Origin of the sequence: Butyrivibrio sp. (assembly GCF_015056685.1) — a bacterium.
GTDB lineage: Bacteria > Bacillota > Clostridia > Lachnospirales > Lachnospiraceae > Butyrivibrio.
On sequence record NZ_SVFW01000001.1, the window covers coordinates 115,344 to 206,037 of the forward strand.

Here is a 90,694-nt window from a genome sequence, read left to right on the forward strand (position 1 = left end):
GTTGACATCTCTACTCTTACCCTCCCTTCAGTCCCTTCAAGTACATGACTGATTGGGTTATTTATTATGCTTATTCTGAGCATGATAGCTCACATAACATTATCAATTATATCACAAAAAGTATATGCGTCAAGAATTATTTTATCTGATTTGCAAGAACTTTTTCTGCCTCTGCAAGAGCATCATTAATTCCGGCAGGATTCTTACCACCAGCCTGAGCCATGTTAGGACGACCGCCACCGCCGCCTCCTACTATTGGCGCAATTGCTTTGATAAGGTTACCTGCATGAGCTCCCTTTGCAAGAGCTTCATCTGTAGCCATTGTAATAAGGTTAACCTTACCATCAGTTTCAGAAATAAGAACTACAACGCCTTCGCCAAGCTTTGTCTTCATCTGATCTCCAAGATCACGGAGACCGTTCATGTCTACGCCCTTAACAGATGTAGCAAGGAGCTTAACTCCTGCAACTTCCTTAACCTGATCTGTAACATCGCCAAGTGCAGCCTGTGCCTCTTTGCTCTTAAGTGACTCATTCTCACTTCTAAGTGCCTTAAGCTCATCCTGAAGCTTCTTGATATGCTCAACGAGATCAGAAGCGTTTGCCTTAACAAGTTTAGCTGATGCATTAAGTGTCTGCTCTACATTCAGATAGTAATCTCTTGCGTTGCTTCCAGTAAGCGCTTCTATACGACGAACGCCTGCTGCAACACCGCTCTCTGCTACGATCTTAAAGAGACCGATATGGCTTGTATTAGATACATGTGTACCACCACAGAGCTCAATAGAGAAGTCTCCCATATTTACAACTCTTACTGTATCGCCATACTTCTCGCCAAACAGAGCCATAGCTCCTGTCTTCTTGGCTTCTTCCAAAGTCATTTCCTTTGTAACAACAGGAAGTGCTTCCAAAATCTTGGCATTAACTATATCTTCAACTTTCTTGATCTCTTCAGCAGTCATAGCCTGATGATAGCTAAAGTCAAATCTTGTCTTGTCAGGATCCTGATAAGAACCGGCCTGCTCAACGCCATCGCCCAGAACTTCCTGAAGAGCTTTCTGAAGAAGGTGTGTAGCTGAATGGTTTCTGCATGTTTTAGCTCTGTTCTCAGCGTCAACATCCAAAGTTACCTTGTCAGATACCTTAAAACTTCCCTTTACAACAGTTCCAACATGAGCTGTTCTTCCACCGGCAACTTTAACAGTTTCTGATACTTTGAACTTAGCTCCATCTTTTCCTGTTATCTCACCGATATCTCCAACCTGGCCACCCATTGTGCCATAGAAGGATGTCTTATCAGTAATGATTGTTCCCTGCTGTCCCTCTGAAAGGCTGTCTGTAAGTGCCTCTGCGCCTGCCATAGCAACAACGCTGCCTTCGCATGAAAGAGAATCATATCCTACAAATTCACACTTAATATCCTCTGCAAGTTCATCGAATAAGCCTGCGCCTGTTGTAAGATTTGCAGCGAAATTCTGATTGTCTCTGGCTTTCTGTTTCTGCTCTTCCATTGCAACGGCAAAGCCCTTCTCATCAACAGTAAAGCCCTCTTCCTCTGCAAGCTCTACAGTAAGCTCTACAGGGAATCCAAATGTATCATAAAGGAAGAATGCATCTTTTCCTTCGATTGCTTTCTTTCCTTCAGAAGTTGTCTTATCAAGGATCTTCTTGAACTCTTTCATACCATTTTCAAGAGTAGACTCAAAACGGTCGATCTCTCTTCCAAGTTCCTGAAGAACAAAGCTACGGTTCTTAACAAGATTCTCATAGCTCTCAGAATACTCATCAAGATAAATTGAAGCTACTCCAAGAATATGTTCTTTCTTAAGTCCAAGAGCTCTTGCATGTCTGACTGCACGACGGATAAGTCTTCTAAGTATATATCCGGCGCCTGTGTTAGAAGGTAAAAGCTTAGCTTCATCACCAATGAGCATAACAGATGTACGTGTATGATCAGCGAAAATTCTCATTGATCTTGTGCTCTTCTCATCAGTGTCATATTTAATTCCGCTCTCTTTTTCTATGTAAGAAATTACAGGAGCATGAAGATCGATCTTATAAACGTCATCAGTACCGTTAAGGAAAGCAAGAATACGCTCAAGTCCCCAACCTGTATCAACGTTCTTCTGAGCAAGTGGTGTAAGATGTCCGTCATGGTGCTTCTCATACTGCATGAAAACATCATTACCGATCTCAGTATACTTGCCACAGTGACATCCAGGACCGCAGTTAGGGCCGCAATCAGGAATATCCTTCACATAGAACATCTCACTGTCAGGACCGCATGGACCATATTCAAGTCCCCACCAGTTGTCTTCAGCAGGAAGATAATAAATGTTCTCAGGCTTGAAACCTGACTCAATACGGTATTTAGCACCTTCTTCATCTCTTGGTGCATTCTCATCACCTGCAAATACAGTAGCTGCAAGATGATCAGCGTCAAAGCCAAAGAGCTCAGTAAGGAGTTCAAAACTCCACTGGCAACGCTCTTTTTTGAAATAGTCTCCAAGAGACCAGCTTCCCATCATTTCAAAGAATGTTCCATGGCTCTTATCACCAACAGAATCAATATCGTTAGTACGAACACATCCCTGAACATTGCAAAGTCTTGTTCCAAGAGGATGCTTTTTACCTAAAAGATAAGGCATAAGTGGCTGCATTCCTGCAACGTTGAACATAACACCTGTTGAACCGTCAGAAACAAGAGATACAGCACCACAGTCAACGTGGCCTCTTTTAATATAAAAATCTTTCCAAGCTTTTCTAAGCTCGTTAGCAGTATATTGCTTCATAATCAAACAAACTCCTTAAAATGTAAACTTATCAGCGAAGTAAGCATCAAGCTCATCGATAGCGATACGCTCCTGCTCCATGCTGTCTCTAAATCTAACTGTAACCTTGTGATCCTCTTCTGAATCAAAATCGTATGTGATGCAGAATGGTGTTCCGATCTCATCCTGACGACGATATCTCTTACCGATGTTTCCACGATCATCAAACTCGCAGTTATATTTCTTTGAAAGCTGAGCATAAATCTTCTCAGCACCTTCATTGAGTTTCTTTGAAAGAGGAAGAACACCGATCTTAACAGGTGCAATTGCTGGATGGAAGTGAAGAACTGTACGCATATCTGGCTTCTCTTCTGTTCCAATATTCTCTTCATCATATGCTTCGCAAAGGAATGCAAGTGTTACTCTATCAGCTCCAAGAGAAGGCTCAACTACATATGGGATGTACTTCTCATTAGTCTCATCATCGAAGTATTCCATAGGCTCACCAGATGTCTCCTGATGTCTTGTAAGGTCGTAATCTGTTCTTGAAGCAATGCCCCAAAGCTCACCCCAATCTGTGAATGGGAATGCATACTCAATATCAGTTGTGTGATCACTATAGAATGAAAGTTCCTCAGGATCATGATCACGAAGTCTGAGGTGCTCTTTGTCGATACCAAGAGAAAGAAGCCATTCATAACATGTCTTTCTCCAATACTCAAACCATTCTGTCTGTGTACCAGGCTTGCAGAAGAACTCAAGCTCCATCTGCTCAAACTCTCTTGTTCTGAAAGTGAAGTTACCAGGTGTGATCTCATTTCTGAAACTCTTACCGATCTGGCAAATACCAAAAGGCACTTTTTTACGTGAAGAACGCTGAACATTCTTGAAGTTTACGAAAATACCCTGTGCTGTCTCAGGACGAAGATAAACTGTATCCTTAGCATCTTCTGTTACACCCTGGAATGTCTTGAACATAAGGTTGAACTCTCTGATGCTTGTAAAGTTATGCTTGCCACATGTTGGACATGGAACGCTGTGCTCTTTGATGAAGTTTTCCATTTCTTCATGGCTCCAGCCATCAACTGAAGATTCAAGAGTAATTCCATTCTCAGAAGCAAAATCTTCTATGATCTTGTCTGCTCTGAATCTCTCATGGCATTCCTTACAATCCATAAGAGGATCAGAAAAGCCTCCTAAATGACCTGATGCAATCCATGTCTTAGGATTCATTAAGATCGCACAATCAACGCCGACGTTGTAAGGGTTCTCCTGTACAAACTTCTGCCACCATGCCTTTTTTACGTTATTCTTAAGCTCAACACCAAGGTTACCGTAATCCCAGGTATTGGCAAGACCTCCATAAATCTCAGAACCAGGGTAAACAAATCCTCTTCCCTTGGCCAGTGCTATGATCTTTTCCATTGATTTTGCTTTTGCTTCCATGTTCCTCCAATCAATCACAAGCAAGTGATTTTAATAAAAAAATTATTTTGAAAGAATGAGCTGTATTTCTTCACTTGTTGATGAAGACAAAACAGCTTCTTTTTTTCCTTTTAAAGAAACTCCGTTTGAAGAATATACTATATTGTAAGGTGTAATAAATACCGATCTGTCTTTAGTAATAATAATATGATTGTCCTTATTATCTTCTAAAGCATCTGAGTTTATCTTAAGGCCATTTTCATCAATAAGATCTGATGATATAGAATAACCTCTGTCAAGCGCATCCTGTACAGTTCCATAATAAAGAACTGTGTTGTTAAACTCGGCATAATCTGTCGGTGTTGCAAATTTTAAGACCATTTTAACAGCATTTCCATCAGATATCTTATCAACTGCATCCAATGTGATCTTTTCAGTAAGTCTTTCTGCGTTAAAAGAAGAAATCTCATTCTCTGTCATCTGAGTCAGTTCAGTGACATCATAATACTCTTCTGAAAAGTCTTCATAAATTGTATTGGTGATCTTCCCATTTTTATCTAGTGCTACAGTTGTAAGCTGTCCTTCATTACTTCCACATCCAAACAGACATGACAGCAACATGAACGCGCTGATAACTCCGACAAATCTTTTCATAATAAACCCGTTCATAGATTTTTCCTCAAAACAAACAAAGTAATTATATCCAAATAGTTTTTCTTTTTCAATAGAACATATTGTTATATCATATTAAGCATTTCAAGACTCTTAAGTGGTCTGTCTATACTATCTCCTATATAGCGGCTCGATATTTTTTCAAGTTCTGAAAGAACTTCATCCGTAACCGTGAAAGTATAAAGCTTTTCAAGATTACTTGTCGCAATATAATTCATTGCATACCTGGTGGAATCAAGAAGATTCATATTCTCCGGAATTCCCGGATATTCTCCCTGAGTTTTTAATGTTCTAAGTTCAAACACACATCTTACAAGCTTGTTGGGAATATTATTTTTCAAAAGAGCTTTCAGTGAAACATACAATAGATTAAGGAGTTCTTTATCCTCGTTATTTTCTCTCGTATAAAAACTGACAATTTCCAAAAAATAAGAGCCATAACAGGCACTTTCAAAATTCTGTCTGAATCCCTCGAAGTAGTTTTCTATATTTGCTTCAACAATAGTATAGGAATTTCTTCCTTCATACAGCTTAAATGTACCAAAACTAAATGGCTCAACGTTACCGGAAAGCCTGTTTCCAGGCTTTCTGGCATTTCTGGCAAAAGCTGTTATCTTACCTCTTTCAGCTGTAAAAATAGTTGCCACAAGGTCGTAATCGCCTACAGGTGAATGCTTTATTATAATTCCACGTACATAGACAAGTTCTTCCATAAAAATCCTTACTTTTTAAAGCTATTCACATCATATCCAAAACTCTTCATCTGAGTCTTGTCATCTCTCCAGTCTTTTCTGACTTTAACCCATATCTGAAGATTAACCTGACACTGCAAGAGATCCTCAATATCTTTTCTGGCTGCAGTCCCAATTTTTTTGAGCATTGCTCCGCCTTTACCTATAACAATTCCTTTATGAGAATCCTTTTCGCAAATAATGGTCGCATCTATATCCATCATTCCGCTCGATGAATCAATAGCTGCATCCTTAAGCATTGCATCAAGGTCTAAAGCTGCCTGTTTTGGAGGATGATAATGCCTTTTTTTCTTACTCTTTTCCTCTACAGCCTTTTTCTCACGCATCTTCATGCTTTCAATAGTAACTGCTATTCCATGAGGAACCTCATCCTTTAAAAGTCTAAGAGCCTTTTCTCTGATTATTTCAGCTACAATATCTCGTTCAGGCTGATCTGTAATTGTATCCTCGTCATAAAATGGAGGTCCCACAGGTAAGAATTCCTTGATGACATCCATCACACCGTCAATATTCTGTCCCTTAAGGGCTGCTACATGAACTATCTTAGAAAAAGACATTTCTTTCTTATAGGCATTTTCAAAAAGCTCAAGCTTTTCAGCCGGAACAGTATCTATCTTATTTATTACAAGGATCACAGGCTTTTTTAATGTCTTTAATTCTTCAATAATTGATCTCTCTACTTCACCGATATAAGTGCTGGGCTCTACAAGCCAAAGTACCATATCTACTTCTTCTATGGCACTTTTGGCAACCTTTGACATATATTCGCCAAGAGCATTCTTGGTTTCATTGATGCCCGGCGTATCAAGAAATATCATCTGTGCATCATCATCTGTATAAACAGTCATGATCCTGTTTCTTGTGGTCTGTGGCTTATTGGAAGTTATAGCAATTTTTTGTCCAATAAGATGGTTCATAAGTGTAGATTTACCCACATTTGGGCGACCAATTAAAGTTATAAAGCCTGTTTTAAAACTATTGTTTATTTCCATTATCATTTCCTTGTGTATTTACCTGGCCTGCCGATGGTTGAGCCTGTGGCTGGACCTGTCCCTGAGCCTGCATATATGCTCTCATTTTCATTTCGCGCTTCTTTTTTCTGGAAGAAGCATATACTCTGCAACCAAATATGGCTGCCAAGCATAGGAGCAAAAGAATTATTATCTGAGGGATATGTATCACTATCCATATAAAGAGCTCAACAAGCGCATTGATCACTTCTTTAAAGTTGTATACAAATCCTTCAGCAATTCTCTCGATCACGCCTTTTTTCTCAGCCGGCGTATACTGCTCAACTTCTGAGACATCCATATAAACTGTGCTGTAATCGACCTTGTTGTCATAGGTTCGTAGCTGTGATTCAATGCTTTCAAGCTCATACCTTACATCAGAAAGTCTTTCCTCAACCTTTATAATGTCTTCAACTGTCTCAGCCTTTTCAAGTATCTCTAAAAGTCTTTGCTCCTCTGTCTTTAATGCTTTCTTCTTGCTTTCTATATCAACATACTGAAGTGTGACATCATCAACACTAACTGACTTGTTAGTAATGTTGGTTCCCTCTTCAACAGATTCTATAAAAAGATCAAGCTTATCAGCAGGAATTCTGATGGTGTAGCTGGCACTTCTGCTTTCTTTATATGAGGAATAAGTGCTTCCGTTATAGATGCTGCTGTTCTCAATGTAACCACCAAGCTCCTTGGTCTTGTTCTCAACCTGTGCCATTGTCTTATCAAGATCTTCTGTTTCAGTGCTTAAGTTTACGGTTGTAATGAGCTTTCTGTCTGACTTTTCCGGAACCTGAGCAGATTCACCCGGAGCCTCAGCAGCATCTGCATCCATGGTCTCATAAGCGTTGTAGCCCTTAGCGTCATACGCAGACTCGGCTACAGATTCCTCTGCATAGTTAGAGCCTGTATATCCGCTGTTTCCGCATGCGCAAAGACCTATTGTTGCTCCAATTGTAACCCCTAACAATAAAGCTTTAATGCTACCCTTTTTCATAACAAATCCCCCTTTTAAGCCTTTACAAGCTGCTCAACAACGTTGAACAAACTCCTGCTTTCTTCTATCTTGTCTGCTGTTCCGATAACGCAAACGCAGTTATCTTCCATAAACGCGTCAACATACGCAGCAAGACTTCTGATTGTCTCCTTGGTCGTCCCCAAAAGTTCATCACGGCTTTTCTGAATATTCTCCATTTTAGCGTGACACATATAAGCTGTAAGCCCATAAGTCCCCTTGCCTGAAGGTGTCTTTGGTGTGTCGAGATCAGATATCGCGCCAATTATATACTGAAGGATTACTCTGTCATCTGCCTCAAAGTTCTTAAGATAATCAGATGCCTTCTCAAATACATCAATACTATTCTGGAGATTAGGATCTCTATAAGTCACAAATGCACTGTCGCCATTTTTAGCATAGCTGCTCATGCATCCGTATGCACCGCCAAGTACTCTGATATTTCTCCAAAGATAATCATAGCCCATCATTACCTTCAATACTCTAAGGGCTCCATTGTACTTAAGTCCTTTATTCGCATAATTGCCGGCTCTGCAGACATACTGAACCTGTCCTGCAGTAATAAACGCCTCATTTTTCCTGCTAGTTGTGATCTCCAAATGGCCCTTCTCGCATTCTTCTGTGAAAAGAGATTTAGAGAACAAAACGCTCTCCTTTGGAACATTCTCATACTCTTTTTCAGTTCCGGTTATATCAACCAAAAGGTTCTCTGGTCTGAAGATAAGCTTGCAAAGTCTATAAAGATGCTCAGATATTTCCTTTGCTCCTTCATCTGTTTCAACTTTTTTCAGAAGTTCCTCAAGAGTTCTGAAGTATCCAATACCACTTACCTGATCTGAAACAAAGGCAGCCGGCGAAACATAGGACATAGCACGAAGAGCCGCTGTCTGATGACCTGCAGATGAAAGATCAGATGATAGTCTTGCATACTGCTCACCAAATATCTCTTTTAATCTCTTTGTATCATCAAACTTAGTGCATGTAAGGATCTCTTTTACCAGTTCAAAAGCGTATGAAAGGTTATCATGAAGCACCTTCACGCTGATCTCAAAGGCAGTTTCAAATTTCTTAACATCGAAAGAATCTGTATAAGTGCTGATAGATCCGCTTATTCCACCTGTTCGTATATTGATCTCGTTGTAAAGATCTCCATATGTATAGTGTTCAGTATCCATCATGCCAAGCACTTTTTTAAGCACTGCAGCATATGGAAGGTCCTTTGCATCTATATTCTTAAGGTCAAAGACAAATGTCAGATAGTCAATTCCATTAGTAAAAATGTCATGGAAAAGAATCTTAACACCATCCATTTCTCTTTCTTCATATTTGAACTGTTCAGCTTCCTTTTTAAGGTCTTCAAGCTTAAGAAGCGGAATCTTTTTAAGGTCCTCAGGATCATCAGGTGTTTCCTGATATTCCTTGAGCTCTTTAGTCTCTTTTACAATTCTCTTTATCTCATCTGCAGATAAGGAATCCTTGTAAGCAGCAAGCTTTTTTGAAAGCTCCGCATCTTTTTTCTCAGTAAGACCTTTTTCAGGCTCAAGCATAAGTACTGTCTTATGATTGTTGTTAAGAAGATACTTAACAATGAGCTTTTCAAAGTAGTCTCCATCAACCTCTTTCTTCAGTTCAGCAAAGGTATTGTTTGCTTCAACGTGAATCCATGGCAGTTTGTCATCATAGAGCCAGCTGTCATAGATCTGAAGGCCATACAGAAGTCCCTTTGGAAATCTTCCAAAATCAGCTTCTCTATACTTAAACTCATCATAGTTAAGTCCGGCCATCAGAGCTTTCTTGTCAATGCCATCCTTAACCTGCTTTTCAAGAACTTCAACGATAGTTTTTACAAATTCGTCCTTCTGAGAACTGTCAGCATTTTTGGCAATTATTGAAAATACAGGCTGTTTGATTCCATTATCATACTCACTGTAAACATCCTGTCCGATTCCCTTGTCAATAAGAGCCTTCTTTATAGGGGCTCCCGGAGCTGAACAAAGAGCATAATCCAGAATATCAAATGCAATATATGTCTTTCTGTCTAAGGTTGAACCTATGCTGCAGTTGTAAGAAAGATATGTGTTCTTTGACTCGCTGTCAGACTCAAGGATTGAATAAGGCTTTCTGACCTCCTTAGGAGAAGAAAATCCTTCCTGCGTTGCAATCTCAGAATCAACTTTAAGATAATCAAACTTCGAGAGATAGTTTTTATCGATATAATCAAGCTTTTCAGCCATATCCATGTTTCCATATAAATAAATATAGCTGTTTGAAGGATGATAATATTTCCTGTGGAAATCAAGATAATCCTCATAAGTGAGCTCATAAATATGATCAGGATCTCCACCTGACTCAAAACCATAAGTAGTGTCAGGATAAAGAGAATTCTGAATTTCTCTTGAAAGGACATCATCTGCAGAAGAAAATGCACCTTTCATCTCATTGTAGACAACACCGTTAATTGTAAGATCAGAGGACTCATCCTCCATCTCATAATGCCAGCCTTCCTGCTTAAAAATCTTATCAGTCTTATATATATTGGGATAAAAAACCGCATCTAGATAAACGTGCATCAGATTCTGAAAGTCAGCATCATTGCAGCTGGCAATAGGATACACGGTCTTATCCGGATAAGTCATAGCATTTAAAAATGTATTGAGTGATCCCTTAACAAGCTCTACAAAAGGATCCTTTATTGGAAATTCTTTTGACCCGCAAAGAACTGTATGCTCAATAATATGAGCAACACCTGTAGAATCCTTTGGTGGTGTCCTAAATCCAATAGAAAAAACCTTATTCTCTTCATCATTAGACAAAAGAGCAATTCTTGCCTTTGTCTTTTTATGGCTTAAAAGATAGCTTTCAGAGTTGAGATCTTCTATTCTTCTCTTTTCAACTATCTCATAAGCGTCCAAATCTTCTATTCTCATAATTGTCCCTTCAAATTATATATTTTAAAAGTCAAAATCATCGCCTGGCTTAAGCGGAATATCAAAATCATCCTTAAGGGCCTGTTCGATCTCTTTTCTATCAATGGAGATCGTTCCCTCAAATTTAGGCATCTTCATCCGTGGTACCTCGTCTCGTTCGCCTAAATCCGCCTCAGTTTCCATAGGAAGTACCATTCCTTCCGGCACGAAGCGCTGTTCTTCTTTGACTTCTTTTTCCTTTGTTATAACTTCACTAACTTTTTTATTCACTATTTCTTTTGCAATATCCTCAATTTCTTCCTTGCCCTCATCAGCATCGTCAGCGCTTTCTTCAGCTGCCTCTGCCTGTGTTTCCTCCTGTTCTATATTCTCTTCATCCTCTATCACAATAAGTCCATCATCTTCCGGAGATACTGTAATAAGGCTGACTACGCAGGCAAGTACGAAGCCATAGAATATAGTGACCATTATCTGAGAATTCATCTGTGTAGCTCCCATAAAAGGAACTGTTACATAAATGATAAGCATAGATAAAAGCCATGGAGAAACTCTGTCAATCTTTCTGTTTTTCCAAAATCCAATGATAACACCAGACATGGCAATAACAGTAACAAGATATATTATCTTATAATCCGTATAGATCATGAAAAGGCTAAAGGTATTAAGATTCTTAAAATAATATGTAGCCCATTTCACTAATGTATTAAGCGTATTTTCAGGTCCAAGCTCCTGGATGATCATTCCAAAGAAACTACATACGCCACCAAGTAAAACAAATACTAATTTAAACAGCCCACTCTTTAACTGCTGTCCGACAATAAACAGAATAGAGAAAACAAATGGTGCAATAGTAAAAAGTGTTCCGGCATCTGTATAGCCCATAAAACCAATTACAGCACCAACAATCAGATACCAAATGATCCAAACTTTTGATATAAAGCGTCCACGGTATGTGCCTCTCAAAAGCGCCGCTATCAAAAAGAGTTCTATAGAGAACATTGCATAAAAAAGATTGTCAGTTCCAAGAGAAGGTATTCTGAACCTGTCAACAAATATCGGCATAAATGAAACAAAGGAAGCAAAAACAATAGACGGAAGGCTTCCTAATAACATTTTTACCGAAGCCGATGAAAACAGGATAAAAATGCAGAATGAAACAATCTCAAAGAACAGCGCAACGTTTATGTCATTACCTGTAAGAAAAAGAATACCTCTGAGAATAAAGGTGTATACGATAGACAACAGATCATTTTCGGAAGTTACATTTGTACCGCCGATCACAGCATTTTCATAAAGAGAAAGCTTACCGGAAACTTCAAGAGCCCCATTGGCACAGACCTTCATCCTTAAAATAAATGCACTGGCAACTATGATTCCCAGCAAAAGCCCATAAAGAATGTCAAAAAGATTTTCTCTTGAAGCAACCCCATCTTCAATGCTGTCATATAACTTTCCAAAAAACACCATCAGCACTGACATCAAAAGAATTCCCAGAACCGTCAGAACTGCTGTATACATTATTTTTTTATCAGACGGAAAAAGTCCTAAAAAGAAGCTGGAACTCGCTACCATCACCACATCAAAAATAATAAACAAAGCCCAGATGCAATACGCTGGCCACATACGTTTCAGTTTCATTTTAGGACTCCCCCCGCCTATCAAATATTAAAAATAATAATTATTCGTCTGCCTCTTCCCAGTTATGGTAAACAGCCTGAACATCGTCGTCCTCATCAAGAAGATCAAGGATTCTCTGAAGATACTTAACTGTATCAGCATCTGTTACAGATACGTAGTTCTGAGGAATCATTGTTACTTCTGCTGAAACAGACTCAACATTCTCTCTGCCGAGTGCCTCAACTACAGGCTGGAAATTCTCAGGAGAAGTAAGGATCTCATAGCTGTCCTCTTCCTCATTGAAATCATCAGCGCCTGCATCAAGAACAAGCATCATAAGGTCATCAGAAGACATTTTGCACTCTTCCTTATCGATAATGATCTGACCTTTCTTATCGAACATGTAAGATACACATCCAGGTGTTCCAACGTTACCATTTCCCTTAGTGAATGCACTCTTAACGTTTGAAGCTGTTCTGTTCTGGTTGTCTGTAAGTGCCTCAACAATGATAGCTGTTCCGCCAGGGCCATATCCTTCATAAGTAATATTCTTGTAATCAACTGCTCCGTCAGCACCTGATGCTTTCTTGATTCCACGATCAATTGTATCGTTAGGCATGTTGTTTGCCTTAGCCTTTGCAATAACCTGTGCAAGCTTAAAGTTGTTAGCTGGATCTGGTCCACCTTCCTTTACTGCAACGGCAATTTCTCTACCGATAATAGTAAAAATCTTTCCCTTTGCTGCATCATTCTTTTCTTTTTTGTGCTTGATGTTAGCAAATTTTGAATGTCCTGACATAAAAACTTCCTTTCATAATAATTAACTATTTTGCTATTTCTAATTCTTTTTCCTCACTGCCCGTCTCATCTTCCGGGAGCTTTGTCATAAGAACGCTCTGGATCATATGATTCTGTACAGAAAGGATCTTGAAATTATAGCCTTCAACTGAAGTATCAAATTCTTCGTCACTTTCCGGTATCCTGTCCAATTTGGAAATAAGATAACCGTTTATTGTTTCAAACTCAGAATCCTCAAATGAAATTTCAAATTTCTTTTCAAGGACTTCTAAAGGAGTCATACCATCGACGATAAATTCGCCTTTGTTCTTGGTAGGTTTAATATAGTTCTCATCCTCATCATATTCATCAAGGATATTACCTACTATTTCCTCTAAGATATCCTCCATAGACACAAGTCCTGCAGTCTGGCCATATTCATCAATTACTATGACCATCTGAGTTTTAGATGACTGCATGCTACGAAAAAGAGAATCGATATTCCTTGTCTCAGGTACAAATTTAGGCTGACGAAGAAGGCCTTTTATCTTCCTTATAGGAAGCTCCTCATCTGTTTCCTCTGAGAGCTTTTTCATGGCATCTCTTATATGCATTATGCCAATTATGTGGTCGATATCATCAAGATATACAGGGAATCTGCTGTTATTGGTCTCCATCATGAAGTTAATAGCTTCTTTAAGGGTCATGTTTGCATCGATAGCCACCATGGCATTTCTATTTGTCATGATATCCTGAGCTTCCTTATCTGAGAGCTCAAAAATATTAGATATCATATCTGCTTCTGACTCCAGGATAACGCCATGTTCCTGACCTTCTGTAACCATAGACTTGATCTCTTCCTCAGTCACATCCGAAAGGCTGGCATCACCGCGATCTCCGCACAAATATAAAATGGCTTTATAAAAAACATTGATAAGAAAGCCTTCGATACTTGTGGCATCATCATTAAAAAACTTAAATACCCTGACATTCTCTTCTTTTTCCATTTCATCGCCCTTGAAGTGCCATACAGCGCGGAAAATGGAATGAATAAGTATATCAATAAAAAGAACTATAAGTACTGCAATAAAAATGACAGAAGGCAAGCCTTCGTCCATAATCAATCCTCCTACCTGCAAAAAGACGCATAATATCAAATTAAACTATAACACATTTTAGTTTTCTCTATCAAGCCTGTCAATTTCTGCCTTTATTGTGCTGTCATAAATGCCATCCTTCTCTTTTTCTGACATAGGAAGATTTTCATAAGGAATAAGAAGATTGTGCTTTCTGCGGCTGTTATCCCTTTTTTCAGCAAAAGACCAATGATTAACAAGATGAAATCTGCTCCATCTGATATGCTCGATTCTCCAGGCATCCTCACTGTCCTCATCCATAACGCCATCATTTTTTAGGCGCTTTTCAATCCAATAATGATCTGCTCTTGCTATGCTTGAACTCTTCTTAAATCCATCAAGTTTCTTCCATTCGTCTTCCATTTCTTTTTCATAATCAGAAGGCGCAGTCCTGTTGCTGTATCTAAGTGCGTAGTCATAGTTAAAGAGCTTACCCTGTCTATAGAGCTTTTCACTCTTGACATTATCTTCAGTGAGAATGTTCTCCATATCACCAAATACCATGATCTTATCTGATACATAAATATCGGCGTAACTTATCTTTTCATCTGAATAGCAATGGATCTCAGCAAGAGGATTAACATAAAGGACCTTTTGGATAAAATCAATCTGGTCCTCTTTTTCAGTGTAGATAAGCCTGTCCATATCAGCAAGAATATCCATTTCCATATCCCATGGATTCTCATGAACAATAATCTTATCGTTATTCTCAGTGGAAAGATTCTTCAAAAAGTCTGCTCTTGAGCCTTCCATCCCCCAGATATGATACTCAAAGGATTGCTTTAAGCTATAAAGATTATTCAGATAGCCATATTTAAAAATAGCAAAAGCTACATCACCTGAGCCAACTATAGCAATTTTGTAGTTTTCATCCCTGTGGTCATATAGATTATTCTTTTTCCAAAAATCTCTTGCCATAAGGTCATTAACATTAAAGAAATGCATCTGGGTATTAATAAGATTGCCTGCCTTGAGAAGTGATGAATCAAGACTGTTCATCATCATATATACATTCTTATTAGCCAAAGCCTTAACATTCTGGCTGACAAATCTAATGCTCTCCGCATCGTCTGAGAGCATTAGAATATGATTCTTTACTCTCTCAGGCTTTGAAAGTCCATCAACAACATAACCATGCTTCAAAGTACTTCCAAGCGCCCTTCCAAGTTCATTGTCTGTGTAAACTACTGTTGCATCCTTTGAAAACCTTGAAAAGAAATGCTCAATCTTGTAAAAAGCATATTTCACAAAGCTCAAAATAATTCCAGCTGTAACTACAACGGCAGCTATTTTAGCAAACAAAATGATTGGAGTTTCATAATCAGAAACAGGATTTACAAAATAGATTGCTATAGCAGCATAGATTACCTGAAATGCATTCATCTCCCCGGACTGCGCATAACCTATGCATGCAAGAATAAAAGGAACCAGCCCTGCCAAATATTTTATCCATGGATATTTTTCCAAAAGCTTTTTTAATATTTTCATACACTCACCTTTTCCGGCTAAACGCCACTTTTTACCTTATCATTTAAAAGAGACTTCTTCAAGACTCTCGACACCTTTTCATTTTTCATATAAAATTTTCTTTGTGTGGGGATTTAGGGTAAGGAGTTTTAGTAATTATGGTTTCTTTTTTAATGATGGCCGTTAATGCCATCTCAAGTATTGTTGTTTCAGTTTTAAAGGCATTCTTCTCAATGCTTTCCTGGTTTATAAGAGCTTATGTCAGATTTCTTAAGCTGTTTTTCTGTATTCTTCCTGTTACATCAATTTCATTTTTTCTATTACTATGTATAAACGTGTTTCTGCTCTTTGGAGGAAACTTCGGGCTATTATCTATAGGAGCCGGCCCTGATCCTCAGGTTCAGGCGCCCCACTCTTTAGATATCCAGGGCAGTGACCTGAATATTCCTGAGGAGATGGTAAAAGAGGCCAACAACAGTTTTACCAAAAATAACTATGTTGTTACTTCCTTTTACAACGATATCAGGACCTGGTGGATTGAATCGGTTTACTCATATAAAGGTGCTCCTCTTTATATTTTTCTTTTGATACTGACCATCATAATGATAATCCCTGTTGGAACCATTCTTCTTTCCATCTCAGTATTCATGTCATTTAGCAAGATAATTTTCTTCTGTATCATTGCAGATGCTGTAATTTACGTTTTAAGAGCCTTTATCGGTAAAGGTTTTGTGTCTCAGGCCCTTGACCGCTATTACCATCTTTTCCCTGATGCAGGCAAAAGACATTATGAAAAAGACTATGAAAAATGGCTCAAGAACAGATCCTATGCCGATTCCGAGGATGAACACGATCATCGTCGCAGTAAAAGAGCCTCATTCTATGAAGATGAAGATGATGATTATGAAGATGAGGACTACGAATACGAGGATTATGATGAAGAAGATTACGATGACGAAGACTACGATGACGAAGACTACGACGATGAAGATTATGATGAGGACTACGATGAAGAATACGATGATGAATATGATAAAGATGAAGCATATGAGGATGACGATGTAGACTACGATGATGAGCCTGAGGATGACTACGATGATATAGATAATGACGAGTATGACTATAACAACTCAGGCAATGGCAAAAGATACAATAATTCAAAATACAATAAGAACACTTATGGTAGCGCTACACAAGCTACATCAAGTTCTTTTGACTTCTTTGCCGGTTGTACTACAAAAGAAAGCGTTGATAAAAAATACAAGTCTCTCGTAAAACTCTACCATCCTGATAACATGGACGGTGACACTGCTGCTCTTCAAGAAATAAATGTCCAGTACGATAAAGCCAAACGGAAATTTTCATAAATAGACAGTTAAGATGAAATAATGCGCCCTGTTTTCTGTTTTGAATAAACATGAAAGAGAGCAAGGCGCATGCCACTCGCAAAAATATAGTTTAATTTTTAAATAACACCTGCAAGCTATTGTAGTAATAGTAAGGTGCATAAAGATCTCCATGCTCAAAATTTGAAAGCACATAATACAAATTATTAGTGTTTGGATCATCACCGTATGAGAAAATTGGCTGCTTTTCAAAATATGCCATCTGTGTTCTAAGTGAACCAGCATCTGTGGGACCACCACTTCCAACATATATAAAGAAATCCATATCCGGATTATCATCTACCGCTTCCTTCAAATACTGATAAGCCTCCTCATCAGTAGGATTTTCGCTTATCTGCTTTCCGGCTACGCAACTTGCACTCATAGGAGCCCACCACTTAAAATACGGAAGAGCTGAATGGAACATATACCATGTACAACAGCTTCCACGTGAATAACCAGAAAAACCTCTATGATCTCTTGACGCAATAAGCCCATCCTGGTCAAAGCTTTCTGTATATGTATTATATTTTGCCTCTACCGTCGGAATTATATCTTCTACGACTTCTTTCCAAAAATTAGCAGGTACCCCGGTATAGTTTCCATCTCCAGCAGGGGCGTCCGGCTCAGTCTTCCTTATTTCATCTGCCTTATCAGGCTCAAGATAATAAGTAGTAAATACCAGAATTACCGGGTCTACTTTTCCGGATGCAAAAAGATTATCTAAACGGTTTTTATACTCTTCCTGTAAAAAATAATCATTGGAAAGCTTATTTCCGTGCTGAAAATAGAGCACATTATAAGGTTCTGTCCTGTTTTCATCATAATCACTTGGCAGATAAACATTCACATATTTATCATATGTTTTCCCATCTTCATACACATCAGTAGAGTATTCAACTTTTTCAATTCTGCCTTTTTTATCACACTTTGAATCCATCAAATCATATTTGACAAATTTTGTATCTGTACTCAGAATACTCCCGGCCGGCGAAGTAATAAGAGTCTCAGTTTCATTTAACTTTTCCTCAGGAAATTTATGTTTAACATAATATGTTGTAACATCTATATCCTGTTTTACTTCTTGTTTTGTAGATTCTTTCCCACACCCAACAGCAGAAACAATAGTCATTGCTAAACAAATTGCTATAGTAATACCTTTTCTCATATTCATCTCTCCCCAATAAAATCAATCATAGTCGTAATAACAAATTCCTTACCAGCATCATCAAGTTCTGAATAGCTGTGTCCTGAATTAGGCAAAGAATAAAAGACTGCACTTCCTTCGCTTCGCTTATTATAGGCATCAATCTGATTCTTTCCGCCCTCATATGCAAAGTCCTGCTCGCCATTAAATAATATTACATCCCCGGTATATCCTTTTATCTTTTCGAATGGTTCATCGGAATCATTTTCGGGAATGTATGTTTCATCATCCTCTTCTCGCGCCATCATTTGCTCATTTATTCCAGTTGACAAAAGAATCAGTCCTGCTATTTCATTATGACTTGCAGCAACAAATGAAGATGTTACTCCTCCGTAGCTTTCGCCAAATAAAAAAATCCTATCGGTGTCTACATAATCCAATGTTTTCACCTTGGCAAGTACAGTTTCAAGATCAGTCATTCTTGATGTGTAATGAGCTGGAAACAGCTTACTTCCCTCGCTTTTTGCCCCGCTTTTATTTCCACCACAACATTCAAAAGAAAAAGCAGCTATCTTTTCCTTCGCAAGTCTTGAATATATGGCATAAAAATTTGTAGCATAACCACTTTGACCATGTGTATATATAACAACCGGTACTTTTTCACCATCAGCAATTCCAGTTGGTTTCGTTTCAACTGAATAGATGTGTCGTCCTGTCACACTATTTTCCAAGTAATATTCAGTAGATTCAAAATCATCATTCTTCTCAAGACTTCGCCCCTCTGTAAACCAAGGAGAATTTGCTTTTGCTGCCTTTGAATTATCTGTTGATGCTGTGTTACCACAAGCCATACTGTTAAACGAAATGAATACTATAACTAAAAATAGGACTACCCAATTTCCTTTTTTCATCTTTTCACCCCAATATTTAAACTAAAAGTCCCAAAAATTATATTTTTGAGACTTTTAATTCATATTATATTATTTATTCTTTTTAATACTGTGAACAAGCATGAATATACTAAATGCTGCAAGGATTCCAAATACAACATCGAGAACAATTATAAGTATCTGCCACCATGTGACAACTTCTACAACCTGCATATTTGCAGAAACACCGTTCATTGCATTTGAATTGGCTGTCGTATAAAGGATGTGCTTAGTAGCTTCCTTCATTGCTGCAACAACTGTAGGATCATCCTTGTATTCGACAAGCTTCTGTGTCCACTTTGCGCCATCGTTGCAATCCCAGCCATCTCCACCTGCCATAAGACCATTTAATACATCCATGTAATTGTTGTTGTTTGAGAAGTCAGTCAGCACAAATCCGGGCATTCCCCACTCTCCGCGAAGAATTCCTGTAATGAGACCATAATCTCCACCAGCCCAAACGCAACCAAGTCTGTTAAAGCCTGTCATGACACAATAAGCAGATGCTTCAACTACAGGGTACTCAAAGGCCTGAAGATAAAGCTCTCTGGCTGCCTGCTCATTTGTCCATACACAGATACCATCTCTGGCTGTTTCCTGGTCATTGAGTGCAAAATGCTTCAAATAAACATATACACCTTTACTCTGAATACCAGAAACTTCAGCAGCACATATCTTACCTGAAATAAATGGATCCTCAGAATAATATTCAAAGTTTCTGCCACTGTATGGTGTTCTATGAATATTTACACCAGGACCATAAATTCCTGAATATGCCTTGCCATTTGCCAGCAAACAGTCGTTACCCATGCTGCGGCCAACAGCTGTTGCTACTTCAGCATCAAATGATGCAGCCATAAGATCTTCAGAAGTATAACTTGTAGAAGATCCACCGCCTGTAAGTGTAGCCGTAATACCCTGTGGACCATTCTCATCCTTTGTAGCAGGCTTTGATACTGAAGCTACAGGAGCTGTAGAATGATATGTCTGGCCAATAAGCTTTGCCATTTCGTTAAAAGAAATCTGATCAACAAGATCATCCCATGTGTAAGTCTTGCCATCAATTTCAATGCTTCCATCAATTGGAACACCTACAAACTGGGCAAGATTAAGATTTCCTTCCTTACCAACAACAGGCATTTCACCATCAGTATTCTTTGTATAAACTTCGTTCATCTGTGCAACCATGTCATCAGATGCAGACATCTTGTAAGCTGCCTCATAGCTATCATTTGTAATGTTAGCAACAGGCATTGTTCCTTCCCAGTCAGATCTTGTCAGATAAACGATACCATCACCATTATCGCCTTCCCTTCTATTGAGGTCTGCATGGTCTAACTGGTTCTGAATCTCGTTTCCTGTTATAGCTGTAGCAAAAACAGTGTTATCCTGAATGGGAACATTGTACTGGCAAACCATATCTCTATTACCATCAGAAGTCATGCCATTTTCTACTGTATAGTCTTTTGCTGCCAGAATATTATTTAACGCTTCATGTGAACCATTTGCTGACGTGAAATAGTAATCACCAGCATCTAAAATATAGGTTCCTGCTGTATTTGCATCATAAGCTCTAAGTTCAGTCTTCGGAACTGTTATTTCTGCAACAGCACTTCCACCTGCAGGTACATCTACCTTTGTAAATCCAACAAGCTCAACAGAAGCCTTCTCTACACCATTTAACCTATCATAATCGGTGTATGGTGACTGCATATAGATCTGTACAGCTTCTCTTCCGTCAACATTTGAGCTATTGCTTACATTAACAGTAAATTTCAAATTATCGCCATCTTCTTCCATTGCGATGCTCTCATAGGAGATATCGCTATAACTAAGACCGTAACCAAAAGGATATGCAACTGTAGATGCATAATCATATTCACCAACATTTTCAGTTCCCATTACTACATCTTCATAACGGGTCTCATAGTAACGGTAACCCACATAGATGCCTTCCTGATATGCAACGTAATATTCATTATTACCTTCAGAAAAAGACAAACCTTTTGACTTGGAATTTGTATAAGATGTTGCATGAGCATTCTGAAGCGCAGGTGAAGTGAGGTTATCATAGCAATAGGTATCTACCAGTTTACCTGATGGATTAACTGTACCATTCAAAAGTTCACCAACTGCACTGATTCCCTGACCTACTTCTCCAATCCACATACAGGCATCAATTCCATAATCAACTCCGCATATATCAGGATTGAGAAAATCAAGCTCAATCGCATTTGCAGCGTTCAAAAGAACTACAATCTTCTTTAAAGATCCGTTTGCCTTAAGCTCTGAAAGTTTAGCTAAAAGATCTTTTTCATCCTTGGAAAGCTGCAGGATATTACCATCAGCATCTCCTGCTCCATACCATGGAAGATCGGCTCCTTCGCCGCACACTCTTGAAAAAACAACTACAGCTGCATCACCATAGCTTTTAATTGAATCCCATTCATTACTTGAATATTTGCTGACAGGTACTTCATTAACCTTGAACTCGCTATTTTCAAAAATATAGTTATTCAAACTTCCTGAAGCAAGAATTCTGCCATATTCCTTACCAGCGCCTTCTGTATAAAAAGACCACATGGTTGGATTAACTTCAAATCCATCTTTTTCAAGTGCATCCTTAAGGCTGTCAACACCGTCAGTGTTCATTCCTCCTGAACCGGTACCACCGTAAACAAATTTAGATGAATTGATACTAGCCAGTGTGATCTTGTCACCTGATTTAAGAGGAAGGGCATTATCTTTATTCATAAGTAGAACTGCGCCATTTGCAACAACGCTTTCTACCACCTTCTGTCCTTCGTCAACCTGCTGATCACTTGTGTAATCAGGCTCAAAATATGTAATTCCTTCGTCACCTATGACTTTAGACCCTTCTACTCCCAGGACCATATTTATGATCTGGGAGTAGTTGTTGGCAATGGGGCCACCAATCAATGTGATAAGGAAGAAAAGCGTAAAAACAATACTAAGGACTACCCAAAGTACATTCTTTTTCTTCTTCAAAATAAATCCTCCATCAAGCCTCTGTTATGAGCTTAATCTCTGGCATTGTGATAATTCTGTATCCAAGACTTACATCTTCAGGATCAAGTGAAGGATCCTCAACTGTGATAGTAAGTGTCTCAGCATACTTTGAAAGGAATGCTTTTCCATCCATAGCACCATTCTCAGGATCAGCGATTTCCTTCATGTCGTCTGTCCAGTTTGCTGTATCAAGAACACAGTGACCAGCAATATTGCTTCTACCGTATCCTTTTTCATGCTGCTCGAAATAAATTCTGTCAGCAGGCTGAAGTGTATAGTCTACATGAGTTGCCCAACCATCTGCTGAAGCTGCTGATGTGCACTTACCTGTATAAACAACTGTTCTAAGTCCCTTAACTCCAGGATCTGTTGTTCCAAAAATGTGCTCCTGATATGTGAGCTCATATGTGTTGTCGCTGTTAACCTTAAGAGTTACTACATCACTGCTGTACCAGCCGATAGCATCGATGTAAAAAGAGTTGCCGCAAGTAAATGCCTTGCTAAGAGAAGCTGAGCTTCCACACGCTGTAAGACTTGCACAAGTCATTACAAGAGCCATAAGAACTGCTAAAAACTTTGAAACTTTCTTCATTTTTGATTTCCTCCAAAAATTATATGTTTTTTACTTTTCACAATTTAACATCTACAAATTTTCATTTACATACGTACATCAAAAATGGTATTTCTCACATCATAATTTGCTGTACAAAAAAATCATTGACCTTTTTCTATTTATCAATCCAAATGAGCATCCAAAAACTCAAGAGTATACTCTGTTGCTTTTTTTGCAGTTTTTGCCTGGAAACCATGCTCGGCGTACTCAATCACTTTAAGTTCAGCATGATCGTATACTTCAACAGCCTTTTCTGAATAACTAAGATCAACTACCTGATCCTTGTCTCCATGACAGATAAGAACATCACCGTGATATTTGGATATTTCTTCATAGGCATCGAGATTAAATACATCCTCTGTATACTTTCTTCCGATTGTCATACCCATAATTTCTTCTTCATCGGGAACTTCGTCCAAAGAACTGTAAAGAGATCTGCGTCCTTCAGGAATTGAAAGTGCAGGGAAATATAAAACAAGTGCTTTTACCTGTTCTGATCTCTTTGCTGCAGTAAGAGCCGCAACGAATCCACCCTGGCTCTGTCCCATCAAAAAGAAATTTGAAGAATCAACATAGTCAAGCTCTAAAAGCTGATCCATAACATCTGATAAATTCTGAACTTCCGTAAGTACACTCATATCAAGACTTGAACCTTCAGATCTTGATCCAATACTTCCACCGCAAAAATCAAATGCGTAGCAAAGGTAACCCTTTTTAGCCCATGACTTTCCATAACCGTCAAGCATATCAGCATTTGTGTTGTAACCATGACACAAAACCACTGTGGGATGCTTTTCCTTACCATCCTCAGGCTTGTACATCATGCCATAAATCTTCTTTCCATCACTTGTAAGGTCAAATTCTTCAGCAGTGACTGAAATGGACTCACTTGATGCAGTCGCAGATTCACTAACTGGTGCCGCATTCTTTCCGCAGCCTGCTAAAATCGTTGTTCCCAACAATATAGCCATAGCTATTGCCCCTAACTTTTTCATAAAGAATACCTCCAAAATTTTTTCTTAAAAAATAACAAAAAATGCGGCCCGTCTAAAGACGAACCGCACAATCAGTACATTCTACATCATAATTTTCAATTAAAAAAACTAAAGCATGATAATATCCAGATTAAAGACTTTCCCTTCTGCTTTCACAGCGATAGTTCCATCATACTTTTTAACTATTCGCTCCATACTCTTCATTCCAAATCCATGATATCTCGGATCTCTCTGGCTCTTAGGAATACCATTTTCCATAACAACATTTCCATGAAAGGAATTCTCGATATGGATCGTAGTAGTACCACCGCCGCTTGAAACAGTGAGCATAATAAATCTTTCATCTTCCGGAAGTTTCTTGGTAGCATGAATAGCGTTGTTGAAGGCATTGCCAAAAAGGCTGTAGATATCAACATCATCCATAAATGAAAGCTCTGCTCCATTTACAAGGGTTGTAAGCTCAATATTTTCCCTGCTACATAATTCTTTCTTTTCAGCTATTACCACATCAAGAATATGATTTCCGGTACTCACAAATTCCTCATACTCTTCAATTTTCTTTTTTAAAGCTCGCAGCTGATCTTTAGGAAGTTCAAGCTCGTAACCATCAAGAATCCCCTTAAGATCATGGTACTTTTCATTTACCAGTTCAATGCTCTCTTTGCTTCGCTTCATCTGGTCATACTGCTGATGCATAAGCTCTTTCATGGTATCAACACCATTCCTGAGCTCAACTCTTTCCATAACACCGAACTGAAGAAGCAGGATAAAGAAATCACAAAGGATCTGATAAATAGCCTCTGCACCTATCGCAAGCAAATTTCTGTCATAATTATCTTGCGAAAGTCTTGCCATTCCAATACAAAAAACTAAAGCAATTGCTGAGAATACAGCTTTTTCTTTATTATGAAAAATGCTCTCTCTTTTTCTGGTAAAGGGCCTGAACATAATAAACAAAAGAAGATATACCAGACCATAAATAAAAACATCGAGAATTATAACGCCGTTTAGCACAGAGCTCATTTCACCAATCCCCGGAACGAGCTTTATAACAGTCTTTACAGTCCCGGATATATCTTGAGCTATATAACCCGATGATGCTACAAAAAGCGCCGTGTAAAAATTCTCATCAAAAGCCAGATAACAGACAATTATTGTAACGAAAAACACCAAAAGTGATGCTACTGCCCTCGTAATACCGCTTCTGAGCATATTTATGTCCAGTATGCCTGTATGTACAAATAATTCAATTAAACATATTCCAAAGATAGTTCCTATAATAAATCGAACAGCAAAATTCTTTTTCTTGCTAAGATAACCTGCAAATGGCAAAACACCTATAACTGACTGGAAAAGAAGGATACTTGTCCTATGCTCCATATACCATATTGGCATCATAACGTTCCTCCTTTGTACTGGGCAAAAGCCGCAAGAAACTCTTTTCTCTTGCCCCTGGATATAGGTATTGCCTCTCCGGCAACTATAACATCGTCCTTTCTTATTACCTCAACATATTTGAGATTCACAAGAAAACTGGCATTGCATCTTGCAAACTTAGCCTCTTTAAGGAGAAGCTCATATTTGCCAAGTGTTCCCCATTGTCGGACAGTCTCATGCCCCATATGAAAAAGAATGTCATGTCCTGAGCTTTCAACATAAGTAATACTGTCAGCACTAACGCGTCTTCCAGACTCTTTGTTTTTCAGCTCAATGAGGACTCCGGGATTCCTGTATGACAATGTCTTTAATGCTCTTGAAAGTTTTGCTGAAAAAGAAGCATACTGAAGTGGTTTTAAGATATAGTCAAAAGCATTGACCGAATACCCTTCAACCGCATATTGAGTGAGGTTTGTAACAAAGATGATCATGACTTTTTCATCACGAAGTCTTATCTTTTTTGCTACATCCATTCCAAGCATATCAGGCACTTTGATATCCAAAAACAGAATATCTGCATCCTGCTTATAAGAAGTCAAAAGATTGATTCCTCTATCGTACGTATCAACACTATATTCAAATGATGGATTTTCTTTTCTGTATCTGGATAAGACTCCCAGCAGTTTATCAAGCTGACTTTGCTCATCCTCCAAAATAGTTATCTTGTACAAATCAAAATTTTCCCTTTAAACAAATACCCTTGGAACTCTTTTGTTTATATTGCAGGTAAGCTCGTAGTTAAATCTTCCGCTTATTTCTCCGAGCATTTCAGCAGTTATCTCATTTCCTGATTTTTCATCTTTTCCAATGAGAATAACCTCATCTCCCTCTTTAACATTGTCTATATGTGTTACATCAACCATAAACTGATCCATACATACTCTGCCAATGATATTGGCTCTTTCGCCATGGATAAGAACATAGCCTTTGTTTGAAAGACTTCTTGGATAGCCATCACCATATCCGACAGGAATCGTTGCTATCTTAGTCTCCCTTTCAGTCACATATGTTCCGCCATAGCTTACAGGGGTTCCTGCCGGTACAGTCTTTATCATAACTATATGACTGATAAGTTCGAGGGTTGGCTTTAGATCTACTATATTCTTAGGAACATCCTCTGATGGCCACATTCCATACATTGTCACACCTGCACGCACCATATCCATTGAACTTTCTGGAATAGATATTATGCTGGCACTATTTGCGCAGTGTCGTAACTTTATCTTAATTCCGCACTCAGCCTCAGCCCTGTCAACAAAGTCTTTAAATACAAGTTCTCTCTCTTTTGCATTTGTAAGATCTTTTTCATCGGCCCTTGCAAAATGTGTGAACACACCTTCAATATCCAGATTTTTAAGAGCAGCTACTTTCCTTATAAACTCTACCCCATCTTCATCCGGAGTAATTCCTATACGTGACATTCCTGTATCAACAGCTATATGAATCTCAGGCTTTTTACTTATATCGCCTCTTTCAAGTAGCTTTTTGGCACAGGCATCAAGCTCTTTTGCCATATCTATTCTAAATACTGCAGGTCTTATACCTTCTATCAATAGCCTCTCATAAGCATATGAAAAAGTGTATCCTAAAATAAGAATAGGTTTTTTAATAGCATTATCTCTAAGTTCAAAAGCTTCCTCTGCTGTAGCTACAGCATATCCCCAGATATAATCCTTGTTTTCCAGCTCCTGAGCTATTCTGACTGCGCCATGACCGTAGGCATCTGTCTTAACAACCGCCATTATTTTGGTTCCGGCAGGAATATTCTTTCTCATGCTCTCCAAATTATAATCAATTGCCTTTAAGTCAATCTTGGCATAAACTCTGGAAAATTCTTCTAACATTTCTAAACTTCACCTCAGTATATCTTCAAGTTCGGCCGCAATATCAGATGCGACCATAGCATATTTACCATGCTTCGCAGCGGCATTATCACCACAGGCGCCATGGATATATGTGCCAAGACACGCAGCCTCAAAGCTGGTGTTTTCAAGGCACACAAGTGCTCCAATTATGCCGGATAATACATCTCCCGATCCGGCAGTCGCCATACCATCATTACCGCTCACATTAATATATATCTTTTTCTCGTTGCTGTCACTCACTATAGTTCTGGCATCCTTGCAGACAACAGTACATCTGAGCTCTTTTGCAAGTTCTTTTGGATAAAAAAGGATATTCTCCTTGCAATCACTGACAGGCTTTCCAAAGAGTCTTGAAAATTCTGCCAAATGGGGCGTTAAAACAAGCTTTCTGCCTCCAACTGAGTAATGAGACAAAAGCCTTCTGTACTCGATGTTCATAGCTACAAGATTAAGCGCATCTGCGTCCATTACAAGGTGCTTATTACAGTTATTAAGAATGATACCAAGAAGCTCATCGCCCTTCATATCAATCCCGATTCCAGGTCCTATGACCACAGCATCTGCCCATTCAATATCCTTTATGAGCTTATCAGCCACAGGCTCAAAATCTTCATATACATCAATAAGAGCTTCAGGAAGAAGTGACTTAACAATTTCTGCATTCTCAATAGCAGTCATGATCTTGACCATTCCCGCACCTGAGCGAATGCAAGCACTTGCTGCCAGTACACAGGCTCCGCTGACATTCTTGGAGCCGGCAACTATAAGCACTTTTCCGTTGGTTCCCTTGTTGGCATCTTTGCGTCTCTTAGGAAGAAGCTCAGTTATCTTTTCATCATAGTAAAAAGCTGACGGCTCTCTTCCCAAAAAGCTATCATCAGTTATTCCTGCATCTTCCACATAGAGATTGCCGCAGTACTCACATCCGGGATAAAGGATCTCGCCGAGTTTAACCTGGTTAAAGGTAACTGTGACATCTGCTCTTACAGCAGTTCCCATAACCTTGCCGTTATCAGCATTAACACCGGAAGGTATATCAACTGATATAACAAGCATGTCGCTCTTTTTTTCTTCTTTACAGGCATTTATATACTCAACTGCCTTTAAAAAGCTCCCGGTAATATTCCGTGATAATCCGATTCCGAATAATGCATCTATAATGATATCCCATTCCAAGGAGTAAAGGTTGCCCGTCACATTGGAAAATGTGTCAGTTGTGATTCCATATTTTTCACAGGTCTTAAGCTGTTTAAGAAGAAGGTCACTCATTTTGGTGGGATCCCCTACAACCACCAAAGTGACAATATAGCCCTTTTGTTTAAGAAGTCTTGCAATAACAGCACCGTCGCCACCATTATTTCCTACACCTGCAAAAATAAGTGCTCTATATCTTCGCTCGCACTGTCTTTCTTTTGCCCACAGATCTATTTTTTCCACAACCTTTAGAGATGCTCTTTCCATCAATACTTCACTGGAAATACCAAAAACTTCAGAAGTATTTCTGTCATAGATCTTCATTTCCTGACTGCTCACTGCATACTTCATTCTTGCCCCTCCCCAATATAAAAGCAGGCTGCCAAAGGGCAGCCTAATTTATTCAACATATTCCGACTCGTCACCTGCAAGAGGTCTTCTTATTGGATGTCTTCTATCAGGATCATACTTCAGATCAAAAATCTCGATAACTTCCGGTCCAAAAATCTGATGCATATAAGAATATAGATTATAATTCTCCATTTCAGTTTCCTGAAGACGGATAACATTTTTCTTTAGCTCAACTCTGACCTTTGAGATCCACTCATCCATGGTCTTGATATAATCTGTATTCTCATGAAGTGTCTCATAACACACCTTCATAGTCTCGATCATGAGCTTATAGTCAACATCATATATCTCTCTGGACAGATCAAGAAGTTCATCCTGATGGGAATCAAGCCTGTCATTACAATCATTTATAAGTCTGGTTCTATCCTGTATTTCTTTTTCGATGGCGGCTGAATTGGCCGACTTGTTGGCTTTATCTCTGAGCGGCACAATTTCACCAAGAAGCTTTTTCTTAAGCTTCTTGATATCCTTAGTCTCGCTTCGGATCTTACCATCACGTTCTACGAGTGCATTAAGTTGATCTGCTAGCTGCTCGATCTCAGGTGTCATTTCTGTCTGAGTAAATAACTGATGCCATTTATTATCCAGCGTCAGTATAGGAATACTTTTCCCCTCAAGAGCAGACATATACACTTCATCACTCTTTGCCATCAGTTTCTCTCACTATTAAATGTTTTTTTCGTATCTATTAATATTATATGATAATTTCATCAGGCTGTCAGATAAATGAACATTTTCTACCTGAATATTGTCAGGAACTTCCAGATCAACATGGGCAAAATTCCATATAGCCTTGATGCCACACTGTGCAAGCTTATGTGCCATTGGAACTGCCTGATCCTTAGGAATAGTAAGAACTGCTATTTCTATGTTGTTGTCCCTTACAAACTGCTCCATCTCTTCGATAGGTCTTACTTCTACATCTCGGATCTTGGTGCCATAAAGTGATGGATTGCAGTCAAAAGCGCCCTTAAACACGAAACCTCTTCTTGTAAAGTTGGTATAACCTGCGATAGCTTTACCAAGGTGTCCTGCACCGATGATAACTAAGCTGTGCTGCTTATCGATGCCAAGGATCTTACTGATCTCTTCATAAAGGTAGCTTACATTATATCCGTATCCCTGCTGTCCAAAGCCACCAAAATTGTTAAAGTCCTGTCTTATCTGTGAAGCAGTAACCTTCATGATGCTTGATAGTTCTTGAGAGGAAATTCTCTCAACACCCTTCTCTTTAAGGTCTCCCAAATATCTGAAATACCTAGGAAGCCTTGCGATAACCGCTTGAGAAATTTCTTTTTCTGCCATATCTGCTCCTATCTTATACATATAAATATGCGTGTTTGTTAATAATTCTACAAAAGATATTATAGCCACACGTTAAATATATGTCAATTGGAAAAGAGCTCTGTTATGGCTTGAAATAGCTTATTACGTCGGTCATACTTGAAGCCAGCTCCTGAAGTTTATCTGCCGATTCTGTAATAATTGCAAAGGTTGCATTGAGCTCCTGCATGGATGCGTTGGTTTCCTCTGTAGAAGCAGCATTTTCTTCAGAAATAGCAGAAAGGTCAGATATGATCTCAACAAGCTTGTCTTTAGCTACATTGAGCTGATCAACATATCCTGCAATGTTTCCAGTACTATCAGCAACATTGTCTACATTTTCAGCCATGCTCTGCATGTTGGTCTTAGTATCATCAAGCTGCTGAGACTGCTGGTCAAAGCTGGCATTGAGCCTCTGCATTACTTCTACAGAAGCTTCTGAATCAGCCACAAGTTTTTCAACTATCTTCTTTATTTCTTCTGCGCTGTTGCTACTCTGTACAGCAAGCTGTCCAATCTCAGTTGCAACAACTGCAAAGCCTTTACCTGCATCGCCTGCTCTTGCTGCCTCAATAGAAGCATTAAGCGACAAAAGATTTGTCTGGCTGGCGATCTCTGTAATAGCCTCTGAAAACTTCGAGATTTCTTTTGCCGATTCGTTGGTTGAATCGATAGTTGCCCCAATATCTTTAACGGATTCCTGAACCTCAGTACTCTGTTCTATCAGCTTGGTAAGAGCTTCCATAGCTGCCTCGCAGGAGGTCTTCATCTGTTCAGAATATGAATTAAGCTGTTTAACATTATCTGCTACCTGCTCAATATCTTTGCCGATATCCTGAGTATTTCCTGCAGCCGTTTCAACACTCTCCGCCTGATTTACAGCACCCTTTGAAATATCGTCCACAGCCTGACTCACCTGACCTGAAGCTGTTGACGCCTGATTAGCAGAATCTGCAAGCTCCGCGCCTGATTTTTTTAGCTCATTGGACATGTCCATGGTTCTTGTAATGACATCACCAAGCTTATCGCTAAGTGTCTTTGCCCCATCAGCCAAAAGACCTATCTCATCAGTTCTCTGTAAAGATTTCTCGTCAATATTGAGCTTTAGCTCACCTCTTGAAAGGTTTCCAAGTTCATCTGCAATTGCTTTCATCTTGACCGATACAGTATTGGCTACAAAATAGCCAACTGCTGAAGTAGCAAGAGCAAGGATAATAGAAATAACGGACATCGTGATAATGATACCTCTGACCTTGCCATCTACTGAATCGCTCTCTCTTCCTGCAAATACCATACCGATGGCTGTACCGTCATCATTCATGAGAGGAAGGTAGTATAAATAATAATTTTCATTGGTCCCTGCCGGAATGCTCTTTGCATAGTATTCTGACTTATTCCCAACAACCTGATTATATACAGTATCAGATACATCATAACCTACAGCTTTATTCCCGTTACCATCAAGAAGGGTTGTGATTTGTCTTGTTTTGCCATAGAAAACAGAATATTCGATCCCGGTAAGAGATTTCATTTCTTCCATGATCTCATTATATTCTTCCATGATATTTTCATCGCCCTTATACAGGTTACCATCACTTAGGCTCCAATCGCCATCCCAGACATTGCTCATTTCACTGTTAAGCTGTTCAGCAGCAACCCTGAGTTCTTCCTGAACCATATCACTATATATACTGTTAATCTCAATGCCACTAATTATAGTCAAAACAGTTGCCACAAAAATAATAGCCAGCACTGCTGCAATAATGAGCTTTAAGACAAGCTTACCATTTCTTTCTTTGACTTCCATTTATCCCTCCTGCTTCACCGAACACTAATATATAAAATACAGACTACTATTTATTATTATATTGCAAACCGAATTATAATTCCTGTAATATCGATATTATTTTTATTAAATTTTGATTAAGCTTTACTGTTTACATATCCGGTAAAATAAATTATCATGGAAAAGCTTAGTATTTGAAAGATGAGGTATAAACTTATGTCATATAAAGATTACATGGTTCGTGCAACAGCAGGAAATGCACAGATTAGAGCTTTTGCAGCAACCACCAAAGATTTAGCAGAATATGCAAGGAAAGCGCATAATCTCTCCCCAATAGCAGCTGCAGCTCTTGGCAGACTCATGACAGGTACTGCTATGATGGGAACAATGATGGATAACGACGATGACCTTATCACCGTAAAAATGGACGGCGATGGTCCTTTAAAAGGAGTTCTTGCCACAGCAGACAGACACGGTAATGTAAAGGGATACGCAGTTAATCCATATGTCATCATGGAGCCCAATGCAGCAGGTCATCTGAATGTAGGCGGTGGAATCGGTGAAGGAACCCTGACAGTAATAAGGGATATGGGCCTTAAAGAGCCTTATGTTGGTCAGGTTCCCCTCTACTCTGGTGAAGTTGCTGAAGATCTCACATACTATTTCACAAAATCAGAGCAGACTCCTTCCTCAGTTGGCCTTGGTGTTCTTGTAGAAAGAGAAAGTCTTTCAGTTATAGCAGCAGGCGGATTTATCATTCAGCTTCTGCCCTTTGCTGATGAACAGACTATCACTCACCTTGAGTTCAATCTTCAGAAGTTTTCATCAGTCACAGATATCTTAAAAGCCGGTAAGACACCTGAAGATCTCCTTAAGATAGTCCTTGAGGGATTTGATATTGAATTTACAGATAAGGTTGATCTTAACTTCTATTGCAACTGTGATAAAGACCGGGTAGAAAGAGCTCTCATGCTCATCGGCAAAAAAGATATTCAGGAAATGATAGACGATGGCAAGGATATTGAGCTTCGCTGCCACTTCTGCAACAAAGCCTACACATTCTCAGTAGACGAACTCAAGGCCATCAAAGAAAAAGCAAAATAATCTCTTTTCTTTATAGCAAAAGCCCCTTCCACTGCGGAAGAGGCTTTTTTTATATCAATATCAATGCTTTTTATTAAAGTAAAACAAGCGCATTGCATGGTGAATTATAAAGGTACAAGCAAGAATAAATATCTGTGTATGAAACAGGCCTACAATATAGTAGTTTCTTTCAAGAAAGTACCCCGATACAAAGCCTATATAGCACAAAAGTCCTGTGAGCGCTATATCAATAAGCATGTATGGAAGGTTTATGATAACGTTTTTTATGTTTGTTACAAAATCCTTGAAAGAAGCATCAAAGTAAACAAAACGTCCTATCATAAGACCAAAATAATACATCATTACAGGACCATATTCACTTTCATCGCCTATGTTGTTTAAATACATAAGTATCAGAATAACATAGAACATCGCCAGCATACGCATTGTTGCTTTTTCTTCACTTGTCAGGACCTTTAGCCTTATAATAAAGCCATCAAGCACCGTATTTATGACACATGAAAAAAGAATCAGAAACAGTAGGATAAAATCTTTACCATCTGCCCAGGTACTTGTAAGATACCGCTCAATTCTCGTAAGATTTGTTGCCTTTCCTGAGGCAACAAGGCTGTATACATGATTGATGATCACATACGCGCAGGAAAAAGACATTACGGCTGTTCCTGCAATGAGCATCTCAAAAAATTTCTGAAGCCTTATCTCAAAATCTATGCTGAGATACTCTTCTCTTTTATCTGATGGATATTTCCGGGCGTAGACTTTTGAATAGATGAATATGCCAAGACTACAAACAAGCATCCCTGCAAAAGATAATAATAAAAAAATAAGTTTCTTTGTTATAGTAAAATCCGGATTAAAGTAAGCATCAACTGTCATAATTCCCCCAACAATTCATAACAAGTTATTTATTAGTCTGTAATAGTTTTATAACACTCGGGTCTCCTGTCTCTGAAAAGTCCCCAGGAAGCTCTCATTTTTCTATTTTCTTCAAAATCATACTCTGCATATATTATTTCTTCTGTATCGCGACCTGCCCTTGAAACAATATCCCCTGTTTCATCAGTCAAAAAGCTGCATCCATAGAAAGTAAGACTTGATTTTTGTCCGCCATTTTCTTCTGTCGGTTCAACATCCTCTCTTCCTATTCTGTTGGCAGCCGCCACAGGGATAATATTAGCAGCAGAATGTCCCTGCATTGTTCTCATCCAATGTCCTGAGCTGTCAACTTCCAATATAGGCTCTGAACCAATGGCAGTAGGATACAGTATAATATCAGCACCCTTTAAGGCAAGACATCTTGCAGTTTCAGGAAACCACTGATCCCAGCATATTCCAACTCCCACATTTCCATAAGCAGTCTCAAACACCTTAAAACCAGTATTTCCAGGAGTAAAGTAGAATTTTTCCTGATAATAATGGTCATCGGGTATATGAGTTTTGCGGTACACATCCAAAACCTCTCCGTCAGCATCTATCATTGCAACCGAATTATAAAAAACATTGCCATCCTTTTCAAAAATGCTTATGGGCATAACAACCTTAAGCTCTTTGCAAAGCTCTTTAAAATAAATAACTGCAGGATTCTCCAAGACAGGCACTGCAAGCTCATAGTAGTCATAGCGCCTCTCCTGGCAGAAATACTTTCTCTCAAAAAGCTCTGACAAAAGAATTATCTTTGCGCCATTTGCCGCAGCTTCTCTTGTAAGCTGGCCCGCTTTCTCTATATTTCTTTTTACCTGTTCCTCATCAGTTGCAGCAACAGAGCCGCATGCAAACTGGACACAGGCAACTTTTATCTTATTATCCATATTTCTCACCGCATTCCTTTTTACTTATTTCCTGGCAGGAATCTGTTGTGTAATACAATGAATATTGCCACCGCCTAAAAGAATATCTCTGGCAGGAATACCGATTATCTCCCTATCAGGGCAGATCTTTTTTAGTATTTCCAAAGCTTTCTTATCACTCTCAGCATTATCATCGCCAAACTGAGGAACAAGCGCTGCTCCGTTTATAAAGTAAAAATTCACATAGCTGGCTGCCAGGCGCTCTCCTTCATCTCTCATATCTTCGCCCTCTTCAAACTCATAGTTTTGAAGATCCAAAGCACTTACCAATACCGGATGCCCAGGAATCGGCAGTTTATGAACCTTGATCTTTCTTCCCTTTGCATCCGTCTCTTTTTCCAGATAATCAAGACAAGCCTTAGAAAGTTCATACTGAGGATCATTTACATCATCAGTCCAGGCAAGCACAACCTCTGAAGGTGCAATAAAAGCGCACACATTGTCTACATGCTCATTAGTCTCATCATTGTAGATTCCTCTTGGGAGCCAAAGAACTTTTGAAATGCCAAGGTACTCTTTTAAAGTCTTTTCTATCTGCTCTTTGCTAAGTGATGGATTTCTCCCAGGACTCAAAAGGCAGCTTTCAGTTACCATAAGAGTGCCTTCCCCGTCAGTATGTATAGATCCTCCTTCAAGCACAAAAGATGTTGCATCATACATGTCAGTACCGATAGCTTTGCAAAAAGCTGCAGCCAAGGCATCATCCTTATCCCATGAAGCATACAGACCGTCAACCTCACCGCCCCAGGCGTTAAACTTCCAGTTTATTCCACGAATATCACGCTTATTATTCACAACAAAAGTTGGTCCGACATCCCTTGCCCAGGCATCATCGGAATCAATCTTTATCAAAAAGCATCGCTCTTCCAAAATATCTTCAAGTATTAGTTCATCTTCATCAGAAGAACCTATATATCTCTCAAATACCTCATTATACTTCCCCGACACTTTAAGTTCATCGCAATACTCATTTATGATCTTATAGACAAAAGCAGACGCCTCCTGATAAAATTCGTCAGAAACCAAGAGATATAAATTTTCTCTTTTTATGATTTCCAAAAATATGCATCCAAAGTTATTAAGAGCACCACTTCTATCCTTTCCCCAGCTTCCGGGTCTGGTAGGATAAATCATAAGCGTTCCTGCATGTTTATCATATTCTGCCGGCATATAAAACCCGTCTGTAAGAGGAGTTTTTGCACTAATTATTTCCATTTCTTTTCCCATATAAACTAAATTTGTATTTTAAAAGATTAAAGCCTGCACTTAAAGTCTTCATAGCCGAATCGCTTTATTACATCAACGCTTCCATCCTCATGAAGAATATCTATATCCGGCAAAGGCATTCCGTTAAAGGTATTGTTTTTAACCATGCTGTAAATTGCCATATCCTCAAACACTAACCTGTCTCCAATGTGCTTTGGCTCTTCAAAACTGTAGTCGCCAATTACATCCCCTGCAAGGCATGTTCTGGAAGATAATCTGTAAGTATAGTTCATCTCCCCTGGTTCCTCACCATCTCTAAGTGGCGGCCTATATGGCATCTCCAAAACGTCAGGCATATGGCAGGCTGCAGAAGTATCAAGAATAAGTACAGGTATCCTTTCAGTTTCTACAATATCCATGACAGTAGTCACAAGGTATCCTGCATCAAGCGCGATTGCCTCTCCCGGCTCAAGATAAACCTCTATTCCATAGGTCTGCCTGATTCTTTTTACAAGTCTGATAAGACCATCAACATCGTAATCTTCCCTTGTTATATGATGTCCACCACCAAGATTGATCCATTTGATCTTGCCACGTGTATCCTCATCAGATCTTTCAAGATTTTCCTGTACAGGACTTGGAAAGAATCTCTTAAACTCTTCTTCAACTTTTAAAAATGTGGTCTCTAAAGGCTCAAATCCCTGCTCGCAAAGTGTATGGAAATGAAGGCCCTCAACACCTGAAGGTAGTCTTTCAGGCATATCCTTTAGCCTTATTCCAAGCCTTGATCCTTTTGCACAGGGATCATAGATCTCATGCTCCTCCTGAGTGCTGAACTCAGGGTTTATCCTAAGACCGACAGAGACCTTTCCTTCGGCAGTTTTTTTCTCCCACACAGGTCTGTGATGTTCAAGCTGATTAAGAGAATTAAAAACAATGTAATCACAAATATCACATAGTTCAACCATCTCTTCATCACCAAAAGCAGGTTCAAAAACATGATTCTCGCCCTGCATCTCTTCGTGAGCAAGCCTCGCCTCGAAAAGCCCCGAAGCTGTCGCACCAGTTAAATATTTTGATATCAATGGATATGTCTGATAGATAGAGTACGCCTTTTGAGCCAGGAGTATTTTAGCTCCTGACTCTTTTTGTACTCTGTCAAGAATTTCAAGATTCTCGCGTAATTTCTTTTCATCAATAACATACGCCGGCGTACGTATTTCAGATAGATTCATAATTTCCCCTCATCAATACAGCTATAAATATCAATCCCATATCAGTCAACAAGCTGTGGATTCTCATCAACAACCCATGGAAGGCCATATTCGCCCAGCATATCCATGTATGGATCAGGATCAAACTCATCAGTTGTATATACACCTGGCTTCTTCCACTTACCACTAAGAACAAGTGCAGTTCCGATCATAGCAGGAACACCTGTTGTGTAGCTGATTGCCTGACTGCCAAGTTCCTTATAGCACTCCTGATGGTCACATACGTTGTAGATATAAATTGTTCTCTCTTTTCCATCCTTAATTCCGCGGAATATACATCCGATGTTAGTCTTTCCGACTGTTCTAGGTCCAAGGCTTGCAGGATCAGGTAAAAGAGCTTTCAGGAACTGGATAGGCACAATCTCTTTGCCTTCGAAATTGATAGGACTTGTTGAAAGCATTCCAACATCCTCAAGGCAACGCATATGGTCAAGATAGCTCTGGCCAAATGTCATAAAGAAACGAATTCTCTTAACCTCAGGGAAATTTTTACCAAGAGCTTCAATCTCTTCGTGGTGAAGGAGGTACATGTCTTTTTGTCCAACCTGTGGGAAGTCGTATACTCTCTTTATCTCCATAGGCTTTGTCTCAACCCAGTGGCCATCCTCCCAGTAGCTTCCATTTGCGCTTACTTCACGAAGATTGATCTCAGGATTGAAGTTTGTAGCAAAAGCATAACCATGATCGCCACCATTGCAGTCCAGGATATCAATAGTGTGGATCTCATCGAAATAGTGCTTTTTAGCATAAGCTGTAAATACACTTGTTACACCGGGATCAAAACCTGTTCCAAGAAGGCCTGTGATTCCGGCTTCCTTGAACTTGTCCATGTATGCCCACTGATAACTGTAATCAAAGTAAGCTGTAAAGCCCTTTTCCTTGCATCTCTTCTCATATGCAGCACGCCATACAGGCTCGTCTGTATCCTCAGGCTCATAGTTTGCTGTATCGATGTAATCAACCTTGCACTCAAGACATGCATCCATGATAACAAGATCCTGATAAGGAAGTGCAACATTGAGCACAGCTTCAGGCTTGTACTCCTTAATAAGTTTAATAACATCATTGACATCATCAGCATTTACAGTTGCTGTAGTAATCTTTACACTTGTTCCCTGCTTCTCAAGTTTTTCCTTAAGAGCATCACATTTAGAAACAGTTCTGCTGGCAAGGCACATCTCTGTGAACACCTTGCTGTTCTGGCAGCATTTCTGGATTGCAACCTGTGCAACGCCGCCACATCCGATAACCAATAATCTACTCATCTATATACCCTCCGTTTTCTTCGCTTAAATCTATTTTACCTGCTCATGTCCTCTTCTTCCTGAAGAAGATCCTCTACATATTTAGGAAGCATGAATGCTCCCTTATGTAAGTGAGTTGTATAGTACCAGGTCTTAATGCCTCTCTCATCCCATCTGTCAGGATTAAAGTCCTTTAGAGGATGATATTTTTTGCTGGCAAATCCAAAGAGCCAGTATCCGGCAGGACATGTAGGAATGTGTGCCTGATAAACTCTGTTTATAGGGAATACTCTGTAAGCCTTTCTATGCATGGCTCTGCAGCTTTCCTCGTCCTCATCATAGAAAGGACTTCCATGCTGATAAACCATGATTCCATCATCATGAAGCGCCTTGTAGCAGCTTCCATAAAACTCTTTTGTGAAAAGACCTGCCTCATGTCCCAAAGGCTCTGTGGCATCATTTATTATGAGGTCATACATGTCTTCACATTTTCTGAGATATTTAAGGCCATCCTGATAGAAAATATGAACTCTGTCATCCTCAAGTCCTATAGCATTGTCAGGGAAATACTGTTTGCAAACATCCACAAACATGTTGTCAGGCTCAACTACATCTATAACCTTTATCTCATCATAATGGCAAAGCTCTCTGGCAACACCGCCGTCTCCGCCACCAAGTACAAGGACCCTCTGGACTTTAGGATGAACTGCCATAGGCACATGAACGATCATCTCGTCATAAGTAAACTCATCCTTCTCTGAAAAGATAATATTTCCATCTGAGGTCAGGAATTTACCGAACTCAGGAGAATCAAAAACATCAATTCTCTGAAACTCACTTGTTCCTGAAAAAAGCTGCTTGGCAAGTCTTATGCTTATTTTGACATTGCCTGTATGCATATCACTAAACCAATAATCCATCTCGGCCATGATTTTCCTCCTATATACTTCAGTTATTATCAAAAGGTTATTTCAGCACAAAGAGTTTAGATATATCTTCACTTTCAGGGCCTTGCATTGAGCAACCTTTTTCTCTTGCTGTCTTAATATAATCCAAAATGTCTGCTGTTATTACTTCTCCAGGAGAAAGAATCGGGATTCCCGGCGGGTAACACATAACAGACTCTGCGCTTATCCTGCCAACGCAGTTGTCGATTGGAAGCTGCTCTTTTTCTGCATAGAAGGCTTCCTGAGGAGTCGCCTTAACAATAGGAGTTACATACTCTGCAGAGAAAAAGCTCTGTTCAGGCTTAGCATAAAGACGTCTTATATCTGCTAAAGCTCCGGCAAGACGCTCAATATCCTGAAGTCTGTCACCTATTGAAATATATGCCATGACATTGGAGAGATCACCAAACTCCATCTGAATGTCATACTCATCTCTTAAAAGGTCGTAAACCTCAATACCGGTAAGACCTATGCTTCTGGTATTTACAACCAGTTTAGTCTCATCAAAATCAAAAATACTTCCGCCGTTTTTAAGCTCGTTGCCGTATGCATAGTAACCACCGATGTCGTTGATCTCTTCTCTTGCATACTGAGCCATCTTTGTCACTTTTTCAAAGCTGCTATAGCCGTTAAGTGCAAGGTTTCTTCTGGAAATATCAAGGCTTCCAAGAAGAAGATAGCTGGCACTTGTGGTCTGAGTCAGATTAACTATGCGGCTTATATATCCTATATTAGCATCCTTTCCGCATAAAAGAATAGAACTCTGCGTAAGGCTTCCACCTGACTTATGCATACTGATGGCCGCCATATCAGCACCTGCAGCCATTGCATTAAGAGGAAGTCCCGGGCCAAAGTACAGATGTGTTCCGTGAGCTTCATCTACAAGAGCCTTCATGCCATTTTCATGTGCTAATTCTACAATTGCCTTAAGGTCTGAGCAAATTCCATAATAAGAAGGGTTGTTGATAAGAATTGCCTTTGCATCCGGATTCTCTTTTACAGCTCTTTTAACATCTGCTATTTCCATTCCCAAAGGAATACCGAGTTTAGTATCAACCTTAGGATCAATATATACAGGAACTGCGCCACAAAGTATAAGGGCATTGATCGCGCTCTTGTGAACGTTTCTGGGCATAATGATCTTTTCACCCATTTTAACATTAGAAAGAACCATTGCCTGAACTGCGCTTGTAGTACCGTTGACCATCATAAATGCATGCGCAGCTCCGAATGCATCAGCCATAAGCTCTTCAGCTTCCTTAATAACAGATACCGGGTGACAAAGATTATCCAGAGGCTTCATGGAATTCACATCGATTCCGACACACCTCTCACCAAGAAAACTAACCAGCTCAGCGTTTCCTCTTCCCCTTTTGTGTCCCGGAACATCAAATGGAACCACACGCTGCTTTCTAAATCTCTCAAGCGCTTCGTATATAGGCGCTCTTTTCTGCCTCTCAAGATCCAACTACATACCCTCCCAAAATATCTTAAACATGCGAAAAGGAGTAGCACGTTCCAAAGGAACGTACAACCCCTTGTTTTATCAAATTACACAGTAATGTAATAATACTATATAATGCCGATTTTCGCTATATTTTTTAAATTATTTCACAATTTCTTTAAGAGAGCCGGCAAGACCTGCAATTCCTTGAATATTGGAAGGTACAATGATCTTTGTAGCCTGGCCGTCAGCAGCCTTTTCAAATGCTTCAAGACTCTTGAGAGTAAGAACTGATTCATCTGCCCCGGCAGACTTAAGCATGCTGATACCATCCGCATTAGCCTTCTGAATGCTTCTGATAGCTTCAGCCTGACCTTCAGCTTCTCTGATTCTCTTTTCCTTCTCAGCTTCAGCTCTAAGGATCGTAGCCTGCTTATCAGCTTCGGCCTGGAGGATCTTACTCTGCTTCTCACCTTCTGCAACTGTGATCTGAGACTGCTTTTCACCTTCAGCAAAAAGAATTTTTTCTCTCTTCTCACGTTCAGCCTTCATCTGTTTCTCCATTGCATCTCTGATCTGCTCAGGAGGATTGATGTTCTTAAGCTCAACTCTTGTAATCTTTATTCCCCAAGGATCTGTTGCGATATCAAGCGCATCCTGCATCTGTGCATTGATCTGATCACGGGAAGTAAGTGTTTCATCAAGTGTAAGTGATCCGATAACATTACGAAGTGTTGTTGCTGTAAGATTTTCAATGGCTCCGATAGGATTTCTTACACCGTAAGCATAGGCCATAGGATCTGAAATTCTGAAGAAAACAATTGAGTCAATCTGCATTGTTACGTTGTCCTGTGTAATAACAGGCTGAGGTGGGAAATCGCAATACTGCTCTTTAAGATCAACCTGACGGGCAACTCTGTCGATAAAAGGAACTTTGATATGAAGACCAACATCCCACGTCTCCTTGTATGCTCCAAGTCTTTCAACTACGAAAGAATGCGCCTGTGGAACAACCCTGATATTGGTTGCGATAAGCGCAATAATAAGAATAACTAAAATAATTACTGCTATCATTTTTCCTCCTTTTGTCATGTTAAAAAAACATGCCCCAACATTTAATTTTTAATCTATAGAAATGAGCTCATACTCTTTTACGCCAAATCCCATTTCTGCGGCAGCATCAATCGTATGTTCTCCGTTTCTCGTTTGTACTCTCTCAAGGAAATGATCTCTTCCCGGATCGTCTGATTTATAAACAAGATCCATGCAAGCCCTGTCGATAGCGATCGGGTCTGTCGAAATCAGGATTCCAACATCAGCCATACAAGGATCTTCAGCAACTGCGCAGCAGTCACAGTCAACAGACATATTCTTCATTACATTCACAAAGACCATATTTCCTTTAAAGTGCTCTACTACAGCAGATGCAGCCTCTGCCATAGACTCAAGAAAATCGTCCTGGGCAGCATGATTATCCCATACAATAGCCTGATCATCAGTCTTTGTAAGTTTTCCGCCCGAATGAATATTTACTTTTCCAGCAGTTGATGCACAACCTATAGAAAGCTGTTTTAACGCACCGCCGTATCCGCCCATTGGATGTCCCTTGAAATGTGACAGCACAAGCATTGAATCATAGTTAAGAAGATTCTTGCCCACGATATCATTTTTCAAATGGTTAGCATGAGTGATGGGAAGTACAGCATCTGGTCCCTCAGCATCCATAAGATCAACTACAAAGAAATCATTCCAGCCATGCTTTTTAATAAGTTTCACATGTTTTTCTGTGCTGTTACGTTCGCCATCATAGGCAGTATTACACTCAACGACAGTGCCTCCAACATGTTCAACCATAGGTTTCCAAAACTCAGGCTTCAGATAATTCTGATTGCCATCTTCACCGGAATGAACCTTAACTGCAATCTTACCTGTAAGCTTCTTGCCAAGAGTATCATACATCTTAACAACCTGCTGGGGTGTAATGTTTCTGGTAAAATAAACCTTCGATACTGAACCCATATCATTGCCCTCCTGCTTCTTTTTTCTTAACTATAAGTTTTGCTCCTTCAACCTTTACTACTTCAATCTCTTCACCTGCAGCTATAACTGAATCGTCGTCGCTTACAACTATCCAGGTTGTACCATCAAGATCTGCCTTTCCGCTCATCTTAAGGTTATCAATCTCAGTCTTAGCAATAAGTGTTCTTCCAACAAGTGAATCGACATTAGTTTTAATTGTTTTACTATTCAGATATTTAGTTGCTAAAGGCCTTGTAAATAAAAGAGAAACCGCTGATACGACAATAAAAACAATTATCTGAAAAAGAACCGGAGCATTAAACAATGCCGTGATCATAGCCACAACAGCTCCAAATACAAACCATATACTAAAAATGCTGGTGGTAATAAGTTCAAGAACGCCAAAGACTATAGCTGCAATCAGCCAGACAATTTGCATTGATATATCCATAACTCCCCTCCTTATGTTTTATAATATGAGTATAGCAGATTTTTAGTGGTTTTATACACAATAAATGCGCAAAATAAAGGGGGTATTTTTTGCAGGGATGGAAAAATGTGCAGCGCACATATAACAATAGAAAAACCACGGAATACCAAGTAAACTTGGTTCCGTGGTTTTCTCTATTGTTACCGCTAAAGCGGTTTTGATTATGTATTGGAGTTTGGCTCGTTATCGCTCACATGCCCATTCCCATTCCTGCGCCGCCTGCTGGCATTGGAGGAACTGGCTCTTTGATTGTAGCTACAGCTGCTTCTGTTGTAAGGAAGCTTGATGCTACAGATGTAGCATTCTGAAGAGCTGATCTTGTAACCTTGGCAGGATCGATGATTCCGTCCTTAACCATATCTACATACTCTTCTGTGTATGCGTTGAAGCCGATACCCTGCTTAGACTCTTTAACCTTGTTAACGATAACTGATCCGTCAAGACCTGCATTGTTAGCAATGTGGTAAAGAGGAGCTTCAAGTGCCTTAAGAACTACCTTTGCACCTGTCTTCTCATCACCTTCAAGTGAATCAGCAAGTTTAGCAACTTCCTTAGATGCATGGATGTATGCGCTACCACCACCAAAGATGATGCCTTCTTCAACGGCTGCTCTTGTAGCGTTAAGAGCATCTTCCATTCTGTACTTAGCTTCTTTCATCTCTGTCTCTGTAGCAGCACCAACTCTGATAACTGCAACACCACCAGCGAGCTTAGCAAGTCTCTCCTGAAGTTTTTCCTTATCGAAATCAGATGTTGTCTCTTCGATCTGCTTCTTGATCTGAGATACTCTTGACTTGATGTCATCCTTGTTTCCAAGACCATCAACGATTGTTGTCTTCTCTTTTTCAACCTTGATGCTCTTTGCTCTACCAAGGTCATCCATTGTTGTATCCTTAAGCTCAAGGCCAAGATCTGAAGAAATAACCTTACCACCTGTAAGGATAGCGATATCTTCAAGCATAGCCTTTCTGCGATCACCATATCCAGGAGCCTTAACAGCTACTACATTGAATGTTCCACGGAGCTTGTTAACGATAAGAGTTGTAAGAGCCTCACCATCAACATCCTCAGCGATGATAAGAAGCTTAGAACCAGTCTTAACGATCTGCTCAAGAAGTGGAAGAATATCCTGAATATTTGAAATCTTTTTATCTGTAATGAGGATGTATGGATCTTCAAGTGTTGCTTCCATCTTATCCATATCTGTTGCCATGTAAGCTGAGATATATCCTCTGTCGAACTGCATACCTTCTACAAGGTCAAGCTCTGTCTGCATTGTCTTGGACTCTTCGATTGTGATAACACCATCGTTAGAAACCTTTTCCATTGCATCTGCGATCATCTGTCCTACTTCATCATCTCCTGATGAAACAGCAGCAACTCTCATGATCTGCTCTTTTCCTTTAACCTTTGTAGCCATCTTGCTGATAGATGCAACTGCTGCATCAGTAGCCTTCTTCATACCTTTACGAAGAACGATTGGGTTAGCACCTGCAGCGAGGTTCTTAACACCTTCATTGATCATAGCCTGTGCAAGAACTGTAGCTGTTGTTGTACCATCACCTGCTACATCATTTGTCTTTGTAGCAACTTCTTTTACGAGCTGAGCGCCCATGTTCTCATATGCATCTTCAAGCTCGATCTCTTTTGCAATTGTAACACCATCGTTTGTGATTGTAGGTGCACCATAGCTCTTATCAAGAACTACGTTTCTTCCCTTAGGTCCGATTGTTACTCTAACTGTATCTGCAAGCTTATTAACGCCTTCTACCATAGCTGTGCGGGCGTCTGCGCCGTACTTAATTGTCTTAGCCATTTTGTTTTCCTCCAAAGTATTATATTAAAAACTTAATCCGGATCATACGACCTTTGATAAAGTCTCTGGATTATTTAATGATTGCAAGAATATCGTTCTGCTTAACAATGATGTATGTAACATCATCAAGCTTAACTTCTGTTCCTGAATATTTTGAATAGATGACATTGTCACCCTTCTTAACCTGCATTTTTACTTCCTTGCCATCAACGATTCCGCCAGGACCTACTGCAATGACCTCTGCCTGCTGTGGCTTCTCTTTCTCTGCTCCTGGAAGAACGATACCTGACTTTGTGGTCTCTTCTGCCTCAAGCTGCTTTAAAACAACTCTGTCTGAAAGTGGTTCTAACTTCATTGTAAATGCCTCCTTTATATAATCTTTAGATTATTGTTTTACTTATTGTTAGCACTCGATAGCTTTGAGTGCTAATCTCTAAGAACATATATTAGTATGTTAATCTTACTTGCGCAAGCTGAATAATTGGCTATATTTTTATATATTCAGTATTTTACTCTTATTTTCTCATTTTTTCTCACGTTTTCTACCTTTTTATTTCTTTTAGCATAGTTTAACCCTACTGTTTATCAGCATATCTTCTATATCAATTTTTTATATTTATTTAATTTGCAGTAAATTGATAATCCATATCTTTTCTGTGATAATATCCTTAATAGTATGAGTAGTACTGATACTATGCTTATGGCACGGAAGCCTTAAGAATGCATTTTTTGCAAGGAGGTGCGAACATGGCAAATATATTTAGCAGCCTGTCCGGCTCATATAATTATGTTAATGATATGAGTAATCTTTTGACCGATTACTCCAGTATCAAGAGCGGCGCATATGGCTCCCTTATGAAATCCTATGTAAAAAAAGTAGGTAATCAGAATGCTCTGAACGCATACAGGGAAACCGGCTCAACTACGGTTGCTACTGATTCTGAATCAGCAACAAGCGCTACAAAGAAGACTGTTACGCATAAAACCAATTTCCTTGATAGTGTTGGACGATCAGGCTCCTCTTCTGACTCTACTGTTACAGCTGATAAATATAACAAATACAAATCTTCATGGCTTGACGATCAGCTGAAAAGCTATGACAAAGACGCGAACAAAACCACTGCGGCTGACACTTCAGTTGCTCTTGACACAACTGTTTAAGAGAAATCATTATTTTATGACATTAAGGCTCTGAAAATTCTGTTTTCAGGGCTTTTTTGTGCTTTTTCTTTAGTGATTTACTATATTGAACTAGACATTTTCATTCGAACAAATATAATATATCTGTTTAAAGATAAAAAGTTATTATTTTGTGGGTAAATTAAATGGATAATTCATTTGACAATTTTTTTCTTGCAGGTCTGGTAAAAAGAGAAAAAGTTCAATACGACCTTGAAGATAAAGAATTTATTACTAAAACGGCTACAGTACTTCTTTTGATACATATCATCCTTGAAGGTATTTATACATATTCGTTCTGTACTCCAATGATCTACATCAATCTTGTAAGCATTGGAATTTATCTAATAGAGTTCGTTTTAAATGCCACAGGACATAATGTATTACTTGTATGGATAGCACATTTTGAGATCTATTTTCATATTATTTTTGCTACTGTTTTCATGGGATATAAATGTGGATACTGGCTTTGGCTTTTCCCTTGTGTGCTTTCAGTTATCACACCATATTTTATGCCTCTTCAGTCAAAGATACAAAGCGTACTGGCAAACATACTTGTACTGCTGTACATTGTAACCTTCATAGCACTGTATGGTTTTAATGAGAACGGTTTTCTTCCAATCGGCTATGTTGCTTCTGATTCAATGTCTACTTTTATGTATTATACAAATGGCCTTATAGCCTTTTCTTTTATTATTGTTTACACAACAGTATACTGTGTGAACATTAAAGAAAATACCAACAGGCTCCATGATCTTGCCAATACAGATTATTTGACGGGTCTTTATAACCGCCAGTACATTCAAAAGCTGATATATGATGAGTCCTATAAAAATGTAGCGATCATGGACGTTGACCATTTCAAGAACATCAATGACACCTATGGTCATCTCATGGGGGACCATGTACTGATCGAGATTGCAAAGATCCTCTCATCTCACAGCGAGATATGTTGCGGAAGATGGGGCGGCGAAGAATTTCTTATTCTGTCAAAAGAGACACAAAGTTACGATGAGTTTTGCCGTATCATACGCGATATCTGCGATGAAATATCTGATAACATATTCTCTTTTGGTGGGAATGATATAAAAGTTACGTCTTCTTTTGGAACCGCCACCTGCGAAGAAGACATGACACCATATGATCTTTTAAAAGAAGCTGACACCAGGCTCTATGCAGCCAAGAGTCAGGGAAGAAATTCCGTAATCTCTGCATAATTATAGGCGCATCAAAACGATGCGCCTTTCTTTATCCCTCTTCATTACGAGGTATCTCTTTTCCGTTTAGATCGATATAGTTTTCCTTAAGGGCAATAGCCCAGTACTTCTCAGGAATGTTAGGCCATTTAACAACGCCCCTTTCCTGCTCGCAAAGCCTCATTGCGCGAAGAAGAACAGTCTGGTTAAGATCAATGCCGGTCCTTATGGTATGCATGGTGACCGCAGCCCAGGCAGGAGCATAGGTCTTAAGCTCAGAATTTTTGAATTCCCTTAGGATTTCTTTTCTGTCATAGTCCAGCTGCACGTACTCTTCTTCCCAGGTCTTTCCGTTTCCATGGAGAATGCAAAACTGAGTCTTGCCATCGTGGTACCACGGAATGCCCACAGATCCCGGATTTACTGCCTTTTTTCCTCTGTAAATATAAGTGTCCTGCACATGATTATGACCGTGTAAAAGAACTCCCGTCTTTAGGTGAGACAGCACCTTTTTGGTATTTCTTTTCTCTCTGAAAAGAAGCTCTGAAGTCTCATTAGGAGACCCATGGCAATATTCAAAGCCCGGAAAGCCCTTTTGCTCATATATTCCATAATTTGGAAGGGAAGCAAAAAAATTAAAATCCTTATCAGTCAGATTCTCATAGGTGTACAAAAGCGAGCCGCTGGCTGACCCCTTTTTCCAATTACCCTCTCCATTTTTTCTGTAGTTGAGAAGGTACTCCTCTCTGTTTCCCCTAATAATATAAGTCTCAAAATACTGCTTAAGCACATATATCTGTTCCATGGTCTTCTGGGGATTGGGGCAGTCTGTAACGTAGTCTCCAAGAAGTACAAATCTTGTGATTCCCTTCCCCATTGCGTAATCAATGCACGCCTGAAGCGCCGAATGATTACCATGTATATCACTAAATACCGCTATATCCATCATATTAGTCTGCCACCCTTATTCATCCTGCTGTCTGATTAAAAGCTTCATCAGCAAACTGCCTTGTAAAGAGCTCGTGATAGAACCCTTTGAGCTTCATAAGCTCCTTGTGGGTTCCTCTCTCTATTATTTTACCATCCTGAACAACTAAAATGATATCTGCATCAACGATAGTTGAAAGTCTGTGTGCAATAACAAAAGACGTTCTTCCCTTAGTAACAGTAACAATGGCATCCTGAATAGCCTTTTCAGTCACAGTATCAATAGAAGCTGTGGCCTCATCCAGAATAAGGATCTTGGGATCAGAAAGAATTGCCCTGGCAAAAGACAAAAGCTGCTTTTCACCGGTTGAGAGCATTCCGCCGTCTTCTCCAACATCGCTGTCAAGCCCCTTATCCATGCGCTTAACAATTGCCTCGGCAGACACAAGGCGCAAAGCCTCCCAAATCTCGTCATCCGTAGCGTCAGGCTTACCATACCTTAGATTATCCCTTACTGTTCCTGAAAAAAGATGTGGTGTCTGCAGAACATATCCGATGTTACTGTGAAGCCATAACTGAGACCTGTCCGCAGCATCTTTTCCATCTATGAGGACGCTTCCGCTCGTGGGCTTAAAAAATCTGCAAACAAGATTTACCAGAGTTGACTTCCCTGCACCAGTTTCACCAACGATGGCAACATTGGTCCCCTGTGGAACTTTGAGATTAAAATGCTCAAGAACATACTCATCCCCATCAGGATACTTAAAGGTCACATCCTTGAACTCAACATCGCCATAGAGCTCTTCCCAATTTTCTTTCTTTGGATTAAAGGTATCTCCATATTTTTCTATGACATCCGGTCTGTCTGAAACGTCAGACTCAGTCTCTATAAGCTTAAAAAATCTCTCGACATTTACCTGAACACTTATAAGCTCAGATATTGTGACGATAACGTTCTGAACCGGTTCCATAAGGCCAAGCGCATAAGACAGGAACACAGAGAGCGTACCAATCTGGATAACCCCCTCCATAGTTGCAAGGCCGCCTCTCCACAGTACAAGAGAAAGAGCCAATGAGGACATTAAAGTTATCGATGATGTGAAAAGCGCAGAGAAATGCGCTGTGTGTACCGAAGTCCTGTACATATTTCCGGTATCTTTTTCAAAATCATTTTGGATCTTATCTTCTACAACCAGGGTTTTGATTGCTTTAGCACCGGTAATTCCCTCATTGAAATTACTTGTAATAGTAGAATTTATCTCACGAATCTTTCTGTTAAGAACGATGAGTTTTTTCTGGAAGTACATAGAGAAAAGAGCTGCCACAGGAACAAGAACTATTACATAAAGCGCCAGTTTCACATTGAGGAACAGCATCATAATAAGAACGCAGACAATATATGATCCATTCCATATAATGTCCATCATTCGCCATGATACCATTACTCCGATCTTGCCCGTATCGCTCATTACCCTTGCATGAATATAGCCCACATTATTCTGGTTAAAATATGCAAATGAAAGCTCCTGCAAATGGTTAAAAGAAGCATTCCTAAGATCTCTGTCCATACTCATCTCAACCTGCCCGCAGACATAAGTAGAAATATAATTATCAATTACCTGCAGAATAAGGATAACAAGGTAAAGGATCACAAAGCCTCCAAGGCCTTCTAATGTCTTTTTACCTACAAAATTATCAAGGGCATACCTGTTAAAGATAGGATAAATGGAATCAACGAGAGAACTTAGTATTCCCAGAGTGACCATAAATACTATCTTGGGAAGATATGGCTTAATAAATGGATATAGTTTTGGTATTCCAAAAAATGGTAGTTTTGTTAATTGTTCGTTTTTCATATTCCCTGCATCTGTATATCGTAGATTTTTTTATAAATACCGTTGTTCTTTAAAAGCACGTCGTGTGGGCCCTCTTCCGCAACTTTCCCGTGATCAAGAACTATAATGTGATCCGCATGCATAAGAGTCGTTATTCTGTGAGAAATAAGGACCACTGTTGTATCGTAAGTAGACTCTAAAAGGCCACGCCTTATCTTTGCATCTGTTCCTGTATCCACAGCAGAAAGCGAATCATCAAATATCATTACAGGAGGCTTTGAGACCAGAACCTGCGCTATAGCAGTTCTCTGCTTCTGTCCTCCTGACAATGTCACACCTCGCTCGCCTACATAGGTGTCATACCCCTGCCCAAAATTCTGGATAGTCTCATCCAAAGCGGCTACCTTCGCAGCATCCCTTACCTGTTTAAGGTCATTATCCTTAAGGGTTATTCCTATATTTTCAGACAAGGTCCTCGAAAACAGGAAGGGTTCCTGAAGCACAAGGCCAATGTTCTTTCTTAAATGACTTGCCTTGATGTCCTTAATATCAGTATCTCCGACTGTTATTTTTCCGCAGCCTTCAGGAAGGTCATACAGTCTGTCCAAAAGATACATGAGCGTTGATTTACCCGACCCTGTTCCGCCCAGAATTCCAACCGTTGTTCCTGCTTTTATGGTGAAGCTTACATTATTTAGAACTTCTTCAGAACCATTTCCATAGGTAAAAGAAACATTTTCAAAAGAAATATCCTGATTCATTGGTACTTCTTTTGCATTTTCTTTATCCTTCTCAACTTCAGAATTCATGATATATCTGATACGTTCAATAGAAACTCCGGCCTTACTCATCTCAGAAATGATTCTTCCAAGCGCCCTTACAGGCCATGTAAGCATAGCGTTGTATGAAACAAATGCAATATACTCACCAACCGTAATATTCCCATTTACTGCAAAAACCGCGCCCACAACAGTTACCAGCATAACCTGGCATCCTGAGATCAGATCGTTTGAAGACCAGAACAAGGACAATATCCTCATGATCTCTATCCAGAGATTTGTGTACTCATAGTTCTGTTTTTCAAATCTTTCCTTTTCATACTGCTCTCTTCCAAAGGCCCTGACAACCCTCACACCTGTGAGATTTTCCTGGGCTGTAGCTGATAGCCTTCCTTCCTCACTGTCAGCTTTTTCAAAGCTTCTGCTGATCTTGTTGTGAAAAATGAATGAATACAATACCACAATAGGAATGAACACCGCAGAAAAAATAGAAAGCACACCGTTTATCTGGATCATAAAATACATGGCAATGATGATCCTGATAATGATCCTGACTAAAGACAAGAGCTGTTCTGATATAAACATCTTTACAGTATCAACGTCTGAAGTGCACCTCTGGATGATATCACCTGTATGATTCTCACTGTGCCAGGAAAAAGTCAGATGCATGATATGCTCAAAAAGTTTATCTCGCATCCTCTGGATAAGCCTCTCCGCAGCATGAGCATTGCACACCTTAAACAAATATCTGCATATTGCTGATAAAAGAGCAAATAGAGCAACTAAAAGGGCCATGATATAGATATGATCTTTAAGAAATGCCCTGTCACCTATTGCATTCAATAGAAGTCTCAAATACGCAGGTATGCTCCCACTTTCATCCGGAACATCAACTAGTAGATAATCGACCGTGTACTGAACTATCTTGGGACTTATGAGTTCAAAAAAAGTTATCCCAAAGGAAAGAATGACTGAAAGGCAAAAGAAAGTCTTACTTCCTCTAAGGAAAAACCACACAAGTTCAGATTTTGTATTAAATTTATGATTGATTGTCTTTTCTGTTTTATTGTTCATATGTAAAAAAATCCTGATCCAATGCTGTGATAATTATAGTAAAAGCGGCACAGTCAAGCCATGCCGCTCAAAAATCATTATATCAATTGTATACCTCTTTTTAAAGTATCATTGTAATGATTATTTAATAGGAATTTCATAATTTATACATTGAGATATTAAAAATTTTAAGTCCCTATATGCTATTATATAATAGTATAAATATTATCGTGATGCCGTTATTTTCAGAAATCTTTGGAGGATAAAATGTCTGGTATCGATTATGAAACACTTAAAACTATAGTGAACATGTGCAACATGCCCTCTGCTATTTTGTCAGTTGAAAAAAATGATGACGGGACCTGCGGGAAGATTCTCATGGTTGCAACAAACGACAAATTCAGTATGACCGGAGAAGACGTTGAAGGCCAGCCCTATGACCTGAAAATACCAAGAGATCCAAAATTTGAAGATATATTGTTTAAAGCAGCCTGGAATAACGAGCACTATCACGCCTATGTCGACACAACAAGGCTTTATGGCTATTGGACTGAAGATATAGTCATTCCCATAAACAATAATGGTGATTCCAAAATCGGATATTGCCAGTTTATCTACAATCTCAGTAAAGAAATGGATTCCGGCAAGTACTCCATTATTTCACCGGATATAGCAAGCTTTGTCATCAGGACCTGCCTTAACCTCAGGAAAAATGACGATTTCTACACCACTATGGAGCTCGTAACAAAAGAAATCCGCGAATTCACTGATTCTTTTGCCACATCTATAGTCACAATCTCAAAAGATCTCTATCAGTTCGAAGTTATCAGTGAATCCGTTAGAAATAACCTTGTTAGCATTCATGACATCTTCACTGACATCCCATATGAAATAGTAGAATCATGGGAAGACCTTATTTCGGGCACAGATTGCATCATAATCAGAAACGAACAGGATATGTGCGATATCGAAAAGCGCGCACCGGAATGGGTAAAGACACTTAGGGCAAATGATGTAAAGAGCCTTTGCCTTGCGCCTTTCATTCACCAGAACATGATAATCGGATATCTTTTCATAACCAATTTCGACGTAACTCAACTGGCACGATTCAAAGACACAATTGAGATGGTTGCTTTCTTCCTGGCTTCAGAGGTAGCGCACCACATCTTTATTGAAAAATTAAGAAGTCTGAGTTCCCTTGATATCCGTACCGGTGTTCAAAACAGAAACGCCATGAACACAAAGGTTGACGAACTTGCCATGGAACTTAAGATGGCTCCTGTTCCTTACAGTGTTGCTTTCTGTACCTTGAGCACCTTAAAAACCATCAATATAAATCAGGGACATGATGCTGGAAATAATCTTCTTAGAGATGCAGGAAAGATACTTCGCGAAGTATTTAAAGATGATTTTATTTACAGATCTGCAGGCGATGAATTTGCAGTAATATCAACAAACAGCTCTGAAGAAGAATTCAGCAAAAAGATCGACACCTTAAAAGAGAAGGCTTCAGATCCTGAATGGGTATATTTCACAGTAGGTTACTATACCGACGCCACAGATGGCTCACTTCATACAGCTATGAGATTTGCAAATCAGTACGGTCAGGAATTCAAAGAAGAATTCTATTATGAACACCCGGAGATGATTAAATAATATGACAAATGAAAAATACACAATTTTAAAAGCGTTTATAAATCAGATACCTATCCCAAGTGCCATTATGTCTGTAGAAAAAGATGCGTATGGTAATTGCGGTGAAGTGCGTTTTGCTGTTATCAATAACGTTTTTAAAAAAAGCTATTATGAAATGTTTGCGGGAACAGAAAATGATGCAAATATTTCTTTCGACAACTTTGAAAAGACAATTGAAGGAAACCTCTATACTATGCATCTTCCGAAAGAGCCAAATTTCGAAGATGTATGCTTTAGAGCTGCGTGGAAGGGCGAATTTATAAATACATATGTTGATACCTCAAAAATGTATGGTTTCTGGACTCAGGACATCCTTAATCCCATAACAGAGAAGAGCGATGATCCTGGTATCTCCTACTGCCAGTTCTCTTATACTCTGAATAAAGAAATGGATACAGGCAAATTTGCAGCTGTTTCCCCTGACATTGCAAGCTTTGTTATAAAGACCTGTCTTGAACTTAGAAACGAGCACAAATTCCTTGATAGCATGGAAATTGTAACTAAAGACATCTTAGAGTACACGAATTCATATGCAGCAAGCACTCTTACTATTGACAAAGAATTCCGTACTTTTGACATCATAAGTGCTGCATCCTCAGACCCTTCAAACGATATACGTGGTATATTTTCTAAATTCCCATATGAGATAATTGAGAGCTGGGAAGAGCTTGTAAAAAAGACAAACAGTATCATCATAAAAGATGAACATGACATGGATTACTACGAGGAAAAGGCCCCTGCCTGGGTTAAGACCTTGAGAATAAATAAAGTTCAAAGCCTGTGTCTTGTTCCCTTTACTCACAACGGAGAAACAATAGGTTACCTCTACATCACCAACTTCGATGTAAGTCATCTTGTAAGGATAAAAGAAACTATTGAACTTATCTCATTCTTTTTATCATCTGAAGTTGCTAACCACCTGTTTTTACAAAGGCTCGAGTATCTCAGTAACGTTGATATGCTTACAGGAGTATTTAACAGAAACTGTATGAACGTAAATGTAGACGAGCTGGCGCTTAAACTTGAATTTAACCCAAGACCTTTCAACGTAGCCTTCTGTGACCTGAATGGTCTTAAGACAATAAATGATACTGGCGGTCACGAACAGGGAGATAAACTTCTTGTTTATGCTGCTGATGTGTTAAAAGAAGTTTTTGCAACAGACAAGATTTACAGGGCAGGCGGTGATGAATTTACTATCATCTCCTTCGATACTGAAAAGGATTTTGAAGAAAAGATAAAATGCCTTAGAGAAAAGGCATCAGACCCGGAGTGGCTTCATTTTGCAATAGGCTACTACCATGATTCCGATTCCGGAAACCTGCGTCTTGCCATGAGATATGCCGACGAGCGCATGTATAAAGACAAAAACAAATTCTACGAACAACACCCCGATAAAAGGAGGTAAAAAAAAGCGAGTGCACGGCACTCGCTTTTTACATACTTTAACAAGGAAGTTCGGCTCTCGCACTTCGTGCTCGACCGAATGACATTTGGAAGTTCGGCTCTCGCACTTCGTGCTCGCCCGAACGACCATGCTGACTAGACTCGACAAGACCTCGTCAAGTCATCATGGTCAGAACTTACCAGCCTTTGCAGCCTCTTCGATAGAAACGGCTGTTGAAACTGTCATACCAACCATAGGGTTGTTACCAGCTCCGATAAGACCCATCATCTCTACGTGAGCAGGAACTGATGAAGAACCAGCGAACTGAGCATCTGAATGCATACGTCCCATAGTATCTGTCATACCATAAGAAGCAGGACCAGCTGCCATGTTATCTGGGTGAAGTGTACGACCTGTACCACCGCCTGATGCTACTGAGAAGTACTTCTTACCAGCTTCAATACGCTCTTTCTTGTATGTACCTGCAACTGGGTGCTGGAATCTTGTAGGATTTGTTGAGTTACCTGTGATAGATACGTCAACGTTCTCCTTCCACATGATAGCTACACCTTCCTGTACGTCATTAGCGCCGTAGCAGTTAACCTTTGCACGAGGTGAATTAGCATCCTTAGAATAGCACTTTCTGAATACTTCCTTAACTTCGCCTGTGTAGTAATCATACTCTGTCTCAACATATGTGAATCCGTTGATACGAGAAATGATCTGAGCAGCGTCTTTTCCAAGACCGTTAAGAATAACTCTAAGAGGTTTCTGACGAACCTTGTTAGCCTTCTCTGCGATACCGATAGCACCCTCAGCAGCTGCGAATGACTCGTGACCAGCAAGGAATGCGAAGCACTCTGTATCCTCTTCAAGAAGCATCTTTCCAAGATTACCATGTCCAAGACCTACTTTACGTCTGTCAGCAACTGATCCAGGGATACAGAAAGCCTGAAGACCAATTCCGATTGCTGCAGCAGCGTCAGCAGCCTTACGGCAGTTCTTTTTGATTGCGATAGCAGCACCTACTGTGTAAGCCCACTTTGCGTTTTCGAAGCAGATTGGCTGGATGCCTTCGATAAGCTTGTAAACATCGATGCCAGCTGCCATTGTAATATCTTTACACTCTTCGATAGAAGAAATTCCATACTCCTTAAGGCAAGCCAGGATCTGGGGCTCTCTTCTTTCATATGATTCAAATAAAGCCATTGTATATTTTCCTCCTTACCTATTACTCATTTCTTGGGTCGATGCAACGAACTGCATCTGCAACACGTCCATACTGTCCCTTAGCCTTCTCAAGAGCTGTGTTTGCATCATCACCAGCTTTGATGAAGTCCATCATCTTACCAAAGTTAACATACTTGTATCCGATGATCTCATCGTTCTCATCAAGAGCGATGTCTGTGATGTAACCATCTGTAAGTTCAAGGTAACGAGGTCCCTTTTCAAGTGTACCGTATGTTGTACCAACCATTGAACGGTTACCCTTACCAAGATCCTCAAGACCAGCACCGATCTGAAGACCATCCTCTGAGAATGCAGACTGTGTTCTGCCGTAAACGATCTGAAGGAAGAGCTCTCTCATAGCTGTGTTGATAGCGTCACAAACAAGGTCTGTGTTAAGAGCTTCAAGAACTGTAAGTCCTGGAAGAATTTCAGAAGCCATAGCTGCTGAATGTGTCATTCCTGAACATCCAATAGTCTCAACAAGTGCCTCCTGAATAATACCGTCCTTAACATTTAAGGAAAGCTTACAGCAGCCCTGCTGTGGAGCACACCAGCCGATACCATGTGTATAGCCGGAAATATCCTTTATTTCTTTTGACTTAACCCACTTAGCCTCTTCCGGAATGGGAGCTGCACCATGGTGTACCCCTTGTGTAACAGGGCACATGTTTTTTACCTCTGTAGAGTAAATCATGAAAAAATCTCCTTTCGTATTGTGAAGTAACTTTCATTACTTGCTACCTAATTTTAGACTGGCCATAATTCGATGCATGCCAAGCATCAGGCCAAAGATAATGCCTTCTGAAAACATACCCTCAGAAAACACCATCATTATTTTTGCACATAATGATGCTAATTTCAATAACGTTGTTTATTTTTTAACAGATTTTTTAGTCTTATCTTCTCAGATATGTTATTATTGTCTTGTTAATTCAAAAATATAGGTGAGGTATTTAACATGGAAGAATTTAAGATTTCAAATATGTATGATCTAAATGAGACTATCGCTGCTGATTATATGAAAACAAAGGAATATCCATGGGAGCTTCTTGCAGGTATCAAGGATTACATCATTGAACTTGGAAACAGCCTTCCAGCTGATAAATATGAAAAACGCGGTGAAAATGTATGGATTGCAAAAAGCGCCAAAGTATTTGATTCCGCTTACCTTGGAGGACCATGCATAATAGATGAGGATGCAGAAGTCAGACAGTGCGCATTCATAAGAGGAAGCGCAATCGTTGGTAAAGGAGCTGTTGTTGGAAATTCAACCGAGCTTAAGAATGTAATTCTTTTCAACAAGGTTCAGGTTCCTCATTATAACTACGTCGGAGATTCAATTCTTGGATTCAAGGCTCATATGGGAGCGGGCTCTATCACATCAAATGTAAAGAGCGACAAGACTTTGGTAGTAGTTAAGAACGGCGCTGATGACAAGGTAGAGACAGGTCTTAAGAAAATGGGCGCAATGCTCGGCGACAACGTTGAAGTTGGCTGTAACTCAGTTCTTAACCCAGGAACAGTTATCGGAAGAAATTGCAATGTATATCCCCTCTCTTCTGTGCGCGGCTGCATTCCTGAAGGACATATCTTTAAGGATAAAGATCACGTAGTAAAAAAGAATTAAATCATTAAACAATAATTGGTTCAAAAGAATTGATCCTTGTTACGAATGCTTACGCCGATGGCGTAAGCATTCTTGTTTATAGCCTCTAAGTTGTATTTTAGTATCTTTCCCAAAAGCCACATACATTGGAAAAGCCATATTTAGTTTTCAGAATATCTTTTAGCTTATCAAAAGGAATCTCTCCATCCTTAAAATAAATGGAGCCGTCAGTTTCATTAAGATGCGTAATAAAGATAGAAAGCTCCGTTTCTTTCACGCTTCTAAACTGCCCTACGCTTCTATAATCCTCTTTTACAGGTAGTACAAAGTCTTCAATATCCCGATGCCTTGCATATCTGATAGAGCCCTGCCACTCATTATCTATGTTGGTAAGGTCCATGGTTACTTCGGGAAATTCATTTCTGTCACACTCTCCCGGAAGTGGTCCGTTACCATGCCTTGTAACATAAGATCTGGTAACATAGACCGCTCTATCAAGTTTCAAATTTCTTTCATCAAGAAAAGATGCTATATTCCAAAGACCTGTCTTTGACGGTGTAAGGTACGGAGCAAACTTTTTGTAGTCATTATCAAGCAAAAGCCCCTGTCCTGTCTCAAAAACAACCTGTTTATAGCCAAGCAGGAAATCAGAAGAAGCATCTATTATTTCAATGTGCTTCACCGTCTCCTTTATGCTTTCTGCAAAATTTGCAAGGACTTCACTGTTTGTGAGCATATCATAATAATCCGCTCTTCTTCCAGGATTGTTGCGTTCAAACAGGTCACATATAGAGTCAAGATCTCTCTGACCATATTTTTCTCTAAAATCGACCAGTATATCAAACAGCTCTTTTAGAGACTTATCACGAACATCAGCAACTGTAAGAACAAGTCCATTTTCATGCCTGTTTATACATTCATTGATGCCCATTCCGCAGCTTCCGTGCCGCTCTTTTCCTCTGGCAGATTCAATGAACATATTTCGAAGCACATCATCTATGATTGTGATCCTCGTATCTTTTTCAGCGTATATCTTAGGAGTAAAACCATATACAGCCTCAAACTCTTCCAGTTCATTGCCAAGCTGAAAAAGATCAACTAAAAACGTATCTGCTAAAAGTGTATCTGCGCCATACTCAGCCCCGGACCCTATCTGATGATGGATGAACCGCTTTCCGCTCTCATCCTCTACTGTATGCCCGGCCTGGCCGCCTCCGTTATGCTTAACTATCAGCGTTATTTTTTCTTTTTTGGCAAAAGAGGCACAGACAAGGCCTTTACCTTCATCTCCAAAGTTTTTACCAATGACGGCAATTGCTTTCATAAACTGATTCCGTTATCTTCAAAAGAAAGTCGTGAAAGCGCAGCACTTATAGAAGGTCTGTCAAGCTCCTCCCACTGCTCCAACACTTCGTCAAGTTTTTTACCCTTCTGCAACTGAATTGTGCTAATGATTATTTCAGGAATATTGCCGATATACTGCCTTTCAATAATGATCGTGTGCCCAGCCAAAAGCTCCTGATTTTCAATGTTTCCGTGGTCAATCATAATGTGAAACACATTAAACTTTTTCTGAACAGCAGCAAGCACCGCTTCCCTTGAAATATATCCGGTTTTATCACCGATAACTCTTTCAATGGTATCTTTTACATACTCTTTTCTGATTGTTGCCTTGTCACCAATAGTAAAAAGAAATCCCTTTTCATTTCTCTTATTGATGGCATCAATGTTCGTGTGATGGGCAAGGAACTCCCAAAGGCAGGTTGGTACTACTTCACCATAGCCCTGGTTTTCAAAATAAATATCCAAAAGTTGCTGCGCTATACGAATATCAGATTCAAACTGAGTAACCTGAAGTGGTGAAGCATCCAAATAATCACCGTATGCTGCGCACATTAAAGCCGGATCTTCTACAGCTCCTGTAGAGTACAATTTTGTGATAAGCTCATTTAAAGCATTTGTAGCAACTTCAACTGCCAGATATCCCATAGACCCAGTGACATCAAGGCCAACAACGATAGGTGTTGTATTTGGATGATCTTCTGAATCGAAGCACTCTCTTGTTCCTATATATTTTGGATCATATTTTGGATCGCACTGTTTTTTTGTAAAAACCTCTTCTACACTCTGATTTCTTGACAGATTTCTGCTGTTTTTTAGCTTAACCCAATCTGATGCTGAATAACTTCCATATCCCATTTTCTTTTTCCCCTTTTTTCATACTTTTCTTTTTTGATCATTGATCAACATACATTTTTATTAACAAAGGCTTAAAACCTCACAAACTTGTGGCCGCCAAAGCCTTTTTCAATAACAGTATCCCAGTACTCAAAGTCTTCATATGCATTTGCTCTTGGTTTTGAATCAAGGAAAGCAAAAAGCTCCGAAGGGCCACTATCTCTTTCCATTACCTGCTTTGCTGTTTCCCTGATCTTTTTAAGGTCTCCTTGCGTTGAGAATCGCTTAACATTCCTGTAATCACCAAAGAGCATTCCCTCATGAGTCACAGGATTTACAAATACGCTGGCTGTACTGATATCCCCATGAGATATTTCTGAAAATTCCAATGCGCAGCAGATATTTTCCATACGGGAAATCACCCAGGCAAGATGCTCTGCCTTTAAAGGTGCAAAAACTTCCACCGGATAAAAGTATGGCTTACGCACAAAAACAAGTACTTCCCTACCGTCCTTAAGATGGAGCCTCTGTGTCAGCATAGGAAAACACCTGTCCAGCTTCATATCAGCCTCTGGGAATGTCAGACTAAGGAGCCCTTTCATGAACATATCTGCCTCTTTGTCATCATCAAATACATAGACAACACTCTTTTTTGCCAAAAAACATTCCATGCCCGGATATATATATTTATCCATATATGCAATTGTAAGTGGTTTTGAATTGTCCATTATGAATGAGACGTTTCCCGTCTCTTCCCAAAGATCATCCCCAGAATAATCATCTTCCCTGGCCATGGCTTTTGCCATGTAAAAAGAAAGGATCTTTTGCCTGAATGCTTCGTTACCCCTTAGTTCCGAATCAGACATAAAGGCTCTGCAACCGCAATAACTGCAGCTAAATCCACCAGCGTCAGAAACCTTCAGCTGAGCCCCGCAATTTCTACACTTGTAGGTTATCATTATTTCTTTTCCTTCCCCCAAAATACTCTCTGACTAAAATCCATTTTAGCCACATTTTCAATTATAATAAACTTCCTTTTTTACGCAATAAGCGATTCTAACTTGTCACATTCTCAAAATAAAACATAGGATAATCGCTGATATTCTCAAGCAATTATCCTATGTTTCAGTTTTTTTGAAATTGTTAATATAAGTAAAAAGCAAAGTATGATAAAACAATCATTTCTTTACATGAAATGCATCCATTCCGGGATATACTGCGCTGTCGCCAAGCATCTCTTCAATTCTGAGAAGCTGATTGTACTTGGCTACACGCTCTGAACGGCTGGGAGCACCGGTCTTGATCTGGCATGTGTTAAGCGCAACAGCCAGGTCTGCAATTGTTGTATCTGCGGTCTCTCCTGAACGATGAGAAGAAATAGCAGTATAGCCTGCATTGTGAGCCATCTTGATGGCTTCAAGAGTCTCTGATACAGAACCAATCTGGTTAAGCTTAATTAGGATAGAGTTTCCTGCGCCAAGAGAAATTCCCTTACTAAGTCTCTCAGTGTTAGTAACAAACAGGTCATCTCCCACGAGCTGAACCTTGTTACCAATCTTGGCTGTCATTTTCTGCCAGCCTTCCCAGTCTTCCTCATCAAGTCCGTCTTCGATGGAAATGATCGGATACTTGTCAACAAGACTCTCCCAGTGAGCAATAAGCTCATCTGATGTGAACTCTTTTCCTGACTTAGGCTGCTTATAGAAGCCCTTTCCTTTCTCGCTCTTCCACTCAGATGCAGCAGCATCCATAGCAATCATGAAGTCTTTGCCCGGCTCAAATCCAGCTGCCTTTATTGCTTCAAGGATCTTTTCGATAGCTTCCTCATCGCTCTTTAACTGATTAGGAGCAAATCCTCCCTCATCACCAACGGCTGTAACATCTCCCATATCCTTGATGAGCTTTTTCAGATTATGGAAAACTTCTGCACACCAGCGAAGTGCTTCCTTAAATGAAGGAGCTCCAACAGGCATGATCATAAATTCCTGTGTATCTACCGCACTATCTGCATGAGCTCCACCATTTAAGATATTCATCATAGGAACAGGAAGTCTGTTTCCTGATACACCGCCAAGGAATCTGTAAAGAGGAATATCAAGACTCTTTGCAGCTGCTCTCGCTGTTGCAATAGAAACTGCCAAAATAGCATTTGCTCCAAGCTTTGACTTATCCTTTGTTCCATCAGCTTTAATCATAGCTGCATCAACAGCATATGTATCAGAAGCATCCAACCCTTCTATAGCATCATTGATAATGGTATTGATATTCTCTACAGCTTTTGTAACACCTTTTCCAAGGTATCTTGACTTATCTCCGTCTCTAAGCTCCAATGCCTCAAACTCACCTGTTGATGCTCCACTTGGTGCTGTACCTGTCGCTACTGTTCCATCAGCAAGAGTAACCTCTGCCTCAACAGTAGGATTTCCTCTTGAATCAAGAATTTCTCTACCAATAACCTGTACAATCTGTAAATAATCTTTCATAAATTGCCTCCTTCTTATGTTAGCATACGCTTACAATATATCATAACAGGCATCACATTTCTATTTTGTTATCAATAATTTTTTTCAACAATTTTCGCTCCACTCCATTCCAGTTCCAGAAAATATAGATATATCAAAAAGGCGCCCGCCTACCTTAATAGGTAAGTGAGCACCTTCTTCATAAATTTCATTACTACCTTATATTCTCAACAATTAATATCAGTTTTCTTCAGCTGTTAAGCCATATTTGTTGCCAAGATACATAAATCCTGCGAAATTGTTTTCTGTAAAGAGATCGCTATTATCAGCTCCTGCAGGGATTGTAAAGGATACGCGGCTTCCTTTGTATTCTCCATCAAGGAAGCTTACTTCAAGGCTAACATCAGGTCTTGCTGCAAGGGCATCGAATACCATCTTGTGGAAAGAGATCCATCTGTCAGTTGTGATCTTGACTGTCTCGCCCTGCTTTGCCTTGTTTATCTTATCAACTGTATTGGCGTTGAATACGTAGTAAGCAGAAAGCGGGACCCTCACAAGGATGTCATAGCACTCTGTACACTGATATCTAAGTTCACCATCCTGACTTTCAGTTGCTTCAACCTTATCCCATGCATAGGTGTGGGTGTGAGGCTTTACCACCTTCTTTTCTGACTCTTTAGTTTCTTCTGGTGCTGCGCCGTCTTCATATGCTATTGCATAGATTGAAAACTTATCCAATGATAAAACAACCGCATCTCCTCTTCCAGAACCTACTTCTTCTGCTTTTCCACCATGGAATCGGAATATTCTAAAGAGTCTTCCTGATGCTTGGAGTTTGGATGGAATAGGGAACCTGACACTTAATGATCTACCATTTAATTCTGCCAACTGTCCACTGGATTTTTCAGTTCCGTTTGCATCTTCAACTATAAACGAAAGGGTAATATCTAAAAAGCTTCCAATATTCAGGTTATCAGCTTCTATCATTGATTTAATAGAGTCCACTGCCTCCTTATTTTCATCAGCGTTTTCATCAACACTATTTGTATTAAGAATAAGCCTTACCGTGTCACTATCATCAACTGACGCCTCGCCTGAAACTATCTCTCGTATCTCTGTAAGATCATTATCTATAGATATCTTTTCATCATCATGTGCACTACCTTCCTTTTTAGCTTCTATATCGCCTTCTTTAATTTCAGGTTCTACCGGTGTTTCTTCAGATATGATAATTGTAACTACAGCTGGATTCGAATCGCTATGAATAGCATCTCCCACAGCTTTATACCATACATAGTAGGTTCCGGCGTCGGTGGCGGTAGGGATGGATGTGGTATAAGGTTGTGTAGCTTCGCTAGCGGTGCCGAGGGCGTACTGCATTTCACCGCCTGTGGCTTCGCCGGTCACGGTCACCAGTGGCTTCTCCGTCCCGTCGTAAGTGCGACTGTTCGCGGTAACCGTCGCAGCGACAGCATTCGCCTTGCCAACCGTCACCGTCACGTCGCAGGTTACGCTCTTGGTGCTGTCCGCATTGCTGGTAGCGGCGACGAGAGCGCTGCCTGCCGACTCGCCTTTGGCGTAGACGGTCAGTTTATCGGTGGCGTCCGCGCCGACCTCGGTGGTGCAAGCCTCATCAGAATACAGCTTCACAGCACTCGCGTCGTTTCCGCCAACTCTCCACTTCACCTTCTTGTCCGTGGCATTGTCAGGAGATACAGATGCCGTGAATGACACTTTCTCACCCACATTGATTGTCTGCTTGGCGAGCGGAGTCAACGATATTCCTGTAACATCCACATTGCCACAGGCAACAGAGAATGTATTTGATGTAGAATCAAACACCACCTTGCTCAGATCAAGCTTTAAAGCGGGGCGAACACCAAGCGTGTTCGCCACATAGTAGCCAAGGTCTTCCACGTAGGTGTCATCGACGACCACGCACGCCGCGAAGAAATCACCGTCGCCTGGCGAGCAGAGCCACCATACATTGTCATCCGCTCCACTTGCTTTATTGCATTTCAGCACTTCCGAATTCACTTGATCGATTGTATTTGCCTGATCCGTTGTCAGAAGAAACATTTTGCTGTCAACAATTGCAGACTTTACGTTGTCCGAAATACTGTTCGTGTAGTAATTGTTTACAGCTGTTTCCACTGTAGAACCGCTATAAGTATTGCTTTGGCCATTGCTGTCATACATCGATGCAGCAACACATTCCTTTGAAAGCAAGGTAACTGTCCCGGCATCAACTGCCGTCGAGTTATCCTCAATCAGGTACCAATCCTTGCTGTCAAACTTTACTACTGTTATGGTATTCACCAGACTGGCATAAGGATCACCGTCCCAAGCCAGCGCCGTCAGGCTCATGCCCGGCATAAGTCCGAGAACAAGAGCCAGCGTGAGCAAAAAGCTCAGCAGCTTCCTTCCTGATTTTCTTTTTTGTTTCATTACAAATTCCCTCCTAGAAAATAATTTTTATATAAAAAAGACCGCCGAATCTGACAGGGTATAGTCCCCCCGTCAAGTAAGGCGGTTATCCATCACAAATATATGCGGTTTTATACGAAAAAAAGGCGCAGCTAGCTGTGCTGTCAGCGATTGTATTTCTTTGCGGCATAAGATGCACCCCCCTAAAATACTTTCCATCACATACAACACTTATATTTTATCATGGTTTACTTTTTTTGCTTATTTTATTTTGGATTTTCAATTATCTCTTTCTGTTTCCACTCCTCATATATCTTCTCTTCATCATAGTCCGGAAGATACTTTTCTGCTAGAAAACTTATCTCTTTTACAAACGCTTCATCCTCTTCAATCTCTGATGCAATTGTTTTTATACTTTTTCCTTTTGAAAGCTTTTTGCAAATAAGATTTATACGTGTTAAGTCTTTTCCTATTTCCTTGCCTTTTTGTCTCTCTTCCTGTACATTAAAGCCTTTCCATCCCTCAAAAAGATCACTCATATCCCGCTCCTTTATGTGGCTCACAAAGCCTTGAATCTCATCTTCCGGAACGAACTGTTTTCTGAGTACTACCGCAATTACTCTTGCCAGTGTCTCTAGAACATCTTCCGGAGATTTGAACGCTATGTTGTCAAGATAATCCTTAGGCAGCCCCAGTGAATTAAAATCTGCGGCATCCCTAAGTTTATTTATCAGCATTATCAAAGAAAGTCCATCTTCTCTATTAAGTAGTTCCTCGCGATTATAATCCCCCGTATTTACAAGGTGATACTCAAACTGAGGAATATACTTGGAAAACACATCTCCAAGTGCAATCCTCGATGAGAAAGTTTTATCCACCGTCCATTTATTTACACCGTTATAATAAACGATTGGAAATACAGGCGGATACTTAAAATCCCTGGACTTGCTTATTCCTTTGTGAATTTTCTCCTGCTGCTTTGCATAATCCTCCCAAATAAACACCATATAACGGAGAACCTGCATACATACATTATAATCCACCTGCGCCTTGTGTTCAATTAATGCAATGAATATTTCACTGCCGTCTCTAATGCGTACTTTCTTGACTACATCTGCGTTTCGCTCCTCTGTAAACATCGGGATGTACCTTTCAGTAACGTCCTCAATATCTTCTGCCCTCACATCTTTCAGCGCTTCAATATTGGAGTAATTCCTCAAAAGCAGCGCACATAGATTTGCGTTATCAAATATGATCTTTGCACCACTGTCCTTTTCTTTTCTGTTACTGATCTGATTGTTTTCTTCTGACATACACATATGCCCCTTTCTAAAAGAATAATTACAAAACCTGTGAAAAAAAGCATATGCAAGAACTGCTAAGCCTTTTCCGATTGGATTTGAAGCTGCATAAGATTTTTTGCAGCCATGTCAGAATATCACATAACAGTTCTGGAAGCAATTATATATTTTAAAACTGGAAAAATACGAAAGCTAACTCCCTGTTAAAGTGGACTTTATTTGCATCATTATAAAAAGATGCCTGCCTAAATATGCAAGCAGCAACTTTCAATTTACAAAATCTTTATACATGCCATTTTGCTAAGATGCTATAATTTTGGCATGAGCAATATTTTTGTTGATCATTTCAAAAGAAATAGCGAACAGCTAAAGAAAATCAAAGAATATTTCAGGCTTTGCGAAAAAGACATAGTAAACAATAATTTATTCATGCTAAGAAGAACCTGCATGTATATTTCTATTGTTTATATTGTTATGTTCTTTTTGGCGCTTTTTATGCTGCCCACATTCAAGTATTCAATCAAATACTATGTTCTTACTCCAATTATTCTTATAGTCTACTTTTGGATAAATTTATTTATCAGAAAAAGAAATGACATATCACCACATGTTTCCAAGCTCCTGTGTCTGTCATTTTATATGTTGCTTTTTGTATGCGTAATTATAATGGACCTGATTGCTTATCCCGGTAAACAGTCTTTATGGTTTCCTTTTTTCCTCATAGCTTTTCCTATGGTTTACATTGACCGGATTTATAAAACCAGCCTTTATGCAACTTTCTTTCTCATCGTTTATGCAATAATAGCCGTAACTCTAGAGCCGGCCAAGGTTCTGTCAGTTGATATATACCGTGCAATTGCCGCATATTTTATTGCACTTTTGCTGGGCAGAATAATCATCGATATGCGTTGTAACGAAGGACTTGCCAGGATAAAGCTTTCTGAACTTAGCAGCTACGACTCTCTTACCCACACCCATAACAAAAGAACCTTTTATAAAAAAGTTCATGAATGGCTGGATAATAATCACTCACATCAAAACTATGCCCTTTGTGTCATTGATGTAGATGATTTCAAAAAAGTAAACGATAATCTCGGTCATGATGTTGGCGATCAGGTTTTAAAACATATCGGAGACCTTTTGGACATGAATATACATTCGGGAGATATTGTTGGAAGATACGGCGGGGATGAATTTGTCCTCTTTATTCCGGATGCAAGAAGTCTGGACCTTACTGCATTTAAACTCAGAAACCTGCAAATGTTTCTCACTGATTTTTCAATTAATGGTTTGGCTAATTTTACCGTCAGCATAGGAGCAGCTTTCGACAGTCTTGAAAGTGATCTTGCGGTTTTGTTTAAAGTGGCTGATGATGCCCTTTACACCTCAAAACTTTGCGGAAAAAATATGAGTACTGTGTGGAGTACTCATAGACTTGAAGTGCCGCAAAAACCTGTTGTCATGCTCCTTACTCATGATGATAGCGCTCTATCTTCTCTTGTGAATGACGCTTTTAGCGATAACTACGACATCTATAATATGGAATCCGGAGAGGCACTTCCATATCTTTGCCAGCTCTATGCCTCTATCCATATGATCATAATGGATTTTGATGAAAAAAACTCCGACGACATTCTTTTCATAAAATATCTCAGAAGAAGGGACAAATTCAGTAATATCCATATAATAACAATTGCAGCTAAGGAATCCTCAGCTGCAACTTCAAAGGAGTATGGAATTAATACAATTATCAAAAATAATCTTACTAAAGAGGAGCTTTTACGGATTACAGAATAGGCAAATCACTGTATGTGCCTATTCTGCTAAGATCATATCTTGCCAGTGTTATCCCCAGTATGATCTTCACATGCAAATAACTTGCCATTCTCGACCGAAGTATTTTGGGGTGCTGCCATAATAACACCATTTTTTTTAATTTTCTCAGCCAGTTTCTGCTGTGTTGCCTGATCAATTCCACCTGTAACCTGTTCTAAATCATTATTAGAAACCATGTTTTTATTCAATTCCATATTTGCCATGTCGCTTACCTCCATCCATATATATCCTTTGGTATCATTATATACGACGTAATAAGCGACATGGCAAAATATATTTATAAATAAACTATTATTATTTTATAAACTGAACAGCAATCCTTTGATCTACATTTTTAAATCTTCATCGCGATATCCCAAGCGCCCCAGATGGCGCTTCTGATATTGCCTACCTTCTGGCAGTCTCCGAGGAGATGAACGTTTTTGGCCTCTTTCATGATAGGTATCGGATGATAACCTACTGACATGATGACTGAATCTGCAGGAAGTTTCTTTACCCTTCCATCCTTAAGTCCGATTTCAACTTCGTTTGGTGAAATACTCTTAACAGATGCATTTAGATAAACCGGAACTTCATTGGTCTTAAAGCAGTCTCTTAAGTAGCTGGTGTTTGCAAGGCACATGTTCTTGACTGCGATCAGGTCATCCTTCATCTCAACGATCTGAGGGTGCTTTCCCTTGCGGAAAAGATCCAGCGCAATCTCGCAACCTGTAAGCCCACCGCCGATGATGACTACATTATCTCCTACTTTCTTTTTATCAAGAAGATAATCTGTAGCATCCATAGCATATTCGGCTGCTCCGGGAATTGGAATCCTGTTAGCCTCAGCGCCTGTTGCAATTATGTACTCATCAGCCTGAGGAAGGCTTCCGGCCTTAATTTCAGTATTGAAGTGAACTTCTACACCGAGCTTACCAATCTGTCTCTTCTGCCATGCAATGAATTCTTTATCCTTTTCCTTGAATTCAGGTGCAGCTGCGGCGATAAATACTCCGCCAAGTTCACTAGTCTTTTCATAGATCACAGGTTTGTGTCCGCGAAGTGCCAGTATTCTTGCAGCCTCCATTCCACCTACACCGCCACCGATAATGGCAACCTTCTTAGGTTTCCTGGTCTGAATGACTCTGTACTTAACTGACTGCATAGAGCGGGGATTGACCGCACATCTACACATTCCTGCAGACTCTGAAAGATCCTGGTCATTGGCTGTTCCATTGTGCTTTGTAAGGTTAAAGCATGCTGAATGACAACAGATACATGGCCTGATATCAGCTTCTTTTTCTCTCTCAATCTTGGTAACCCACTTAGGATCTGCAAGGAACTGTCTGCCCACAGCCATAGCGTCGATTCCGCCTTCACGGATTGCTTTTGCTCCGGCAAGGGGTTCCATTTTACCTGCACATACAACCGGGATATCTACGAACTTTTTGATGTGCTCTACGTCCTCGAGGTTGCAATTAACAGGCATATACTGTGGTGGATGTGCCCAGTACCAGGCATCATAAGTTCCGTTGTCGCAGTTTAGCATGTCATAGCCTGCATCCTGAAGGAACTTAACTGCCTTTTCAGACTCTTCCATGTCACGACCGATCTCCTCAAAGTCTTCTCCCGGCATAGCGCCGTACTGGAAAGCCTTTGTCATTGATCTTACGGAATATCGCAGAGATACCGGATAGTCGTCTCCGCAGGTCTTCTTTATCTCTTTTACGATCTCAGCTGCAAATCTGTATCGGTTCTCAAAAGAGCCGCCGTATTCGTCAGTTCTGTGGTTGGTGTATTTTAAAGTGAACTGATCCAAAAGATATCCTTCATGGACCGCGTGCACTTCAACTCCGTCTACTCCTGCCTCTTTGCAAAGTCTTGCTGTCTCGCCAAAAGCATAGATTATCTGCTCAATCTCTTTCTTGGTGATGGCCCTTGTAGTAACGTCATCTGCCCATCTGTTTGGCAGAACTGAAGGCGCTGCAGTCAGATACTCTGCATCGATAATAGGTTTTGCAAGAGTATTGAGCGCTTTATTTTTTGCAAGCATGGCAAGAGGTGCTGTAAGTGCCATTGATCTTCCAAAGCCTGCTGTCATCTGTATGAACATCTTGGCGCCGGTCTTATGAAATTCATCCATAAACTCTGCCAGTTCTTTAAATTTCTTTTTATTCTGGTAAAGCCACTTTCCCCCAAGCATATCCTTAACAGGTGCTATACCCGGAATCACAAGGCCGCAATCGTGTTTTGCAATCTTAAGTAAAAGCCTTGCTGCCTCCTTATCAAAATGGCTTCCTGTGGGCTCCATCCAGCCAAAGATGCAGGTTCCGCCCATAGGTGCCAAAACAATTCTGTTCTTTATTTCCAGGTTTCCAATTTTCCAAGGCGTAAAAAGCGCCTCATATTCCTGCTTCATTGTCATCCCCCTTTAGTGTCTATAGTGTTTCAGTTTTTCTTCTTAAGATGCAATTCCTTAAGACCATCAACCTCGTCGCACACCGCTTTCATGCTGCAATGTCCGCAATCTGTGGGCATCCCGTCAAGTATTTTCGTAAGCGTCCTTGTGATCTTGTCTACCTTGTCTGCGTTTGGAACAAGGCTCTCGACCAGCTCTTTGTCAGTAATAAAAATGACTCTGACCTTTTTTACCTCCGGAAGCTCTTTATACTTGGATATGTACGAACTTCCAACCCTGCTAAAAGAGATACCTCTTTTAAGAGCATCCTTGCTGACCCTTACCTGCTCAAGGTTACTGCTGGCAGATACTCTGACCATATACCCTTCCGGATATACATGGTATCTTACAAAATCAAGATTTCTTATGGTTCCAAAGGCTTTTTCGCTGTCTGTCTCTTCTCCAAGATCGCTTGTTTCCAGAATGATCACCCGGGCAAAAGAAATACTTCCATTTATTTCAGTAATGTCTTTTCCCACCACCAATATCTCATCCTCAGAAATATCGGAATCAGTAGTCACGCAGGTATAGTTTACTGAGGGCTCACGCATTCCGCCAAGCTCTAAGGCTGCATCTCTTTGCATGATGAACTCCGTGTTATCAAGGAGTTTCCATGCACTATTCCTGTCATAGGAATATTTTTTATAAGTCTTTGCAGAAACCTTCTCCATGGTCTCCGCGATTATGCTGTCATAAAGTTTCATAAAAAGGGCTCCGTTAGAATTTAATGTCTGCTTTCTTTCTGTCAAAGATCTTATTGACCTGAACATAAGCCCACGCCATAAGCTTCTGATCCAGATTCCAGAAATAAATTATGAAGAGAACTCCCGTAACAATTGACAGTATTTTAAAGATCGTAAAAAATGTCTTGAATACCTTATTCATCGAAAGTTTTCCTTTCAAATCTACAAAAGTCTTTTAACTTGCAAGTCCCTTTTGTCTTGCGTACTCTGCTGCTCCAAGGGCTCCCATAAGCTGAGGATCAACTGAAAGCTCAACAACTTTCAGCTTAAGAACCTGCTCAATCGCAGCCTTAAGTCCATCGTTTTTAGCGCATCCACCAGAAAGTGTGATGGAATCAGTTGCTCCGGCCTTCTTGGACATAACAAAGCATCTCTTTGCTACTGCCATCTCGATTCCGGCTGCAATCTCATCCATAGGCTTTCCTTCACCAACAAGTGTGATAACCTCTGACTCAGCGAAAACAGTGCACTGAGCAGTGATAGGAATAACGTTCTTTGCAGAAAGAGAAAGCTTTGAGAAGTCTTCAAGAGACATTTCAAAGGAACGAGCCATAGCCTCAAAGAATCTTCCAGTTCCGGCAGCACATTTATCGTTCATGGCGAAGTTTTTAACTGTTCCGTCTGTATCAATGGCGATACCCTTAACGTCCTGTCCACCGATATCAATAATGGCTTTAACGTTTGGATTTGTTACATGTACGCCCATAGCGTGGCATGAGATCTCTGAAATATTCTCATCCGCAAATGGAACCTTGTTTCGTCCGTATCCTGTACCGATAAGGTATGAAAGATCTCTTGTATCGTGAAGTTCAGGTACCTGAGATACAACCTCCTTCATGGCCATCTCAGCTGATTCCTGTGCTACAATCTTGCTCTTAAGTGTAGTGTTTGCAACCATCTTACCGTTCTCATCAACAATAACGGCTTTTGTGTAGGTTGATCCTACGTCACATCCTCCAAAGTATTTCATTATAATCTCCCTCCAATTCTACCAAGTAGTGTCATCTTCAAAATCAACCAATGAAGGATCCACAGGCTCGGCCTTCATCACGGTTCTCATAAACTCATTGACTGTTGCTCGCATGTCTTTTCTTGAAACTGTTCTTGGATCCATCAGGTCGTGGCTGCACCAAAGAAGCTTGATGCCCCTCTCTCTTGCCTGTTCCTCAAAAAGTCCCTGAACAGTAGCCATGTTCTTGCAGGATACATGCTGATACATGAGAACAAAGTCTACATTCCAGATCTCGCACTGTCTCCAGAGCTCTGTAACAACGTGGTCGTAACCGCCATTGGTATGCCTTCTCATGACCATTCGCTCATAGAGTCTAGCCAGGTCCTTAAGTGCCTCGTCCTTATTTTCCGTTTCAAGAGGCTTCGTAAAGTTAAGTGATTCCATCTCAACAAGGATATCTACGCCCCAGCAATTGGCCATCCAGTTGGAGAAGTTAGCATAATAGTGAGCAGGTATCGACCAAACGATCGCTCTGTATTTCATCTTGCCTCTCCATGCTTCATCCCTATGCTCGTAGGCCTTTAGCATGAGCTGGTCGACCTTTTTGAATGTAGAAATGATCCTTGGATCAAGGCCGCCATCCATCTCGTAGTTCCACTTTCTAAAGAGTTCGTAGCATGGTCCTATCAGCTGTGGATGTGGTGTCTGGTTTATCTCCCACTTTTGAAGCTCATACTTTGTTTCTTCGTTAAAGCGCTTCATTGCTGCAAAATATGCATCCCAGCTCCACTTAGCTCCGGTGTTTTCTTCGATGAACTTTATGCATCCTCTTATGTCTTTTACCGCCGCATCCATGATGGACTCGTCCTCATACCTTACCGGGAAAGCCAGGTGATATGTAGGAAGATCCTTGAATCTTCTGCTTGTGTAAGATGATGCCATTACTGAACCGTCACAAGGCATTGAGCTTGAAATGAAGCACGCCCCCATGTGAGGAAGGGCATCAACCACAACCGCTCCGCATTCTGAAGACGGTACAGGACATGTGTCTGACGGAAGTCCATATGACTCAATTGCGTCAATATATGGCATACATGCCAGCTGATCGATCTCAGACAAAAGAAATACCGGCATAAGCTGGTAAGGAATTCCGATAAGATCAGGGAATCCTGCCATTATCTGAGACATTGTCATCTCATCAAAAAGAACTATCTTTTTGGAAAGTGCTGTGCTGTTTCCAACCTTTTCATCGGATTTCATAAGAAGAACGAGATTCTCTGCAACATATCTGAATATTGCATAGATAAGCTCGTGGTGCATCTTCAGCGCTCTTCCGCGAAGTCCCATTGTGTTTTTATCCATAAAGGAGTGACAACAGAAATATGAGATCATCCATCTGTAGTGAACAGCTCCCATCATGGCTGGCACAAGGTCTTTTGAAAATGTGGCAAGAAGCATCGCCCACATTCTTCCCCATTCATAAAAGTCAACCGCTGTGTCTTTTACGCCACGCCACTCTCTTCTTACTGTAGCCATTTTTCCTGTGGCATAGAGCTTTCCGAGCTGCTTTTCTCCGTTTATCACAAGATCTTTTATCTCATCAAGAGACATGTTTTTCAAAAGATCTGCCTCATGAAGGAGCCTCTTTTTAAAGCCCTTTGCATCTTTCCCGATGGACTTTGCAACATCCTTCCAGTCGGTTTCTTTTGCAATTTCTCCGACAATCCCGGCTATTTCTTTTATATTCTCAGCCTGAGCCTTCCAGTCGATCTCATCCTTTAATCTGAAATTTTTGGGGTCTATATATTTCATAGGACGGCCTCCTTTCTGGCACTGTTTCTTATCCTCTTGATCTCAAGAGCTTCAACAAAGGCCTGGAATCTGGTCCGCAGCTGACCGGAGTTATGTACATTGTAAGATCTGTCAATTGAAAGTGTAGGCCAACCGTACTCTTCAGTGAGAATGTGACTTGCAAGCGGTCTTTCAAATGCCCAGAAATCGCAGTACTTCATCTGTTCATAGATGATTCCGTCTGCCTTAAATTCTTTTGCCAGTCTGTCAGCTGTCTCGCGCCTCTGAGTGATCTTCTCTTCAGCCATGTACCTTGGGCATTCGCTGGTCTTCATGTAGTGCCTTGCAATCTGCTTTAGGATGTCCTCATCATCATTAAGGACTATCTCTTCCCTTCCCGGGAATGATCCGTAGCAGTATCTGTCAGCAACTACCATGGCTCCTGACTCTTCAAGAAGTCTTGTAAAATCAAGGTCATCAACTTCAGAGCCCACAACCACTACTCTTGCCCTGTAGAAAGGCTTAGGATCAGTCTTTCTTGCCTTGATCTCCTCTAAGGTTTCTTCAAGCAGCGGAAGTATCTTTTTCGTCGGACAGCAATAACTTACGAGGCATATTACATGGAACTCATAGCCTGTTACCGGCGGATTATCCAGCTTTCTAAGATTGCCAATCTCTGTGATCACCCGGCAAAGTCTGTTGTGTTCTTCAACAGCTTTTCTGATAGCGCTGTCAGAGACATCAGTTCCGAGCTTTTCATGCATCACATCCAAAAGGCGAAGTCTCATCTGTGTTGCAACCTGATCAACATTGTAGTTCTCTACCTTGTATGGAACGTCTGTATGCGTAACAAAAAAGTGTGGTTTTTTATTACAATCCAGTATCTCCAGGTGCTCATAGCATCTGTTCATGGCTGAACACGCATCAACACCTGCTATTCCGTCAAGGAATCCGTACCCGCCCTCAATTCCTCTTTCAAGGAGAGATCTGGCAAACTCGCAGGTATAATTGGACATATAGTAAGTCGATATGTCAATGGAACCTGTCCTTGGCGCTCTCATGCGGACTGAAAAGCAGTTGTCCACGTTAAGGAGTACTTCTGGCATGTGATAGCAGGTATACCCAATTGCATACTCCCCCTGACTTTGAGCTTCTTTTACCATTTCATTTGCCGCATCATCCAGCAAATTTTCAAAAGTAATCAGATGCTTTAAATCTTGCAATTTATCCCCCTTCCAACATCAGATGATGTTTAGATTTTTAAGAGCTGCCCTGGTTCCTTCCAAGATCGTGGAGCCTTCCGGAAGCTCAAATATGTTCTTGCCCTCAATATCATTTTCAGTCATATCATCATCCTGCGGAATGACTGAAATAACTCTTACGCCGCCAATCTCTTTTTCCGTAACTTTTTCAGGGAGCGGTGCCCTGTTTACTATAAGACCAATCTCATCGTACATAACAAGCTCATCAGCTACATTCTTGATGGTTCCGATGATATCAAGTCCTTTCCTGCTCTGGTCCGAAACGCAGATAAGATGCGTAACCTTTTCAAGAACTCTTCTGTTTATCTGCTCAATACCGGCTTCGCCGTCAATAACGACATAGTCAAAATCGTTTGCCACCATCTCGATGACTTTTTTCAGATAAGCATTTATCGCACAATAGCAGCCTGCGGCCTCAGGTCTTCCAATTGCCAGAAAAGCAAAGCCGTTCTGCTCTTCAATGGCATCCATTATCTTGAACTTTGCCTCAGCCAAAATATCCTGAGTATCACGTAGTTTCCCTGTTACATCATCTGCTACACTTTTTCTGATCTGATCAAGGGTATAAGAAGATTTTGCCCCAAGTGAGATCAAAAGTCCCACTGCAGGGTCAGCATCAATTGCCAGAATTTTAGAATCTTTTTTCTCTTCAGTAAGAACGCGCACTATTGCAGCACAAAGCGAAGTCTTCCCCACGCCTCCTTTGCCTGTAAGCGCAATTACGACTGTATTAGCCATTTCTCCCCCCTTATTAGACTTTTGCACAAAGAATATATTAATATCATAATACAATTTAGTTAAATTTAGTACATATTTATGAAAAAAAAGTAAACTTTGTAAATAAACTATGCTATGATTAATTTTAGAAATCTTTGGCATTTCTTTTCATTCAGGGAAACTCTGGACATTCTAAGTCCACAACATAAATAGAGTAGGGGGAAAACATCATATGAAAGATCTCGTTCACATTTTTGAGTTCGAGGACCTTTTACAGGAAGCTGCCAACCCATTAGTGAAAAAAGGTAGAGATGAGGGGCTTAAAGCTTTAGGCTATACCTGTTATTTTATGCCTGAAGTTTTATTGGATCTGCCGGGTTGTTTTTCTGTGCGTCTTCGCGCTCCGCGCTCCACTTCGCCTGAAATGGCAACATACTACATGACAAACAGAACATGCATGTACGGAAGATGCCTTTTAGAAAGGGCCTTAGAGGGGGGCTTTAATTTTCTTGACGCTCAAATGGCAACTGAAACATGTACGGTAACCTGCCGTTTCCAAGAGCATCTCCAGCTTATGGATGTAATTCATAATCCTGATTTCTTCTGTGAATTCACAGATGTACCATTTAAGAAAAATACTAATTCAATTGATCACTATGAACAGCAGCTCAAGGTCCATGTCCTTGACAAGCTTCACGAAAAATTTGGAATCGATACAAGTGATGAAGCTCTTTTAAAGGCTATTGAGCAGCACAATGAAGTCTGCAGACTCATCCAGGAGATCGGCAGCTACAGAAAGCTTAAAAATCCAACAATCACAGGTTGGGAATTTTCTATCATAATGCTCACAACTCTCACATGCCCTAAGCACCTTATCATCGATAAACTCCGTGATATTGCAGAGCAGCTAAAGACAAGAGAACCGGATGTCAAAAAGAATTATCGAGTGAAAGTTCTTTTGACTGGATCTGAGGAAGATGACCCTGACTTCATTAAGCTTATCGAGGAGTGCGGCGCCCTTGTCGTCGCAGACAGGCACTGCTACGGCTCTCTTCCGGGTCGCGAGGAAATTGTGGTAAAAGAAGGCGAGACACCACTTCGCGCAATAGCAAGACATTATCTTGAAACCAGTATGTGTCCTCGTTTCATGGAGCAGCATATAATGCGTGAAAGAAAGCAGTATCTGGCTGACCTTGCTAAGGAATATGACGTAGACGGAATCATCATTTCGCAGATGAAATTCTGCGAGTACTGGAGCTATGAACGCACGATCGATACTCTCATAATTCCAAGAGACTTTGGTATTCCTGTATGCTCCATCGAGAAAGAGTACGTCAACAACGCTGTTGGCCAGTTAAGGACCAGGTTCCAGGCCTTTGTAGAAAGTATTGAGCTTAAAAACTTACGTAAAGAGGGGGCCTAAGACATGAAACTATCAGAGATAAAAGATACTTACAGGAAGCTTTTCGTAGTGGAGAAAAGCCCTGAGGAAAAGAATAAGCCAAAGGATCTGAAAAAAGAGCTCAAGGACTTCTGGTACGGAAAACCTCATGAAGAAAGAAATCTTGGAAAGCTCTATGTTGACGGCACAGGTCTTTACAAACACCGTGAATGGCGAGGCGTAAAGGACACCATGTACTACTTCAACATGATCTGGCTTTACAACTACGCTCATATGGTAACCGACATCATGAAGTATGGCGGTGAAGGTCCAAAGTCACTTGTTGATTTTGCAAAAGGAACCTTCAGATACAGATGGATGGGCCAGACTTACCTTTCCGTTATGCACTGGTTCGACAGAGGTCTTGAGGGCATGCGCGGAGATGCTCTTGCTGCTTCTGCCTGGCACTACAGAGGCATGGTAAGTGAGACAATCCGTCAGTTCATGTGCATGTTTGCTTCAGACAAAAAGTTGCATGGCGGCAAAACTCCTGAAAGATGGAACAAGAACATTGCTCACAACGAAACAGTAAGTGGAAATATCTTTTACCCATTCAGGAAAGAGCTTGAAGATGTGGCTCTTGAGATGATTCCTTACTTCGTTTCAGTTCATGTAAATAACCACACGGTTCTTAACTATATTGATGCAGCGCAGTCCATCGGTCTTCCTGCAGACCCATGTCCAATGTGTCAGGCGGAATACGGACTCTTTGTCCTTGATGATTATCCGGACTACGCTCCCACTATGGTGACTTCCAATGAAGCATGCGATGGTTCTGTTGCTACTTCAGTTCTTCAGGACTGGTTCCTCAACAGACCTCTTTATGCAATGCCACAGCCCATGAGATACGATGATCCTCTTGTTCAGGAGCACTGTCAGAAAGAGATCGAAGGCTGCTGGAAATTCATCGAGGAACAGTATGGAGTTAAATTTGACTGGGATGAATACGTTAAATGGGCTAAGAGCTTTAACAAGCTTACTGAGTTTGAATGGGAAAAATGGGACGTTGCAGCCAACACCAAGTATTATCCTATCAATGGTGTTGCACAGGCTCTTTACAGAATCTACTATTCTCAGGACGGTGACAGGCCAATCTGGCATGAAATGGATGAGCATGTAAAGCGCATCATGAACAAGACTGTAAAGAACAAGATTGAAACCTTCCCAAAGACAAGGCACCGCGCGATTGCCTGGAGCTGCGCTCCTTTGTACTATTCAAACTGGTGCACGTGGGCTTACAACTGCTGGGGAATCAACTGCGTAATAAACATGGACTCTCTTATGTTTGATCAGTACCTCAGAACCGATACTTACGAGCACGCTCTTGAGGATCTTTCCTGGTTCAACGAGAAGGCACCTATGAGAGCCATGGCTGTTGGCGGACACGAGCACATTTTGTCACTCTTTGATTACATGGAACGCTTCAACTGCGATATGGTCATCATGTACGATCAGCTACAGTGCAAAGGAATGCAGGGTATCCACGGCGTATTTGAAGACGAATTCAGAAAGCGCAACATCCACGCAATCTGGGTTCCTCACGCTCTTCCTGATAAGCGCACAGTCTCCAGAAAAGAGATCCGTCGCATCATCAACGATTACATGACAACAGTAATGAGAGAAACTCCTCTGGATCCTTCACTTCTTGATTTCGACGATGACCAGAGCTGGTGATCAGATATAACTAATTATGATAATGCTTAAAGACAAGCTTTGCTGTTAAGGCTATTCACAATTATAAAGCTACAAAAATAATAAATTCATAAGGACAAACGATATGAATAAACTGACAAAATTCTTCTTTAAAATATTTGGAATCTTCGCTGTCATCTATGGAATTCTCTTTGCAGTGTTCTATTTTGACCTGGACGGCAAATTTCTTTTTTACATCTGGGAGCCTATGATGATAAAGCGCTACGACAACATGAAGCGCAAAGACAACACTCTCACTCCTTACACCAAAAAGGAGAATGTTTCTGAAGATTTCTAAATACACAGTTTCATAATCAATATGATATAGTTTTGAAAAAATAATAAAGTAAGCCTTGTTTTCCTTTCCAAAAAGAAAACAAGGCTTTTGTATTATTTGTAATGGGACCGGCCGCCACCATTGACTGAACCTGAGGAAAACGCCCTGGTCTGCGGGCCGACGGTGAGGATGATGGGAACAGTAGATCCATTCATGCACCGTCGGATTCAGCATTGTAGCGTTTTCCTCAGAACCCGTCAATGGCAGGCACCTGCGGTGTGGCTTGGTACAAGGGCCTCGGGCTCTGAATCCGAGAACAGTAGTGACTGTTATACAGGCGGAATGATAAGAATTGAATGAGTATAATAATTCTTATAAATCATTACAATGGTTATCTGTGGGGGCGATTTAACATTGGATAAATGTGGGAGTAGCTGGGATGTAGGATAAGATTGAAAAAACTGTAAGACTTATCCCATTCTATCCAGGCCGATTTTCAGAGGTGTGGGATAAAACATGAAATTCTATCGAAGTTATCCCATAATTTTGACCTTCTGAACACTGCGATTTACCAGAAAGTAGGATAAACGTGAAAAAAACAAAGTTCTTATCCTACAAACCAGCAGAATTGTTAACAAAAATGATAAGAAGAGTGGGATAAAAAGCACATTATTTAAGCACTTATCCCACATTACTCTATGAACAGGCTTTATAGCATACTCAATATGGATTTACTGCTATAAAACAAAAAGTATACTTTTTCAAACTCTATTTTTAATCCTTCTTCTTGCAACCTCTACTGCAGCAAGACTTGATATGGATGCAAGTATGATCAGCAGCAGGAGCTCAAAGTCGTTTCTCTTTTCATCATATGCCGCGCTCCTTGCTACTTCTTCATCTGCAATTACCTGGATTTCATCTACAGAATCCTCTTCTTCATTTTTCTCTCTTTTAAAGTTCTGATCTCCAACCACATAGCTATATGTCGCCTGCAGAGTACTTTCCTCTTTATTTTCTTCTACTTTTTCTTCAATATCGTCCTTATTACTATCTTCTGCTGTCTCTCCAATATCGTTCATATTGTTATCTGCAACACTTTCTTCTACTTTCTCTAATGTAACTGCATTTTCATTAGCAAAACAAACAATTGGATTAACGATCAGGCTGACAGCAATTGCAGTTCCAATCGCTTTTATAGCAAACTTATATAATAAACAGTTCTTTCCCATTATCCCGCTCCTAATAATATGATAGATTTTTCCTCATAAATAAGGTTACCATTCTAAAATCACAAAATCTATCATATAACGTCAGCTATTTGACATTTTATCAATAGTTAACAACCTATTTATATTTTTTTAATATACTGCCCTATTGAATTTTACTCAAAAAAGATATTCAAATTTTTTTAAGTGATTTCTGCAACAATATAAAACTGTCATTACATCACTTTATACACCTGCGGTGTAGCTGGTTTTTTCTGCCTCAGGCTCTGAATCCAGGAACAGTTGGGGCGGACACTTTTTCTACCTACGGGTAATTTTTTAATTTTCTGACCTTTTACCCGTGTTTTATTTGTGCCCATGGGCAATATTTAATTTTCTCTGACTTTTACCCGAGTTATCAAATAATCATTGGGTAAACCTATCATTATTTTCATATTTGCCCAAGCTTGTCCAATAATTCTCGGGTAAAAATCATCTCTTTTATTTCCTTACCCAAATCATTCACTAACTCATGGGTAAAAACCTTCACTTTGTTCTTTTTACCCGCAATGCTCTTTAAAAATGTATAAGGAACCTGAAAATGTGGGATAACTATAGTTAAAAGTTCAACTCTTATCCCACATCTCAGTAAAAACACAAATATACAAGTGGGATAAGAATTACAATACTCTCGCACTTATCCCACATGCAACAGTATAAACCTTACCAGGTCATGTTTTTAAATTGCTCCAAGGCCCATGTCGATTCAATTCCAGCCTTCTACTGTTCTCGGAGTCAGAGCCTGAGGCAATAATCCCCAGCCACACCGCAAGGTGCTTGCCATTGACGGGTTCTGCGGAAAACGCTACAATGCTGAATCCGACGGTGCATGAATCTATCTACTGTTCCCATCATCCTCACCGTCGGCAGAGTTGACAAGACGTTTTCCTCAGGCTCAGTCAATGGTGGCGTACGCAGCTACAACCTATACTTTTCTAAGAAGTTAAATGGATGGTTGAGTGACTTGCTTTTAATAAGTCATTAGAACCGTCCCTGTGTCTTCAAAACACTTGCGCATACACAAAGAGAGAGCATTTTGCTATGAGTAAAACCTCACGCAATAATACTCTCCCTTATCTACCTACGACACTGTTAAATCATAGAAGATGCTGTATACCAACCCTCAACAATCAATCTTTATTACAGCCCCTGTAAGATCTGCGAACTTAAGGCTTCCGGTAAATGTCTTTTGCTCTCCCATCATGTCAGTAAGCGTTATCTTGTCCCCATTTACACTTATTGAGCTTACGTATTCCATAAGGATCTCATCAGGTTTCGAGTCTCTATAAGCTGTTGATAAACACATAATTTATCACTCCTTCTCTTTAGAAGCACATTCGCAGGCTTCTCTAAGTAATTCATTACCCTTTTTAAAGAATTCTGCTGCTTCAAGAACTTTTGCTGAAGCTTCCCCATTTCCAAAATCTTTAAGTTTATCTGCAACCTTCAAAAGCTCCTCAGCATGAGCCTCATTGTGGGCACTCATATGATTCAAAAGAGCTACTGCTTTTTCCTTTGTCTCAATCCCTCCGTGCTCATGGTGATGATGCTCATGTTCGTGCTCACTCCCATGTTCATGTTCATGATGCTCGTGTTCTCCCATTTTTTGTAACCCCCTTTTATATAATTTTTAATTATTAAAATCAAATACTATATTAAACTTCTCATCAAAAGCCAGCTTTGCATCGAAAGGAGTTCCTTTCTTGCTGATAAACCCTGAGATCGTGTCAGTCTTCTTCTCATTGATGAGCTTTGCAAACTGCTCTTTATCGATGTCAATTCCAGCGATCTTACCAACAAAGAAGCTGCAACCTTCGTCGCCCTTTTTGTAGTCCTCACAGCGATAACCCATGTGACCTTTAATGATAGGTTTGCCGCAGATTGGGCACTTTAAGTCTTCTAAAACTTCGTCCTCATTTTCAAAGACAAACCTTATGCCGGTTACTTTGCCGTCTTCATCCTTGCTAAGAGCAAGTGCCGCCTCAAACTTCTTGCCACTCTTTGACTTAAAGCCGCTTATCTTGGAAGTAATGCCAGCGCCCAAAAGCTCTTTAACCTGGGCGTCTTTTAGCTTAACTCCCGCGATCTGACCAATATTGAACTTACAGCTGTTTTCAGGGTCGTCCCTGTTGTAGTTCTTGCAGCCATAGCCAAAAGATGTCTTGATTATCTCGCCGCCACAGACCGGGCACACTACATCCTTGACTACCTGTGCTTCAACATTTTCGAAGTCAAAAGAAATCTCGCTCTTGCCTTCTTCATTTTTCTTAAGCACCAGGCACGCATCAAATTTCTTGTTGGTCTTGCCCTTAAAGCCCCTTATAGTTGATGTATGTCCCTCTTTTAAAAGTTCGATTACATTAGCTTCAGAGAGCTGCTTGGATGCAATCTTACCGATAAAGAACTTACATGACTCAGGGTCCTCTGCTCTAAAATTCTCGCATCCAAAGCCTATGCTCTTTTTGATGATCCGGCCACCGCAGTCAGGGCAGACAACATCTTTTAGATAATCAGGTTCTATGCCGTCAAAATCAAACACTATTGAGAGCTTTCCGTCTTCAACGGTCTTTAATTCAAGCTTTGCATCAAAGCTCTTTTTGCTCTTACTCTTAAAGCCCTTTATGACATCTGTCTTTCTCTCATTGATAAGCGTCCTAAGGGTCTCTATATCAAGCTTTTTGCCTGCTATTTCACCGATGCTGAAATAACATGGATTCTCTTCTTTGGCCCTGTTCTCGCAGGTGATGCCATAGCCGGTCTTTATGATTCTTCCGCCGCAAGCAGGACACTTTAAGTCCTCCACATATTCGGTAGGAACATCTTCAAAGTTAAAGCTAATAACAGGCTTTCCATCTGCATCCTTGGCAAAGATAAGAATTGCACTGAACTTCTGTTTCTTCTTACTTGAAAATCCATCGAGCACATCAGTCTTGCCTTCAGTCAAAAGCTTTTTGACTTCCTCCTCGGATAAGTCTCTTCCTGCAATCTTACCTATACTAAATGAGCACTTTTTGGTCTCATCAAAATAGTTGCTGCAACCATATCCAAAGGAAGTTGTAGTAAGCTCTCCACCACAAACAGGGCACTTTATGCCGATTGGTTTTCTCGAAGCCAGGCCCTTTGCCTCTTTACCTGTGAACTGATTGATATGATTTACAATATCGTGAGTGAGGTCTTTTTCTATGAGCTTACCTGTCTCACGTCTGATGTAGTCTTCGAGCTTACCTCTGTACTCCTTTGCATCAACTGAGCCGTTGTAGATACCCTCAAGGCCTTTTTCCCAGCTGGCTGTCATCTCCGGATTAAGAAGCGTTGGCACAGTCAGATAAACAACCTCGTAGATCATCTCTCCCAGATTCTCAGGTGTTATGATCTGGCTCTTACTCTGGTTCAGATACTTTATGTCGATGAGCTTTTTGATGATACCTGCCCTTGTAGCTGCAGTTCCAATGCCCTTCTTTTTGATTTGCTCACGGAGTTCTTCATCTTCGATAAGATTTCCCGCATTCTCCATAGCTATTACAAGGTCACCGGAAGTGTATCTCTTTGGCGGCGCTGTAGCGCCTTCCCTTATATTCATGCCATTAACGGATATGGAATCTCCCTTGTGAGCTGTCTCCACAAACTTAATGAAATCCTCTTTTGATATTCCAACATCCTCTTCGTCAGAGGTGTTATCTCCTGCCTCACCCTGGCTGTTCTCATTATCGCCTGTATTTTTCTTCTCTTCAGGTATTCCTAAAACAGCTCTAAATCCCGGTGCTGTCATTACTTTTGCTGATGCAAAAAACTTCTCGCCACCTACATCTATCTGGAGTTTAGCCGTTTTATACTCTGCAGGTGGATAGAAAATAGCCAGAAATCTCTTACATATCAAAAGATATACATTCTTTGAAAGAGGTGACAAAGAGTTAATGGCTGCCGTCTGCCCTGTAGGAATGATCGCGTAGTGATCAGTTACCTTGCTGTCATCTGTGTAATAGGACTTCTCGATTCCTTTATACAAACCATTTTTTAGGACATGCTCAGAAAAACCTGAAACCTCTGCTACTCCTGACAATCCCTTTACATTCTTATAGATTTCTTTTGCCACAGCTGTAGTAAGAACTCTGGCATCAGTTCTGGGGTATGTTGTGAGCTTCTTCTCATAGAGTTCCTGCGCGATATCAAGGGTCTGGGATGGGCTTATCTTAAACCTCTTGGTGCACTCAGCCTGAAGCTCTGTAAGGTTGTATAAAAGAGGTGCTTTCTTTTTGGAATTGCCTGTCTCAATACTGTCAATTACAGCAGGCTTTCCCGTCAAAGAATCAATTAAAGCCTTCGCATCCTCTTCCTTTTTGAATCCGTTTTCTTTGTATAAAAGCGGGGACTCAAAAAAGGCTGTTCCGGTAACAGCCTTCCACTCAGCAAGTATATTTGCGTCAGAAAAAGATCCTACGATCCTGTAAAAAGGAGTCTTAACGAAGTTTCTGATCTCCCTCTCTCTTCTGACAACCATTCCCAAAACGCAGGTCATTACCCTGCCAATGGCAATGGCTGTGTATGACTTTGTGGCAGCTGCATCATTTATAAGCTTTCCGTATTTTACTGACAGGGCACGTGAGAAATTGATACCAAGGCTGTAATCCTCGATAGCACGCATGATTCCTGACTCTCCAAGGAGTGCATAATCTGACATAGGCTTTGCCTCTGCTATGCCTCTTTTAACCTCTTCATCAGTCATTGAATCAATCCAGACTCTCAGCTCAGTCATTCCATCTCTGACACCACCGTAGTTTCTGATGTTCTCCTCGATAGTCTGTCCTTCTTTTCCCGAGTCGCCCGCCCAGTAGACAGTATCAATGTCTTCTCTATGCAAAAGAGAATTCACAAGCTTATACTGATCTGCACTGGCCTTAATAACGCCATACTTATAGTTAACAGGTAGAAACGGTAAATCCTCCAGTTTCCACTTTTTGTATTTTTCATCGTATTCTTCAGGGTATACCATCTCCACAAGGTGACCAAAGCACCAGGAAATTACGTAATTATCATTCTCAATATACCCGTTTTTATTACCGGAAACATTAAGCACTCTGGCAAAATCTCTTGCCACAGATGGTTTCTCGGTTATGATAAGTTTTTTAGCCATTTGTTAATTCATCTATTCCAATCAACCGTATCTTGCCAGATGATTTCATAGATGCATCCATAAGCCACGCATCAAATCCTGCGGTTGAAAAGAAATAGTAATAATCTCCCTCAAGTCTTGCTAGTCTTGCGCAGGATTCAAGTTTATCCAAATCTGAATGTGTGATCTGACTCTGCCACTTGCAAAGACACAGCGCTGTATCGCCCGTATCACTTTGCAAGATGATATCAATATCACCATCTTTTCCGAGCCATTGCCCATCATCCCCGATTTCAAATGGGAAAAGACCTTTTTCTTCGGATCTAAAGATATATTCTCTGCATACAGCTTTGAAACTTTCGTTTGCAAAACTTTGAATACCTGCAGATATAAATATATCATAAAATTTGTCAGTCGGCATTAAACGCAGACTACTTTCGTTTGGAAAAATGAACTTAAAATAGAAATTCAAAAGAGGGTCAGCAATCTTGTAAACACCCTTTAAAACATTCTCTCTGCCTGCATTTCCAAAGGAATAACCCTTGCATGCAAAATCATGATGAATAAGGGTTTTCAGATACACTGATATCTTTGCTCTTGAAAAGCCTGTGGCATGGTACAAGTCATTTAGCTTGTTAACGCCTCTGGCCATCTGAGACATGATCGTATTATAAACAGCTGTCTCCCTCAAGGTATACTCTGTAAGCCTTTTAGGTTCGCCGTATAAAAAGCTTCCGGAATCAAGAAAGTTCTTACAGATATTCTCCTTAAAAGAGAGATTATCATCAAAATACTTCCAAAGAGCCGTCTGCCCGCCAAGCACAGAGTAGGTGAGCACCGCATCGCGATAAGACATTTTTGGAAAAAAAGCTCTCATTTCTGAGAAAGGCAGCGGCTTTATTTTCCTGAATCCTGCGATATTCCCTGCAAGATTTCCAAGATTTGCCACCATACTATTCTCAACCCAGTTAATGTCCCGGCTCGCCAAAATAACAAGAATCTGTTTCTGTCTTCCGTTCTCGGAAAGCATCGAAGTAAGTTGCTTCATAAATTCAGAAGCTTTGCCAACGACATTTTCAAAATCATCAAAAACCAGGATGAGTGGAACCTTAGTCACGCCATCAATAAGCGCACTAAAAAACTCTTTAAAATCAGGGAACTCAGATATCTTAACCCCATTTCTTCTAAGCTCACCTGCCCATAGAAAAAGCTGCTCCCTCTCTGATACGGAACGAGCAGTGAAAAAATAATGTCTTCTGTTTTCTATGAATTTTGTCAAAAGAGGCGTAACCTCAATATTCCTGTGGCCGTAGACCACAAGAATATTGGAAAGTCCGCTCTCATAATATCTGTTTAAGAAAGATAAATCTTCTCTTCTTTGTTCTTCCATAGCCCCATAATTAAAGTACTAAGCATTACTTTTTATTTATGTATCCACTTGCTTTAAGGAGCTCAGCGCACTCTACTGCTCCACCTGCTGCTCCACGAAGTGTATTATGTGAAAGACCTACAAACTTGTAATCGTAGATTGTATCCTCACGAAGTCTTCCGATGCTTACACCCATGCCGCCTTCATAGTTAACATCCAAAGCAACCTGTGGTCTGTTGTCGTCCTGCATGTACTGGATGAACTGCTTTGGTGCGCTAGGAAGCTGCAATTTCTGTGGAAGTCCTGAGAAGTTTACAAGCTTTTCAATAAGCTCTTCCTTAGAAACTTTTTTTCTGAACTTAACAAATGCAGCAGCTGTATGACCGTAAAGAACAGGGATTCTGATGCACTGGCATGTTATCTTAACATCATCAGCAGGAACGATCACGCCATTTTCAATCTTACCCCAGATTCTAAGTGGCTCTTTTTCTGACTTCTCTTCCTCACCTGAGATGAAAGGAATAACGTTGCCAACCATTTCAGGCCACTCTTCGAAATTCTTGCCGGCACCTGAAATAGCCTGATATGTTGTAGCAACAACCTCGTATGGCTCGTACTCTTTCCATGCTGTAAGAGCTGGTGTGTAGCTCTGGATTGAGCAGTTAGGCTTAACTGCGATGAAACCATTTGTTGTGCCAAGTCTCTTTTTCTGGAACTCAATAACATCCATGTGCTCAGGGTTGATCTCAGGAATGATCATAGGAACATCCGGAGTCCATCTATGAGCGCTGTTGTTAGAAACTACAGGTGTCTCAGTCTTGGCATATTCCTCTTCAATATGCTTGATCTCATCCTTAGACATGTTAACTGCAGAAAGGACAAAATCTACATCTTCAGAAACGCCCTTTACATCTGTGACATCTTTTACAACGAGGTTCTTTACAGACTCAGGAATTGGGTTATCCATTTTCCATCTCTTGCCTACTGCTTCCTCATAGGTCTGTCCGGCAGAACGTGGGCTTGCTGCAATTGTAGTTACTTCAAACCAAGGATGATTATTGATAATATCAATAAATCTCTGTCCAACCATTCCTGTTCCACCAAGAACTGCTACTTTCAACTTGTCACTCATAATAAAAACTCCTCCTTAATATTGTAAACTCCGTTTTTCATGAAGCGGCGCATATAAACATTTTCAATCGATGCTATTTGTAAATTTACCCAAGGTTATTTATGAACTCATCATTAAGCTTAACTATCTCAGACATGCATTTTAAGCTAGGCGCTCCAATAGTTAAACGCTTGTTAACACATGTCTCCAAGCTAATTTCTTCATATATGTCATTATCGAATAGTTCAGAAAAAGATTTAAGCTCTTCTATGCCAAGATCATCAATCGCGCAGTTTTTATCTATGCAGTATAGCACAAGCCTTCCAATTACTGAATGGGCATCTCTAAATGGCATACCCTTTTTTACCAGATAATCTGCAGCATCTGTGGCATTTGTAAAGCCAAGCATAGCACTTCGTTTCATGTTATCTTTGTTAAACTGAAGAGTAGACAACATCTGCGTGAAAAGGATCAGGCAATTTGACGTATTATCTACTGCATCAAAGAAGGCCTCTTTATCCTCCTGCATGTCCTTGTTATAAGCAAGAGGAATGCCCTTCATGGTAGTTAAAAGAGTCATCAGATCGCCATACACTCTTCCGGTCTTGCCTCTTACAAGCTCTGCTATATCCGGATTCTTTTTCTGAGGCATAATACTTGAGCCTGTGGAATAGGCATCATCAATAGTTACAAATCTGTATTCATTGCTGTTCCAGATAATGATTTCTTCACTGAATCTTGAAAGATGCATCATTACTATAGAAAGAGCTGACATAAACTCGATCAGATAGTCTCTGTCCGAAACTGAGTCCATGCTGTTAAGCGTAGGTCCCTCGAACCCAAGAAGTTTTGCTGTATATTCCCTGTCCAAAGGGTAAGTTGTTCCGGCCAAAGCACCTGCTCCAAGCGGACAATAGTTCATTCTCTTATATATATCCTTCATTCTGAGAAGGTCTCTTTTAAACATCTCAAAGTAAGCGCCGAAGTGATGTGCAAGAGTAACCGGCTGTGCCTTCTGAAGATGAGTAAATCCCGGCATGTAAGTCTCAAGGTTTTCTCCCATGATACCGTTTAGCACCTTTAATATATCTGTCAAAAGACCTGTCACATGCTCTACTTCATCTCTCGCATAGAGCCTCATATCAAGAGCTACCTGATCATTTCTGCTGCGTCCTGTGTGGACCTTTTTACCGGCATCACCGATTCTCTCTATAAGATTCGCTTCAAGAAAACTGTGAATATCCTCATATTTGGTAGTTATTTCAAGCTTGCCACTCTTTACATCTTCCAATATTGAATCAAGACCTTTAACTATGTCTTCCTTCTCTTGCATTGTGATGATGCCCTGTTTTGCAAGCATTTCAGCATGAGCCTTGCTGCCCTTTACATCGACTTCCAGAAATCTCTTGTCGAAAGTAATAGAAGCATTAAAGTTCCATGCAAGTTCATTTATACTGCCTGTAAATCTTCCACCCCAAAGCTGTGCCATCTTCTAATCTCCGATTCGTTTTACTTTGTCAGATTAAAGTCTTAAAAAATTATAATCCTAACTTAACATATATGAAAAGCCCCAAAATCACTAAAATATCAACAAAAATTTCAAAACTAAATTTTATTTCTTGTGTAGAAAAGACAAATGTCCGTTTTACAAAGACATTATATTGCATTTAGTCCTCACTATATTTTTCTAATTCGCAACACCCGGCGAAAAAAGTATGAAATTTTTATTAAAAAAATGTGTTGAAAAAATGAACTGCAATAGTATACTTGTCTCTGTCGGAAAAATAAAAAAAGTATTTGGAGGAAATTTTATAATGGCAAAAGTAAATGATGAAGCAAAGATGAGGCTTCTTAACGAAGCATTCGGAGCAGAAAACTATCTCGCAACTGCATATGCAGTTACAATTCCTGGTGTCAACGTATTTTCAATGTTCGGAGCTATCGGTTATATCATCGGAGAAATTGTAGATAAGGATGGTTTTAAGACAAGACATAACGCTTATCTTGGTGTTACTGCTACAGGTGTAAATGTAGTTATTCTTGATGGCCTCAACAACTCAAAGATCAAAAATGCGATCAAATTCAACTTTGCAGAGTTATCTGATGTCAAGGCAATTGACAAAAAGACATTTGCATCTCTTTACATGGTAAAAGATGGAAAGAAATGCACTCTTCAGCTTCCTAAGAAAATCCTTGGTGCAAAGCTCGCAACTCAGAAAGAGGATGCTTCAGCAGTAGTTGCTAAGGTAAATGAGCTCACCTCTGCTACAAATGTTGCTTAAATATTTAGGTAATCGAGCCTGCAAATATAAAGTCAATAGTAAAATAAGATTTTTCTATAGTTTCAAAAACGTGTATAACTAATAAG

At 40.1% G+C, this 90,694-nt stretch carries 74 protein-coding genes (1 of these 74 running past the window's edge); 12 read left to right on the forward strand and 62 right to left on the reverse strand.

Features of this window, described 5'->3' with window-relative positions; all coding sequences use genetic code 11:
• The 12 genes from rpsU to E7303_RS00555 all read right to left on the reverse strand — a co-directional run.
• A protein-coding gene (gene rpsU, locus E7303_RS00500) for a 30S ribosomal protein S21 (protein ID WP_013280615.1) crosses the window boundary here: on the reverse strand, positions 1–8 show its start. It extends 169 nt beyond the left edge of the window; the window shows 8 of its 177 coding nt (coding positions 1–8); its start codon is at positions 6–8; the stop codon falls past the left edge of the window.
• 128 nt (positions 9–136) lie between these two features.
• Complete coding sequence (alaS, locus tag E7303_RS00505; protein WP_292143343.1) at positions 137–2,791, reverse strand: alanine--tRNA ligase; 2,655 nt, start codon at positions 2,789–2,791, stop codon at positions 137–139.
• Positions 2,792–2,806: 15 nt separating this feature from the next.
• Complete coding sequence (locus tag E7303_RS00510; RefSeq protein WP_292143344.1) at positions 2,807–4,216, reverse strand: glycine--tRNA ligase; 1,410 nt, start codon at positions 4,214–4,216, stop codon at positions 2,807–2,809.
• Positions 4,217–4,258: 42 nt separating this feature from the next.
• Entirely contained in the window at positions 4,259–4,864 is a 606-nt protein-coding gene (locus tag E7303_RS00515; RefSeq protein WP_292143345.1) for a hypothetical protein, read from the reverse strand.
• A gap of 68 nt (positions 4,865–4,932) precedes the next feature.
• Complete coding sequence (gene recO / locus E7303_RS00520; protein WP_292143346.1) at positions 4,933–5,580, reverse strand: DNA repair protein RecO; 648 nt, start codon at positions 5,578–5,580, stop codon at positions 4,933–4,935.
• Between the two features lie 8 nt (positions 5,581–5,588).
• Complete coding sequence (gene era / locus E7303_RS00525; protein ID WP_330601597.1) at positions 5,589–6,611, reverse strand: GTPase Era; 1,023 nt, start codon at positions 6,609–6,611, stop codon at positions 5,589–5,591.
• Positions 6,595–7,620, reverse strand: a complete 1,026-nt coding sequence (locus tag E7303_RS00530) for a DUF4349 domain-containing protein (RefSeq protein WP_292143347.1) — start codon at positions 7,618–7,620, stop codon at positions 6,595–6,597. Before E7303_RS00530 ends, era begins: the two co-directional genes overlap by 17 nt.
• A gap of 14 nt (positions 7,621–7,634) precedes the next feature.
• Positions 7,635–10,565, reverse strand: a complete 2,931-nt coding sequence (locus E7303_RS00535; protein ID WP_292143348.1) for an insulinase family protein — start codon at positions 10,563–10,565, stop codon at positions 7,635–7,637.
• A 24-nt stretch (positions 10,566–10,589) separates the two neighbouring features.
• Positions 10,590–12,203: a hypothetical protein gene (locus tag E7303_RS00540; protein ID WP_292143349.1), complete on the reverse strand. Its 1,614-nt coding sequence runs from the start codon at positions 12,201–12,203 to the stop codon at positions 10,590–10,592.
• Between the two features lie 40 nt (positions 12,204–12,243).
• On the reverse strand, positions 12,244–12,981 hold the full coding sequence (locus E7303_RS00545) for a YebC/PmpR family DNA-binding transcriptional regulator (RefSeq protein WP_022773242.1): 738 nt from the start codon (positions 12,979–12,981) through the stop codon (positions 12,244–12,246).
• A gap of 25 nt (positions 12,982–13,006) precedes the next feature.
• Complete coding sequence (locus E7303_RS00550) at positions 13,007–14,077, reverse strand: hemolysin family protein (RefSeq protein WP_292143350.1); 1,071 nt, start codon at positions 14,075–14,077, stop codon at positions 13,007–13,009.
• Positions 14,078–14,134: 57 nt separating this feature from the next.
• Positions 14,135–15,583, reverse strand: coding sequence for a hypothetical protein (locus E7303_RS00555; RefSeq protein WP_292143351.1), 1,449 nt, complete (start codon positions 15,581–15,583; stop codon positions 14,135–14,137).
• A 137-nt stretch (positions 15,584–15,720) separates the two neighbouring features.
• Here E7303_RS00555 and E7303_RS00560 point away from each other — a divergent pair, with 137 nt between their 5' ends.
• Positions 15,721–16,929 (forward strand): J domain-containing protein, encoded by a 1,209-nt coding sequence (locus tag E7303_RS00560; protein ID WP_292143352.1) that lies wholly within the window; start codon positions 15,721–15,723, stop codon positions 16,927–16,929.
• A gap of 91 nt (positions 16,930–17,020) precedes the next feature.
• Here E7303_RS00560 and E7303_RS00565 read toward each other — a convergent pair whose 3' ends face one another.
• From E7303_RS00565 to E7303_RS00620, 12 genes are all read right to left on the reverse strand, one after another.
• On the reverse strand, positions 17,021–18,115 hold the full coding sequence (locus tag E7303_RS00565; protein WP_292143353.1) for an alpha/beta hydrolase: 1,095 nt from the start codon (positions 18,113–18,115) through the stop codon (positions 17,021–17,023).
• A gap of 2 nt (positions 18,116–18,117) precedes the next feature.
• Positions 18,118–19,005, reverse strand: a complete 888-nt coding sequence (locus tag E7303_RS00570; RefSeq protein WP_292143354.1) for an alpha/beta hydrolase family protein — start codon at positions 19,003–19,005, stop codon at positions 18,118–18,120.
• 69 nt (positions 19,006–19,074) lie between these two features.
• Positions 19,075–22,032, reverse strand: a complete 2,958-nt coding sequence (locus tag E7303_RS00575; RefSeq protein ID WP_292143355.1) for a glycoside hydrolase family 3 C-terminal domain-containing protein — start codon at positions 22,030–22,032, stop codon at positions 19,075–19,077.
• Between the two features lie 13 nt (positions 22,033–22,045).
• Positions 22,046–22,645 carry a hypothetical protein gene (locus tag E7303_RS00580; protein ID WP_292143356.1) on the reverse strand — a complete coding sequence of 200 codons (600 nt, stop codon included), beginning with the start codon at positions 22,643–22,645 and terminating at the stop codon, positions 22,046–22,048.
• Positions 22,646–22,788: 143 nt separating this feature from the next.
• The gene (locus E7303_RS00585) at positions 22,789–23,661 is read right to left on the reverse strand and encodes an alpha/beta hydrolase family protein (protein WP_292143357.1); all 873 of its coding nucleotides are present in this window, start codon (positions 23,659–23,661) and stop codon (positions 22,789–22,791) included.
• A gap of 108 nt (positions 23,662–23,769) precedes the next feature.
• The gene (locus E7303_RS00590; protein ID WP_292143358.1) at positions 23,770–25,059 is read right to left on the reverse strand and encodes an ATP-binding protein; all 1,290 of its coding nucleotides are present in this window, start codon (positions 25,057–25,059) and stop codon (positions 23,770–23,772) included.
• On the reverse strand, positions 25,056–25,769 hold the full coding sequence (locus tag E7303_RS00595; protein ID WP_292143359.1) for a LytR/AlgR family response regulator transcription factor: 714 nt from the start codon (positions 25,767–25,769) through the stop codon (positions 25,056–25,058). The genes E7303_RS00590 and E7303_RS00595 overlap by 4 nt, the downstream gene beginning before the upstream one ends.
• A 15-nt stretch (positions 25,770–25,784) precedes the next feature.
• Positions 25,785–26,942: an alanine racemase gene (alr, locus tag E7303_RS00600; protein ID WP_292143360.1), complete on the reverse strand. Its 1,158-nt coding sequence runs from the start codon at positions 26,940–26,942 to the stop codon at positions 25,785–25,787.
• Positions 26,943–26,951: 9 nt separating this feature from the next.
• Positions 26,952–28,508, reverse strand: coding sequence for an NAD(P)H-hydrate dehydratase (locus tag E7303_RS00605; protein WP_292143361.1), 1,557 nt, complete (start codon positions 28,506–28,508; stop codon positions 26,952–26,954).
• A 48-nt stretch (positions 28,509–28,556) separates the two neighbouring features.
• A complete protein-coding gene (locus tag E7303_RS00610) occupies positions 28,557–29,219 on the reverse strand; it encodes a hypothetical protein (RefSeq protein WP_292143362.1) in 663 nt (220 codons plus the stop codon).
• 15 nt (positions 29,220–29,234) lie between these two features.
• On the reverse strand, positions 29,235–29,873 hold the full coding sequence (locus E7303_RS00615) for a redox-sensing transcriptional repressor Rex (RefSeq protein WP_103867773.1): 639 nt from the start codon (positions 29,871–29,873) through the stop codon (positions 29,235–29,237).
• A 103-nt stretch (positions 29,874–29,976) separates the two neighbouring features.
• Positions 29,977–31,698, reverse strand: a complete 1,722-nt coding sequence (locus tag E7303_RS00620) for a methyl-accepting chemotaxis protein (RefSeq protein WP_292143363.1) — start codon at positions 31,696–31,698, stop codon at positions 29,977–29,979.
• Positions 31,699–31,893: 195 nt separating this feature from the next.
• On the opposite strand from E7303_RS00620, the gene hslO reads away from it, so the two are divergent.
• On the forward strand, positions 31,894–32,781 hold the full coding sequence (hslO, locus tag E7303_RS00625; protein WP_292143364.1) for an Hsp33 family molecular chaperone HslO: 888 nt from the start codon (positions 31,894–31,896) through the stop codon (positions 32,779–32,781).
• 60 nt (positions 32,782–32,841) lie between these two features.
• Here the strand turns inward: hslO and E7303_RS00630 are convergent, their stop codons facing one another.
• The 12 genes from E7303_RS00630 to E7303_RS00685 all read right to left on the reverse strand — a co-directional run bounded on the left by E7303_RS00630 (position 32,842) and on the right by E7303_RS00685 (position 45,423).
• Positions 32,842–33,657 carry a hypothetical protein gene (locus tag E7303_RS00630; RefSeq protein WP_292143365.1) on the reverse strand — a complete coding sequence of 272 codons (816 nt, stop codon included), beginning with the start codon at positions 33,655–33,657 and terminating at the stop codon, positions 32,842–32,844.
• Between the two features lie 32 nt (positions 33,658–33,689).
• Positions 33,690–34,589 carry an N-carbamoylputrescine amidase gene (gene aguB, locus E7303_RS00635; RefSeq protein WP_292143366.1) on the reverse strand — a complete coding sequence of 300 codons (900 nt, stop codon included), beginning with the start codon at positions 34,587–34,589 and terminating at the stop codon, positions 33,690–33,692.
• A gap of 24 nt (positions 34,590–34,613) precedes the next feature.
• Entirely contained in the window at positions 34,614–35,843 is a 1,230-nt protein-coding gene (gene aguA / locus E7303_RS00640) for an agmatine deiminase (protein WP_292143367.1), read from the reverse strand.
• Between the two features lie 38 nt (positions 35,844–35,881).
• Positions 35,882–37,069 carry a carboxynorspermidine decarboxylase gene (gene nspC / locus E7303_RS00645; protein WP_292143368.1) on the reverse strand — a complete coding sequence of 396 codons (1,188 nt, stop codon included), beginning with the start codon at positions 37,067–37,069 and terminating at the stop codon, positions 35,882–35,884.
• 41 nt (positions 37,070–37,110) lie between these two features.
• Entirely contained in the window at positions 37,111–38,373 is a 1,263-nt protein-coding gene (locus E7303_RS00650; RefSeq protein WP_292143369.1) for a saccharopine dehydrogenase family protein, read from the reverse strand.
• Positions 38,374–38,408: 35 nt separating this feature from the next.
• Entirely contained in the window at positions 38,409–39,272 is an 864-nt protein-coding gene (gene speE, locus E7303_RS00655) for a polyamine aminopropyltransferase (RefSeq protein ID WP_074883821.1), read from the reverse strand.
• Positions 39,273–39,318: 46 nt separating this feature from the next.
• Positions 39,319–40,767, reverse strand: a complete 1,449-nt coding sequence (locus tag E7303_RS00660) for an aminotransferase class I/II-fold pyridoxal phosphate-dependent enzyme (protein ID WP_292143370.1) — start codon at positions 40,765–40,767, stop codon at positions 39,319–39,321.
• Positions 40,768–40,905: 138 nt separating this feature from the next.
• Positions 40,906–41,817 (reverse strand): SPFH domain-containing protein, encoded by a 912-nt coding sequence (locus E7303_RS00665; RefSeq protein WP_292143371.1) that lies wholly within the window; start codon positions 41,815–41,817, stop codon positions 40,906–40,908.
• A gap of 48 nt (positions 41,818–41,865) precedes the next feature.
• Positions 41,866–42,762, reverse strand: coding sequence for a DUF362 domain-containing protein (locus E7303_RS00670; RefSeq protein ID WP_292143372.1), 897 nt, complete (start codon positions 42,760–42,762; stop codon positions 41,866–41,868).
• Between the two features lies 1 nt (position 42,763).
• Positions 42,764–43,213: an NfeD family protein gene (locus E7303_RS00675; protein WP_292143373.1), complete on the reverse strand. Its 450-nt coding sequence runs from the start codon at positions 43,211–43,213 to the stop codon at positions 42,764–42,766.
• A gap of 229 nt (positions 43,214–43,442) precedes the next feature.
• Positions 43,443–45,068, reverse strand: coding sequence for a chaperonin GroEL (gene groL / locus E7303_RS00680; RefSeq protein ID WP_292143374.1), 1,626 nt, complete (start codon positions 45,066–45,068; stop codon positions 43,443–43,445).
• Positions 45,069–45,138: 70 nt separating this feature from the next.
• A complete protein-coding gene (locus E7303_RS00685) occupies positions 45,139–45,423 on the reverse strand; it encodes a co-chaperone GroES (RefSeq protein ID WP_022773277.1) in 285 nt (94 codons plus the stop codon).
• A gap of 392 nt (positions 45,424–45,815) precedes the next feature.
• Here E7303_RS00685 and E7303_RS00690 point away from each other — a divergent pair, with 392 nt between their 5' ends.
• Entirely contained in the window at positions 45,816–46,229 is a 414-nt protein-coding gene (locus E7303_RS00690) for a hypothetical protein (protein ID WP_022773278.1), read from the forward strand.
• 164 nt (positions 46,230–46,393) lie between these two features.
• Positions 46,394–47,464, forward strand: a complete 1,071-nt coding sequence (locus E7303_RS00695; RefSeq protein WP_292143375.1) for a GGDEF domain-containing protein — start codon at positions 46,394–46,396, stop codon at positions 47,462–47,464.
• A 31-nt stretch (positions 47,465–47,495) separates the two neighbouring features.
• On the opposite strand, the gene E7303_RS00700 is transcribed toward E7303_RS00695, so the two are convergent.
• Genes E7303_RS00700 through E7303_RS00710 form a run of 3 tightly spaced genes read right to left on the reverse strand, consistent with a single transcriptional unit; the run spans position 47,496 to position 52,058 of the window.
• The gene (locus E7303_RS00700) at positions 47,496–48,392 is read right to left on the reverse strand and encodes a metallophosphoesterase family protein (RefSeq protein WP_292143376.1); all 897 of its coding nucleotides are present in this window, start codon (positions 48,390–48,392) and stop codon (positions 47,496–47,498) included.
• Positions 48,393–48,411: 19 nt separating this feature from the next.
• Positions 48,412–50,226: an ABC transporter ATP-binding protein gene (locus E7303_RS00705; protein ID WP_292143377.1), complete on the reverse strand. Its 1,815-nt coding sequence runs from the start codon at positions 50,224–50,226 to the stop codon at positions 48,412–48,414.
• Positions 50,223–52,058, reverse strand: coding sequence for an ABC transporter ATP-binding protein (locus tag E7303_RS00710; protein WP_292143378.1), 1,836 nt, complete (start codon positions 52,056–52,058; stop codon positions 50,223–50,225). Before E7303_RS00710 ends, E7303_RS00705 begins: the two co-directional genes overlap by 4 nt.
• Positions 52,059–52,304: 246 nt before the next feature.
• Between E7303_RS00710 and E7303_RS00715 the strand changes: the two genes are divergently transcribed.
• Positions 52,305–53,693, forward strand: coding sequence for a GGDEF domain-containing protein (locus E7303_RS00715; RefSeq protein WP_292143379.1), 1,389 nt, complete (start codon positions 52,305–52,307; stop codon positions 53,691–53,693).
• Between the two features lies 1 nt (position 53,694).
• Positions 53,695–55,140 (forward strand): GGDEF domain-containing protein, encoded by a 1,446-nt coding sequence (locus tag E7303_RS00720; RefSeq protein WP_292143380.1) that lies wholly within the window; start codon positions 53,695–53,697, stop codon positions 55,138–55,140.
• A 168-nt stretch (positions 55,141–55,308) separates the two neighbouring features.
• Here the strand turns inward: E7303_RS00720 and E7303_RS00725 are convergent, their stop codons facing one another.
• Both E7303_RS00725 and E7303_RS00730 read right to left on the reverse strand, forming a co-directional pair.
• Positions 55,309–56,328: a GGGtGRT protein gene (locus E7303_RS00725; protein WP_074883199.1), complete on the reverse strand. Its 1,020-nt coding sequence runs from the start codon at positions 56,326–56,328 to the stop codon at positions 55,309–55,311.
• 22 nt (positions 56,329–56,350) lie between these two features.
• On the reverse strand, positions 56,351–57,043 hold the full coding sequence (locus E7303_RS00730; protein ID WP_074883196.1) for an iron-sulfur cluster assembly scaffold protein: 693 nt from the start codon (positions 57,041–57,043) through the stop codon (positions 56,351–56,353).
• Positions 57,044–57,307: 264 nt separating this feature from the next.
• Between E7303_RS00730 and E7303_RS00735 the strand changes: the two genes are divergently transcribed.
• A complete protein-coding gene (locus E7303_RS00735; protein WP_292143381.1) occupies positions 57,308–57,976 on the forward strand; it encodes a UDP-N-acetylglucosamine pyrophosphorylase in 669 nt (222 codons plus the stop codon).
• Positions 57,977–58,073: 97 nt separating this feature from the next.
• Here the strand turns inward: E7303_RS00735 and E7303_RS00740 are convergent, their stop codons facing one another.
• The 6 genes from E7303_RS00740 to E7303_RS00765 form a co-directional block, all read right to left on the reverse strand.
• Positions 58,074–59,279: an adenylosuccinate synthetase gene (locus tag E7303_RS00740; protein WP_292143382.1), complete on the reverse strand. Its 1,206-nt coding sequence runs from the start codon at positions 59,277–59,279 to the stop codon at positions 58,074–58,076.
• Positions 59,276–60,154: a hypothetical protein gene (locus E7303_RS00745; RefSeq protein WP_292143383.1), complete on the reverse strand. Its 879-nt coding sequence runs from the start codon at positions 60,152–60,154 to the stop codon at positions 59,276–59,278. Before E7303_RS00745 ends, E7303_RS00740 begins: the two co-directional genes overlap by 4 nt.
• A 71-nt stretch (positions 60,155–60,225) precedes the next feature.
• A complete protein-coding gene (locus E7303_RS00750) occupies positions 60,226–61,092 on the reverse strand; it encodes a hypothetical protein (RefSeq protein WP_292143384.1) in 867 nt (288 codons plus the stop codon).
• Positions 61,093–61,311: 219 nt separating this feature from the next.
• A complete protein-coding gene (gene eno / locus E7303_RS00755; RefSeq protein WP_292143385.1) occupies positions 61,312–62,616 on the reverse strand; it encodes a phosphopyruvate hydratase in 1,305 nt (434 codons plus the stop codon).
• A 219-nt stretch (positions 62,617–62,835) separates the two neighbouring features.
• Positions 62,836–65,043: a DUF6273 domain-containing protein gene (locus tag E7303_RS00760; RefSeq protein ID WP_292143386.1), complete on the reverse strand. Its 2,208-nt coding sequence runs from the start codon at positions 65,041–65,043 to the stop codon at positions 62,836–62,838.
• Positions 65,044–65,288: 245 nt separating this feature from the next.
• The gene (locus E7303_RS00765) at positions 65,289–66,335 is read right to left on the reverse strand and encodes an Rpn family recombination-promoting nuclease/putative transposase (protein ID WP_292143387.1); all 1,047 of its coding nucleotides are present in this window, start codon (positions 66,333–66,335) and stop codon (positions 65,289–65,291) included.
• Positions 66,336–66,644: 309 nt separating this feature from the next.
• On the opposite strand from E7303_RS00765, the gene E7303_RS00770 reads away from it, so the two are divergent.
• On the forward strand, positions 66,645–68,120 hold the full coding sequence (locus tag E7303_RS00770) for a GGDEF domain-containing protein (protein WP_292143388.1): 1,476 nt from the start codon (positions 66,645–66,647) through the stop codon (positions 68,118–68,120).
• 32 nt (positions 68,121–68,152) lie between these two features.
• On the opposite strand, the gene E7303_RS00775 is transcribed toward E7303_RS00770, so the two are convergent.
• The 8 genes from E7303_RS00775 to E7303_RS00810 all read right to left on the reverse strand — a co-directional run bounded on the left by E7303_RS00775 (position 68,153) and on the right by E7303_RS00810 (position 76,082).
• On the reverse strand, positions 68,153–68,362 hold the full coding sequence (locus E7303_RS00775) for a hypothetical protein (protein WP_292143389.1): 210 nt from the start codon (positions 68,360–68,362) through the stop codon (positions 68,153–68,155).
• A gap of 131 nt (positions 68,363–68,493) precedes the next feature.
• Positions 68,494–70,557, reverse strand: coding sequence for an oxidoreductase (locus tag E7303_RS00780; protein WP_292143390.1), 2,064 nt, complete (start codon positions 70,555–70,557; stop codon positions 68,494–68,496).
• Positions 70,558–70,586: 29 nt separating this feature from the next.
• Positions 70,587–71,300 (reverse strand): hypothetical protein, encoded by a 714-nt coding sequence (locus E7303_RS00785; protein ID WP_292143391.1) that lies wholly within the window; start codon positions 71,298–71,300, stop codon positions 70,587–70,589.
• A gap of 13 nt (positions 71,301–71,313) precedes the next feature.
• Positions 71,314–71,481: a hypothetical protein gene (locus E7303_RS00790; RefSeq protein WP_292143392.1), complete on the reverse strand. Its 168-nt coding sequence runs from the start codon at positions 71,479–71,481 to the stop codon at positions 71,314–71,316.
• A gap of 33 nt (positions 71,482–71,514) precedes the next feature.
• Positions 71,515–72,309, reverse strand: coding sequence for an acyl-CoA dehydratase activase (locus E7303_RS00795; protein WP_022776354.1), 795 nt, complete (start codon positions 72,307–72,309; stop codon positions 71,515–71,517).
• Positions 72,310–72,327: 18 nt separating this feature from the next.
• A complete protein-coding gene (locus E7303_RS00800; protein WP_292143393.1) occupies positions 72,328–74,103 on the reverse strand; it encodes a 2-hydroxyacyl-CoA dehydratase family protein in 1,776 nt (591 codons plus the stop codon).
• A complete protein-coding gene (locus E7303_RS00805; protein ID WP_292143394.1) occupies positions 74,100–75,305 on the reverse strand; it encodes a 2-hydroxyacyl-CoA dehydratase family protein in 1,206 nt (401 codons plus the stop codon). The genes E7303_RS00800 and E7303_RS00805 overlap by 4 nt, the downstream gene beginning before the upstream one ends.
• Before the next feature lie 18 nt (positions 75,306–75,323).
• Complete coding sequence (locus E7303_RS00810) at positions 75,324–76,082, reverse strand: ATP-binding protein (protein ID WP_103870341.1); 759 nt, start codon at positions 76,080–76,082, stop codon at positions 75,324–75,326.
• 211 nt (positions 76,083–76,293) lie between these two features.
• Between E7303_RS00810 and E7303_RS00815 the strand changes: the two genes are divergently transcribed.
• The 3 genes from E7303_RS00815 to E7303_RS00825 all read left to right on the forward strand — a co-directional run bounded on the left by E7303_RS00815 (position 76,294) and on the right by E7303_RS00825 (position 79,492).
• On the forward strand, positions 76,294–77,484 hold the full coding sequence (locus tag E7303_RS00815) for a 2-hydroxyacyl-CoA dehydratase family protein (protein ID WP_292143395.1): 1,191 nt from the start codon (positions 76,294–76,296) through the stop codon (positions 77,482–77,484).
• Positions 77,485–77,487: 3 nt separating this feature from the next.
• On the forward strand, positions 77,488–79,176 hold the full coding sequence (locus E7303_RS00820; RefSeq protein ID WP_103870340.1) for a 2-hydroxyacyl-CoA dehydratase family protein: 1,689 nt from the start codon (positions 77,488–77,490) through the stop codon (positions 79,174–79,176).
• A gap of 103 nt (positions 79,177–79,279) precedes the next feature.
• Positions 79,280–79,492, forward strand: a complete 213-nt coding sequence (locus E7303_RS00825) for a hypothetical protein (protein ID WP_292143396.1) — start codon at positions 79,280–79,282, stop codon at positions 79,490–79,492.
• 740 nt (positions 79,493–80,232) lie between these two features.
• Here E7303_RS00825 and E7303_RS00830 read toward each other — a convergent pair.
• The 7 genes from E7303_RS00830 to argH all read right to left on the reverse strand — a co-directional run bounded on the left by E7303_RS00830 (position 80,233) and on the right by argH (position 89,815).
• Entirely contained in the window at positions 80,233–80,700 is a 468-nt protein-coding gene (locus E7303_RS00830) for a hypothetical protein (protein WP_292143397.1), read from the reverse strand.
• Between the two features lie 1,159 nt (positions 80,701–81,859).
• Entirely contained in the window at positions 81,860–82,042 is a 183-nt protein-coding gene (locus tag E7303_RS00835; RefSeq protein WP_022776442.1) for a CooT family nickel-binding protein, read from the reverse strand.
• A 6-nt stretch (positions 82,043–82,048) separates the two neighbouring features.
• Positions 82,049–82,339 (reverse strand): hypothetical protein, encoded by a 291-nt coding sequence (locus E7303_RS00840; RefSeq protein ID WP_292143398.1) that lies wholly within the window; start codon positions 82,337–82,339, stop codon positions 82,049–82,051.
• 27 nt (positions 82,340–82,366) lie between these two features.
• Positions 82,367–85,867: a DNA topoisomerase III gene (locus tag E7303_RS00845; RefSeq protein WP_292143399.1), complete on the reverse strand. Its 3,501-nt coding sequence runs from the start codon at positions 85,865–85,867 to the stop codon at positions 82,367–82,369.
• On the reverse strand, positions 85,860–87,236 hold the full coding sequence (locus tag E7303_RS00850; RefSeq protein ID WP_292143400.1) for an ATP-binding protein: 1,377 nt from the start codon (positions 87,234–87,236) through the stop codon (positions 85,860–85,862). Before E7303_RS00850 ends, E7303_RS00845 begins: the two co-directional genes overlap by 8 nt.
• Positions 87,237–87,261: 25 nt before the next feature.
• Positions 87,262–88,347 (reverse strand): aspartate-semialdehyde dehydrogenase, encoded by a 1,086-nt coding sequence (gene asd / locus E7303_RS00855; protein WP_292143401.1) that lies wholly within the window; start codon positions 88,345–88,347, stop codon positions 87,262–87,264.
• 85 nt (positions 88,348–88,432) lie between these two features.
• Positions 88,433–89,815, reverse strand: coding sequence for an argininosuccinate lyase (argH, locus tag E7303_RS00860; protein ID WP_292143402.1), 1,383 nt, complete (start codon positions 89,813–89,815; stop codon positions 88,433–88,435).
• A gap of 325 nt (positions 89,816–90,140) precedes the next feature.
• Here argH and E7303_RS00865 point away from each other — a divergent pair, with 325 nt between their 5' ends.
• Entirely contained in the window at positions 90,141–90,608 is a 468-nt protein-coding gene (locus E7303_RS00865; RefSeq protein ID WP_292143403.1) for a hypothetical protein, read from the forward strand.
• Positions 90,609–90,694: the final 86 nt, after the last annotated feature.

Coding starts and splice junctions, on each gene's coding strand:
- alaS (WP_292143343.1), bottom strand. CDS start 2,791: ATGAAGCAATATACTGCTAACGAGCTTAGAAAAGCTTGGAAAGATTTT.
- E7303_RS00510 (WP_292143344.1), bottom strand. CDS start 4,216: ATGGAAGCAAAAGCAAAATCAATGGAAAAGATCATAGCACTGGCCAAG.
- E7303_RS00515 (WP_292143345.1), bottom strand. CDS start 4,864: ATGAACGGGTTTATTATGAAAAGATTTGTCGGAGTTATCAGCGCGTTC.
- recO (WP_292143346.1), bottom strand. CDS start 5,580: ATGGAAGAACTTGTCTATGTACGTGGAATTATAATAAAGCATTCACCT.
- era (WP_330601597.1), bottom strand. CDS start 6,611: ATGGAAATAAACAATAGTTTTAAAACAGGCTTTATAACTTTAATTGGT.
- E7303_RS00530 (WP_292143347.1), bottom strand. CDS start 7,620: ATGAAAAAGGGTAGCATTAAAGCTTTATTGTTAGGGGTTACAATTGGA.
- E7303_RS00535 (WP_292143348.1), bottom strand. CDS start 10,565: ATGAGAATAGAAGATTTGGACGCTTATGAGATAGTTGAAAAGAGAAGA.
- E7303_RS00540 (WP_292143349.1), bottom strand. CDS start 12,203: ATGAAACTGAAACGTATGTGGCCAGCGTATTGCATCTGGGCTTTGTTT.
- E7303_RS00545 (WP_022773242.1), bottom strand. CDS start 12,981: ATGTCAGGACATTCAAAATTTGCTAACATCAAGCACAAAAAAGAAAAG.
- E7303_RS00550 (WP_292143350.1), bottom strand. CDS start 14,077: ATGGACGAAGGCTTGCCTTCTGTCATTTTTATTGCAGTACTTATAGTT.
- E7303_RS00555 (WP_292143351.1), bottom strand. CDS start 15,583: ATGAAAATATTAAAAAAGCTTTTGGAAAAATATCCATGGATAAAATAT.
- E7303_RS00560 (WP_292143352.1), top strand. CDS start 15,721: ATGGTTTCTTTTTTAATGATGGCCGTTAATGCCATCTCAAGTATTGTT.
- E7303_RS00565 (WP_292143353.1), bottom strand. CDS start 18,115: ATGAGAAAAGGTATTACTATAGCAATTTGTTTAGCAATGACTATTGTT.
- E7303_RS00570 (WP_292143354.1), bottom strand. CDS start 19,005: ATGAAAAAAGGAAATTGGGTAGTCCTATTTTTAGTTATAGTATTCATT.
- E7303_RS00580 (WP_292143356.1), bottom strand. CDS start 22,645: ATGAAGAAAGTTTCAAAGTTTTTAGCAGTTCTTATGGCTCTTGTAATG.
- E7303_RS00585 (WP_292143357.1), bottom strand. CDS start 23,661: ATGAAAAAGTTAGGGGCAATAGCTATGGCTATATTGTTGGGAACAACG.
- E7303_RS00590 (WP_292143358.1), bottom strand. CDS start 25,059: ATGATGCCAATATGGTATATGGAGCATAGGACAAGTATCCTTCTTTTC.
- alr (WP_292143360.1), bottom strand. CDS start 26,942: ATGTTAGAAGAATTTTCCAGAGTTTATGCCAAGATTGACTTAAAGGCA.
- E7303_RS00605 (WP_292143361.1), bottom strand. CDS start 28,508: ATGAAGTATGCAGTGAGCAGTCAGGAAATGAAGATCTATGACAGAAAT.
- E7303_RS00610 (WP_292143362.1), bottom strand. CDS start 29,219: ATGGCAAAGAGTGATGAAGTGTATATGTCTGCTCTTGAGGGGAAAAGT.
- E7303_RS00615 (WP_103867773.1), bottom strand. CDS start 29,873: ATGGCAGAAAAAGAAATTTCTCAAGCGGTTATCGCAAGGCTTCCTAGG.
- E7303_RS00620 (WP_292143363.1), bottom strand. CDS start 31,698: ATGGAAGTCAAAGAAAGAAATGGTAAGCTTGTCTTAAAGCTCATTATT.
- hslO (WP_292143364.1), top strand. CDS start 31,894: ATGTCATATAAAGATTACATGGTTCGTGCAACAGCAGGAAATGCACAG.
- E7303_RS00630 (WP_292143365.1), bottom strand. CDS start 33,657: ATGACAGTTGATGCTTACTTTAATCCGGATTTTACTATAACAAAGAAA.
- aguB (WP_292143366.1), bottom strand. CDS start 34,589: ATGGATAATAAGATAAAAGTTGCCTGTGTCCAGTTTGCATGCGGCTCT.
- aguA (WP_292143367.1), bottom strand. CDS start 35,843: ATGGAAATAATTAGTGCAAAAACTCCTCTTACAGACGGGTTTTATATG.
- nspC (WP_292143368.1), bottom strand. CDS start 37,069: ATGAATCTATCTGAAATACGTACGCCGGCGTATGTTATTGATGAAAAG.
- E7303_RS00650 (WP_292143369.1), bottom strand. CDS start 38,373: ATGAGTAGATTATTGGTTATCGGATGTGGCGGCGTTGCACAGGTTGCA.
- speE (WP_074883821.1), bottom strand. CDS start 39,272: ATGGATTATTGGTTTAGTGATATGCATACAGGCAATGTCAAAATAAGC.
- E7303_RS00665 (WP_292143371.1), bottom strand. CDS start 41,817: ATGATAGCAGTAATTATTTTAGTTATTCTTATTATTGCGCTTATCGCA.
- E7303_RS00670 (WP_292143372.1), bottom strand. CDS start 42,762: ATGGGTTCAGTATCGAAGGTTTATTTTACCAGAAACATTACACCCCAG.
- E7303_RS00675 (WP_292143373.1), bottom strand. CDS start 43,213: ATGGATATATCAATGCAAATTGTCTGGCTGATTGCAGCTATAGTCTTT.
- groL (WP_292143374.1), bottom strand. CDS start 45,068: ATGGCTAAGACAATTAAGTACGGCGCAGACGCCCGCACAGCTATGGTA.
- E7303_RS00685 (WP_022773277.1), bottom strand. CDS start 45,423: ATGAAGTTAGAACCACTTTCAGACAGAGTTGTTTTAAAGCAGCTTGAG.
- E7303_RS00690 (WP_022773278.1), top strand. CDS start 45,816: ATGGCAAATATATTTAGCAGCCTGTCCGGCTCATATAATTATGTTAAT.
- E7303_RS00695 (WP_292143375.1), top strand. CDS start 46,394: ATGGATAATTCATTTGACAATTTTTTTCTTGCAGGTCTGGTAAAAAGA.
- E7303_RS00700 (WP_292143376.1), bottom strand. CDS start 48,392: ATGATGGATATAGCGGTATTTAGTGATATACATGGTAATCATTCGGCG.
- E7303_RS00705 (WP_292143377.1), bottom strand. CDS start 50,226: ATGAAAAACGAACAATTAACAAAACTACCATTTTTTGGAATACCAAAA.
- E7303_RS00710 (WP_292143378.1), bottom strand. CDS start 52,058: ATGAACAATAAAACAGAAAAGACAATCAATCATAAATTTAATACAAAA.
- E7303_RS00715 (WP_292143379.1), top strand. CDS start 52,305: ATGTCTGGTATCGATTATGAAACACTTAAAACTATAGTGAACATGTGC.
- E7303_RS00720 (WP_292143380.1), top strand. CDS start 53,695: ATGACAAATGAAAAATACACAATTTTAAAAGCGTTTATAAATCAGATA.
- E7303_RS00725 (WP_074883199.1), bottom strand. CDS start 56,328: ATGGCTTTATTTGAATCATATGAAAGAAGAGAGCCCCAGATCCTGGCT.
- E7303_RS00730 (WP_074883196.1), bottom strand. CDS start 57,043: ATGATTTACTCTACAGAGGTAAAAAACATGTGCCCTGTTACACAAGGG.
- E7303_RS00735 (WP_292143381.1), top strand. CDS start 57,308: ATGGAAGAATTTAAGATTTCAAATATGTATGATCTAAATGAGACTATC.
- E7303_RS00740 (WP_292143382.1), bottom strand. CDS start 59,279: ATGAAAGCAATTGCCGTCATTGGTAAAAACTTTGGAGATGAAGGTAAA.
- E7303_RS00745 (WP_292143383.1), bottom strand. CDS start 60,154: ATGGGATATGGAAGTTATTCAGCATCAGATTGGGTTAAGCTAAAAAAC.
- E7303_RS00750 (WP_292143384.1), bottom strand. CDS start 61,092: ATGATAACCTACAAGTGTAGAAATTGCGGGGCTCAGCTGAAGGTTTCT.
- eno (WP_292143385.1), bottom strand. CDS start 62,616: ATGAAAGATTATTTACAGATTGTACAGGTTATTGGTAGAGAAATTCTT.
- E7303_RS00760 (WP_292143386.1), bottom strand. CDS start 65,043: ATGAAACAAAAAAGAAAATCAGGAAGGAAGCTGCTGAGCTTTTTGCTC.
- E7303_RS00765 (WP_292143387.1), bottom strand. CDS start 66,335: ATGTCAGAAGAAAACAATCAGATCAGTAACAGAAAAGAAAAGGACAGT.
- E7303_RS00770 (WP_292143388.1), top strand. CDS start 66,645: ATGAGCAATATTTTTGTTGATCATTTCAAAAGAAATAGCGAACAGCTA.
- E7303_RS00775 (WP_292143389.1), bottom strand. CDS start 68,362: ATGGCAAATATGGAATTGAATAAAAACATGGTTTCTAATAATGATTTA.
- E7303_RS00780 (WP_292143390.1), bottom strand. CDS start 70,557: ATGAAGCAGGAATATGAGGCGCTTTTTACGCCTTGGAAAATTGGAAAC.
- E7303_RS00785 (WP_292143391.1), bottom strand. CDS start 71,300: ATGAAACTTTATGACAGCATAATCGCGGAGACCATGGAGAAGGTTTCT.
- E7303_RS00790 (WP_292143392.1), bottom strand. CDS start 71,481: ATGAATAAGGTATTCAAGACATTTTTTACGATCTTTAAAATACTGTCA.
- E7303_RS00795 (WP_022776354.1), bottom strand. CDS start 72,309: ATGAAATACTTTGGAGGATGTGACGTAGGATCAACCTACACAAAAGCC.
- E7303_RS00800 (WP_292143393.1), bottom strand. CDS start 74,103: ATGAAATATATAGACCCCAAAAATTTCAGATTAAAGGATGAGATCGAC.
- E7303_RS00810 (WP_103870341.1), bottom strand. CDS start 76,082: ATGGCTAATACAGTCGTAATTGCGCTTACAGGCAAAGGAGGCGTGGGG.
- E7303_RS00815 (WP_292143395.1), top strand. CDS start 76,294: ATGAAAGATCTCGTTCACATTTTTGAGTTCGAGGACCTTTTACAGGAA.
- E7303_RS00820 (WP_103870340.1), top strand. CDS start 77,488: ATGAAACTATCAGAGATAAAAGATACTTACAGGAAGCTTTTCGTAGTG.
- E7303_RS00825 (WP_292143396.1), top strand. CDS start 79,280: ATGAATAAACTGACAAAATTCTTCTTTAAAATATTTGGAATCTTCGCT.
- E7303_RS00830 (WP_292143397.1), bottom strand. CDS start 80,700: ATGGGAAAGAACTGTTTATTATATAAGTTTGCTATAAAAGCGATTGGA.
- E7303_RS00835 (WP_022776442.1), bottom strand. CDS start 82,042: ATGTGTTTATCAACAGCTTATAGAGACTCGAAACCTGATGAGATCCTT.
- E7303_RS00840 (WP_292143398.1), bottom strand. CDS start 82,339: ATGGGAGAACACGAGCATCATGAACATGAACATGGGAGTGAGCACGAA.
- E7303_RS00845 (WP_292143399.1), bottom strand. CDS start 85,867: ATGGCTAAAAAACTTATCATAACCGAGAAACCATCTGTGGCAAGAGAT.
- E7303_RS00850 (WP_292143400.1), bottom strand. CDS start 87,236: ATGGAAGAACAAAGAAGAGAAGATTTATCTTTCTTAAACAGATATTAT.
- asd (WP_292143401.1), bottom strand. CDS start 88,347: ATGAGTGACAAGTTGAAAGTAGCAGTTCTTGGTGGAACAGGAATGGTT.
- argH (WP_292143402.1), bottom strand. CDS start 89,815: ATGGCACAGCTTTGGGGTGGAAGATTTACAGGCAGTATAAATGAACTT.
- E7303_RS00865 (WP_292143403.1), top strand. CDS start 90,141: ATGGCAAAAGTAAATGATGAAGCAAAGATGAGGCTTCTTAACGAAGCA.